A 112,796-nucleotide genomic window follows, 5' to 3' on the forward strand; every position below is an offset into this window, starting at 1 on the left:
TGAACGAAACGAGAATTGTGTTACCCATGTCGTCGGTTTGATCTGTTACCTATGTCGCCGGTTGCTCACAGTGTTCGTCTGCGCGATACCTACTCCGCCGTCTGCTCCCTCAGCTCCGCCACGTCCTTCGCCGTCAGCTTCGAGCGCTTGGTCCCGAACCGCGCCGTCACGTAGTTCGCCACCGCGGCGATCTCGTCGTCGCTATACGCATTGCCGAACGCGGGCATCGACAGCGCACCATCAGGCGTATGCCTGATGGTGCCTGAGATCACGATCTGCGCGACGTTGGTGGCGGCGGGGTCGTTGACGGCCCAGGTGCCGGTCAGCGTCGCCATCGGCGATACCGGGCTTTCGCCGCTCCAGCCGTGGCAACTGGCGCAGGCGCTGGCGAAAACCTGCTTGCCGCGTGCGTCTGCCGTGACGCCGTCCTTGTGCGAGGCGGGCGCGACCGGCGCCGTGGTAGCCGGCAGATCGGGCGAGGATACCGGAGGAACGCTACGCAAATAGGCGACGATGGAACGGATATCCTCCGGCGCGAACTGACTGAAGCTGTGGTCGACGGCTTCGCCCATCGGACCCGAGGCCGAACCGTGACCCGATGCGTGGCCGAGTGAGAGATACGAGATCAGATCCGCATCGCTCCAGTTGCCGAGGCCGGTCGCCTTGTCGGAGGAGATGTTGAAGGCGCGCCAGCCGGCGGTGATGGCGCCGGCGAACTTCTTGCGGTTGTCGAGCGCGAAGCCGAGATTGCGTGGCGTATGACACTCGCCGCAATGCGCCAGCGCTTCCGCCAGATATGCGCCGCGATTCCACTCCGGGCTTTCCGACGTATCGGGAGCAAAGCGCGTGTCCGGATTGAACACGGCCGACCAGACAATCATTGCCCAGCGCTGGTTGAACGGGAACGACAGCGTGTTGTCAGGCACTTTCGCGCGCACTGCCGGCAGGCTGAACAGATAGGCCTTCACCGCCAGCACGTCCTCGTCGCTCATATAGGTGTAGGACGTGTAGGGCATCGCCGGGTAGAGCCGGGCACCGTCACGGCGCTTGCCGCGCTGGACTGCGTTCAAAAAGTCCTGGTCGCTGTAATTGCCGATGCCGGTGTCCTTGTCCGGCGTGATGTTGGTCGAATACAGCGTGCCGAACGGCAGCTTGAAGGCGAGTCCGCCGGAATAGCCCTTCTCGCCCGGCTTGGTGTGGCAGACCATGCAGTCGGCGGCCTTGGCAAGATATTCGCCGCGCTCGACAAGGCTCGCCTTCTCGAGCCTGGCCGGCACGCCGGTGGGCTTGCCGGCGCGGTAGTCCGCGAGCGCCACCTTGGTGCCGCCTGCGAAATCGAGCGGGCCGGGCCCGCGGATGATGAAGACGCCGAGCGCCACCGCGACGATGGCGATCACGACGAGGCTCGCAAGGATACGCATTGTCCTGATCATGCCTTCTTCCCCGCAGCCAGCAGTTTCCGATCGATGGGCAAGCGCCGCAGCGCTACGCCGGTAGCGGCGTAAATCGCGTTGCGCAGCGCCGGCGGTCCGGCGTTGACGCCGGCCTCACCGATGCCGCCGGGCGCTTCGCCGCTCTTGACCACGATGACCTCGACCTTCGGAGTCTCGTTGATGCGCATCATGCGGTAGTCGTGGAAGTTCGACTGCTGCACGCGGCCCTTGTCGATGGTGATCTCGCCATAGAGCGCGGCGGTGAGACCGAAGATCAGTCCGCCCTCGATCTGCGCCTTCACCGTGTCGGGGTTGACCGCGATGCCGGTGTCGACCACGGAGGTGACGCGGCGAAGCACGATCTCGCCGACGTCGTCGATCTCGGCTTCCACCACGGTCGCGATGAAGCTCGCGAATGACGGCTGCACGCAGACGCCGCGGCCGACGCGCGGCGGCAGCGGTTGGCCCCAGCCGGACTTTTCAGCCACCTGGTTGAGCACCGCGAGCATGCGCGGGTTCCTGGTCAGCATGGCCCGGCGGAATTCGATCGGGTCCTTGCCGGCCTTGCGCGCGAGCTCGTCCATGGCGCATTCGATCGCGAACACGTTGTTGTTCGGACCGACGCCGCGCCAGAAGCCGGTCGGCACCGCAGGCGGCTCGGCGCGGACATATTCGACGTGGAAATTGGCGAAGTCGTAGGGCGCGTCGACGGCGGCGTCGACTGCGTCGATGTCGATGCCCTTCTGAAAGGCCGGCGGCAGCCAGCGCGCAATCACGGCGGAGCCCGCGATCTTGTACTTCCAGGCTGCGACCTTGCCATCGACCAGCGACGCCGTGATCTGGTCGCGATAGACAGGCCGGTAGACGTCGTGCTGGATGTCCTCCTCGCGGGTCCAGATCACCTTGACGGGATAGTCGACCTGTTTTGCGATCTTCACGGCCGCGATCACCATGTCCGGCTCGAGCTTGCGGCCGAAGCCGCCGCCGAGCAGGTGCTGGTTGACGATCACCTTCTCGACGGGAAGGCCGGCGGCCTTTGCCGCTTCCGACTGCACCCGCGTCATGATCTGCGTGCCGGTCCAGATCTCGCAGGATTCTTTCGTGACATGCACGGTGGCGTTGATCGGCTCCATCGAGGCATGTGCGAGGAACGGCAGCTCGTAAGCCGCCTCGAACTTGTCGCCGGTGGCGAGAGCCTTGGCGATGTCGCCGGTGGATTTGGCGACCGCGCCGTCTTTTGCGCTGGCATCGCGCAGGTTCTGCCAGATGTCGTTGGTGGTGATTTTGGCGTTCGGGCCTTCGTTCCACTCGATGTCGAGCGCTTCGAGACCTTTCTTCGCCGCCCACATGTGATCGCCGATCACCGCGACGGCGTCGTCGAGCACGACGACCTTGCTTACGCCGGCGACCTTCATCGCAGCGCTGTCGTCGACCTTGCCGACCTTGCCGCCGAACACGGGGCAATTGGCGATCGCGGCGATCTTCATGTCGGGCAGGATCGCGTCGATGCCGTAGAGCGCCTTGCCATTGACCTTGTCGGGCGTGTCGAGCCGCTTCAGCGGCTGGCCGATCAGGACAAAGTCCTTGGGATCCTTGATCGCGACGTCCTTCGGCGGCGTCTGGCCCTGCGCGGCGAGCGCCAGCTCGCCATAGCCGAGCTTGCGGCCGCTGGCGGCATGGGTAACCTCGCCCTTCGATGCCATGCAGCTTGCGGTTTCGACGCCCCATTGGCTGGCAGCTGCCTGCACCAGCATCGCTCGCGCGGTGGCGCCGGCCTTGCGCAGCGGCAGCCACCAGGCGCGGATCGAGTTGGAATTGCCGGTAACCTGGAGGCCGAAGGTCGGGTTGGCGTAGAGCTTGTCGTTGGGTGGCGCGTGCTGCACCTCGACCTTGCTCCAGTCGGCATCCAGCTCTTCGGCGATCACGGCCGAGATCGAGGTGTAGGTGCCCTGGCCCATCTCGACCTGCGGCATCATCAGTACGGTGCGGCCGGTCTCGTCAATGCGGATGAAGGCGTTGGGCGCAAATTTGCCGTCGGTCGCATCCTTCTGCATCGGCTCGTTCGGAGCGGCGCGCAGCGGCAGATGGAAGGCGAGCAGGAAACCGGTGGCGAGGCCGCCGGTCAGAAGCGTGCGACGGGAAACGTTGTCGGGTGCATTCATGGCTGATCTCACGACTGACGGCCGGACGCGGCGAGCTTGATGGCCGCGCGGATGCGCACATAGGTGCCGCAGCGGCAGATGTTGCCCGCCATCGCGGCGTCGATATCGGCGTCGTCAGGGTTGGGTGTTGCCGCCAGAAGGGCTGCGGCCGACATGATCTGGCCGGACTGGCAATAGCCGCACTGGATCACTTCGGCCTCCAGCCAGGCCTTCTGCACCTTGGCGCCCGCAGATGTGCTGCCGACGTGCTCGATGGTGGTGATGGCGCGGTTCGCCACCGCGCTGACCGGCAGCACGCAGGAGCGCACCGCCTTGCCGTCGACATGCACGGTGCAGGCGCCGCATTGCGCGATGCCGCAGCCGAATTTGGTGCCGGTCATTCCGAGGATGTCGCGCAGCACCCACAGCAGCGGCATTTCCGGTGGCGCGTCGAACGATTTCGTTTCGCCGTTGATGGTAAGAGTTGTTGCCATGTGCATCCCCTTCTTCGCCTGATCGCTGGCGGCGATTCAGTCGGCGAACTCGCGCGCGACCATAATCATACCGATGCGAAACGATGAAGCTTTCAAATTCGCAGCAATGCATATCTGCGCAGCTGGTGCGTCAGGCCATGACGTTCACGAATTTGTGCTGCGATCCGTGCGAAGGTTTTGGGCTAATTGATATGATAAGCATCATTTTCTGACGCATTTTCGTCATCCGCGCCGTCGACCGCCGCAGACGATCGTGCGAACGCGCAAGATCATGCGATGACGAAATTCGTGCGATTGGGAAATGGCGCGGTGAGCGCGATGCGTCCGACGGGACCAATCGCAGCGGCTCGCCCATGATTTCGGAATAATAGCACTATGCGCCTGTTTTGCCCGACGGGTCAACGTCTGCATTCAGTTCCTGGCAAGTCGAAGTCAGGATGACGCGGCGTCGGCAGTGGGCTGCCTTTCCCGTTTGCGGTGGAGGCAAAAAGTCCCGCGGCTACTGTGCATGGGGTTGTTTTCGAGATTTGATTCAGCTCTGCCGGAAACCCATCCGGAACGCGCCCCAGTGCTTGCCGCGGATCATGATCGGCGAGGACAGATCCTTCATCAGCACGAACTGCCCGCCGCCCATGTCGCGGCGATAGGTCTGGAGCAGGAAGGGCTTTGTGTTGGCCGCGACCTTCTTCACCGCGCGATCGGTGAACAGGCGGCGGTTCCGGCAATTGGCGTTGTTCCAGACCGGGTCCTTGCCTTGCGGTAGCCGGTAGTTCGGATTGTGCGTCGGAAGGTACCCGCCCTTGGCCCAGGCCACGCAGAACACGATGCGGGGGTCCGACTTCTGGATCGGGTCCTGGATCGCGGGCAGCACGCGGTCGGTGAAGTCGACATAGGCGGTGGTGTACTGTCTTGGGTCGGTGCCCGAGATCTCCCGGTAGTTCTCGTCCATGAGCTTGTCGAGCGTGATCTCGCCGCGCTCGATCGCGGCCTCGAACTCGGCCGAGATCCGCTTGGCGGTGTCGACGACGACGCGGATCAGCGGCGCATCCGACGTCTCGACGCCGCTGTCGGCGATCAGCGCGATCAGGCCTTCGGAGGTGTCGAGCAGTTTCGTCACGCGCTGGTCGGCGCTCTTGAGATCGCGCGAGGAGAGGTCGACGCCCCTGGCGAGTTCGTTGAGCTCGCTGATCACGGTGTCGCAATGGCCGAGATTGGAGGTCGCCGCGCGGGTGACGCTGTCGATCTCCGCCTCCACCGAGGCAAAGCCCTGCTGGACGCGCGAGATGATGCCGGAGATCGCTTGCGCGCCTTCGCCGGCGGTCTTGGCGCGCTGCGAGGCGTCGCTGCTCTCGCCGATCAGGCCTTCGATCTGGCCGTCGAGATCGCGCACGGTGTCGGAGATCAGGTGCGTGGCCTGGCGGGTCGCCTCCGCGAGGTTCTTGACCTCGCTCGCGACCACGGCGAAGCCGCGGCCGGCATTGCCGGCACGCGCGGCTTCGATGGTTGCGTTGAGGGCCAGCAAATTGGTCTGCTTGGCGATCGCCTCGATCGAGCCGGAGACCTTTGCCACTTGCGCCAGCGCGGAGCCGACGGCGGAGAGGCGCGCCTCGATCCGCTCCACGGCCGCGACGAGCTCGGAGATGTGGCTGACCGCGGTATCGACGGCGCTGCGCGACTGCGCGATCTCGCCGACCGCGGCCGACGTGGTCGATTGCACCGCCTGCGAGGCGTTGGCGATGTCGTGGTTGGCGGAGACCATGGTCTCCGCCGTCTTCTGGAGGTGATGGAACCGGTCCGACTGGTTGGCGACGCGGTTGGCGACCTCCTGGACGTTGCCGGCGATGTCGGCGAGCTCGACGCCGAGGCCGCCGATGCGGTCGGCGAGCTGGTCGATCAGCCGTTCGGCGAGCGTCCTGTTGGACGCGGTGTCCATGACGGCAAGTTGTGCGAGGGACATGTTACGGGCTTTCTCAACTCGGGGCCGTCCATCGGCTCACCGCGGCATTCCCATTCCAATTTCGACGTTAGAGGATGATTCGCGCCCGGCGTCTTGCCTGAGCGCGCACTACAGTTTGTAAGCCGTGCGGAACCCGCCCCAATGCCGGCCCTGCACGCGGATCGGCACGTCGATCTCGCGCATCATCACCGTGTTGCCGTTGCCCATGTCGCGCGCATAGCTCTGGATCAGGTACGAGCGCTGGTTGTGCGCGGCCGCCAACCCCGCGGGATCGTTGAAGATGCGGCGATTGCGGCTGTTGGCCGTGTTCCAGGCGATATCGCCCGGCCGCTGCGGATGCGAATAGATCTTGTTGTGGACGGGCAGGAAGCCGTTGCGGTCGACCATTGCGCAGAACGCCATGCGCGGCTCCCTGGCGAGAAAGGCTTCCTGGAACGGCGGCAGCGCGCGGTCGGCCCAATCGAGATATCTCGTGCGGTATTGCTGAGGATTGGTGCCTGATATCTCGGCGTAGTCCGTGTCGAAGAGGTCATCCATCCTGACTTCGCCGCGGGCGACGGCCTGCTCGAAGATCTTTGTCAGCGCGTTGCCGGCTTCCATCGCGCGGGTGACGAACTCCGTGTTCTCCTCGTGGATCGACCAGAGCTTGTCTTCGATCTTCTCGCGCAGCTGGGCACTCGGGCTGACGAACTGCGTGCGGGCGCCGGCCTTGGACTGCTCGACCACGCGCAGGCGGCAGGCACCGACGTCTTCCAGCGTGCCGTCGATGATCGCCTGCGGCGCGAGCCGGCTTGCCTCCGTGCCGCCGATCAACACGCCGTCCATCGCGATCTCGTAGACCGGCAGCAGGCCGCGTGCGCCCTCGAATTTGAGATGGCAGGGCAGCCGCTCGGTCTTGCGGCGGTCGTCGTGCTCGCTCTGTTTGAGCAGCACCGCGCAGCGCGATTTCAGCTTCTGCGCGAAGGTCGTCACCGCCTTGCCGGCGCTGGCGACGTTCTCGCCATGGGTCTCGGCCGCCTTGGTCGCGGCGTCGATCTCGGCTGCGCTCCGGCCGACCGAGATGATGAATTGCGATGCGCTGCTGGCGTTGCCGGAGACCTCGCTGGTGGTGGCGTTCTGCTCGGCCACCGCGCCGTTGACGGTGTCGAACACCGGGCGGATCGCCTCGATCGCCTGCGAGATGCGATGCACCGCGTCCGCCGATCCGGCGGCGTCGCGCTGCAGCGCGTCGATCTTCTTGGAGATCTCTTCCGTCGCGCTCTGGGTCTGCACCGCGAGCGCCTTCACTTCGGTTGCGACGACGGCAAAGCCCTTGCCGGCGGCACCGGCGCGTGCGGCCTCGATGGTCGAGTTCAGCGCGAGCAGGGTGGTCTGCCGCGCGATCTGGGCGATCAGATTGACGACATTGCCGATTGCCGCGGAGGACTCGCGCAGGCGGTCGACGTTGTCGCGCGCCTCCTGCGCCGCGGCGCTGGCCTCGTCGGCGAGCTTGCCGGCCTCGCGGACCTGCGCACCGATGCCTTGCGCGGATTGGGTGAACTTGTCGGCGGCATCGGCAAAGCTCGAAGCGTTGGACTGTGCGGCATTGGTCCGCCCGGTCAGCGCGTCGGTGCGCTGGCGGATATCGGCGAGCGTCGCCGCGGTCGCCTCGGCACCGCCCGCGACCGAATTGGCGGCACGCTCGAGCTGGCGGATCATGGCGCCGAGCTCGAGTTCCAGCAGTTCCAGGATCTCCCGGGCCGAATCGACCTCAGCGGCCGGAGCGGGCGTGGACAGGACCGCCGGCCCCGCGGCCTGCAGGGAGGCCACTGGCGTGGCCATGTCTGGCAGGCGCTTCCGGAAAAATGCGAACGCCATGGGGTCTACTCTTGTCGGGAGATGGGCGGACGCTATTTTCGCAAGCTGGAATGAAATCAGGGTTAACGATGCCTGACTTCCGGGCACGGGCCACTACGTTATTACCTTAAAGTATGAGAGGCTCTTTCATTCCGATGGGTTGGCGGCCTATAAGGCCGCGCTTCCCCACGCTCACCTTTGACGCACGATTTCCTAGAGAAGATCACGCATGGCCGGACATTCCCAATTCAAGAACATCATGCACCGCAAGGGACGGCAGGATGCGCAGAAGTCGAAGCTGTTCGGCAAGCTGGCGCGGGAAATCACCGTCGCCGCCAAGCTGGGCACGCCCGACCCCGCCATGAACCCCCGCCTGCGCGCCGCCGTGATCGCCGCGCGGCAGGAAAACATGCCGAAGGACAACATCGAGCGCGCCATCAAGAAGGCGCTCGGCAGCGACGGCGAGAACTACGACGAAATCCGCTACGAGGGCTACGGTCCGGGCGGCGTCGCCGTCATCGTCGAGGCGCTGACCGACAACCGCAACCGCGCGGCCTCCGACATCCGATCCTTCTTCACCAAATCCGGCGGCAATCTCGGCGAAACCGGCTCGGTCTCGTTCATGTTCGACCGCACCGGCGTCATCGAGTACGACCGCAGCGTCGCCGATGACGATTCGGTGCTCGATGCCGCGATCGAGGCCGGCGCCGACGACGTGGTCTCGGGTGAAGGCGGCCACGAAATCTACGCCTCGACCGAAAGCTATCGCGACGTCGCCAAGGCGCTGGAAGCCAAGTTCGGCGAGCCGCGCAAGGCCGCGCTGATCTGGAAGCCGCAGAACACGGTCGCGGTCGACGACGAGACCGGCGAGAAGCTCTTGAAGCTGATGGACCTGCTCAACGAGCACGACGACGTCCAGAACGTCTACGCCAATTTCGAGATCTCGGACGCGCTGGTCGCGAAGCTGGGCGGGTAGGGGCGCCCGGCCGCCTTTCTCCGGGGACTTCTGTTCTGTTTCTGTTTCGCTATCATGGGCCAACCGCTATCACTGGCCCATGACCGCGCTCCCGATTCGCCAACCCGTTCGCATCATCGGCATCGATCCCGGCCTGCGCCGCACCGGCTGGGGCGTGATCGAGGCCGAAGGCAACCGCCTGATCTATGTCGCCTGCGGTTCGGTGGAACCGCCGGACGATCTGCCTTTGTCGAGCCGTCTGCTCGCGATCCACGAGGGGCTCGCGGCCGTTCTGTCCGATTACAAGCCGATGGAAGCGGCGGTCGAGCAGACCTTCATCAACAAGGACGGGGCTGCGACGCTGAAACTCGGCCAGGCCCGCGGCGTCGCCATGTTGGCGCCGGCAATGTTCGGCATCAGCGTCGCCGAATATGCGCCGAACCAGGTCAAGAAGACCGTGGTGGGGGCCGGCCACGCCGACAAGCAACAGATCGCGATGATGCTGAAGATATTGCTGCCGAAGGCCGCGCCTCCGACCCCGGATGCTGCCGACGCGCTCGCGATCGCCATCACCCATGCTCATCACCGCCAGAGCACGGCGCTCAGGCTGAAGGTGGTGGGACTATGATCGGCAAGCTCAAGGGTTTGATCGATTCCTACGGCGAGGATTATGTCGTCCTCGACGTCGGCGGCGTCGGCTATCAGGTGCATTGCTCGGCGCGGACGTTGCAGCATCTGCCCGCGCCGGGCGAAGCCGCGGTGCTGTCGATCGAGACCTACGTCCGCGAGGATCAGATCAAGCTGTTCGGCTTCCGCACCGACCAGGAGCGCGAATGGTTCCGCCTGCTCCAGACCGTGCAGGGCGTCGGCGCCAAGGTCGCGCTTGCGGTGCTCGGCACCCTGGCGCCTTCCGAACTCGCCAACGCGATCGCGCTGCGCGACAAGGCCGCGGTGGCGCGCACCCCCGGCGTTGGTCCCAAGGTCGCCGAGCGCATCGTTACCGAGTTGAAGGACAAGGCGCCGGCCTTTGCCAGTGTCGATCCGGCCGTTGTGCATCTCGCCGGCGCCGTCGACGATCAGCGCGCGCCGCGACCGGTGGCCGACGCGATCTCCGCGCTGGTCAATCTCGGCTATGGCCAGCCGCAGGCGGCTGCAGCCATCGCCTCGGCCTCGCGCAATGCGGGTGAGAATGCCGAAACGGCGCAGCTCATTCGCCTCGGCTTGAAGGAGCTCGCGAAGTGAGCGATCCCAAGGCCAACCGCATGGTGTCGCCCGAACGCCGCAGCGATGATGTCGGCGACACCGCGCTGCGTCCGCAGTCGCTGTCCGATTTCGTCGGCCAGCAGCAGGCACGCAAGAATCTCTCGATCTTCATCGAGGCGGCACGCAAGCGCGGCGAGGCGCTGGACCACGTGCTGTTCGTCGGTCCGCCCGGCCTTGGCAAGACCACGCTGGCGCAGATCGTGGCGAAGGAGCTCGGCGTCGGCTTTCGCGCCACGTCGGGCCCGGTGATTGCCAAGGCCGGCGATCTCGCGGCCCTCTTGACCAATCTCGAAGAGCGCGACGTGCTCTTCATCGACGAGATCCATCGCCTCAATCCCGCGGTGGAAGAAGTGCTCTATCCCGCGATGGAAGACTTCCAGCTCGACCTCATCATCGGCGAGGGGCCGGCGGCGAGATCGGTGAAGATCGAGCTGTCGAAGTTCACCCTCGTCGGCGCCACCACGCGCGCCGGCCTGCTCACCAATCCGTTGCGAGATCGCTTCGGCATTCCGGTCCGCCTCAACTTCTATACGATCGAGGAGCTCGAGAGCATCGTCACCCGCGGCGCGCGCGTGCTCAATGTCGGCATGAGCGCGGACGGCGCCAACGAGATCGCGCGCCGCGCCCGCGGCACGCCGCGCATCGCCGGTCGCCTGCTGCGCCGCGTGCGCGATTTCGCCTCGGCCGCGAATGCCGACAAGATCGACCGCAGGATCGCCGATCATGCGCTCAGCGCGCTCGAGGTCGACGCCGCCGGTCTCGATGCCATGGACCGCCGCTACCTGACGACGATCGCGACGAATTACGGTGGCGGCCCGGTCGGCGTGGAAACGATGGCAGCGGCTCTGTCGGAGCCGCGCGATGCGATCGAGGACATCATCGAGCCCTATCTCATTCAGTGCGGCTATCTCCAGCGCACCCCGCGCGGCCGTCTGCTCACCTCGCACGCCTTCCGGCATCTCGGCATTGCGGAACCCTCGCGCGATGCGGCGGCCCAGTTCGGCCTGTTCGGCACCGACGACAGCGACGAGTGATCTGCGCAATCGCGAATTGTCGTCGCTGTCATGAACTTTCGGTGATCTCCGTGCAGATGAACTGCACGAGCGCACCCCAATTCCGCTCCAATCGGATCGCATCACGGAAGCGCATCAGAAGCGGGCTTCCATGATCTCTCGGCGTCATCTCATCCGTACTGTCGGCGGCCTTTCCGCTCTCGGCATCTCGACGGCCGCCTACGGCGTCGGCGTCGAGCCGGAACTGCGGCCGCGCATCACCCGCTATCATCCGACGCCGCGGCAATGGCCTGCGGATTTGCCGCTGAAGATTGCCGTCATCGCCGACATCCACGCCTGCGACCCCTGGATGTCGCTGGAGCGGATCGAGGCCATCGTCGACCAGGCCAATGCGCTCAGGCCCGATCTCATCGTTCTGCTCGGCGACTATGTCGCCGGTCACCACTACGTCACGCGGCTCATTCCGGCCGATGAATGGGCCAGGGTGTTGATGGGCCTCAAGGCTCCCCTCGGCGTTCACGCGGTCATGGGCAATCACGACTATTGGGACGACAAGGTCGTGCAGCGGGCCGGGCAGGGGACGACGGTTGCCCATCGCGCGCTTCAGGCTGCCGGCATTCCCGTCTACGAGAATAACGTCGTACGTCTCGTCAAGGATGGTCGCTCGTTCTGGCTCGCCGGTCTCGGCGATCAACTCGCATATGCGCCTGCGCAACGTTACGGCCGCGCACGTCGCTTTGGTGCGGACGATCTCGCCGCTGCACTCGCAAAGGTCACCGACGATGCGCCCGTGATCCTGCTCGCGCATGAGCCAAATATCGCCTGGCGCGTGCCCGCGCGCGTCGCGCTACAGCTCTCCGGCCACACTCATGGCGGCCAGATTCGCCTGTTTGGCTGGTCGCCCGCGCTTCCGCAGCAATATGCCGTGCAACTCGCCTATGGTCACTTTCAGCTGAAATGCGACGTCATTGTTTCCGGCGGTCTCGGTTGCAGCATCCTCCCCGTCCGCGTCGGGGTGCCGCCTGAAATCGTCGAGGTCACGCTGGGGCGGGCGCCGGTGGCAGCCGTGTCCTAGCCGCGCTTGCGCTGCCGGCCGTTTTTGCGCAAAACGGGCCTGTAGCGACAAGCGAAGAGGCTCGCGACGTGACAGCTCATCTCGACGGCGAGATCCGCGACGGCCGCCACCACATGCAGGTCCGCGTCTATTACGAGGACACGGATTTATCGGAGCCGCCAAAAACGGTACAGCCAAACCCTTGTTCTTTCAGGATTTCCTCGTTGGTGCGTACCGTCGGAAACAACCCGACCCCCAAGATGGCGGAGAGTCTAGCGTAAGGTGTGATCTGGTACGGCATCCGCTTCGCGGTCGGATGCACCACGATTGTCTCGAAGATATTCCTGAAAGCCGAGCGAACGCGGGCAGCATCGTCGGAGCCATCATTCTGGCTGGTCAAAAGACCGTGCAGGCCATCAATGCTTGCGGCGAACTTCTCCATGGTGAGCGGATGCAGGCTCACAACGCTAGTGCCTCCATCGCTCTCGATGAGCTTTAGCTTCTGCTCCAATCCAGCACGCTCGGTCTCCAACCGCTTGAGCTTCTCTGCCAGCGCCTTCACCGGCTCGTCGCTATCGCTAATGGCGGTGACGACCCGATCAATCGCGACATTGGCTCGGTTGAGAGCCCGCTGCGTGCTATCGCGATCTGAGCGCATCTCCCGTTGCCGCTCAGCCCATCCTGCGTGATAGCCCTTGGTGAATTCCTTCAAAGCTTGCGGGCTGGTCAAGTGAGCCTTGACGCCAGAAAGAACCGTCTCCTCCAACACCTTCATGTCGTAGCTCTTGCGATGCTGACACGTGCCGAGTTGATGAGCGGCGGCGCAAGCGACGCGCGGTCCCCCATCCCTAGATACTTGAGCGATCCGCATATGGCCGTTGCAAGCTCCACAGGTGAGCATTCCGGCGAGAAGATGCTCCCGGCTATATGGGCGATACCCGATGCGCTGGGGGCGTTTGCCACCGGCCCCAAACTTCGACTCAGCCCGGCCCGTGCAAATGCCATTGGCGGCGTCCCAAAGCTCCTGCGGCATGATCCGCAAATGCGGCACATTAACGGTGATCACGTCCTCAGGCTTGCCGCGACGCTTCACTTTCGTGCCCTTATCCGGGTCGAGCACAGAGCGGTTCGCATTCCAGATCAATTTGCCGACGTAGAGCGCGTTGCCGATCATGCCGCGTTTGCCGCCGCGCCCCCCGGTAAAGGTTTGGTGGTTCCAGAATTTCCCACCGCTCGGTGTGGGGATGCCGTCGCGAGTTAGACTAGCTGCGATCTCGCGCGTCGTCTTTCCGCTCGCATACTCCCGAAACACTCTGAGCACGACCTTGGAATGCTCTGGATGTATTTCGCGTTCGCCCGGTTTGCCGGGGATCATGCGATAGCCATAGGTGACAGCTCCAGGAATTTTGCCCTCGCGCACTCTGCCGTTGTGACCGCGCTTCACTTTGTTGCCGAGATCGGTCAAGAACATCGAGCCGACGATGCCGCGCACACCGACGTGGATATCGGTAGTCACACCTTCGCTCGTGATGAGCGCGATTTCGCGGAAGCGCAGACGCTTGAAGATACCGGCCAAGTCCTCCTGATCGCGCGAGATGCGATCGAGGCTTTCGCACACCACGGCATCGAACTTCGCCGTCTTGGTGTCCTTCATCATTGCGAGCAGCTCATCGCGCTCGAACATCGTCGCGGCCGACTTCGCCCGATCGCTATAGACCTTGACGACGCGGTAACCGTGCTGCTTCGCGATGTTCTCGCAGAGCGCAATCTGATCGTCTATTGAGCGGTCCTTTTGCAGATCGCTTGAGAAGCGGGCGTAGACTGCCGCCGTCCTGATCTTGGTCACTGTCATCCTCCGTTCGCGAATGATCAAAGATCATAGGCCGCGTCGGCCGCTCTGAGCGACGTATCGGTGCTAGGTCGCACCTTCGCGATGCACGTTGTCGTTGGTCGGTCGGGAAAAGCGAAAATCGCCGACACAATCTCGATGGCCCTTCTGGGCTCCGGGTTCGCGGCCGACGCTTCGCTGGTACGACATAGGCGATATGGACCGAGTTTCAACGGTCTCGCGCGATATCGGCGCGGCCTTGCGAGTTTTCCACGAAACTGCGCATTCGCGATTTTTGTCTTTGGAAATCGGAGCTGAATGGATAGCCCGTAGAGACCAGTCCTCACGATCAGCATCAACACAACCGCCCGCTCCAAGCGGAGCGGCCTTTATCGCCCTGATCATGTGCAAAGAAAAAGGCCGGTCCCGCTGCCTGCATGGACCGGCCCAGTCGCCAAACACTTTGTCGCAAAGGAAATACGACTCGATGACAAATAGACACGCAACCTCGATTTCGCAAGAGAGACGCGAGAGGCTCTCGCGCCAAAATGCAGCGCTGCTTCGGATGAAACGCCGCGCGTTCAAAACCCCAAGCTTGGTTTTTATCGCTAGAAGGCGTGTCCGCGAATTCGTGGCGTATTTCGGCGATCGATATGGCGATCAACTTCCCGACGACGACATCGGTCGCAGGAGCCTCGATATCGCTCTTGTGCATCTCGCCGAGAGCAAGCGGTCCAATCCTGATAAGTCGGTTCGCGACTTCGCGAACCGCTGGGCACCTTGGCTCGATGAGAATGAGCATGAGGAGGTGGTCGATGCAGCGTTTGACCGGCGTCGTCGCCGCCGCTGGAATGCCGACGATGCTGCTGACGTGATTGGCTTGACCTTTGCCGATCGTATCCGGCTCGGGATCACTATGATCGGCGCGATCGACAAGAAGAAGGCAGCGCGTGCCAACCGTCGCCGCAAGATCAAGAACCAGCGCAGGGCACGAGATCGGCGTGCCAAGGGCGCGAAGCCGCACAGTCAATCGCTGGCGCAGACGAAGCCGTGGGAAAAACTCGGCGTGAGCCGGGCAAAGTGGTTCCGGTTAAGGAAGGTCGGTCGCTTGGGTGAGATTGTTGAGACTAATTCGCCCCCAGCACTGCTTGCAGCATACGGGGGTCCAGAGACGCAAACGCGATCTTTTCCGCCGCTCCAGTCAACGACGACATACGGCAAAAGCGCCATGCGAGGGCGGGCGCGCAAGCGCTCCGCCCCGCATGTCGTGGAAACGCGCCACCGAGTTGCGTTCGCACCCGTCATCAGAGGCGCGGGTTCGTGTGCTCAGCTATACCGAACGGCGAAGTCCTTCAATCCGCTTTGGCTACATCACCCACGTCTCTCATCCGATACCGTCGTCACCATCAAGCTCAAGGAAGCAAGGCAATGACCAAGATGATGTTTGGCTGACCGACTAGCGAAATCGGCAAGTCGGCATGTCGCCATTCGCTCGAACGGGGCATCAAATGGCATCTCGCGCGACTTCGCGAGGCTCCTCGCCGACCGAGGCAAGAGCAGCTCTATGGCGGTGGATCGACGTGCCGTTCGATTTAGAGGATTGAAGCGACGAAACCGCAGTGCTATCGTGCAGGTAGCATCATTCCTCCTAGGTCTGATGTGGGCGGGCGATCAGGCTTACGGACTACCGCCTGTCATTTGATAACTGGAAATCCTTAGCCCTAAGAGGCCCCGCCTCCGGCCGCATTTCAAAAGTCGGCTGGGCAATGTTTGTTCTGATGCATTTTCCCTCCGTTCTTCCCATGACTCGGAGGCGGGAGTTTTCTGTCCGATAGTTTGGCACATTGCGATTTTCGAGATGTCTATTCTCCTAGACCGCGCTGCTCGCAGTGTCATTGAACATCATTCGAGTTCACGGCAAGGCTGCCGCAGCTTCGTCATCACTATCTTTTGCGCGACTTGCATCGCTCAATTCGCAAGCTCTGCGTGGGCGCAGTGCACAGCTCGTGACGTTTTGCAGAGACAACTGATGCATGGCGGCAACGCACAAGCAGTCGCTCCGCCCGAGCCACTGATTGAGTCCGCCCATGAGGTCCCGACGTGGAGGACGATTGAATTGGGCAATTTTGCCGATCCTGTTGCGCTTCGGAACAAGCTGGACGCGATGGGTTGCGGTGTGGGCGGAGAGGCTGCGGAGGTACTAGCTCGACCAGCCTTCACTGTCAGTCCTAGCAGACAAGCCGTTGAGCTTGTCGTCGTATCGCCAACCCAGCTTGGGTTCACGTCCGAGACTGTGACATTGGCTGCGGTTTATAAGCGCGCTCGGCAACTCGGATTTGAACTTGCTGCGGCGGAGGTCGGTCCGCAACTGCGAATTCAATATTTGGACCAGCCTTTGGGTGAGTTTCTCACCATCGGAATGGAAGCCATTAAAACGTGGGAGGGCGAACCGACTATTCTGAGCGTGGCCAACGGCGGAGCGGGATTGATCCTAATAGGCCAAGACGGCAGAGCAGATGCGGAAGTTCCTGTATCGTCTCGCTTCGTTTTCGCGCAGCCTCCCCGACAGGTACCCGGCAGCGAGCAGACCAGCCGCATCGCAAATGGCGTGACAAGGACGGAACGTAACGCGCGGCCAGCCAATCAGCATCGTGGCTCCGAAATCACTCACTAGTTCTCGACGGGCGCGATGGTCGTGGAGTAGTCGTCTGTCACAACCACAACACAGCGACACCACCGGAGGAGAAATGAGCACGACGACCTACATCGAGCGTAAGCATGCGATGCAGGCTGATTTCGTCGTCTACCATGGCGATCACGGACGAAGCTGCTCGGTGTGGATGGTGCCCGGTACATACGTCGAACAGCCCGGCAAGCCGTACAGATCGGCAGCACTCGAAGCGGCCGACACGTTCTCGACCGAACGCCAGCACGAGCGCCAGATGGAAGCGCGACGTGATCGTGCGATGAAGCGCATCGATCGGGGTCGAACCGCGACGTATGTGCCGCGCTACCGCAGCGGTGAGCACTCTCAGGGTCGGTGATGGACGGGCAAATTTCCCAAGGATGGAGACACCATCTTGATGGTTTTCTTCAACCTGATCGGCTCAAGCGATACCGAACGCGAATATCTTCGCGGCTGGCGGATCGTCGTGCATGCCGAGTTGCGAAGCACATAACTGGACAGGTCTAATGGACGAAACCACACTCAATCGGCTCCGCGTTCAAGATCGTGCCGAGCTGGATACGCTGCGCTGTGCGATCAACGCCACTGGCAGCTCTCTCAAGCGTGACGAATGCGGAGATTGGACGCTCTCCGCCTCTCGTGGTGCAGTTCGCGTCTGCGACGGTGTATATCGAGCCTATGTTGGCTGCCGATCTGCCCGGCATTGGGGATCGGTCAAGAAGTCGCTCGACGCATTCTGCACCGTCACCCTTGATGGTGATCAAGAGGGCATCGTTCGCATCGATCGCGTTCCGGCCGAGGATCAAGCGCATCAGCTCCGCGATGCAATCGGGTTGCGGCGTGCTCCATCCTTCTCGACCGAGCATCGCTTGGCCCTGTCTCAGCGAGCACAGAGTTGGAGGGGTTTCGCGGCAGGACATGAGCCCAAATCAGATTGCCCTGTGTCCGGTGCCCGAACCTCGCCCAGCATCGTCCCTAAGACCGAAGTTGATGCTGATGCAATCTCGCATCAGGCGGAACGCACGGTTTGACTCCGACATGCTCAGCCCTGTGACCACCCCTAGCAAGGGTCTCCATCCTCAGCACCGCGATCGAACGCGATGCAGCGGCCGACGACGGTGTTGCCGGTGCTCAGCCGGTCGTCGCTTCGCAGCGGTGACCGGGATGCAGGATCATGTTTCGATCTGCAACATGATCGGCGACGTGGCCTGTGTGTGGCGTTGCCGTCACGGTGGAAACGCAGCAAACGACACCGCCCAAAATGCAGATCAACAAGAGAGTCTCTACCGTGAAGGATGGTGCCGCCTCTCTCCCCACTGTCTGTGTGGGCTTGGCGTGGCCTGTGGTGAGCGCAACGCGCTTGGGCCGCTGCTCCCTTGAGCCTGCGGGGCGTCGCTTGGGTCCTTCCGGGAGGGGGATGGGGATCGGGTAACGCGCCAGCTCGGCATAGCGCTAGGCGCAATAAAGTTACAAGGGGTTCCGCCTCCTGTTTGCAAATGTTGCGCAACCGCTCTGGCATTTGGCTCAGATATGAGCAATGCAGTCGATCAGGACCAAATCCAGCCGATTGCAGCACAAGCGAAGCGTCGTCTTGCTGATGAGTATGACGCCGCGCAGCGGGCGCGTGAGGTGGCAACCCAATGTGATGGCACTAGGCGTGGGCCTTCTCGAAAGGAAGGCCCACCAACGGTGGCAGACATCGCCTTGACATATCGCAGTGTGCGGGAAGCCAGAGAAGTACGCGATGCCGAACGCATCTCGCCCGGCATCGTTCGTCGTACACTTGATGCGGAGATTGAGGCTGGCCGGGGGCAATGCCCTAGGAGCCATCGACATCAGAAGGCCCGCCAGAACCACCGGCCCGACGCACCGTGCTCTATGCGCGCTTCCCTGCGGCAACGAAAGCACTGACGCGGTGGATAACCCGCTCGGCTGCTTCATTGGGTTGCGACCGGCAGCAAGCATCACCACGTCGGTCGGTAAGCGATACAAAACATTTAGGGAGCTATAATCTTGAACGGGGCAACGGTGGTCGAAGTCATGCGGCATGAGTTCATGCCTGACTTTTGGAGCGTTCACGCTACGAAACGCGAGTTTACGGTCCCGATCTATTTCCGCTCCGTCAACTCCATCCGGGTTTCAGGGCCGCAAGCCTCCTCCAAGCATGAGCTTGCCGAGCTTCGATCTCAGCTCGAAACTGCCGAGCGGGAAACCGCCGCGCTCCGGCGCAAGGTTGCAAATCTCGAAGCAAGGCTGACCCAACCTCAGACGCCGGACGGCATCTTGGCGGCAATGGCCGCGCGCAACGCGCAGGAATTCCCAACGTGGATGCCGCTCCCGGACGTGCTGGCGCTGGAGATGGTTGACCCCAAAATCATGCCCGGCTCAACCGCGAACGACCTTTGCAAGCGTTACCTCCGATGGAGGAAGGAAAGCGGCGATGAGGAAACCCGACCGCACAATGCGATTGGATGTCGCCAACCGGGCGGAGCCGGAACGCTCATCACCGTGAAGGTTACTGATTTCTTCGCCGTCTATGACCGACGAGCAGCGCGTCAAAAGTAACTCGTCAAGCCGAGCTTTGCAAAATCGGAAATTTTCGGAAGTCGCACGCGGAGTGTGAACATGGCGACTACTATGCGCGGTGTCATCGTTGATCGATGGCCCGTTTGCGGCGGTGATTGTCGCACCAAGTCGAGATTGTCCTCCGGTGGATGAAGGGCTCGATATGCAGCTCAACGTAACGGCGCGACACCCGCGTTGAGGCATTCAGGGGGCTCTCGCGATCAAGGTCGCGAGCTGGCTAAACCCCGGCAACGAGCTGGGGGCTGTATCAGCGAAAGCTGACCTCGATAGGGCGACGACACAGGTCGATCGACCCGCGACTTTACTTCAACCGGAATTCCCCGCTCACTCAAAAAATCAAAACATCGGAAGGATTATCTATGGCATTTTTCAAAACCAAGGAGCCCGCCGTTCGCTTGCGGGCCGATCTCGATAAACTCAACGGCCACCGCACCGACATTACTTCGCAGCTCGACGAAGCCAAGGCTTCGGCCTTAGCGCTTACCGAGCAGTATGCCGCACTGATTGGTGATGCATCAAATGATGAAGTCGCGAAAGTGGAAAGCTCGCTATCGGACACTGAGCGCCGCGTCGCCGCACTCAATACGCGCCTATCCGTTCTGCAACGCAAGATCAGCGAGACGCAGGCAGAGCTTGACGAACATCTAGCGAGCGAAGCTGCCGAGCGAGCCGCTGCCGCTCTCGACCGAGATCATGCGGAATTCGCAACCAAGCTCGCCGCACTCGTCGTTGCGGCGGAAGCGTTGCTGCCGGTCGCAGCAAAGATTGGTGAGCGTGTCACGAGCGGCAAGGAGATCGAAAATCTCGCTCGTGCCATCGTCGCGCAATTGCCGCCCGCAGCTCGTCGTATCGAAAATGAAGCGCGTTGGACGCGCGAGCTGATCGTTCGCGAACGTCCCAGCCGTCTTGTGAAGGCAGCCTAAACACAGACGCGCAAACCGCGTCAGGAGAGACAATGAAACATCTTCCCCTCTCGGGGCGACGCTTCGCACAGAGCGGAGCGGCCCCGCGTACATTCAATGCAGAGCAGCGCACGGTTGACGTGGTGCTCAGCAAGGGCAGCCCGGTCGTGAGAAGCTACGGCACCGAGCGTTTGCGTATCGCGCCGGATGCCGTTGATCTGTCCCGACTCGAAAGCGCTGGCATTCCGCTGCTCGATAGTCATACGCAGCGCGGGATTTCTGCCGCCATCGGTCGCTTCATTCGCATCTGGTTTGAAGGCGAGACGCTTCTCGGCCGCGTTCAATTCAACAAGACCCCGCAGGGCGAAGCTGCTCTCGGCATGGTCGAGCGCGGAGAGATCACGAGCGTATCGGTTGGATACATTGTCTCACGTTGGGAGATCACCGACGCGAAGGGTCGAGTGCTCGACCCCGACAACGACCGCATTCCGCTCGGTGCCGATCTGACCTTCACTGCCGTTCGCTGGCAACTGCTCGAAGGCAGCCTCGTGAGCGTGCCAGCCGACGCGGAGGCTGTCGTTCGTTCATTCGATGGCGTGGCGAGCCCGGCCGATGCCGCTCGCAAGCGCATGCAAGCCCGCCAGCGGATGCTTGATCGCACGTCGCATCTGACACCGACCCGAGCGGCACGGCCGCCCCTCACAACCGCAAACAACAGTGTTCGCGACGAACATCACGTCGCCCGGCAAATTCAGGAGCAAAATTCAATGAACCGTATCAGCATCCTTCGCGACCAACGCGATGGCGTCGCTGAGGCGATGAGCATCGCTCTCGCATCTAGCATCCTCAGCTCTCGCGGCATGACCGGCATAGAGTATCAGGGGCCGACCGATCCGCTCGGCAGGGCTCGCTTCGAGGCGCACAAAGCGCAGGCCCGTCAGTACATGGGTCGCTCGCTTGTCGAGATCGCTGCTGAGTGCATCGGGTATCAGGCTCGTCGCGGCACCTATCTTAACGTTGTTGCGGCGAGCACCATCTTAGAGCGCGCCTTCCAGAGCACGAGCGATTTTCCGGCCATATTCTCCAATGCCTTGAATAAGAGCCTGCTCGCTCGCTACCAGCTCGTGATGCCGACCTATCGGCAGCTCGCGGTGGAACGTCCGTTCAAGGATTTCCGTCCGCATCCGCAGGTTCGTACCGGCGACTTCCCGGCCATTCAGCCGGTGCAGCAAAACGGAGAATTGAAGGTCGGCGGTTCGCTGGACGCTTCCGAAAGCGCTTCGGTCAGCCCTTTCGGCTCTGTGTTCCCGATTTCCAGAACTATGCTCGTGAATGACGACCTTGGTGCTATCGATCAGATTTTGGCGTCGGCTGGTGAGATGGTCCGCGCCTTCGAGAACACCGAGTTTTTCAAATTGTTCAACTCGAACCCGACGCTGGCTACCGACGGCACCGCTGTTTTCGCAGCCGGTCACGGCAACCTCGCTGGCACTGGCGCGGCTCCTTCTATTGATACGGTCTCGGCTGCTCGCGAAGCGCTGCGTGGGATGAAGTCGCTCTCCGGCAACTTCATCAACGTGCCGCCCGCGATCATCCTGACCGGCCCGGCAAATGAGACCGTCGCGGATCAGCTCGTCGCGTCGATCACTCCAACCGCCGTTGGCTCGGTGAACCCGTACAGCGGCAAGCTGCACTCTGTCTCCGACGCGAATATCACGGACAGCTCGTGGTACATCGCTGCCGATCCGGCTCGCGTGCCTTGTTTCATCTATGGCTTCCTCAATGGCGCGTCCGGTCCTCGCACGACCGTTCACAGTCCGTTCGGAACTCAAGGCGTTCGCATCGCTCTGGAGCATGATTTTGGTGTTGGCGCGATCGACTACCGCGGTTTCTATCGCAACCCCGGCGTCTGATCTTCGCGGCGGCGAACCCGTCCGCAACCGGCGTCGTTCGCCTCAACGGCGCATTCAACTAAAATCCCAGCGGCCACCCTCTCGTCGAGGGATTCTTGATCCTTCACTCGACGACAACTCCGCTGGGTCGCGCGAGGCTTGAGCGTCCATCGGCGCTTGCCTCGCGCCTCTTCTTCGCGCTTTCAGTCGCGCCGGTGAAAGAGGGTTTGATCCTGCCCGGACAACAAGGGCGTGACTGCACTGGAGCCATGCGAGCCCACGACGCTCGCGTGGCTCCCTTCTTTCCAATTCACATGTTTGCGCGGTTCTCCACTGCGGGAGCCGTATCAATCGAGAACTCACGAGACGGATCGTCACTTTCCTCTGTGGTCAGATAAAAGTCATTGTGCCTTTCTCGGCCGACCGGGGAGCCATTCTTGACGCGAAATTTGTTCGGAATTTTCGGCGTCGTGGGTGCTTGACTGTAGACGCGGAACGCCAGCGCGACGATCCCTTCCAGGTGTATCCCTGAGTTTGTTCATAACTTTCAGTTCTCTAGATGTGTAGCAACGGTCGCGGAGGGTGCTGCGCCGTGCAATCAAGCTACCTTCAACGATTTGAGCAGCGCGCTATAGGCACGTACCTCGGGCAGTTTCTCAAGCTCCCGGATACTTTCAAGAATCATGTGGACGTTCGGCTTGGCCTCGTTGTGGTCCTCACCCGTGCCTTCCTTAAACATCGGAGGTTTTCCATTCGCGTCTCTCAACCATTCCCTCAGCTGCTCGGGCGTCATTTCGACCTCGGCGGCGAACTCGGAAGCGATGGCTTTGATCGATGCGTCCTCCGGCACGAACGTCGTGGCCGTACCCTTGGTCTCCCAATTCCACACCGCCGTATACGACTTGCCGATCCGTGCAGCGAAGTGATGTCTGTCCAGACCTGCGGCCTCACGAAGCTTTTGAATACGATGTTGGACCAGTTCTTTGGCCATGCCAGCCTCACTTTAACGAGTTGAATGATGTCATTTCACCCCATTTCAAACGCCAGGTCAAGAGGCAGGGGGAAACGGCCCGCTGAGCGCCGAGTAGTCCCACGCGCTGGACCATTCCGGCTGACGATTATTTGTTTGAGTTTCCATGCGGCCGAGGCAGCCATGTCCGTCAGTCCGGCCGTGGCGGAAAACCTTCGTGACCAAAGGTCATGTATGCACTACTTTGAGGAAGCAACTTGGGGGCGAGGATGAGGCTATTGATCCGGCGACTAATGACGCCGACCGGCGCTGTGTGGATTCTTTCGCACGCGATCATGGTACTGGTCGGCAGCCTCTGCCTGTCTGCAAAATCGATACACGCAGCAATAGGGACGGGGATCGCCGAAGGCATCGGGGGATCGCTGATCGCGACTGGAATAGCTGGCGCGAGCTTGTTTTTGTATGTTGTCAGTACAGATTCAATGCGCTCCCGCATCGAAATGTTCACAAAGGCGGGCCTGTCGGCAGTCTATCCTGGCCGGTCCGTGCTTATCCGAGATCAGTACCAGTCGAGGCTGGCCAACGCTCAAAAGATCGATCTCATCGGATATGGCTTATCGTCATTCCGTCAAGATTACGTTCGCGAGTTTGTTGCTTGGTCTCACAGAGCGCAGATACGCATATTGCTGCCGGACCCGAATTTCCCATCGATAAAACATAGCCTCGTCGACCAGCGTGATCGCGAGGAGAATCATCCGGTTGGACGAACTCGCGCCGACGTTGAAGCGTTTGAAAAAGAGATATTCGACTTGAAAGGCCTGAATCGCGCAAACTTTCAGGTTCGCCGCGTGAGTTGTATACCGTCAGTGAATATTCTCCGCATAGATGACGATATCTTTTGGGGACCCTATTTGATGCATCAGCAGAGCCGCAATACGCCAACTCTCCTCGTTGCGCGCGGCGGTTATCTTTTCTCCGCCCTGGAAGAACACTTCCAATCTTTATGGAACCAAAGCATTTTACCGCCGGATCTCTGATGCAGATAACGGGCTTTCCACGCATACACGTCGGCTTGACGGACCTTGGATTCGCATCTCAACGCCGTTTTGGCGGCGTCGGTTTTGCGATCGACTATCCTATTACGGTCATGGAATTTAACGGCAGTAGCGAGTTTGCGCTAACCGGGCTCGATGGTTTAGACCTCCCCGCTCGCGCCGAGTTGCAACGCATCTTCGTTCGCCTACAAGATTTAGCTCGCGCAAAGCCGTTTTGCGCGCATTTATCCGCGCACGCTCCCCAACACTGTGGGTTCGGAAGCAAGACGACCCTTGTCCTTTCGCTAATTGCAGGGGCGAACGAGTTCTTAAAACTAGGGCTTAGTCGGGAACAGATGCAGTTGATGAGCGGACGTGGTGGAACGTCGGGCATTGGCATCCACACCTTTTTTGCTGGAGGCGTGATCTGCGATGGCGGCCACCCTTCGCATCTCGGCGCTCAACTCCTTCCTTCCAGCGCGAGATCAAAACCGCTTCTTGCCCCTCCAGTTCTTTCTTGGATGGGCTTTCCACAGCAATGGAAGGTGGTGCTCCTGCTAGGAAAAGATCGCTCTCTCTCGGGAGCAGAGGAGGCGGAGTTCTTTCGGCGCAATGCGCCAATCGAAAGGCAGGATGCCCTGGAAACGATCGCGATCATCCACCACGGAGTTCTGCCTGCATTTGCCACGGCGGATAGGCCCGCATTGGCCAGAGCGTTGAGCGATTTGCATTCACATGGGTTTAAGCTTCGAGAGCTGTTGCGATGTGATTCAGTGACGCAGGACTGCTATCGGCATCTCTCCGCACTCGGTTGCGCCGTTGGACTAAGTAGTATGGGACCGTTGCTCTACGTGTTAATTAATAGGGACGACGGTGATGAGTTGGATCGTGTTAATAAGGTCGCCGCTATCGCGGGCGCAACCGTGTATGCCGAAATTGGCGGCAGAAATATTGGTTACGAGCTGGCGGAACTTTCCAGATGAGGCCGGAGTACGGAAACGCACTGCGATTCGACCGCGTCCTAAATGTATATTTCTACACGTCGAACGCGGACAAGCTCTTTCAGGCCCGTTTGATGTTCGTGCGCCATGGCTACAACCTGCGCCACTTTAGGGGTAGGCGGGAGCCATATGACGAGGACTATTCACTTGGCTCCGAACAGTTACTTAATCGAGCTATCAAGCAGGTGAATGCTGAATTTGGCGTCCGCTCACTATTTTTTGTGGAAGACACATCGCTACGGTTGGAAGGGCTAAGTCGGGATGGCGACTTCCCTGGACTTGCGGTCAAAGAATGGTTTTCCAGCACCTCATTTGAAGAGCTTGACCGTGCGCTGAGCCAAGTGGGCGATCGACGAGCTATTGTTAAGTCAGACATTGCGCTGTATGTCCCCACTCTTTCTCACAACATTCTGTTTCACGCTGAAACGGTGGGTCAAGTTGCGCGATCGAAACCGGACTTTGAGCCCTCTCATCAATACCCTTGGTTAACTCCGTCTACATTCAATGGTTGGTTTGTTCCAGAAGGCTCGACTAAGCGGCTGGGCGAAATGGAATTTGAGGAGTCGCTCAGGTTCGATTTTCGGGCAAAGTCGCTCTCAGCTCTGATCACCAGACTTGAGGAGCTAAATTCAGCTCTCAATCTTTCGCCTGCATTCTATACGGCTCGTAAGCCACCTCCACCGTCGGCCACCGACCAGTTGCTGTTCAAGGAGATTTTAACGAGCGATAACAGTGCGAACGTCCTACTCGTGATTGGCTTCAAGTGCGCCGGGAAGACAACTCTCAGCGACCATCTGGCGGCACGAGACGATGTGATGGTGGTGGAAGCCAGCTCGGTCTTGCGTTCGCTTGCGCAGGACGCGGAAGAGTCGGTTGAAACGGCCGACGATGCATTCAAATTTCTAAGTCAACATGGACTGGATTGCGTTGCGCAGACGATCGGTACTTTTATAGAGAGAGGTACGGCGGGGCTATACGTTGTGACAGGATTGAGGACGGTCGAGGAGGTTCTGCTTCTGGTCGAGCGATTCCCTCAAGCTCGAATCGTGTTCGTTGATAGCGATCTGCCGTCCCGTTTTGAACGCCATGTTCGCAGGGGGCGTGATCAGGACGTGCGAACCTTAACCGAGTTTCGGCGGCAAGACGAGCAGCAAGCTCATTTTGGCGTGCTACGAGTGGCAAATGAAGTTGCGACCGACGCAATTCGGAACGACACGACATTAGAAGAATTCAAGCAGCGTATTGACGCTTTCGTTGGTCGTCTCGATGGCAAGCAGCCGGAGCGAGTTAAATCGGCAAAGGTGAAGACAGAGCTTCATCGAACTCTTGCCGCCCTTGAGGCTTTAGGTGGTGCTGGCTCTTGCGACGCTATTGCGTTGAAGACGCTCGAATTGAATGTTCCCGTAAGGAAGTACAATACGAATCGAGCATTAAAATCGATCCCTGAGTTCGCGGAGCGAGTGAAGCGATCAGGTCATCTCCTGAGTTACCGCATCACTGCAAGGGGGCAGCATTTGCTCGAATTGCTGAACAGGATAAGCGGTCGGTAGGCGCTACCTCCGACGCCATCTTCTGAGAAGTCATGCGGGTTTCCGAAAGCCAGCGATCACCCATCGTCCAAGCCACAATACAGTATACGCAGCAAGCCAGGCCAGAATGAGCGGGACGAAAGTATACATCGCGTTCTCGATGTTTAGGTCGCCGTTTGTCACGTCGCGGCTCCAATCGGCGTCGAACTGCCGATTGCATTGAGCCCAATCGGTGTCCTTGGGCACAGTCCCATCATCTTGGATGGAGTGCATCTCAAGACAGAGCTGATGTTTTGAGATCGCGAAGTGGCCCAGCTCTTTTATGACGATGCTGCGCGTCCAAAGGCCGCCAACAACAACCCACAGCACGCTCGCGATAACACCAAGCCGTTTGATGCCCTTGTTCATCGCCCTTCCCCTGCAAGCCGCTCGCTCAAGACACACGATGCCGATAGCCTCAGGCGGCGGGACTTGGCAATAAGGAACCCGTGCGGATCACTGCCCGTCCATCTCATCGCGGAGCAGCTCAAACATCTTGCGCAAGTCGCTCAGCCGGAGCTTCTTGTCCCCCGGCCTGAGATGCTCACTGAGGCGATGGAACTGCCTCGCTGTGATCTCATCCCTTTGCAGCTCGGTCTCGGCCGCGAAGTACGCTCGCATGTCAGCGACGAACTTCTGTGTCCGAGTGGCAACTCGATGGGATTGCGCGTCATTGGGGTTGTGGATGCTCTCAGTTCTAACCATTGCAGGAAAGCCCGCTAGGCCGCTCACAGGCAATTCGACCTTCGACAGCGGCAGGGCTCTGAGCTGGCTATGATGGCACTTCCAGCCTCGTGATGAGCTTTGGCGAGAGCCCCCGCGGTTGGGCTGCCTGAGTCATCTAGCGGGCGCCTTTTCTGCCCTATGCCAGTCTGCGTGCAGCGCGCCAAATTTCTTCCCGAAACCCGCTGTGGAGGTGTATGGTTTACACTCTACTTTGAGCTGCCGTCGAGGATGTGCCGAAATCTGGAAGGCAGCGGCAAAGCCATCGGCAGGCAGCGAGGCTGTCCTCAGCCAAGCAACTTTTTCGGGCTATTGCCCTCGATTGATTATGCCAAAGCAAACTCGATTGCAGGAGCAGTTCAATGGGAAAGAGCTTTATCTTGACGGTCGCGGCTTCCACATTCTTCATCAGCACGTACGGAATTGCGCAGTCGGAGCCGATCGGGCGGTATGAATGCAACATCGTTGGAGCGGCCAGCCAAGACCCCATCGGTGACCACGATGGGCATCGGATCGTCGGCACGCAATATGCCTGTACCGGTGTTGAGGGGCTTCTGAAAGGAGCGCTGTACACTGGAAGTTCTACGAGTGAATGGGACGGCCCTAAAGGCCGGTACCTAAACGGGATCGGAATGCTGCGCTCACCCAATGGGATTGGGGTCACGCTGGTCACGGAAGGCGCAGGCTCGGTGGTTATGAAAGACGGTAAGCCAGTCGGAAGCGAAAGCACGGGGAAGGCAATCTATCAATTCGCGACTGGTGTATTTGCACCGCTCTCTGGAAAGGCGGTCAAATGGGCAGTTCAACCTGCAGGGTTCAATCGGTTTAGTCTTGAAGTCATGACAGATGACGAAGTGACCACTGCCGCCGCAAAGCAGTAATCTTCTTGTGCATGTCATTATGGCTCCCCGTCTTGAGAGATATTTCGAGACGGGGTGCGCTCGCGGGCGGCCCGGAAGCGCGTCGGCGCATGAACGCCGATGATCCGCGCCGACCTCACTTGTGCGCCTCTCCAATCGGGCGTTTGCCCGAGCCAATTTTAAATGCGATTGGTAGCCTTAGACCATCGGCTGATCTATAGACGCTGGCGCAACGCTCGAACGCGGTTCGGATCAAGTCTTGGGTCGCCTGATCCTGCTTCCTAATGACAGCGCCGGTCAAAACTAGACTTCCTAACCCGCCTCGCCAAAGGGTTTCCGTGTCGGAAACGGTGTAGGTCGCAGTATGCTCAGTAACCGTCACCTCCCCAAGACCCGCTCTCTCTAGCAAGCGGTGCAGTTCGCTTGAGTTGGAAAAGCGAAATACATTGTGCCCCTGCGGCACATCCAGAGGTGCTGATACACCGACCTCCGCAATGGCGTCGCGGAATATACTTTGAATGCGCTGGCGCGACGGTTCATCCCACCAAGCAAAAGCAATGCGTCCACCGGGCAATAATGTTCGTACGCATTCAGAGGCAGCGACTTCTGGTCGAGGAAAATGCCCAAGACCGAAAGCGCAGACGACTGCGTCAAACGTATGATCGGGAAATGGAAGGCGTTCTACATCGGCCTCTCGAAATTCAATGGTTGGGTACAGTCGGTGCGCTAGTTCGATCATGCGCGGAGACAAGTCAACGCCGACCGGCCGTGCGCCGCGATTTGCAGCTTGGGCCGTTAGAACACCCGGCCCACTCGCCACGTCGAGCAAACGTATACCGCCGCGCAAGCGAACTGCTTCGAAAAGTGGGTCCGTAGCTAGAGAGGTCACCGCCGCAAAGAATGCGTGGTAGCTCTGCGCCAAGGCATCATGACCTTGACGTTCAAACGCTCGCAGACGTTCCGCCTCGCTGCTCGACAGTTCTGCGGGAGCCATATCTCACCCGAACGCAAGACTGCTCAAGACTAGCAGTTCGAGGGCTCCGGCGCACCCTATATATGTCGGAAAGCATGTCAGTTTCGGCGCGGCTTCCTGAGAGGCTTAGACGCCACTTAGGTTTGCCCCCGAGAAGCCCGACGCGGCTCCTGAGTCATCTAGCAGGCACCCTTTCGTCCCGTGCCCATGCCGCATACTTCTGCTCTGTCCAATCCCGCTGCTCCCGCCATACGTCGAAGTCGGCTTCCGTCCGGTTGGACAGGAACACCGTCCATGCATTGAGGAAGTCGTCGCGAGCCTGCTCGAAGCTCCCGGAGCTCCCGTTGCGGCATTCACCGGGCTTGCTGCCCGGATAGAACCCGCACTGCCATTGCCAGCATGGCCCAGCACTGGGATTGCCGACCGCCTTGGCGATCGTGCCGACGTGAACGTCGCCGTAGAGAATGCGCCAGCACTCTGGGCGGTGTGGATCAGGGCGGCGGGTGAGCGTGGGCATGGCCGCGATTACAGCGCTGGGGATCGCGGAGGGCAATCCACGACACCTTGGGCCATTCGCGCAGTGGGCTACATCGACTTGGTCAAGCTCACGCTGGCCGCGCGGGCTGACAAACGCCACGATAGTCGGCTATCAGTGTGGGACCTTTTGAATATGATGATTGGAGCCTGCCTCTTGAGCGCGACGAATTTGGACGGCTTCATCCGCGACGGCTCGCACCACATGCAAGTCAGGGTCTATTTTGAGGATACTGATTTTTCCGGTGTCGTATATCACGCCAACTATCTCCGGTTCATGGAGAGAGCCCGAACGAACTATTTGCGGCTACTCGGTACTGACCACCGCTCGCTTTTCGAGGATACGAGCAGCGAGGCACCGGGGTTCACCTTTGTAGTCCGCTCAATGACCATCGATTTCCTCAAACCATCCCATATGGACGACGTGCTTGATATCGTCACGGCTCCGATCGAGGTGAAAGGGGCGTCCATCACCCTGCGGCAGCAATGCAAGCGAGGCGACTCGCTGATCGTTGAGGCTAAGGTACGAGTGGCTTTTGTATCGGGTGGTAAAGCTCAACGCATCCCGAGCGCGCTACGAGAGGCGATGGCGCAGGGTAAGAAGTGAAAGTGGCCGCCAACTGAGGCGGCCTTAATGCAACTTGCTGCGAAGCTTTCGGATGATCTCCCGCAGATCGTCGGCATACTCCTCAATGATACGGCGGGCCTCATCCAAGCGGGATGGTTTAGGTTCCTTCGCCTTGGCTTGGTTGTCGGGCTTCGTCATGGCCCGATGATCCCCAAGAGGGGCCAAATCGACTTTGAGATAAATCAAAATAGGCCAGCGGCTTAGGCCAGTAGGGTTTGGAAACAGGCTGGCGCCAACTTGGGAGCCTAACCGGTCTTCCGCTCCATCATTGCGGCTTCGACTTGATCGGCAAGCAAAATCAGGTGATTGGCGATTCTATCGAATACCTGTCGCTTCTTCGTATCAGTTGCCAGGTCGCGAATGAGGGCTGCTTCTGCTGCGTCTTTTCGCAGTTTTTCGATCTGTGCCAAGTAATCTTGCATGGTCCACACCCCACCTTAGCAGGGCGAAGGCGCCGTTGGCTCCGCCAAGGAAATGGTAGATTAGGACACCTCGAAATTCAACATAGGACACTTGGGGTTAAATATGGACAGTATCCGGCCACCGGTGCTGTCCTAATTAGGACACGCGACAAATCGGATTAGGGACACTGGAAATTTACGGGTTCCGATTCACCTTTGTTATGGCAAGACTTTGTTAACCGGGAAAAAGTGGAAGACCGGGGCTGGCTAAGCCATTTTCATTTCGGAATTATTGTAACCCGGAAGCATGAGGGGCCGCTGCCTTAGGACGGCGGCCCTTTGCTTTGACACCCCGCAGAGGTGGATCAGGACACCGTGGGGATATCGGCGTCAAAGCCCTGCGCCAGCATCTCGGACAGTTGCTTGGCATCGCCCAAGGTATCGCGCACGGAAGCAGAGTACGAAGGCCACGTCAGGCGAAATCTTCGGCCAGCAACAAATGGACCTATGAAGATGGCTGCCAACTGAGGCGGCCTTGCCACATTGGGAAATTTACGGGTGTGAACAACCACGGCCCCAGCCTTGGGGAAAGCTGAGGCCGCTGTTGGGGCTCCCGGCCGCAGGGCTGTTAACGGGCCAGAGGCGAGAATCGAACGCGCTAACGATTAAAGAGTTCCTGCTAATTTAGCTCCGATGACCTGAGCCATTCGCTCATTTGCGCGCCAGTTTCGCATTGGCGAGCCTTGCGCAGCGTTTCCTCGCGAGCCGCTCCAGGTTTTTGCGTCTTGGCTTTTTCCCGAAGGCGGATGGCCTCAGCCGCCAATCGTATTTCTAGATCGTCTGTGTGTTTAAAGCGGCGACGGTGCACGGTCATACACGGTTGCTCCTAACGCCCCGCACTCAAACGTTCCTGAAACGGAACGGTTGCTAAGACTTCCGTCGAATTAGGACACTTCAGAATTCAACTTAGGACACCGGGGGTTAAATACGGACAGCACCTGCCCACCTATAAGAACAGATCGGAAACCCGAAACAGAGCTTGAACTCGGCTGGCGCGGCAACGTCCGTTGCGTCATTTTGCACGGGCTTGGACCCCCTGCGCGGCTTGCTTCTGTCTCCATCGACCAAGGGCTATCAGCCGCCTGTCCATGTTACGATTTGGCGGACCAGTGTTCTCCGGCATCGTCTATCACGCTAATTACCTGCGCTACATGGAGCGCGGGCGCACCAATCATCTGCGGCTGATGGGCGCCGAGCAGCAGGTGCTGTTCGACCAGGTCGAGACCGAAGGCGACGGCTTCGCCTTCGTCGTGCGCTCGATGCATCTGGATTTTCTCAAGCCTGCGCGGATGGACGACGTGCTCGATGTCGTGACCTGGCCGGTCGCGGTGAAGGGTGCGTCGATCATGCTGGCGCAGGAGGTGCGGCGCGGTGAGGACGTGCTGGTCAAGGCCGAGGTGCGCGTCGCCTTCATCAGCGGCGGCCGGGCGCAACCGATCCCGAAATCGATCCGCGCGTTGATGAAGGCCGATTTGATTTCCTGATCGCCCGATAAGTGATCGGCCGATAGGTCGCGGCCTATCGACTCCACCGATCGCGGCGATAGATTGCGGCCTCGACCAACCGATGAGGTCACCATGTCGCGCCCACCGCTTCCGCCCTTCACCCGTGAGACCGCCGCGCAGAAGGCGCGCATGGCCGAGGACGCCTGGAATTCACGCGATCCGGTGCGGGTATCGCTCGCCTACACCGAAGACAGCCGCTGGCGCAATCGCTCGGAAGTGTTTCAGGGCCGCGAGGCCATCGTCGCCTTCCTGACCCGCAAATGGGAGAAGGAGCAGGACTATCGCCTGATCAAGGATCTCTGGGCTTTCGACCAGGACCGCATCGCGGTGCGCTTCCAGTACGAATGGCACGATACCAGCGGGCAGTGGTTTCGTTCCTACGGCAACGAGCAGTGGGAGTTCGACGAGCACGGCCTGATGCGACGGCGCGAGGCCTCGATCAACGATATCATGATTGCGGAGAAGGACCGCCGGTTTCATTGGGCTGCGCCCGGGCCGCGGCCTGCGGATGTGCCTGGGTTGGGACAGGATCCGTTCTGATATCCTTTCTGTCCCTCTCCCCGTCCTTGCGGGCGAGGTGAATCAGCGCCGTGCCAGGAACCTCGTAATCGCGCCACCAAGCTTCGCGCTGTCCATCGGCTCCGCCAGTGATGCCCTCGCCATGGCCACAAGCTCATCCGGCGCCTTGCCGTCGCGCAGTTCGCAGCACACTTGCGCAAATTCAACGTCGAATTCCGGATGCGGCTGCACCGTCAGCGTCGCACCGTTGGCGTAGAGCAGGCCGGCATGCGGCGTGAATTCGGACGAGAGGATCGTCAGCGCATCGTCAGGCGCCTCGATCACCTGATCCTGATGCGAGCACGCGATCGCGACCGCTTCGCCGTCGATGACCCCGTTCTCCGGCAGCACCTGATAGACGTGCCGGCCGATGCCCCAACCCTTTTCCGACTTGCGCACGGTGCCGCCGAGCGCCTGAGCGATCAATTGATGGCCGAAGCAGACGCCGACCATCGGCGTCTTGCGGGCGTAGGCGGTGCGGACGAAATCTTCCAGCGGCGCAATCCAGTCGAGCCCGTCATAGACGCCGGCGGCAGCGCCGGTGATCAGCACGGCTTCGAGCTTGCTCGGGTCAGGCAGCGCGTCGCCATTCGGAATGCTGACGACGTCGACCGTCGCCGTCGGATCCTCGGCGCGGACCATGCGCTCGAACATGTCCGGAAACGAGCCATGCCGCTCGCGATACTTTTGCGGGACCCGTCCGGTCTCGATGATGGTGATGCGTGCCACGTACCCCTCAGGTCATCGGTTGCGAAGCCTAGTCGCTTCCTGCGCCGTGTTGCTGGTGCAGCGCTTTGCGCTCCAGCAGCGCACTCTCCTTGCGGATCTCACCGAGAAAGGCCTTCGCCAGGCGCGACAGCGGTTCGGCCTCCGACCATAACATGTAGGCGACCGCGCGGGTCGTCGGCGTGAACGGCCGGACCACGAGGCCGTGTCCGCCATTCTGGCGCGGCGAGAAGGGATCGACCACCGCCGCGCCGACGCCGGCGGCTGCGAGCACGCAGGCCGTGTTGCAGTAGCGCACCTCCACCGTCGGCTGGAACGGCGCGCCGGCGCGGGCAAAGCTGTCGCGTACGGCTTCGCCCAGCCGCGTGCCGCGTTCGAGTCCGATGAAGGGCAGGCCGGAGAGATCGGCGGCCGAGATCACGGGCTTGGCTGCGAGCGGGTGCTGCGGCGGCAACACGCAAACCATCTCGCCGGTGTGCACCACCTCATGCGCGATGCCGGGATGATGCGTCAGGCCGAGCGCGAAGCCGAGCTCGGCGACGCGGCTGAGCACGCCTTCGATGATGCCCTCGTAACGCCGGACATCGAAGAACACGCGTGTCTCCGGACGGCGGCGCAGGAAGCCTGACAGTGCGGAGGGGATGATGCTGTAAGCGAGCGGCGGTGTCGCCACGATCGCAAGATGTCCGGCGCGGTTCTCGCGCAGATCGCGCACGCGGTTCTCGAGCTTGGCGTGAAGCGCGAAGATCGCCTCGCTCTCCTTGTAGAGCGCCATCGCCTCCGCGGTCGGAAACAGCCGATTGTTGACGCGCTCGAATAACGCAAAGCCTGCCTGCGATTCCATCGTCTTCAGCGCGTTGCTGACCGCAGGCTGTGACAGCGCGAGTTCGTCGGCCGCCGCCACCGTGGTGCGGTGGCGGATGACGGCACGCAGAATCTCGAGCTGGCGCAGGTTCATATCACTGCCTGTTATACTCTGGGCCAAAACATCATAGCACGATGAATTGCTTTTGCAGCCCGCCTTGCGCCTAATGCTCGCGGATTTGCGCGCTGGATCAAAGGGTTCTTTCGCCCATTGAGGCAGCATGCGCACAGATTGGAGGCAATCTTGGTTCGTGTCCTTCGCGCCGCCGCCGCCCAAATGGGGCCGACGCAAAAAGCCGATAGGCGTGAACATACGCTGTCGCGGATGCTGGCCATGCTGGAGGAAGCGGCGAGCCGCGGCGCGAGCCTCGTGGTGTTTCCCGAACTCGCCTTCACCACATTCTTTCCGCGCTGGCTGCTCGAGGGCGATGCGCTCGACCGCTATTTCGAGCATGGCATGCCCAACCCGGCCGTGGCCAGATTGTTCGACCGTGCGCGAGCGCTGCGTGTCGGCTTCTATGTCGGTTACGCCGAACTGACCCCGGAGGGCCGCCGTTACAATTGCGCCATCCTGGTCGATCGCGACGGAGAGATTCTCGGCCGTTATCGCAAGGTGCATCTGCCGGGGTCGGTCGAGCCGCGGGAAGGTGCGCGCTACCAGCAGCTCGAGAAGCGCTATTTCGAATATGGCGATCTCGGCTTTCCCGCCTTTCGCGCCGGCTCGGCCTGGGCGCACGCGATCATGGGCATGATGATCTGCAACGACCGCCGCTGGCCGGAATCCTGGCGCGTGCTCGGCCTGCAGGGCGTCGAGCTGGTCTGCATCGGCTACAATTCAGCGGCCTATGATCCCAACGGCGGCACCACGGAGGATGCCTCCTTGCGCACCTTCCACTCGACGCTGGTGACGCAGGCCAACGCCTACATGAACGCCACCTGGGCGATCTCGGTTGCCAAGGCCGGCGACGAGGACGGATCGGGCCTGATCGGAGGCTCCTGCATCGTCGATCCCAACGGCCGCATCGTCGCGCAGGCCGCGACGCTGACCGACGAGGTGATCGTTGCCGACATCGATCTCGACCTCTGCCGGCAGGGCAAGGACAAGATGTTCAATTTCGCCGCCCACCGGCGGCCCGAGCAATACCGGGTGATCACCGAGCGCGCTGGCGTCATCGAGCCGGCCGTGCTCGACGCGGACTGACTCTGGCATGGTGCTGGCAAAGGATCGTCAGAAAAAAGATCGGCAAAGCAAAGGGTTGGCAAAGGAGCTGACATGATACGCCTCTCGCACTTCCTCGCTCTTACTGCACTGGCTGCCGTGACATCGACGCAGGCGGCAGAGCTTCCGGCGGAGATCAAGCAGGCGGGCATGCTGAAGCTCACGGTCAACTCCACCTACGCGCCGATGGAATATCGCGATCCCGCCAGCAATGAGCTGGTCGGACTCGACATCGATCTGGCCAATGAGCTCGCCAAGCGGCTCGGTGGTCTCAAGATCATCTGGAGCGAAACGCCATTCGCCGAGCTGATCCCCTCGCTCCAGACCAAGCGCGCCGATTTCATCATTTCCGGCATCTCCGACCGCGCCTCGCGGCGTGAGACCGCCGATTTCGTCGATTACCTCACGACCGGCCCGCAGTTCTTCGTGATGGCAGAGAGCGAGGCGAAAGTCGCGACCGATCTCTGCGGCAAGAAGGTCGGCACCACCCGTAGCACCAGCTTCCCGGTCGAGATCGAGAAATGGAGCAAGCAGAATTGCGAGGCGGCCGGCAAGGCGGCGATCCAATACGTGCCCGGCGAGAACTCGATCGACGTCCGTAACCAGCTCAAGCAGGGCCGTATCGATGCTGCCGTACAGGGCAGCGAGACGCTGCCTTATGCCCAGACGCAGGAGCCCGGCAAATATCGCGTCGTCGGCGAGGCCTTTTCAAAAGGCTATCAGGGCATCATGTTCCGCAAGGACGATGCCGCGCTGCGTGAAATCGTGACGGAGAAGCTCGCGGCGATGATCGCCGACGGGTCCTACAAGGCGGTTCTCGACAAATGGGGCCTGGGCGCGAACGCGGTCGCACAGCCCATGCTGAACGCGGCGCCGCAATGAAGCCGGCGCCGGCACTCGCGGAGGGTTTCCCTGATTTGTCGGGGATGCAGATCGCGCGCGAGCCGCACTGGTTCCGCTGGTTCAGCGCGGCCCTGATCGTCCTCATACTGGCGGCGATCGCGCGGGCCTTCGCCAATGGCCAGATCGAATGGTCCTATGTCAGTCGTTTCATCACCACCAAGGTGATTCTCGAAGGCATCGTCAACACCATGGTGATGGCGGTGCTGGCGATGGCGCTCGGCATCGTGCTCGGCATCGTCGTGGCGATCATGCGGCTGTCGCCCAATCCGGTGCTGAAGACGGTCGCCGCCGGCTACACCTGGCTGTTTCGCGGCACGCCGCTCATCCTGCAGTTGCTGCTGTGGTTCAATCTCGCGCTGGTGTTTCCGACCATCGGCATTCCCGGCCTGTGGAGCGCGCGCGCCGTTGACGTCATGACGCCGTTCCTCGCCGCGCTGCTCGGGCTCGGCATCAACCAGGGCGCCTATACATCCGAAGTGATGCGCGCCGGCATGCTGTCGGTCGATATCGGGCAATATGAGGCGGCGGAGGCAATCGGAATGGGTCGGCTGCGTGCGTTGCGGCGGATCGTGCTGCCGCAGGCGATGCGCGTCGTGATTCCGCCACTCGGCAACGAGTTCATCAGCATGGTGAAGGCGACCTCGCTCGCGAGCGTTATCCAGTACCCTGAATTGCTGCACAACGCCGAGAATATCTATTACGCCAATTCCCGCGTGATCGAGCTCCTGATCGTCGCCGGGCTCTGGTATCTGCTGGTCGTCTCGATCCTGACGCCGCTCCAGATGTTGCTCGAACGCCGCTTTGCACGCGGCACATTGCGGCTCGCGCGATGACAAAACCCCTCGTCGCGATCCGCTCCGTCAGCAAAAACTTTGGAGAGTTCCAGGCTCTCAGAAACGTCTCGCTCGACGTCTGGCCCGGCGAGGTGATGTGCCTGATCGGCGCTTCCGGCTCCGGCAAGACCACGCTGCTCCGTTGCATCAATCAGCTCGCGGTCATCGACAGCGGCGGCATCTGGCTCGACGGTGAGCTCCTGGGCGTGCGCGAGGAGAGCGGGCGGCTGCATCGCCTCAGTGAACGCGAGATCGGGCGGCAGCGGCTGAAGACCGGCATGGTGTTCCAGCGCTTCAACTTGTTTCCGCACCGGACGGCGCTGGAAAACATCATCGAAGGTCCGTTCCAGGTGCAGGGGCGCAAGTTAGACGAGGTGCGCGTCGAGGCGCTGGAGCTGCTGCGGCGCGTCGGCTTGTCAACCAAGGCCAATTCGTATCCCGCGCAGCTGTCCGGCGGCCAGCAGCAGCGTGTCGCGATTGCCCGTGCGCTCGCCATGAAGCCGATGCTGATGCTGTTCGACGAGCCGACCAGTGCGCTCGATCCGGAACTCGTCGGCGAGGTCCTGGCGGTGATGAAGGAGCTGGCGAAGAGCGGCATGACCATGATGGTGGTGACTCACGAGCTCGGCTTCGCCCGTGAGGTCGCCGACCGCGTCGTCTACATGGATCAGGGTGTGATCGTCGAGCAGGGCCGCGCTACGGACGTGCTGGGCGCGCCGCGTGAGGAGCGGACCAAGGCATTTCTTTCGGCAGTGATCTGACATGAGGGTGAATTGATGAAGAGAGTTTTGGTTGCGACGGCGTTGTTCGGTGCGTTGAGTGCATCTGTGATGGCGGTCGAGCTACCGACGGAGATCGCCAAGCGCGGCAGCATCAAGGTGGCCGTGGTGCCGAATTATCCACCGATGGAGTTCCGCGATCCCGCGACCAACGCGCTGGCCGGCTTCGACATCGAACTCGGCGAGGCGATCGGCCGCAAGCTGGGTGTCAAGATCGAGTGGCAGGAAACCAGCTTTGCCGAGTTCATGCCCTCGATCCAGACGGGCCGGGTCGACGCCGTCCTGTCGGGCTTCACCGACTACGCGAGCCGGCATGACATAGCGACGTTCGTCGATTATCTCCGGAGTGGTCCGCGCTTCTTCGTGCAGCAGTCACGCGGAGCGGAGTTCAAGGATATGGCGGCTCTCTGCGGCAAGAAGGCCGGTGCCAGCCGCCGCACCAAGTTCCCGGACCAGATCGCGGCCTGGAGCGGGAAGCACTGCGGCAGCAATCCAGTCGTCTTCGTTGGCACCGACGGCTCGGCCGATGCCCGCACCCAGCTCAAGCAGGGGCGCATCGACGCCGCCCTTCAAGGCGACGAGACGCTGCCCTACATCATGGATCAGGAGCCTGGCACCTATGCGCCGGTCGGCGAGGTTATCGCGCAGCAATTCACCGGCATTGCCCTGCCGGTCAAGGAGAAGGGGCTTCAGCAGGCAATGCTGGAGGCGGTCGATGCGCTGATTGCCGACGGCACCTACAAGTCCCTGCTTGCCAAGTGGAAACTGAGCGACAACGCAATGGAGAAGGCGACCGTCAATGCTGGACAGTAAGGCACTTCAGAGCATCCCGCTCACCCCAGCCAACACCGCGGATCCCGCGCCGGAATATCCCTGGCCGAAGCCATTCAAGTCCGCGATGTTCCTCTCGTTCGACGTCGACGCTGAGAGCGCGTGGACCAGCAAGGACGCGGTGCACGCGCAGCGGCTCATCACCATGAGCTATGGCGGCTATGAGGCGCGCGTCGGTACGCCGAAGCTTCTGGAGCTGCTCGACCAGCTCGATCTCAAGGCGACATTCTTCGTCACCGGTTGGTCGGTCGATGCGCATCCGGCGATGGCCGAATCCATTCTCAAGGCCGGCCACGAGATCGGCCATCATGGTTATCACCATCTGCTGCCAGATCCTGGCGATCCCTGGATCGAAGAGGAGCTCGAGCGCGGCTTCGAGGCGCTGAAGCGCAGGCTTGGCGTCAGGCCGACCGGATACCGGGCGCCTTATGGCGAATTCACCGAGGAGCTGCGCGTTGCCCTGGTGCGCCATGGCATCGTCTATACGTCCTCGTTCCGCGACGACGTGCGGCCCTATCGTCATCGTCTCGCCAATGGCAAGCCCGGTACGATCGAGCTGCCGGTGACTGCGAGCTATGACGACTGGATGCACGGCTTGTCGGCGCGCTTCAGCCCGCGCTCGATCTTCCCCAAGGAGCACGTGCTCTCGATCTGGAAGGACGAGCTGGATGAGGTCCGAGACTGGGGTGCGATGGTAACCACGGTGCTGCATCCGCAATGCAGCGGCCGGCCGATGCGGCTGCGCCTGCTGCGCGAGTTCCTCGCTTACGCAAAGTCCTGCCCGGACCTCTGGATCACGACCGGCGAGAAGATCGCGGACAACTTCCTGCGCCACGAGGCCGCCAACCGTTGAGCCATGCCAGTGAGCCTTGCCATGACCCGTCGCCGCATCCTCGTCATCAACCCCAACTCCTCGGCGTCGGTGACGGCGGCGATCGACGATGCGGTCGCGCCGCTGCGGATGTTGGGTGGGCCCGAGATCGAGGTGATCGGTCTCGCCGAAGGGCCGCCGGGCATCAGCTCGCAGCGCGACGCAGACAGCGTCGTGATGCCGCTGGTGAATCGTGTCTCGCGTGACGATGCCGATGCCTTCGTGCTCGCCTGCTTCAGCGATCCCGGCCTGCATGCGGTGCGCGAGGCGGCCGGTGGTCGCCCGGTGATGGGCATCGCCGAATGCGGCATCTTTCGCGCACTGATGCTGGGCGAACGTTTCGGCGTCATCGCGCTGTCGCCGTCGAGCATCCGTCGCCAGCAGCGCATGGCGCGGGTGATGGGCGTCGACAGCCGCTACGCCGGAAGCTGGTCGGTCGGCGCGAGCGCGGCCGAGACAGCAGGCGTGGATATCCGCGGACGGCTGATCGAGGCCGGCCGCGCGCTGGTCACCCAATGCCGCGCCGATGTCGTGGTGATGGGTTGCGCCGGCATGGCCTCGCATCGCGCGGCGATTGCGGAAGCGATCGGCGTGCCCGTCGTTGAACCGGCGCAGCAGGCGGTCGCGGCTGCGATCGGCGCGGTCTTGTTGAATACGTGAAGTCTCTTGAGCTCCCGCCGCTCGCTCCTCAAGGCCGCTGCAACAGTACCGGCATTGTCCCTGCCAGGCATCGTACGTGCTGAATCCCGGTCGACGCTCCGCTTCATCCCAGTCATCGACCTCGCCTTCGTCGATCCGATCTACTCGACCGCGCAGGTGTCGCGAAACCACGGCTTCATGGTCTACGATACGCTCTACGGCATGAGCGCTTCGCTTCAGGTCTCGCCGCAGATGCTGTCGGGCCACGTCATCTCCGGCGACGAGCTCCGGTGGGACCTCGGCTTGCGCGACGGGCTGTTCTGGCACGACGGCGAGCGCGTGCTCGCGCGCGACTGTGTTGCCAGCATCCGCCGCTGGGCCGCGCGTGACGGCTTTGGCGGTGAGCTGATGGAGGCGACCAATGAGCTCTCAGCCGCCGACGACCGCACCATCCGCTTCCGCCTCAAGCGTCCGTTCCCGCTGCTGCCGCAGGCGCTCGGCAAGGCCGCGATCAATGCCTGCTTCATGATGCCTGAGCGGCTGGCGAGCCAGGACCCGTTCAAGCCTTTGACCGAAGTGATTGGTAGCGGCCCGTTCCGCTATCTCGCCGACGAACGCGTGCAGGGCGCCCGCAACGCCTATGCCAAGTTCGATCGCTACCAGCCGCGCACCGACGGCAAGCCGGATTGGACCGCGGGCCCGAAGATCGTGCACTACGACCGCGTGGTCTGGACCACGACGCCCGATGCCGGCACCGGCGTCGCCGCGCTGCAGACCGGCGAGCAGGACTGGCAGGAGACCACCCCGCACGATCTGCTCCCGATCATCAAGGCCGCCGGCGACATCGAGACCCGCATCCTCGATCCCAGAGGCTACGCCTGCATGCTGCGGCTCAATCATCTGCAGCCGCCGTTCGACAATCCCGCGATCCGTCGCGCGCTGCTTGGCGCGATCGACCAGTCCGCCTTCATGACGGCGGTGGCCGGCACCGATCCGGCCTTCCAGGTGTCGCCGATCGGCTTCTTTGCCCCGGGGACGCCGATGGCGAGCGACGTCGGCCTCGACGTGTTCCGCGGCCCGCGCAACTACGACAAGGTGAAGGCCGATCTGACGGCCGCCGGCTACAATGGCGAGAAGATCGTGGTGCTGGTCCCCACCAATTCGCTGGCGCAGAAGCCGCTCGGCGAGATCGCGGTGGACAGCCTGCGCAAGGCCGGCCTGAACGTCGAATACGCCGGACTCGATTTCGCTGTCGTGCTGCAGCGCCAGCTCAAGAAGGATCCGGTCGGGCAGGGCGGCTGGAGCGCCGCCGTCGGCAACTGGCAGGGCATCGACTGGCTCAATCCTGCCGGCAACACCAACATCCGCGGCGAGGGCAAGGTCGCCGGCTGGTACAAGAGCGAGAAGATGGGGCCGTTGCGCAGCCAGTGGCTGGCCGCCTCCGAGCTCGCCGAGCAGCAGCGCATCTGCAGCGAGATCCAGGCGGTCGCCTTCGAGGAAATCCCCTATATTCCGATCGGCCTCTACAAGCAGCCGACCGCCTATCGCAAAGACATCACCGGCATTCTCGACGGCACCGCCGTCTTCTGGAACGTACGCCCCGCATGAGCACCACGGCAATCTTCGGCAGCCATGTGCTGTCACGCAAGGATGGCGCGCAGCACGTGTTGCGTGACCATTGGGTCCTGGTCGAAGGCAAGAGGATCGCCGCGATCACCCGCGACAAGCCGAGCGCCGACGCCGTCTACGATCGTCCCGGCCGCTTCGTCCTGCCGGGCCTCTTGAACCTGCACAATCACTGCTTCTCTGAAGCCGTCGCGCGCAGTCACAGTGAGGACGGTAACGGCCGCAAGAACAACCAGAGCATCGTCTATACGGTGCTGTTGCCGCTGACCAAACGCGGCGCCGATGTCCTGTCGGCGGAAGAGCGCCTGGCCGTCGCGCGGCTCGGCATCCTCCAACTCCTGAAGGGCGGTGCGACTACGGTGATGGAGCCGTTCCGCAACTCGATTCCGGAGATGTTCGACGCGGCCGAAGAGATGGGAATCCGCTTCTATGGCGCGCCCTATCTGTTCTCGACGTCCGACGCCAAGGCCGGACCCGATGGTGTGGTCCGCTATTCCGGCGACGATGGCGCTGCCGACATGGCGACATGGGATGCGCTCTATCAGCGCTGGAACAATCGTGGCGATGGCCGCATCTCACTTGCGATGAGCCCGCACGCCACCGATACCTGCGGCCCCGATCTGCTGAAGGCCTGCGCCATGCGGGCACGCGAACTCGGCGTGCCCATCACGACGCACATGGCGCAGAGCCGTGCCGAGGTCGATACCATCGGCAAGCGCTATGGCGGCCGCACGCCAGCGGAGTATCTCGACTGGCTCGGTCTGCTTGCACCCGACCTGATGGCGGCGCACTGCATGTTCAGCAGCGACGATGACCTCAAGCTGATGGCTGCGCGCGGCATGACGGTGCTCAATTGTCCGCGCGTGTTCGCGCGCGCCGGCGTCACCGCGGCGTTCAGCCGGTTCGCGGAGCATGGCGTGCGCACCGTGGTCGGTACCGACGGCTACAACATGGATTTGCTCGGCGAACTCAATGCGGCGTCGCTGATCTCGAAGGTCACGTCGCAGCGCGCCGATGTCGCGAACTCGCCGGAGCTGATCGAGGCGAACACCGCCGTCGCCGCCGACGTCATCAAGCGGCCGGACCTCGGCCGGATCGAGCCGGGCGCCACCGCCGACCTCACCGTGGTCGACCTCACCCATCCGCATCTTCAGCCGCTGTTCGATCCGCGCCGCGCGCTGATCGCGCTCGCCAACCGCGCCAATATCGATCAGGTCATGGTCGATGGCCGCGTGCTGGTCGATGAGGGACGCTATCTCGGCGCGGATGAGGCGGCGATCACGGCAGCAGGTGCGGCTGCGATTGGCAAGATCTGGGACCTGCCGGAAGCGCAGGCGGCGTTCAACGGCTAGCTCTCGAACTCGACGAGCGACTTGCGCATCATCTCGACGAGATCGAGCGCCACCGGCGAGGGGCTGCGCTGCGCGGGAAACACGGCGGAGAATTCGAAGTCGATGCGCGGCAGGAAGCGGCGCACGACGACGCCGCGGGTCGCAAATTCCTGCGCGGTGAAGGGATCGCAGATCGCAACGCCAAGCCCCGACGAGACCATGCCGCACATGATCTCCGAGAGCGCGGTCTCCACGCGCAGCACGCGGCGGACATCGTGGCGATGGAAGATCTGATCGACGAGGTGCCGGCTCGATGACCCCGCCGAGAGCGAGATGAACGTCTCGCCCTCGAAGTCGCGCGGCTCCAGAACTTGCTTCTCCGCGAGACGATGACCCGTCGGCAGTACAGCGACCCGCGCGGGCGACGGCAGGCGCATGCTCGGCAGGCCGGAATGCGCGATCGGCACCTCGGCAAAGCCGACGTCGCATTGATTGTTCAGCACCCAGTCGACCACGATCGGCGAGATCACGCCGAAGAAGGCGAGGTTGAGATTCGGCCGCTCTTTCAGGAAATGCCCGGTGAGCCGCGGGAGATAGCCGTTCGACAACGCCGGCAGTGCCGCGATGCGCAAAGAGCCGGTGCGGCGACCGCGAATTTCTTCCGCCGCGGCAGTGATGCGTTCGAGGCCGACGAAGGAACGTTCCACCTCGGTGTAGAGCGCCATCGCTGCGGCAGTGGGCACGAGGCCGGTGCCGCGCCGCTCGAACAGCTCCATTTTCAACAGCGCCTGGAAGTCGCGCAGCAACCTGCTGACCGCCGGCTGCGTGACCGTCATCAGCGCCGCCGCCTCGGTGACGCTGCCCGTCAGCATCATCGCACGGAAGGCTTCCACCTGCCGCGAATTGATCCGCGCCATCCCAAATTCCATTCATAACATTTTGGCATGCAGAGGGTGACATTATTCATTGGACGATGGAAGGCGGGGTTTGCGATCTTTTTCATCAAGGCTGGAGACAGCCCGCTTTTTCGGCACCTTGGAGGCATTCAAACCTCCAAATCGCGCCCAAATCCGCTGAGCAGGGGCCGGATCCCTGCTTCCAGACGGATCCGGCGCGGAAGGAAATGCGGCAACGCGCTTCAGTCAGGGATTTTGTCGGCACGTCACCTCATTCCGGTATTGGAGATCGGTCCACATGAAAACTCTTCGCCTTCTCACTGCGGTCAGCATCGCAGCGCTCATCGCCATCCCGACGGCCGTCTCGGCCCAGCAAAAAACGCTCTATGTCGCCGGCTACGGCGGCTCGTTCGAGAAGACCATCCGCGACGAGGTGATTCCGAGCTTCGAGAAGGAGAACAACGTCAAGGTCGAGTACGTTGCCGGCAATTCCACCGACACGCTGGCCAAGCTCCAGGCGCAGAAGGGCAACCAGCAGATCGACGTCGCCATCGTCGATGACGGTCCGATGTATCAGGCGATCCAGCTCGGCTTCTGCGGCAAGCTCGACGGCCTGCCCGCCGCCGATCTCTACGACACCGCGCGCTTCAAGGACGACCGCGCCGTCGCGATCGGCATTGTCGCCACCGGGTTGATGTACAACACCAAGGTGTTCAAAGAGAAAGGCTGGGCGCCGCCGACCTCGTGGAATGATCTGAAGGACACGAAATACGCCAAGCAACTCGTGATCCCGCCGATCAACAACACCTATGGTCTCGAAGCGCTGGTGATGCTGTCGAAGATGAATGGCGGTGGCGAATCCAACGTCGACTCCGGCTTCAAGATATTCAAGGAAGAGATCAATCCGAACGTGCTCGCCTACGAGCCGTCGCCGGGCAAGATGACCGAGCTGTTCCAGTCCGGTCAGGCCGTCATCGCGGTGTGGGGTACCGGGCGCGTGCAGAGCTTTGCCAACACCGGCTTCCCCGTCGACTTCGTCTACCCCAAGGAAGGCGCGGCGACGCTGCTGACGACGGCGTGTCCGATCGCCAAGCCGAATGCGTCACCGCTGGCGTCCAGCTTCGTGAAGATGCTGCTCGATCCCAAGATCCAGCTCGTGATGCTGAAGGACTACGGCTACGGCCCCGTGCTGAAATCGCTGAAGGTGCCGCCCGATCTCGGCAAGATGGCCCCGATCGGCGAGCGCGCGGCAAAACTGTATAATCCGGACTGGGCCACGATCAACGAGAAGCGCGAGGAGTGGACCAAGCGCTGGAACCGCGAGGTCGAGCGCTGATCTGATCGTCGCGGCGGAGGCAGCCTATGGCCTATCTCGAGCTCGATCGGGTCGCAAAGCAATTCGGCGCACAGACTGTGGTCGACGACTTCAGTCTCGCGGTGGGCAAGGGGGAGTTCATCTCCTTCCTCGGCCCCTCCGGCTGCGGCAAGACCACGACGTTGCAGATGATCGCGGGTTTCCTCGATCCAACGCGCGGCGCGATCCGCCTGGAGGACAAGGACCTGTCTGCGATCCATCCGGCCAAGCGCGGCCTCGGGATCGTGTTCCAGAGCTACGCGCTGTTTCCGCACATGACCGCGGCGGAGAACGTCGCGTTCGGCCTCGAGATGCGCAACGTGCCGCGTGCCGAAAGAGCCGAGCGTGTTCGTTCTGCGCTCGCGATGGTGGGCCTGGCCGGTTACGAGGACCGCCATCCCCGCCGTATGTCCGGCGGACAGCAACAGCGCGTCGCGCTGGCGCGTGCACTGGTGATCAAGCCGAGCGTGCTGCTGCTCGACGAGCCGCTCTCGAACCTCGATGCCAAACTGCGCGAGGAGATGCAGATCGAGCTCCGCCAGATCCAGCGCACCATCGGTACCACCACGATCCTGGTCACCCACGACCAGAACGAGGCGATGTCGCTGTCCGACCGGATCGTGGTGATGAGCCAGGGCAAGATCGAGCAGATCGGCACGCCGCAGGAGACGTATGAGAAGCCTGCCTCGGCCTTTGTTTCGCAATTCCTCGGCAAGACCAATGATTTCGCTGGAACGATCGATCGAACTGCGGCCCCGGGCCGGCTGGTCGTGGGCTCGTGGAGCGCGCCGGCCCCGGCTGGGCTCAATGGCCCCGTCACGGTCAGTATCCGTCCTGAAAGAGTCGGCTTCGGCGAGGCTGGTCTCAGCGCAAAGATCGTCACCCGCATCTTCCAGGGCAATCACTGGCTGTTCCAGTGCGACAGCGAATGCGGTCCGGCGATCGTGATCCGCCAGAATGACGGCACGGCGCAGCCGGCCGAAGGCGAGGCGGTCCGTCTTGCCTGGCGGCCGGAAGATATGAGCTTGCGCGCGAGGAGCGTCGCATGAGCGCGGTCGCCGAGGAGCACGGTGCGCGTGCGCCGTGGGCGCTGACGGCGCCCGCCTTGATGCTGTTCGTCGGCGTGCTGCTGATCCCGCTGGCGATGACGGTGATGCTGTCGTTCCACGACTGGGGCCAGTACAAGGGCATCGAGCCGGTGTTCATCCTCAAGAACTGGCGGGAGATCGCGACCGATCCCTATTACGCGGAAATGTTCTGGCGGACGTTTCGCATCGCCATCCTGACCACGCTGCTCACGGCCTTGCTCGGTGCACCCGAGGCCTACATCCTCAACCGCATGAACGGCCGCTGGAAGAGCCTCTTCCTGCTGGTCATCCTCGGGCCGCTGCTGATCTCCGTGGTGGCGCGCACGCTCGGCTGGGCGCTGCTGTTCGGCGGCAACAACGGCCTCGTCAACAAGCTTCTGATGTCGCTGGGCGTGATTCGCTCGCCCATTCCCTTCATGTTCACCGAAACAGGCATGGTGGTCGCGCTTGCGCATGTGATGATGCCGTTCATGGTGCTGTCGGTCTGGGCCGCGCTGCAGCGGGTCGATCCGCAGATCGAGAATGCCGCGATGTCGCTCGGCGCCGGCCCCGTCACCATCATCCGCCGCATCATCATGCCGCAGATCATGCCGGGCGTGCTGTCGGGTGCCATCATCGTGTTCTCGCTCTCGGCCAGTGCCTTCGCGACGCCCGCGATCATCGGCGGCCGTCGGCTCAAGGTCGCGGCGACGCTGGCCTATGACGAATTTCTCAACACGCTGAACTGGCCGCTCGGTGCTGCCGTGGCGACACTGCTGCTGGTCGCGCTGGTCTTGATCGTCGTCGGCAGCAACGCGCTGATCGAGCGGCGCTATGCGGAGGTGTTCCGATGAGACGGAACGGCCCGCTGGCGCTGATCTTCCACACTATCTTCGTCATCGTCATGGTGGCGCCGATCCTGGTGGTCTGCCTCGTCGCCTTCACGCCGGAGGGTTTTCTGTCGCTGCCGACCAACGGCTTCTCGCTGCGCTGGTTCAGGGAGATCGGAAATTATCCCGAATTCATCCACGCCTTCTGGGTCAGCCTCGGGCTCGGCGCACTGTCGTCGTTCGTGGCGCTGCTGTTCGCAGTGCCAGCGGCGCTGGCGATCGCGCGTCATCGTTTCCGTGGTCGCGATGCGCTGGCGGCGTTGTTCCTGTCGCCGTTGATGATCCCCCATGTCGTGCTCGGCATCGCTTTCCTGCGCTTCTTCACCTCGGCGGGGCTCGGCGGCAGCTTCGCCGCACTGATCATCGCGCATGTCATCATCGTGTTTCCGTTCGCATTGCGGCTGACACTGGCGGCGGCGACCGGCATGGACCGCACGGTCGAGATGGCCGCGGTCTCGCTCGGCGCCGGCGGCTGGACGCTGTTTCGCCGCGTGACCTTGCCGCTCATCTTGCCCGGCGTCATCAGCGGCTGGGCGCTCGCCTTCATCCAGTCCTTCGATGATCTCACCATGACCGTCTTCCTCGCTGCACCCGGCACCGAGACATTGCCGGTGCGCATGTTCCTTTATATCCAGGACAACATCGATCCGCTGGTGACGTCGGTCTCGGCCTGCGTGATCGCTGTGACCATGACCGCCCTCATTGCGCTCGACCGCTTCTACGGGCTCGACCGCGTGCTCGCCGGCAAGGGCGATACGGGACGATAGGAGAACCCATGTCCAGGGACTACGACGTCGCCGTTGTCGGCGGCGGATTGCTCGGCTCCGCGATTGCCTGGGGCCTCGGCCGGCTCGGCAAGAGTGTCGCCGTGCTCGACGAAGGCGATATCACCAAGCGCGCCTCGCGCGCGAACTTTGCGCTGGTCTGGGTTCAGAGCAAAGGGCTCGGCATGCCCGCCTATACGGTCTGGACGGTTCAGGCCTCGCAGGCCTGGGCCCGGCTTGCCTCGGAGTTGAAGCAGCAGACCGGCCTCGACGTCGCGCTCCAGCAGAACGGCGGTTTCCACCTCACCTTGGGCGACGCCGAATTCGGCCAGCGCGTCGAGCTTGTCAAGCGCATGCACAATCAGGCGGGCGCGGCCGACTACAAGATGGAGATGCTCTCGGCCTCCGAGGTGAAGAAGTCGCTGCCCCTGATCGGGCCGCAAGTGTCCGGCGGCAGCTATTGTCCGCTCGACGGACACGTCAATTCGCTGCGCACGTTTCGCGCCTTTCACACTGGCTTCAGGGAATTCGGCATCGACTATCTCCCTGAGCAGCCGGTGTCGGCGATCAGCAAGAGCGGCGGCGAATTCCGCCTGACAACGCCGAAGGGCGAGCTGCGCGCGGCCAAGGTCGTGCTCGCCGCCGGCAATGCCAATCAGACGCTGGCGCCGATGGTGGGGCTCTACGCCCCGATGGGCCCGACGCGCGGCCAGGTCGTCGTGACCGAGCGTACCATGCCGTTCCTGCCGCATCCGCTGACCACGATCCGCCAGACTGACGAAGGCACGGTGATGATCGGCGACAGCAAGGAAGACGAGCTGGATGATCGCACGTTGAAACCTTCGATCAGCGGCGTGATGGCCGATCGCGCGCAGCGCATGTTCCCGCATCTGTCGCGGCTCAATGTGGTCAGAAGCTGGTCCGGCATCCGCGTCATGCCGCAGGACGGCTTTCCAATCTACGACCAGTCGGAGACGCATCCCGGCGCCTTCGTCGCCTGCTGCCATTCCGGCGTGACGCTCGCCTCCAACCACGCGTTCGAGATCGCGCGCATGGTCGCGCAGGGCGCGCTCGAGCCCGAGCTGGTCGGCGCGTTCTCCGCAAGCCGCTTCGGCGGCGCCGGCGCAGCGAACAACAGCGGCTATTAGAGATTCTGAAGGAGCCAAGAGGCACCCATGTTTAGACGATCCGAACAGGACAAGCGTCCGCAGGTGCAGATCTTCGTCGACGGCGTCGCCGTCGCGGCGCGCCAGGGCGATACCGTCTCCGCCGCATTGTTGGCATCCGGTCAGGACGTGCGGCGCTCGACCGCGGTGAGCGGCGCGGCGCGGCTGCCCTACTGCATGATGGGCGTGTGCTTCGATTGCCTCGTCACCGTCGACGGGGTCGGCAACCGCCAGGGCTGCCTCGTGCCTGTCGCCGAGGGCATGCAGATCGAGATCCAGAAGGGCAAGCGGGAGATCGGAAGATGAGCGTCGCTCCCAAGCGCGAAGATTATGACGTCGTGGTGATCGGCGCCGGGCCCGCGGGCCTTGCGGCTGCCGCGACATCGGCCGAAGCAGGTCTCACGACGCTGCTGCTCGACGAGAACATAGGTCCCGGCGGTCAGGTGTTCCGTGCGATTTCCTCGACGCCGGTGATCGACCGCAGTCAGCTCGGCGCCGATTACTGGGTCGGAGCCGATCTCGTGCAATCGCTGCGCGCAAGCAATGCCGAGGTCATCCACCGCGCCACGGTCTGGAGCCTCGATCGCAATCTCGAGATTGCCGTCTCGATCGGCGGCGCGTCCGCCTTCGTCAGGGCCAAGCGCGTGATCCTTGCGACCGGTGCGCTGGAGCGGCCGTTCCCGATTCCCGGCTGGACGCTTCCGGGCGTGATGACCGCGGGCGCCGCACAGACGATGCTGAAGTCGTCGGCGCTGGTGCCTGACGGCCGCACTCTCATCGCGGGGCAGGGGCCGCTGCTCTGGCTGCTCGCCGCGCAGATTTTGCGCCTCGGTGGCCGCATCGACCGCATCCTCGACACCACCGAGCGCGGCAATTATTTCGCCGCGTTGCCCCACGCTTTCGCCTTCCTGGCTTCGCCCTATTTCACCAAGGGGCTGTCGATGATGCGCGAAGTGAAGGCCAAAGTGCAGGTCGTCTCCGGCGTCACCGAGCTCGCGGCATCCGGCGACGGCCAGCTCGCGAGCGTCAGCTATGTCGCTGGCGGCAAGCGCGAGACCATTCCTGCCGATCTGTTGCTGCTGCATCAGGGCGTCGTGCCCAACGTCAATCTGGCGATGTCCGCAGGCGTCGAGCATCGCTGGGACGATCTGCAACTGTGCTGGTCGCCGGTGCTGGACGCGAGCGGCAATTCGTCGGTTGCCGGCATCGCGATTGCCGGTGACGGGGCCGGCATCGGCGGCGCCAATGCCGCCGTTGTCCGCGGCCGCATCGCCGCGCGCGCGGCAGTGGAGGCCCTTGCGCCGGCGGCGGCGGCGAGGCTCGTCCCGATGGCGACGCTCCGCGCCGATCTCGCCAAGGCCGAACGCGGCCGCGTCTTCCTCGACACGCTGTTCCGTCCCGCGCCGCAGTTTCGCATTCCCTCCGGCGATACCATCGTCTGCCGCTGCGAAGAGGTCACTGCGAAGGACGTGCTCGATTCCGTCGCGATCGGTGCGACCGGGCCGAACCAGCTCAAGGCCTATCGCCGCACCGGCATGGGCCCGTGCCAGGGCCGGCTTTGCGGCCTCACGGTCACGGAGCTGATGGCGCAGGCGCGCGGCAAGGCCCCGCAGGAGATCGGCTATTACCGGCTGCGCGCGCCGGTGAAGCCGATCACGCTCGCCGAACTCGCGGCCGTCCCGAAAACGGAAGAAGACGTCAAGGCGGTGGTGCGCGGATGACACGAAACGTGGATGCGATCGTCATAGGCGGCGGCATCCACGGATGCTCGACCACCTTGCATCTGTGCCTTGCCGGCCTGAAACCGGTGCTGATCGAGAAGGACTATGCCGGCCGCCACGCTTCCGGCGTCAACGCTGGCGGCGTCCGTCAGCTTGCGCGGCATATTCCCGAGATCCCGCTTTCGATCCGTTCGATGGGGATATGGGAGAAGATCAACGATCTCCTCGACGACGATTGCAGCTTCGAGAGCCACGGTCAGGTGCTGGTCGCGGAGAACGAGGAGGAGCTTGCAGCCTGCCGCGCGCGCGTCGCCGAGCTCAATGCGCTCGGCTTCACCCATGAAGAGCTGATCGACGCCGCTGAGCTGCGCCGGCTCGTGCCGGCGGTCGCAGAGACCTGTCCCGGCGGCATCGTCTCGCGTCGTGACGGCGCCGCGAACCCGGCGCAGACGACGACGGCGTTCCGCCGCAAGGCCGAGCAGCTCGGCGCCACCGTGCGCGAAGGCGTTGCCGCCAGCAATATCAGATACAGCGACGGGCTCTGGCACGTCGACGTCGGCACCGAGACCTTTGCCGCGCCGGTGCTGGTCAATGCTGCCGGCGCCTGGGCCGGGAAGATTGCCGACGCGCTCGGCGAGCCCGTGCCGGTCGAAACCGTGGCGCCGATGCTGATGATCACCTCGCGCGTGCCGCATTTCATCGACCCCGTCGTGATCCTTCGCGGACGAAAGCTCTCGTTCAAGCAGTTCTCCAATGGCACCGTGCTGATCGGCGGCGGCCATCTGGCAACGCCCTATCAGGATCGCAACGAGACGGTGCTGGACTGGAAGAGTCTTGCGATCAGCGCGCGAACCGTGTTCGAGTTGTTTCCGGCGATGCGCAGCGCCACCATCGTGCGCGCCTGGGCCGGCATCGAGGCCAAGATGAAGGACGACATACCTGTGTTCGGCCCGAGCAGCCGTCACAAGGGCCTCTATCACCAGTTCGGCTTCTCGCTGCATGGCTTCCAGCTCGGCCCCGGCGCCGGCGCCGTGATGGCGGAGCTGATCGTCAATGGCGGCACCCAGACCCGAATCAGCGATCTCGGCATCGATCGCTTCCACCCTTCCACTTTCTAAGAACAGGGACATCATGAGCATCACCCGCAGCATCCGCACGCCCATCATGCACCGCGCGGTCGAGGCCAACGGCTTCGTCTTCGTCGGCGGCACCATCGCCGACGACACCTCGGTCTCGATGGGCGACCAGACCCGCAACATCCTCGGCAAGATCGCGGGTTATCTGAAGGAAGCCGGTACGGACAAGGGCCGCGTCGTCAGCACCTCGATCTTCGTCACCGATCTCTCGAAGAAGAAAGAGATGGACGCAGCCTGGACCGAGTTCTTCGGCGACAATCTGCCGACCCGCGCCACCGTCGGCGTCGCCGATCTCGGCGGCGGCGCGCTGATCGAGGTGGTGGTCACTGCGGTCAAGGGCTGAGCGCGCCGCCCGGGCCGCGCAACCGTCGGGCTCCTGCGCCAGGACGCCCAGCTCCGTGCCTGCGCGAGGGTTGTCGATCTCTTCAGCGCGCGCGATGCCCTGGATTTGCTTCGCCGGGCGGAGCGTGGCGATGCCTCGGCCGAGGAGGTCCCTGGGTCAGGTGCTGCGTGCCAATGGCGGGATCATCTGATCCCGTCATGCCTACGCGGCGCCGCCAGGTTCCAGCGCTTCACCCATCTCCAGCGGATGCGCCATGGTCTCATGCAGTGCCTCGCGATCGAGCTCGCCCTCGGAGATGCTGATGACGACGCAAGCGACGCCGTTACCGATCAGATTGGTCAGCGCGCGGCACTCGCTCATGAACTTGTCGATGCCGACCAGGATCGCGATCGACTGGATCGGAATGTCTGGCACGATCGACAGAGTCGCAGCGAGCGTGATGAAGCCGGCGCCGGTCACGCCGGAGGCGCCCTTCGACGTGATCATGGCGATGCCCAGGATACCGAGCTCCTGCCAGATCGTCAGATGCGTGTTGGTCGCCTGCGCCAGGAACAGCGTCGCCAGCGTCATGTAGATGTTGGTGCCATCGAGGTTGAAGCTGTAGCCGGTCGGAACCACGAGGCCGACCACCGAGCGCGAGGCGCCGAGATGCTCCATCTTCTGGATCATCTGCGGCAGCACCGTCTCCGACGACGAGGTGCCGAGCACGATCAAGAGCTCGTCCTTGATGTAGGCGATGAAGCGAATGATGGAGAAGCCGGCGAGCCGCGCGATCGAGCCCAGCACGATCAGCACGAACAGAATGCTGGTGAGATAGAACGTGCCGATCAGCGCGGCGAGGTTGAGCAGCGAGCCGAGGCCGTAGGCGCCGACGGTGAACGCCATCGCGCCAAATGCGCCGATCGGGGCCACGCGCACGATGATGCGGATGATGCCGAAGAACATCCTTGCGGCCTTGTCGATCGCATCCGCAATGGGCTCACCGGCCTTGCCGAGGAAGGCGATGGCAAAGCCCGAGAGGATCGAGACCAGCAGCACCTGCAGGAGATCGCCGCGCGCGATCGCACCCACATAGCTGTCCGGGATGATCGCCATCAGATGGGCGACGATGCCGTCTTCATGAGCCTTGGTGACATAGGTCGCCACTGATTTCGGATCGATGGTGGCGGGATCGATGTTGAAGCCGCGCCCGGGCTGGAGAACTTCGCCGACCAGAAGGCCAATGGCGAGGGCGACGGTCGAGACCGTCTCGAAATAGATCAGCGACTTCAGCCCGACCCGGCCGACGCGCTTGAGGTCGCCCATCGAGGAGATGCCGTGCACCACGGTGCAGAAGATCACCGGCGCGATCATCATCTTGATCAACGCGATGAAAGCGTCACCGAGCGGCTTCAGGGCCTTGCCGAGGTCCGGATAGAGATAGCCGATGAGCACGCCGATCGCGATCGCGATCAGCACCTGGACATAGAGGATCTTGTACCAGGGCTGGTGCCGGCGGTGGACGGCTGGCTGGATCGCAATCTGTGTCATAAGCTAAGTCCCGGAACGCATTGATCTTGCATGATTCACATCATGTGATGATGTCGGTATAAGCAACAACCACGTTTTTGTCGGATCGCACGAAGATCAATCGCTGCACCGCAATGGGGGGAACATGTCGAACGCAACGGGCTCGGACGAGCAGGCGCGTAGCTATTTTCCGCGTTGGACGCTGAAGACCTCGGGCGTGATCATGCCGGAGGAACGACTGCCATGGGGGCAGACCGTTGTCTCCGGTCTCCAGCATTGCGTTGCAATGTCGGGGTCGACGATCATCGCGCCGCTGCTGATGGGATTCGATCCCAATGTTGCGGTCCTGTTCTCCGGCATCGGCACGCTGATCTTCTTCGTCATCGTTGCCGGGCGCGTGCCAAGCTATCTCGGCTCGAGCTTCGCGTTCATCGCCGTCGTTCTCGCCGCAACAGGCTATGCCGGGCAGGGACCGAATCCGAACATCTCCGTTGCGCTCGGCGGCATCGTCGGCGCCGGCGTGCTGTACGGCCTGATTGCGCTGGTCGTCATGTGGTCGGGAAGCGGCTGGGTTGAGCGCTTGATGCCGCCGGCGGTCACCGGCGCCGTGGTCGCCGCGATCGGCCTCAACCTCGCGCCCGTGGCGGTCAAGGCGGTGAGCGCGAACGCGTTCGAGACCTGGATCGGGCTCGCGACCGTCTTGATGATCGGCGTGGTCGCCGTGGCCGCTCCCGGCCTGTGGCGCCGCCTGCCGATCATTCTCGGCGCGATCGGCGGATATCTGTTGTACCTGCTGTTCGCGAACGGTCTCGGCTTCGGCAAGCCGATCGACTTCGCGCAGCTTTCGGCCGCGCCGTGGCTCGGCCTGCCGCATTTCACCACGCCGACCTTCAAGGCCGATGCCATCTTCCTGATCGCGCCGGTTGCGGTCATCCTCGTTGCCGAGAACCTCGGTCACATCAAGGCCGTCGGGGCCATGACGGGCCGCAGCCTCGATGCCTATCTCGGTCGAGCCTTGTTCGCCGACAGCCTCGCGACGATCGTGGCGGCCTGCGGCGGCGGCACCGGCGTCACCACCTATGCCGAGAACATCGGCGTCATGGCGGCGACGAAGGTGTATTCGACCCTGCTGTTTGCCTTCGCTGCAACGGTGTCGATCCTGCTCGGCTTCTCGCCGAAATTCGGCGCGCTGATCCTGTCGATCCCGGGTCCCGTCATCGGCGGCCTCTCGATCGTGCTGTTCGGATTGATCGCGGCGATGGCGGGCCGGATCTGGGTCGAGAACAAGGTCGATTTCGCCAACCCGGCGAACCTGATCACCGTTGCCGTGGCGCTGACCGCGGGCGCCGGCGACCTCACGCTCAAATTCGGCGCCTTCACGATCGGCGGAATCGGCACCGCGACCTTCGGCGCGATTATCCTGTATCAGATCCTGACCTCGCCGATTGCGCGCGGCGCAGAATGAATCGCAGAGCTGCGCCAGAGGGATGGAACAAAATCCCGGTTCCATCCATGATGAGGCATCCCGGAGAATCCCCATGCCTCAGACCAATCTCTCGACCGCCTTCCCTTCACGTCTCAGTGGCCGCCATGCGCTTGTGACCGGTGCCTCCCAAGGCATCGGCCGCGCCGTTGCCGTGAGGCTCGCACAAGAGGGGGCGACCGTCGCCATCAACTATGTCGATCATCCCGGGAAAGCGGAGGAAACGCTGGCGCTGGCAAGGACCGGGTCGAGCGATCGCGGCCACGGCAAGCTCGATCACGTCATCGTCAAGGCCGACGTCAGCAATGAGCAGGACGTCGCCGCGATGTTCGAGACCATCCTGGCGCGCTGGAAGCGCCTCGATTGTCTGGTCAACAATGCCGGTTTCCAGCGGGAATCGCCGAGCGAGGCGCTCGACATCGAAACCTATCGCCGCATCATCGACGTCAATCTCAACGGCGCCGTGCTCTGCGCGCAGAAGGCGCTGGCGCATTTCGTCGCCCGCGGCGGAGGCGGCAGCATCATCAACTGCTCCAGCGTCCACCAGATCATCCCGAAGCCCGGCTATCTCGCTTATTCGATCAGCAAGGGCGGCATGGCCAATCTGACCCGCACGCTGGCGCTGGAGTTTGCTGGCCGCGGCATTCGCGTCAATGCAGTTGGTCCCGGCGCGATCGACACACCGATCAACGCGGCCTGGACCGGCGATGCCGAGAAGCGCGACCTCGTCACCAGCCATATTCCGCTCGGCCGCGTCGGAACGCCGGAAGAGATGGCCGCCGTGTTCGCGTTCCTCGCCTCTGATGACGCCAGCTACATCACCGGGCAGACCATCTACGCCTGCGGCGGGCTGACGCTGTTTCCGGAGTTTCGGGACAACTGGGCGAGCTAGAGGCGTGATCTGGCAAAATGCCGCGGCGCAGACTACATCCGCGCCATGACAAGCCCACCGCTCCAGGATTTCGTCGGCCGGCACCGAAAACTGTTCGTGCTGACCGGCGCCGGCTGCAGCACCAATTCGGGCATTCCCGATTATCGCGACAGCCACGGCAACTGGAAGCGGACCCAACCGGTCAATTTCCAGGCCTTCATGTCGGAGGAGCATACGCGGCAGCGCTACTGGGCGCGCAGCCTGATCGGCTGGCGGCGCTTCGGCCAGGCGAGGCCGAACGATGCGCATCATGCGCTCGCCCGGCTCGAGGCCGGCGGCCGCTGCGAAATGCTGCTGACGCAAAATGTCGACCGGCTGCACCAATCTGCCGGGCATCGGCAAGTGATCGATCTGCACGGGCGGCTCGACCTCGTGCGCTGCATGGGCTGCGACCGCAAGACTCCGCGCAACGAATTCCAGGAGGCGCTCGGCCGCGTCAATGCCGAGTGGCTGACGCTCGATGCCGCGGATGCACCCGACGGCGACGCCGATCTGGAGCACGATTTCTCGTCGTTCAAGGTGCCGGCCTGCGAAGCCTGCGGCGGCATCCTCAAGCCCGACGTGGTGTTCTTCGGCGAGAACGTCCCGCGTGACGTCGTCGCGACGGCGCAGGACCATCTGGCGCAGGCCGATGCCATGCTGATCGTCGGCTCGTCGCTGATGGTCTATTCGGGCTTTCGCTTCGTGCAGGCCGCGGCCGTCAGGCAAATCCCGATCGCCGCGGTCAATCTCGGACGTACCCGCGCCGACGATCTCCTGACGCTGAAAGTCGAGGAGCGCTGCGAGGCGGCGCTTGCATTCCTGCTCTGATTTGACGTCGGGCGAACACGTCTTGCCTATTGCATAGGTGCCAAGCAGAATAGCTTGGCGCGGTGTTTTCGGTGTGCTCGATGGCACGGAAATTGCTGCATTTTTGCCTTCAGTCCTGAAGGTCAGCCGGAGAATTTTGGAATGCTTGAAGGAGCCGAAGTACGGCTTGCCGTTGATATCGGTGGCACGTTCACCGACATCGTGCTGGACGTGGGCGAGGTGCGCAAGACCCGCAAGGTGCTGACGACGCCGCAGCGACCCGAACAGGCGGTGCTGGACGGGATGCGTCTCATTCTGACCGACGCGCGTGCGCATATCAGCGACATCGACGTCTTCATTCACGGCACGACGCTCGCGACCAACGCCATCATCGAGCGGCGCGGCGCAAAAACGGCGCTGATTGCGACCGACGGCTTTCGCGATGTGCTCGATATCGGCACCGAGAGCCGCTACGACCAGTACGACCTCACCATCGACAAGCCGAAGCCGCTGGCGCCGCGCAGTCTCCGCTTCACCGTGCCGGAGCGCATCGACGCGCATGGTGCCGTCCGTCTCCCGCTCGACGAAGCCGCCGTGCGCGCGCTCGCGCCGAAATTGCGCGAATTGAAGGTCGAGAGCGTCGCGATCGCCTTCCTGCATTCCTACGCCAATCCCGACCATGAGCGCCGTGCGGCCGCGATCATCGCTGAGGAAATGCCGGGCATTTCGGTGACGGTGTCGTCGGCCGTGTGCCCGGAGATCCGCGAATATGAGCGCACGTCGACGGCGGTTGCGAATGCCTATGTGCAGCCGCTGATCGACGGCTATCTCGCGCGGATGGCGGACGCCTTGCAGGTCGAGCAGTTCCGCGGCGCCATCTATCTCGTCACGTCGGGTGGCGGCGTTACCTCGATCGAGACGGCGCGGCGCTTCCCGGTGCGCCTCGTCGAGTCCGGTCCTGCCGGCGGCGCGATCTTCTCGGCGCAGATCGCTGCGCGTCTCGGCGAGAGCAAGGTGCTCTCGTTCGACATGGGCGGCACCACCGCAAAAATCTGCCTGATCGAAAAATACCAGCCCGAGACCTCGCGCGTGTTCGAGGTCGATCGCGCTGCGCGCTTCCTCAAGGGCTCCGGTCTGCCGGTCCGCATTCCCGTGATCGAGATGGTCGAGATCGGCGCCGGCGGCGGCTCGATCGCGCATGTCGACGCGATGAAGCGCGTCACGGTCGGCCCCGAAAGCGCCTCGTCGGAGCCGGGCCCCGCCTGCTACGGCCGTGGCGGCGAGCGTCCCGCGGTGACGGATGCGGACGTTGCCCTCGGCATGATCGATCCCGACGCCTTTGCCGGCGGCACGATCAAGCTCGACCCGGAGCTGTCGAAGCAGGCTCTGCTGAGCAACGTCGGCGAGCCGCTGGGCCTGTCGGCGGAAACCGCGGCCTATGCGGTTCACGAGGTGGTCTGCGAGAACATGGCGAGCGCGGCGCGCGTGCATGCGGTGGAACGCGGCGAGATCGTCGGCCAGCACACGCTGATCGCGTTCGGTGGTGCGGCGCCGCTGCATGCGGCGCGTGTCGCCGAGAAGATCGGCGTGTCCAGGGTGATCGTGCCATCGAATGCCGGCGTCGGCTCGGCGGTTGGCTTCCTTGCGGCGCCCATCGCCTATGAGCTGGTGCGCAGCCGTCACGTCCGGCTCGATGACTTCGACACCGCGGCGGTATCCGATCTCTTGGAGGAGATGGTGACCGAGGCGCGTGCGCTGGTCGAGCCCGGTGCAGCCGGTGCGCCGGTGCGTGAGCGCCGCGCCGCGTTCATGCGCTATGTCGGCCAGGGCCACGAGATCACGGTCGAGCTGCCGAACCGGTCGCTGACGACGGCCGATCTCGCCGGCCTCCGCCAGAAGTTCGAGGCGGATTATTCCGCGATGTTCGAACGCCCGATCCCGGGCGCGGCGATCGAGGTGTTGAGCTGGTCGGTGCTGGCGACCACTGAAGCGCGCAATCCGCCCAAGGTTGCAGCCGTCGCGCGCAAGCCCGCGGGCAAGGCGTCAGGCAGCCGAAAATTCTTCGACGGCCGCGCGGGCGAGGTGATCGAGATCCCGCTGTACCGCCGCGAGGACATGGCGCCCGGCGCGACGATAGCGGGTCCGGCGGTGATCGCGGAGGACGAGACCTCGACCTTCGTCTCTACCAGTTTTGACGCCCATATCGACGGAGCCGGCAGCATCGTCATGGAACGGAAGGCAGCCTGATCATGAGCAAGGCAAATGGCGCGAGCCTGATCGACCTCCAGATCATGTGGCACCGGCTGATCGCCGTGGTCGAGGAGCAGGCGCAGGTGCTGCTGCGCACGGCGTTCAGCCCTATCGTGCGCGAATGTGGCGACCTCTCGGCCGGCGTGTTCGACCTCAGGGGGCGGATGCTGGCGCAGGCGGTGACCGGCACGCCCGGCCACGTCAACTCGATGGCGGAGTCGGTCAAGCACTTCATCGATCACTTCCCGCTCGCGACGATGAAGGCGGGCGATGCCTACATCACCAACGATCCGTGGATGGGGACCGGCCATCTCAACGACTTTGTCGTCACCACGCCCTGCTTCAAGGACGGCAAGGTCGTCGCGCTGTTCTCCTGCACCAGCCATTTGATGGACATCGGCGGCATCGGCTTCGGGCCTGATGCCACCGACGTGTTCATGGAGGGGCTCTACATCCCCATGCTGAAGCTGATCGACCAGGGCGTTGTCAACGAGACGCTGATGGCGATGATCCGCACCAACACGCGGCTGCCGATCGACACCGAGGGCGACACCTATTCGCTCGCAGGCTGCAACGACGTCGGCTGCGAGCGCCTCGTGGAGATGATGACCGAGTTCGGCATCGACGCGCTGGACGAACTCGGCGACTACATCTGCGACCGCTCGCGCGAGGCTGTGCTCGCCGAAATCGCCAAGCTGCCGAAGGGCAGCTGGCGCAACACCATGGTGGTCGACGGCTATGATGCGCCGGTGACGCTGGCCGCGACGCTGACGATCTCCGATCAAGGCATCCACGTCGATTTCGACGGCACGTCGGTCGCGTCAAAGTTCGGCATCAACGTGCCGCTGTCCTACACCACGGCCTACACCGTGTTCGGCCTCGGTTGCGTCGTCGCCTCGCAGATCCCGAACAATGCCGGCTCGCTTTCGCCGCTGACGGTGTCGGCGCCTGCGGGCGCGATCCTCAATGCGCCCAAGCCCGCGCCGGTCGCCTCGCGCCACATCATCGGCCAGATGCTGCCGGACGTCGTGTTCGGCTGCCTGCGCCAGATCATTCCCGAGCGCGTGCCGGCGGAAGGCACCTCGTGCCTGTGGAATCTCAACGTGCGTGGCCAGACCCGCTCGGGAGTCGGCGGCAATTACGGGTTCTCGATGGCGGTCACCAGCAATGGCGGCACTGGCGCGCGCTTTGCGAAGGACGGTCTGTCGGCGACGGCTTATCCCAGCGGCGTGCGCGGCACGCCGGTCGAGATCGCGGAGACGCAGACGCCGTTGATCTTCTGGCGCAAGGAGCTGCGCCCGGATTCCGGCGGGGCAGGGCGCACTCGCGGCGGCCTCGGCCAGATCATCGAGGTCGGCAGCGGCGTCGATGCGCCGTTCGACATTCTCGCCGCATTCGACCGCATCGAGCATCCGCCGCGCGGCCGCGATGGCGGCAAGAACGGCGAGGCCGGCTATGTCGGTTTGAAATCCGGCAAGAAGCTGCGCGGCAAGGGCTTCCAGCAGGTCCCGCCGGACGACCGCCTGGTGGTGCACACGCCCGGTGGCGCCGGCATCGGCGCGCCGACGGAGCGGGATCGCGCTGCGGTCAGGGACGATGTCGAGAGCGGTCTCGTGTCGTCGGACAATGCGGCCGCAGTTTATGGCTATGCGCAGTGAGCCGCTGAAACAATTCGTCCCGGCCTCACCGGCCGGGACGACGCCTTGATGCTTTGACCTTACGCCGCCGCCTTCTTCCGCGCCTGCTCGGCCTTGTACAACTCGAACTCCTCCGCGACAGCCTTCGCGATCGAAGGTCGCTGGCGCAGGCGCTCGTAATACGCCTTCACGTTCGGCCATTTCGAAAGCTCGATCGGCGGCGTCGCCATGGTCCAGTTGATGACCGTGACGAGATAGGCATCGGCCACGCTGAAATGGTCGAGCAGGAACTCGCGGCCCTCGAGGTAATTGTCGAGATAGTCGAGCCGCGACAGGTTTTTCTCCAGGGCGTAAGCCTTGGTCTCCTGAGGCGCCTTGCGATCGAGCACGGGGATGAAGAGCCCCTTGTGCAACTCGGTGCCGATGAAGCAGAGCCATTGGTGCAGCCGCGTGCGGTCGATGCCTTGTGTTGCGCCGAGCCCGGATTGCGGGAAACGGTCGGCGACATATTGCAGAATCGCCGCGTTCTCGGTCAGCACGACGCCTTCGTCGGTGCGCAGCGTCGGCACCAGGCCGATCGGATTCACGGTGCGGAAGTCGGAGCCGTCCTTGAGCACTGTCTTGGTCGGTGAATCGACTTCGAGATAGTTCGCATCAGCGCCGGCCTCATAGAGCGCGACGCGCGTCGCCATGGAGCAGGCGAGCGGCGAGAAATAAAGATCCATCTGGTGCCTCCTTGGGCAGTTCCTCTCGTGAGTATCGCTCAACCTGGCCAGATTGATTTTTGTACTGTCTTGCATAATATGGGATGGGTCAAGGATTAATTTGCGATATGGTACAAAAATCGAAGCCGCCAGCTGCTGCCAATGAACCCGAGCGCCCCAAGCGCCGCGGCCGCCCGCGCGCCTATGAGCCCGATGTCGCCCTCGGCAAGGCGCTCGATCTGTTCCGCAAGCAGGGTTTTGCCGCGACGTCGCTCGACGATCTCAGCGAAGCCACCGGCATGAACCGGCCGAGCCTTTACGGTGCCTTCGGCGACAAGCGCGAACTCTATATCAAGAGTTACCAGCGCTACCGAGAGGACGCCCGCGCATCGATGATCGAGATCTTTCGCCAGGAGATGCCGGTGCGCCAGCGGCTGGAGCGCATCTATGCCGCCGCGCTGAACATCTATCTCTCGGGCGAGACCGGCCCGCGCGGCTGCTTCACGGTGGTAACGGCCGCGTCAGAGGCGGTGGGCGATCCCGAGATTCGCGCCATGGTGCTGGAGGGGCTCACCGACCTCGACAAGGCCTTCGCAAATTGCTTCCGCCGCGCCAAGGAGAAGGGCGAGTTGCCTGCGAGTGCGGATCCCGCGGCACTCGCGCAACTCGCCTCCGCCACGATCCACACCATCGCCATCCGCTCCCGCGCGCGCGTGCCGCGCAAGGAGCTGGAAGCGATCGTCAAGGGCGCGATCGATGTGATGGTGGGGGCAGGCGCGAAGGCATGAGCTGTCGTCGGGACGACATCGTATTTGTAATGCGAGCTATCTCCCCAACGTCGTCCTGGCGAAAGCCAGGATGAGGCGCGACCCCACCCGACTACGCCGCGCGGATCTGCGCGAGGAAGCGGTCCACTTCGTCGCGCAGGCGCTGCGACTGTTTTGACAGTTCGACGGCGGAGGCCAGCACCTCTTCCGCGGCCGTGCCGGTCGCCGCGATGCCGTCGGTGACGCCGGCGATGTTCTGCGAGACCTCGCCGGTGCGCGCAGCAGCCTGCTGGACGTTCTGGGCGATCTCCTGCGTCGCCGTGCCCTGCTGGCCGACGGCCGCCGCGATCGCGGCGGAGATCTCGTCGACTTCCCTGATCGTCGCGCAGATCGACTGGATGCCTTCGACCGCGCCTGATGTCTCGCCCTGAACCGCGGTCACCTGCGCGCCGATCTCTTCCGTCGCCTTCGCGGTCTGGGTCGCGAGCGCCTTCACCTCGGAGGCGACCACGGCAAAGCCGCGGCCGGCTTCGCCCGCGCGCGCCGCCTCGATCGTCGCATTCAGCGCCAGCAGGTTGGTCTGGCCGGCGATGCCGTTGATGAAGGAGACGACGTCGCCGATCTTTTGCGCGGCATCTGCGAGGCTCCGGACGCGCGCATTCGATGCCTGTCCATCGCTCGCGGCCTTGCCCACCACTTCGGTTGCATGCGCCAGCCGCCGGCTGATCTCGCCCATCGACGAGGACAATTCTTCCGCCGCGGCCGCGACCGTCTGCACGTTCTCCGAAGCGAGCGCGGAAGCCGACGACACTGTGCGGGTCTGCTGCCGCGATTGCTCGACGATGTCAGACATCGAGCGTGCGGTGTGCTCCATCTCGACCGCCGCCGCCGACACCGTGGTAACGACATCGCGGATGCTGGCTTCGAAATTGTCGGCCAGCGCGGCGAAGGCGCGCCGCTTCTCCGTCTCGGATTGTGCCTTGGCCTCGAGCTGATCGGCCTGGAGCTTGCCGAAGTTGACGGCGTTGTCGCGGAACACCGCGACCGCCTTCACCATCGCGCCGACCTCGTCGTTGGCACTGCTCTCGGGAACTGTAACGTCGAGCCGGCCATCTGCGAGCTCGCGCATCACATTGGTGATGGAGAGGATCGGCCGCGAGATGCTGCGGGCAATGAGATAGCCGGTGATAGCGGCGAGCGCGAGCCCGAGCGCGGCGATGCCGATTGCGAGTATCCAGGCGCGATCGGCCGAGGCCACGTAATCGGCGTTGTCCATGACCAACTCGACGGCGCCGAGCGGCTTGCCCGAAAAGTCCTTGATCGGCCCGAGCAACGCAGCGACCGGCGTCGTATCCAGCTTCGCTTGCCGCACCGTGAACTCGCCGCCGGCGGCGCGGCCATAGTCGGCCGCGTCGAAGAAGCTCCTGCCCTTCAGCGTGCCACCGAACAGCTTGAAGCCTGCGCCGTCGGCGAGATGGAAGGCGATATCGACATGGCGATTGAGCTTGAAATCGTCGAGAAAGGACTGGCCGAAGGTCAGGCCGAATTCGACCGAGCCCAGATGTTTGCCGGCTTGCGCGATCGGCACCACGCCGCGGATGCCGAGCCCGGCCACGCCGCCTTCGAGGCCGACGACGACCTTGTGCGCCTGATTGGCGTCAACGACGGTCTTGCGGAAGCTCGAGAGGTCGTCGCCGAACTTCGCTGGCTGGTGCACGCGCAGGAAGGACGTCGCGGGTGGTGTATGGAACTGGAACTGTTCGACGCCGTATTCCGACTTGGTCGCTGCAAAGACCGGCCCGAACAGCCGCACCAGCGCCTCGCGGTCCTGCCTGGCCATCGCGTCCTGCGTCGCCGGCATGGCCGCCACGACCGTGCTCATGGCGGCGGCACGATGGGATTCTTCCGCGATCCGCGACAGCAGCGCATCATAATGGCTGCGCAGCTCGCGCTGGTCGGCGCGGTCGATGATCCCCCCAATGATCCACATCGCGCCGAGCACCGCGATTAGCGCAGTCGCCGCCGCCGTCACGGCCAGCGCCACTGTGATCCGCATCCTGAGGCCGAGGCTGGTTCGCATGTCCGACTCGTTCGTTGAGCGTTGATTAACAACGCCTATCAACTTCTCGCTAAGAGAGGGTGAACGAGGAAGGTGCAGCGTGGGTTGTGCGGGGAGCGGGGAGCGGGAAGCCCTAATACCCCCTGCCGCGATCCACCACATTCTCCAGCGCCCCACCGGCCTCGAACCTTGCGATTTGTTCGGCGACATAGGCCGAGATCGCGTCCGCGTCGGTGTCGGCGGCGTTGTGCGGGGTCAGCACCACCTTGGGGTGGGTCCAGAACCGGCTGTCCTTTGGCTGCGGCTCTTGCACGAAGACGTCGAGCGATGCGGCGCCGAGCGTGCCGTCGTCGAGGCAAGCCAGGATGTCGGCTTCGTTCTGCAGGCCGCCGCGGCCGGCATTGATCAGCACCGGCGCGCCGAGTGGGCTCGTGCGGTTGAGCTTGGTGAAGACATCGCGATTGAGGATGCCGTTTGTGTCAGGCGTCAGCGGCAGCAGCGACACCAGGATATCGGTCTTGCGCAGGAACGCATCCATGCCGGCGGTGCCGTGGAAGCATTCGACGCCCGCGATGGTGCGCGGGCTGCGGCTCCAGCCGGCGACGCGGAAGCCGAGCCGCCGCAGCACGTCGGCGGCATCGGCGCCGAGCGTGCCGAGGCCCATGACGCCAACCGTGACGGCGCTCGCAGGCCACTGATATTTCGGCTCCCAGCGCCTGGCGCGTTGCGAGTCCCGCAAATAGAGCTCCTGGCGGTGGTGCATCAACACGTGCAGCACGACATATTCGGTCATGCGGTTGGTGAGGTCGGGCACGGCCACGCGCACCAGCGGCACGTTGGGCAGGCTCTTGTCGGCCATCAGGGCGTCGACGCCGGCGCCCAGATTGAAGATCGCGCGCAGATTGGGGAAGGAGCCGAGGTCGCCCGGCACCGGCTTCCACACCGCGGCATAGTGCACCTCGGCCGGATCGAGCCCCGCATCCGGCAGCAGCACCACGCGGCGGCCGCCACAGACCGCATCGAACCGGGCCTTCCAGCGCTCCGGCAGCCAGTTCTGCTGCGTGCTGTTGATCAGGACGGCCAGTGTGCCTTTGGTCATTCGAAGTGCCTCATGAGGTTCCGCTCTTGGAGGCCCTCCTTGGCACGATCCGACGGATTTTTCTCGCAAATTATTTCCGCAGCCCTGTCGGGGCAGGGCATAGTGGATCGTCTTTAAAACAAGCGTTCAGGGAAGGTGCTGCCCATGCTTTATGCGATACTTTGCTATCATGACGAAGACTTCGTCGGCTCCTGGAGCAAGGACCAGGACGAGGCCGTGATGAAGAAGCTCGCCGTGGTGCAGGAGAAGCTCACGAGCCAGGGCCGGCTCGGGCCGGTGGCACGGCTGCTGCCGACCACTGCGGCGGCGACCCTGCGCAAGGAAGATCCGCCGCTGGTGCTGGACGGTCCCTATGCCGAGACCAAGGAGCAGCTGCTCGGCTTCTACATCGTCGACTGCAAGAACCTCGACGATGCGCTCGACGTCGCGCGCGACCTTGGCGCTGCCAATCCCGGCGGCGCCTATGAAGTGCGTCCCGTCGGCGTGTTCCGGCCCGGAGGAATTTCGGCGTGAGCGACACTGATACCGCCTGGATCGAGACCGCGCTGACCTCGGCGCGTCCGCAGGCGGTCGGCGCGCTGCTGCGCTATTTCCGCGATCTCGACACGGCTGAGGAGGCGTTCCAGAACGCCTGCCTGCGCGCGCTGAAGAGCTGGCCGCAGAACGGGCCGCCGCGCGATCCTGCGGCCTGGCTGATCATGGTCGGCCGCAACGTTGCCATCGATGAGGTTCGCCGCACCCGCAAACAGCAGCCGCTGCCGGAGGACGACCAGGCGATCTCCGATCTCGACGACGCCGAGGGCGCGATCGCCGAGCGGCTCGACGGCTCGCACTACCGCGACGACATTTTGCGGCTGATGTTCATCTGCTGCCATCCGCAGTTGCCCGCGACACAGCAGATCGCGCTGGCGCTGCGCATCGTCTCCGGTCTCACCGTGAAGCAGATCGCGCGCGCCTTCCTGGTTTCGGACGCCGCGATGGAGCAGCGCATCACCCGCGCCAAGGCGAGGGTTGCGGAAGCCGGGACGCCGTTCGAATCGCCCGGCGCGATCGAGCGCTCCGAGCGGCTCGCGGGCGTCGCGGCGATGATCTATCTGATCTTCAACGAGGGTTATTCGGCGAGCGGCGACACCGCCGAGATCAGGAAGCCGCTCTGCGAGGAAGCAATCCGGTTGGCGCGGCTGCTGTTGCGGCTGTTCCAGAGCGAGCCGGAAATCATGGGGCTCACGGCCCTGATCCTGTTGCAGCATGCACGCAGCGCCGCGCGCTTTGCCGAAGACGGCTCGCTGATCCTGCTCGACGATCAGGACCGCTCGCTGTGGAACCGCACCATGATCGCGGAAGGCCTCGCTTTGATCGACAAGGCGATGCGCCACCGCCGCAGCGGGCCCTATCAGATCCAGGCTGCGGTCGCCGCGCTGCATGCGCGCGCCGCGACGCCCGACGAGACCGACTGGGCGCAGATCGACCTGCTCTACGGCGCGCTCGAAGTGGTGCAGCCTTCGCCGGTGGTGACCCTCAACCGCGCGGTTGCCGTCTCCAAGGTGCGCGGGCCGCAGGCTGCGCTCGATCTGATCGAGCCTCTGGCGCCCAAACTTGCCAACTACTTTCATTTCTACGGCGTGCGCGGCGCCTTCCTGATGCAACTCGGCCGCAACGACGAAGCGCGAATCGCCTTCGATCGCGCCATTGCGCTCGCCAACACGTCGGCCGAAGCCGCCCACATCCGCATGCACATCGATCGCCTGATCCGGGACAGCCAGCCGAAGAGCGGCGGTGCCCGGCAGGGTGCCAAGGCGAAATAAAGCCCAGCTGTTTCCGCACCGTCATGGCCGGGCCAAACACTTGTCCCGGCCATCCACGTTCTGTCGTGCTGTCCAAGTCCGCGGCTGCCCCGGTCGAGCCTGGTCCAGCCCGGTCATGACTCCGGGTGGATGGGTGCCAAAAATTCGCTTTCCGAGTGTCGGCTCCCTCAGTTCCCCTTCGTCTTAATCCCGTATCCAGGAGTCATCCATGCTGAAAGCTATTGCCATTGTCGCTGCCGTGCTCGCGATCGGGATCGCGGGGATCCTCGTTCTTGCTCTGACCAAACCTGACACGTTCCGTGTCGAACGCTCGCTCGCGATGAAGGTGCCGGCCGAGGCCATCTATCCGCTCGTCTCCGATTTCCACTTCTGGACCGGCTGGTCGCCCTATGAGAACCGCGATCCCGCCATGAAGCGCACCTATGGCGGAGCCATGGCAGGCAAGGGCGCGACCTATGCCTGGGACGGGAACAGCAATGTCGGTGCCGGCCACATGGAGATCCTCGAGGCGAACGCGTCATCGAAACTTCGCATCAAGCTCGATTTCGAGCGGCCGTTCGAGGGCCACAACACGGCAGAGTTCACCTTTGTGCCGCAAGGCGATGCCACACTGGTCACATGGGCGATGTACGGTCCGGCGCCCTTGATGTCCAAGGTGATGCAGGTCTTCATCAACATGGACACCATGATCGGCAAGGATTTCGAGGCTGGCCTGGTCAGTCTGAAGAAGCTCAGCGAGAAGTAGCGCGGGAAACCGCCAAGGAAACCGCCAAGGAAACCGCCAAGGAAGCGGTCAAGGAAGCGAAGAGGAGAGAAACGATGCTCAGTGCCTATCTGTTCTATCAGGACACCTGCGAAGCTGCGTTCAACTATTACGCCAAGGTCCTCGGCGGCAAGATCGACGCCATGATGCGCCTCTCGGAAGCGCCACCATCGGACATGCCCCCGGGGCCGGCTGGCCGCGAGAAAACCATCATGCATGCGCGGATGACGCTGCCCGGCGGCGCTGTGCTGATGGCCTCCGACACGCCGCCAGAACATTTTCACAAGCCGCAGGGCTTTTCGATCTCGCTCACCGTCGTGGACCCTGCGGAGGGTGAGAAAAAATTCAATGCACTCGCCGACGGCGGAACCGTCACCATGCCGTTCAGCAAGACGTTCTGGGCCAAGGGGTTTGGCATGTGCGTCGACAAGTTCGGCATTCCCTGGATGGTGAATTGCCCGGCCGAAGGCATGTGAGCGTAACGTCCCGCTGATATGTTGGGCTGCGGTCTCCTCTCTCCGTTGTCGCGAGAGAGGAGGCGCGGCACGTCAGCGGATCGATCCCGTCACGTCCGCGCCCGGTGGCTGCGCCACGCAGCCGCGGCAAATCACGAGCTTCGAGCCGAGTTGCCTGTCGTTCTCGGCTTCGATCTCGTCCTCGACCGCCCACCACGCGTCGGAATAGGGGCGCAGCGTGGCCAGCACCCTTTGCCGCTCCACATTGGGATCGCTCTCTGGTGCTGCGTGACTTGCCGCGTGGCGTTTTGTGACGGCAGGACGATTGGGATCCTGACCGAGTCCGTCCCACGCGATCGGGCGCCGCTCCGCCGCCGGCGCACTTGCGCATCCCGCGAGCGCTGCGCAAAAACTGAGCAAGACGAGAATGTGTCGAGCCATGTCGAACCTGTCGTGCGCTGTGCCACGCGAATCTGCGTGGAAAAATTTGCACCGCGACGCTTACCCGTGACTTGAGGGAAAACGACGTCGACGACATGGCCGAAAGGAGATTCGTGCGCTCGATTCACTTTGCGCAAGCGTTCGAGCGGGTTCGTGACACCACGCGAATTGCATCGCACAACAACTGGCGCAAGATTAGGCTGTGCACTTCGCGCCAGAATCGATAACACTATTCATAATATCTACAAATTAGGGTGGACGTGACTTGGAAGGGAGCGACCGATGGCGGCGGCGCTACAAATCAACTTTGCTCTGTGGGGAATGCTCATCTGCGCAAGCATGAAGCTTGTGCCGATGGTTGAGATTGTCCTCCACTAGAACAGCAGCCAGTTTGTGACGGCTACGGCGCCCTGAGCAAGGACGTAGAGCCAGCCGACCGTCGCGACCGCGCTTGTGACGAGGAGCGTCAGGGTGAAGACCTGATCGCTTGCTTTCCGATGAAGTGATGACCGAGCTTGCGAACCGGCATGTCCGTCGCTGCCGACGCTTGTCATGAATTCCCCCGCGGACATCGGTGTCGCCGTGTTCATCTATGCCAACTCAACCTTGGCTTTAGTGTGACGCGACTCACGCGGTGCTTGCGAACGCAGCACCGTGCGTCAGCTGATGAACAGCGCGATCAGCATGAAGCTCATGCTCATCACGACAATCATGGGAACCACGAGGTTGCGCTGTCGCGACTGGCGACGCGGCGGAAGCCTTTGTCGCGGTGACTCGCTCGCATGCGACGCCGGCTCCGAAGGTGCGAGCGAAACCCTGGCGTCCGAGCCGATGTACTTCACGTACAACTCGAGCAGCCGCAGTTCAGACGTCAGGTCGATCAGTCCCTCGCGGTCTCGCCGCGTCAACTCCTCGAACTCGAGAGTTTCTTCCGAGCTCAACGGGCCGAGGACGATCCGTCCCTGATCCGACATACGGTAGCGAAGATCGATGGACTCCATATGCGTCCCATTTGAAAATGACTGATCTTGAAAATGTGGAACCATCATAGTCCGCGGCCGCTGCTGAGATGTGACGGTCGCGCAATCATCGCGTGCGCGGCGGCCCGGTCTGGCCAGCAGCATCATAAACGCCGGGGCAAGGCTGCAAATCGCGTAAATTGTGCACGCATTGCGGAGCGCTTGAGCGGATTTCGCGCCGCAAGGGGCGGAATCGCAGGGTGGTGCCTAATCGTCGGACAGCGGAGGATTTGTCGCAGTCATATTGTAGCCCGACGCCGAGACGTCACCGGCAGCGCGGATAGATCGCGGCGAGGTCGCGCCCCTTCAACAAGAGCAGCCGTGAGGTGAGGCCGCCGCGGCGGCTGATCCAGTCGCGGACCGGGCCGGGATAGGCCGCAAGCACGGCTTCGGATGCTTCCGGCTCGGCATAGAAGCGCCCGCGCCGGTCGACCGAACGGGCGGCATGAAAGCCGAGCACGGCGCGTCTTGTGACGCAGATGCGCTCGCCCGGCACGATGCTGAGCACCAGCGTACAGGCGGACAGGCAGGGGCCGTCGATCACCACGCGCTCACCGCTCTCGCGCACCTTCTCGAACAAATCGAGGAACGGTCCGACCTGGCCGCCGGGGCTCTGGATGATGCGGATCTCGGCCCTGGCGGGTAAGGAGGCGAGCAGGGCGGCGGCGAGCAGCAAGGCTGTGGTCGATGTGATGCGTCGCATGAAGCACTCCACAAAGCCGGTCCGTAGGGTAAGTCAGCTGCAGTCTTAACCCACCTTCTTTCGTGCCGCACGAAAAGAGGTTCTAGCCGTTCCGGCGCTGGCCGCGCAGCGTCGGCAGGCCGATGCCTGCCGCATCGAAGCCGCCATCGACGGCCAAAATCTGGCCGGTGATGTAGCTCGAACGATCCGAGCACAGGAAGAAGATCGCCTCCGCGAGTTCCTCCTCCAGGCCGTAACGATTGAGCGGGATGGCGTCGTGATAGTCGGCGCGAATCTCCTTGGTGTGCACCTGCTTCGCCATCGCGGTGTCGACCGGACCCGGCGCGACGGCGTTGACGCGGATGTTGAGCGAGGCGAGCTCGACTGCGAGCTGCTTGGTGAGATGCGCGAGCCCGGCCTTGCTGGTGCCGTAGGCCGAGCGCAGCGTCGAGGCGCGCACGGCCGAAATCGAGGTGATGTTGACGATGGCGCCGCCATCGCCGTCGCGCATGAGCGGCACCGCCGCCCTGGTGCAGAGGAACGGACCGGTGAGGTTGACCTCGAGCACGCGGCGCCAATCGGCTTCCGACGTCTCCATCAGCGGTGCGAACACCGCAATGCCGGCATTGTTGACCAGCGCGTCGAGCCGGCCGAAGCGCTGCGCGACCGCCGTCATGGCGGCGCCGACCGCGGTGCTGTCCGAGACGTCGCAGCTGAGCGCCAGCGTGTCGTCGCTCCTGCCGATGTCGGCGACGGCCCTGGCGAGCAGCTCGCCCTCGATATCGAGCAACGCGACCCGCCAGCCCTCGGCGAGAAACTTCTTCGCAGCCGCAAGTCCGATGCCGCGCGCGGCGCCGGTGACGAGGGCGATCTTCGGCTGGGCTGACGGCATCTGGGGGCTGTCCTTCTGGCTCGGATCTGGCGGTGGTATTGCGGCCAGCGTCCCTTACTGCGCCAGAAAGACCCCAGATGCAATCAAGGCCCGGCATCACGGGATGCAGGGCCTTGGTAAGGGGAGTCGAATGGTTCCGTGGAGGAACGCCTAGGACAGCTCCGCCGCTGCGCGCTGCATGTTCGCCGACATGTCCGCGGTCACGGCGCTCTGTTCCTCGACCGCGGCGGCGGTGGTGGCGATGAACTCGTTGACGCCGGCGATCGCGGCCTTGATCGCGGTCAGCGAGTTCGCGACGTCGCCCGAGATCACGTTCAGCGCGTCGATTTCGGAGGTGATCGTGTCCGTCGCCTGCTTGGCCTGATTGGCGAGATTCTTCACCTCCGAGGCGACCACCGCGAAGCCGCGGCCGGCTTCGCCGGCACGGGCGGATTCGATCGTGGCGTTGAGCGCGAGCAGATTGATCTGGCTGGTGATGCCGGAGATCATTTCGACGATGCCACTCATGGCTTGCGCCGCGGTCGCCAATTTCTGCGCCTGGCTGTCGGCGGATTCGACCCTCGTCGCCGCAGTCTTGGAATTCTCGCGCGACTTCGCCATGGTTTCGGAAATCTCGCGGATCGACGCACTCATTTCTTCGCTGCCCGCCGCGACAGCCTCGATCAGTCCCCGCGCGGCCTCGGCCTTCTTGCGGCCGATCGCCTGCGCTGTGATGTCGGTGGCGTATTTCACCACCTTGTAGGGCTTGCCGTTGAGGTCGAAGATCGGGTTGTAGGACGCCTGGATCCAGATCTCGCGGCCGCCCTTGGCGATCCGCTTGTATTCGGCGGCCTGGTATTCGCCGCGATTGAGGGTCTCCCAGAACTGGCGGTAGGCGGCCGAGTTCTTCTCGTTCGGGTCGACGAACATGCCGTGATGCTGGCCCTTGATCTCGGCGAGCGAATAGCCCATCGCCTTGAGGAAATTCTCGTTCGCGGTGCGGATCGTGCCGTCCATGTTGAACTCGATCACCGCCTGCGACTTCTGGATCGCGGCGAGTTGCCCGTCATTGTCGGCGGACTTCATCTTCTGGGCGGTTATGTCGGTCGCGAACTTCACCACCTTGAACGGCTTGCCGCTCTCGTCGAGGATCGGATTGTAGCTCGCGAGAATCCAGATCTCGCGGCCGCCCTTGGCGATCCGCTTGAACTCGGCAGCCTCGAACTCGCCGCGGTTCAGCTTGGCCCACAGCGCGCCATAGGCCGCGCCGGCGCGGTCCTCCGGCGTCACGAACATGCTGTGGTGCTTGCCCTTGATCTCGTCCAGCGTATAGCCCATCGCACCGAGAAAATTCTCGTTGGCGGTGATGATGGTGCCGTCCGTCTGGAACTCGATCACGGCCTGGGCGCGGTTGATGGCGGCGATCTTGCCGGAATCTTCCATCGCCTTGATCTTCTCGGCCGTGATGTCGGTGGCGAGCTTGATGACGCCAGTCGGCTTGCCGTTCTTGTCAATGATCGGATTGTAGGAGGCCTGAATCCAAACGGGCTGGCCCCCCTTGGCGAAGCGCTTGTATTGCGCAGCCTGGCACTCCCCGCGATTGAGCCGCGCCCAGAACTCGCGATAGACGGCGCTCTCGCGCTCGGCCGGATCGACGAAAATGCCGTGATGCCTGCCCTTGATCTCGCTGAGCGAATAGCCCATCGCCTTCAGGAAGTTCTCGTTTGCGGTGACGATGGTGCCGTCGAGACTGAACTCGATCACCGCCTGCGACCGGTCGAGCGCCTCGACCTCTGCGACGGCGTGCCTGACTTTCTTGTTCTGGAAATTGAACACGTGATGCTCCGCAATGATCTGGCGGCGGATCGGCGGGATCACCGTATCGCCGCATTAGCGGAAAAGTTGCATGGTCTTGTTGAGCAACTGTAAACCCGTGCATAAACCTGAGTTAGCTCCGTATTTCCACGTGTGATGTCGATGTCGTTCAGTTGGCGAGCTTTCTGGCTTCATAAGCACTGTGCAATTCATACGAGCTGGCCGTAGTTTTACTGAGCCGTTCCGAAAAATATTCCCGTTCGGCGCATGGCGTGGGCTGCGACAGATTGCCGGCGCTGCCGCGACTGCTTCGTCTTGCGGAGGTTCCCACACGCTGCCGGCGCGCCTCGCAATGACTTCCGAAATAATTTCCTCGGTCGTGTCGGCCTTGCAGCGGTTCGTTCGTCTTGGAAGTGAGCGCGGGCCAGAAGGCCCGCCTGAGTGAGGAACCGCATGCGATTCATGATGCTGATGATCCCGCTCGGCTATGAGACTGCGCCGGCGGACGTCCAACTCGATCCCGAACGCGTTGCCGCGATGATGCGCTACAATGAGGCATTGAAGGACGCCGGCGTGCTGATCACGCTGGACGGCCTGCATCCGCCGTCGATGGGCGCGCGCGTCTCGTTTTCGACCGGTGTGCCCGTCGTGACCGACGGGCCCTTCGCGGAGGCCAAGGAAGTGCTGGGCGGCTACTGGATGATCGAGGTCGGCTCGCGCGAGGAGGCGATCGCCTGGGCCAGGCAATGCCCGGCCTCGGCCAATGAGATCATCGAGATCCGCCAGGTGCAGGAAATGTCCGATTTTCCGCCCGACGTGCAGGCCGCTGCTGCCGGTTTCGAGGACCTGAAGAGCTAGCAAGGGAGAAACCACCGATGAGCAACGACACCTATCTTGCCGTCTTCCTCGGTAGCAAGAACAGTCCGAAATGGGCCGCATGGAATGCGATGTCCGACGCCGAGCGCAAGGCGAAGGAGATCGAGGGCATCGCCGCCTGGAAGGGGTGGGTCGAGAAGCACCAGGGGGCGATCCAGGCCATGGGCGGCCCGCTGGGCAAGACCAAGAAGGTCGATGCCAAGGGTGTCGTCGACATCGCCAACGAGATGGGCGCTTTCACGGTGGTTCGCGCCACTTCGCACGAGGCGGCCGCCAAGATGTTCGAGAACCATCCGCATTTCGCGATCTTCCCCGGCGAGCGCGTCGAGATCATGCCGGTGCTGCCGATCCCGGGCGGCTAGGAGCCGATCGGAACGTCCGACACGTGGAAGTACGGGTTCACCAAAACCCGTTGCCGCTAGTGACCTTCACGCGCCGCTCATGTAAAGGTCGTTCACATGAGCTGGCGCAAGGAGCAGCGCCGCGCCGAGCGCGGCTATCACCACGGCAATCTGAAGGAAGCCCTTCTGCAGGCCGCCCTCGGGCTGATCGCCGAGAAGGGTGCGGCCGGCTTCACCTTCGCCGATGCCGCGCGCATGGCCGGTGTCAGTGCGGCGGCACCTTACCGGCATTTCCGCGATCGCGACGAACTGTTGTCCTCGATCGCGCAGCGCGGTTTTGAGCAGTTCGAGCAGAGGCTCACTGCGGCCTGGGACGACGGCCGCCCCGATACCGTCACGGCATTCGAGCGCGTCGGCCGGGCCTATCTCGCGTTCGCTCGCGAGGAGCCCGCCTTCTACAACGCGATGTTCGAATCGGGCCTTCCCGTCGATGCCAATCCGGCGCTGCAGGCCGCCAGCGAGCGCGCTTTCAACGTCATTCGCGCCGCCGCGGAGCGTCTCGCGGCGCTCGCCCCGCCGGGCACGCCGCGTCCGCCGGCGATGATGATGGCGCTGCACATCTGGACGATGGCGCATGGCGTCGCCTCGCTGTTCTCGCGTGGCGATGCCGCACGCCGCAAGCTGCCGATGTCGCCGGACGAGCTGCTCGAGGCCGAGGTGCTGATCTATCTGCGCGGCCTCGGCTTCCCCACCGACCGCCGGCCGCAGGCGAACAGCGCCGAGCCACCGCCGATCCCGCCGGAGGCACCCTCCGGTTCCGGAGTGCCTCCTGGCGGGCCCTGGGGCAAGCCGAAATAAAGTTGCGCAAATAATTCCGCAGGCCCCTCAGGCCGCCGGCTTGACAAAATCGCGCGATGGTCTAGCTATGTAAATGTTATTTACATTCACAACGGCGCTGATGCCGTGATGGAGAAGGGAAATGGCCTACACCGCTGATGTCAATCGCTGGCGCGGCCCCTCGGACCAACACCAACAGTACGAGCGGCCCCACATGCTCGATACGCCCTGGCATCCTGGCTGGATTGCCGTGACCATTCTCGGCTTCATCATCTGGTGGCCGATCGGACTCGCCCTTCTCTTTTTCACACTCGGGAGCAGAAGAATGTCGTGCTGGAGCAACTCGGATCGCTGGCAGAACAAGATGGAGCGGATGCAGTACAAGATGGACCGCATGCGCGACCGCATGGAGCGCCGCGGCTTCGGCGGCTTTGGCTTCGGTCCGCCGTCCTCCGGCAACCGCGCCTTCGACGAGTACCGCACCGAAACGCTGCGCCGGCTCGAGGAAGAGCAGGTCGAGTTCAAGAACTTCCTCGACCGTCTGCGCCACGCCAAGGACAAGGAAGAGTTCGACCAGTTCATGGCGCAGCACAAGACGCGTCCGACCCCGCCGCCGACCGACCAGCAGCAGGGCTGACACTTCTCAAAGCCTTCAGGCGCATGCCCCCAAAGTCCTGATGGCCCCGAGCCGCCCGCCTGCGCATCCCGCAGGCGGGCGGTTTGGTTTTGGGGGGAAGAGGATCGAGTCCTCCGAACCGGCGCACGGTTCGTAGGCACAAAAGCCCATGGACCTCACCACGCGCCTCTTGCTCGGCATGACCGCTTTTGCGGTGCTGGGCTATCTCAGTTTCGTCTATGGCGGCTGCGCGGGCGCTGTCGATTGCCATTTCCGCAGCTGCGGCCGACAGCTCTGCGGTGTCGTCCACAGCCATCCCTCGGCACGATAGAACCCGATCCGCGCGCGGCGCGACTAAACCGCGACGGCGCCTCCCGCGCGCCAACGGGTCCGACCATGACCAACGCCGAACACTACCAGATCAACCGGCGCATCGCGCGCTCGAACGCGCGACGGCGCTGTTCGGGCGGTTCGGCGGCCTGATTCCGATGGCGGTGGCGTTTCTCAATAGATGGCCGACGCAAGTCGAGCTCTACCCGCACTGGCAGGTCGGCGAGTCCTGGAAAGTCTTCCTGAGCCTCTACCTCTATTGGTTCGCCTGGCTCGCACTCGGCCGGGCAATCTCGTTCGCGAAGGCGAGCCTCGCGCCATGATCCTGCTTCGCGATTTCGCGCTCTTCGTCCTGCCGGCCCTCGTCGCGGCGGGCGGCTGGCTTTATGCGCTCGGCCTGCGCAGGCAAGCCCGGCCGGAACGTGCGCCCGACGGACGCGTCCCGGCAGGATGAGGATGGCCCGCGCGCTTCAGCGCACCGTCGCGAGCTGCGCGCGAACCGATGTCAGGAAGTGCTCGTAGGCATGGTCGACGATCTCGTTGAGGGATCGCGTGCGCGCGAACATCGCCCTGGCTTCGCTGAGAAACTCCTCGCGGGTCGGTATCTTCGGCAGATGCAGATGCGTCAGCGCATCGACGCCGTCATGCGCGCGATCGAGGATGTCGTGCAGGGTCGGCAGTTGCAGCTGCGCGAGATCGGCCCGGTGCAGTGCCGACGAGAGCGCGTGCGCGAGCGCGTGAGCGTCGAACCGCCCCGCGAGTTCGCGGGCCGCGCGATGGATGACCCGCGCGCCGAGCGGCTGTTCGTTGCGCAGCACCAGCTCGGGCGGCGCCTTCATGTTCCAGACGACGCCGAACCAGGACAGGATCTTGAGCGTGTAATAGGTTACGTCGATCTCCCACCAGTAAAAGCCCTGCCGCACGCTGCTCTGGTAGGCGTGGTGATTGTTGTGCCAGCCTTCGCCCAGAGTGAGCAGTGCCAGCAGCCAGTTGTTGCGGGAATCATCGCCCGTGACGTAGCGCTTGCGTCCATGCACATGGGCGAGCGAATTGATGCAGAAGGTCGCGTGATAGACCAGCACCGTGCTCCACAGGAATCCGACGACCAGACCCGGCCATCCCGCAACCAGAAAGCAGAGCGCCGCAAGCACCACGGCCGGCAACAGCTCGAGCCGATGCAGCCACATCAGCTCCGGATAGACCGCGAGATCGCCGACTTTCACCAGGTCAGTCGTGTCGTGCTCTCGGTAGAAAATCCAGCCGAGGTGGCTGTACAGAAAGCCGCGCTGACGCGGGGAATGCACGTCGCGTTCCGTATCGGAATGCAGATGATGGTGCCGATGCTTGGCCGCCCACCACAACACGCTCTTCTGCGCGCTGCTCTGCGCAAGGCAGGCAAGGATGAACTGAAACACCCGGCCGGTCGCAAATGCCCGATGGGAGAAATAGCGGTGGTAGCCGGCTCCGATTCCGAACATTCGCACGACATACAGCGCCGCGCAGATCGCGAGGGCCTGCCAGGTGACGCCCGACCAGATCGCTGCAAGGCAGCCGAGATGGACCAGCAGGAACGGGACGGCGGAGGGGTACATGATGTCGTCGTGCTGGTCGTCGGCGAGCGCGTTGGGCGACATGTCTTGGCGTAACCTCGGATGAGGGGTGCGGAGATGAGTGCCGGCGGCGCAGGAGGCTGCCGGGTACGAAAAACCCGCGGATGGCGGACCACCGCGCGGGCTCGAGAAGCTCGGACATCCCGGCCGACGCAGCGTCGGCCGAAAATCCGGCGGACTATAGGGGCGCCGGCGTCTGGCATGCAAGCTCGTAGCCTCACGGGAAGCTGCGGCATGATGTGCGGGTCGGCGGTGCCGCTGGCGCCGCCTTGCCCACGACCTATATGGGGAAGCATCAAGATACCGGAGGCGGCGATGGCACGAGCTGCGATCATGGTGGGCGACGATCTCTGGCAAAGCATTCGCGACGAGGCGCTGCGTGCCGCGGTTGCCGATCCCGTCTTTGGCAAGACGGTTGCCGGCGCCATCCTGGCACACGATGATTTCACGGCTGTTCTCGCCGATCTGATCGGGCGCCGGCTTGGCGGCAGCGTCAGCGAGCGCGAACGCTTCACCGAATTTTCCTTGAAAGCTCTTCGTGCCCAGCCGGATCTGATCGCAGCCGCCGGCCGTGATTTGCAGGCCATCACGCGTCGTGATCCCGCCATCGCCGGCCTGTTGCCGCCGCTGCTGCATTTCAAGGGTTACGTCGCGCTGCAGGCCTGGCGCGTCTCGCACTGGCTCTGGCGTCATGACCATCACGATGTGGCGCTGCTGTTTCAGAACGAGGCCTCGAACGTCCTCCAGGTCAGCATCCATCCTGCGGCCAACGTCGGATCGGCGGTCTATCTCGACCATGCCACCGGCATCGTCATCGGCGCCGCGGCCGTGATCGGCGACGAGGTCACCATCCTCCAGAACGTCAGCATCGGCCGCGGCAGTGAACTGCCGACGCGTTCGCCGCGCATCGGCCGCGGCGTCTTCATCGGTGCCGGCGCGACCATTCTCGGCGATGTCAGCATCGGCGAGTTCGCCAGGATCGGCGCCGACGCGGTCGTGACATCGGATGTCCCCGGCGGATGCACGGCAGTCGGCAATCCGGCGCGGCTGACCAACTGCCCAGAGCCAGCCTCGGTGGCGTGAGCCTATTCGGTGGGGGGAACCGAACTCGGTCTGGGCTCGCAGCTGCTACCCCGGTAACGCCACGCGACACCATGCCCCGTCGCCGGCACCTCCATCCCCCTGCGCCGCCACCCTTTTCCGTCGCCAAATGCGCCCCCGGTAACCCGCCATTAACCATCGCCGGGCTCTGGTAATTATGGACAATCGCGCCCGGAGCCGTCGTCGAGGCCCATAGTTTTGACATCTTGGCAGGGAATGCAGGCGGCGGCTTTGGACGAGCCCCTGTACCCCAGAAAGACAAGGCTTTGAGCGGGCTTGCCGGCAGCGCCGGTTCTAGCGCGGCTGTTGGGGAACCGGCCGTCGTTTGGCTGGCCGGGACATAGGTAACGATCGCCAAAAGTGATCGTCTTGAGAGGATACTGCTGATGAATCCGGCCGACGTGGCTCAGTCCGCCCTTCCGGTTGCCGCCTCCGCCGACGTGTCGCTGATCGCGCTGTTCTGGCAGGCTCACTGGATCGTGAAATGCGTCATGCTGGGCCTGCTGTCCTGCTCGGTCTGGGTCTGGGCCATCGCGATCGACAAGATCTTCCTGTATGCCCGCACCCGCCGCTCGATGGACCGCTTCGAGCAGGCGTTCTGGTCGGGCGAGTCGATCGAGGAACTCTATCGCACCCTCTCGGCCAAGCCGACCCATTCCATGGCAGCCTGTTTCGTCGCGGCGATGCGCGAATGGAAACGCTCCTTCGAGAGCCACGCCCGCTCGGTCGCCGGCCTGCAGATGCGCATCGACAAGGTCATGAACGTCTCGATCGCCCGCGAGGTCGAGCGGCTGGAACGCCGCCTGCTGGTGCTCGCGACCGTCGGCTCGGCCGGCCCCTTCGTCGGCCTGTTCGGCACGGTCTGGGGCATCATGTCGAGCTTCCAGTCGATCGCGGCGTCGAAAAATACCTCCCTGGCGGTGGTGGCGCCCGGTATCGCCGAAGCGCTGTTTGCGACCGCGGTCGGCCTCATTGCCGCAATTCCTGCCACTATTTTCTACAATAAGTTCACGTCCGAGGTGAACCGGCAGGCCCAGCGGCTCGAGGGCTTCGCTGATGAATTTTCAGCCATCCTCTCCCGCCAGATCGACGAGCGGGGCTGACGGACGGCATGTATAGTGTGAAGGCGAGATTGGGCACCAAGCCATGGGCATGAACGTAGCCAGTTCGTCCGGAGGCGGCGGCCGTCGGAGCCGGCGCAAGCCGGTCATGGCCGAGATCAACGTCACGCCGATGGTCGACGTGATGCTGGTGCTGCTCATCATCTTCATGGTGTCGGCGCCGTTGCTCACCGTCGGCGTGCCGCTCGACCTGCCGCAGACCCAGGCCAAGAGCCTCGACCAGAGCGACCAGAAGCCGATCCAGATGTCGGTCGACATCAACGGCAAGGTGTTCATCGCCGACGCCGAGATCCCGATCAACGAGCTGATCCCGAAGCTGAAGGCGATCACGGACGCGCGCGGCGGGCTCGAGGAACGGATCTATCTGCGCGCCGACAAGAAGGCGGATTACGGCACGGTGGCCAAGGTCATGGGCCTGCTGTCGGGTGCGGGCTTCAAGAAGCTGGCGCTCGTCACCGAAGCGGATCAGGGGTCCTAGGCCAGTGAAGGTGAACGTCGACAAGACACTCGTTGCGTCGATTGTCCTCCACGCCCTCGTGCTGGGATGGGGCCTGCTCACCTTCAGCAGCAAGGCGTACATCGTGCCGGAGGAGTCGCTTCCGGTCGACATCATCTCCACCGATCAGCTCGCGCAGATGATGTCGGGGCAGAAGACCGGCAAGAAGGAAGAGCTCAAGCCCAAGGTCGAGAAGATCGCCGAGGCCAAGCCCGAGGAAGATTCCGTCGGCAAGGTCACCGAGAAGAAAGAGCTGATCAAGACCAACTCGACCCCCGACACGCCGCCGCCGAAGCCCGTCGAAAAGCCGGTCGAGAAGAAGCCCGAGCCGCCGAAGCCGGTCGCCGAGACCACGCCGAAGGAAGAGCCGAAGCCGCAGGAGAAGAAGCCTGACCCGGCCAAGGAAGATCCGATTGCGGAGCTCCAGAAGAAGCTGGAGACCAAGAAGCCGCCGCCCAAGCCCGTGGAGCAGAAGGTCGCCGCAGTCCAGCCGCAGCAGCAGCCGAAGCCCAAGGAGCGCACCTTCGATCCCGCGCAGATCGCTCGCGATCTCGACAAGCGTGCCGTGACCCGCCACGAGCTCACGGGATCGGCGTTGAACGCGTCGGCCTCGCTGGGCTCGACGTCGGGGGCAGCGGCAAACAACGTCGCGACCTGGCAAGGTGCATTCCAGGGCGCGGTGAAGCGCTGCTTCACGCCGACCTATAACGGGCAGGACGCCAACCTGTACGAAGCCGACATCGACATCCCCATGAAGATCGACGGATCGCTCGCCGCCGAGCCGGTCATCGTCGCGGTGCGAGGGCCGTCGCGGTCGATCGCCCAGGCGGTGGCCGAGAGCGCCAGGCGTGCGATCGTGCAGTGTCAGGTCTATTCGTTCCTGCCAAAGCAGCAATACGACAGCTGGAAGCTCATTCCGATGACTTTCGGCCTGAAAGACATGTTGTGACATCCGAACAAAAGAATTTTGCGATGATTGACGTTCGTTCGATGAACCGCCGCCGCTTCATGACCCTGACAGGGTCGACGCTTGCATTGCTTGGGGGCGGGCAGGCGTTAGCGCAGGACCGAAAGCGGATCGTCGTCCAATCCGACGAGTTTCGTCCGATCCCGATCGCAATCACCAATTTCGTGCCAGGCTCGCCCGCCGACGGCGATGTCAGCAACGGCGTCACGCAGGTCATCACCAACAATCTGAGCCGCTCGGGCCTGTTTGCGCCGATCGACCAGGCCGCCTTCATCGAGCGCATCAGCAACATCGACGTCGCGCCCAATTTCCAGAACTGGAAGACCCTGAACGCGCAGGCCCTCGTCACCGGCCGCATGACGCGGCAGCAGGACGGCCGGCTCAAGGCCGAATTCCGCCTGTGGGACGTGGTCACCGGTCAGCAGCTCGCCGGCCAGCAATATTTCACCTCGCCGGAATATTGGCGCCGGATCGCCCACATCATCTCCGACCAGATCTACACCCAGATGACCGGCGAAAAAGGCTATTTCGACAGCCGCGTCGTGTTCGTCGACGAGTCCGGGCCGAAGGAGCGCCGCGTCAAGCGGCTCGCCATGATGGACCAGGACGGCGCCAACGTGCGCTATTTGACCCGCGGCTCTGACCTCGTGCTGACGCCGCGCTTCTCGCCGAACTCGCAAGAGATCACCTATATGGAGTTCGGCCAGGGCGACCCGAAGGTCTACCTCTTCAACATCGAGACCGGACAGCGCGAGATCGTCGGCAACTTCCCCGGCATGACCTTCGCGCCGCGCTTCTCGCCGGATGGCCAGCGCGTCATCATGAGCCTGCAGCAGGGCGGAAATTCCAACCTGTTCGTGATGGATCTGCGCTCGCGCTCGACGACGCGCCTCACCGACACGCCGGCAATCGACACGTCGCCGTCCTATTCGCCTGATGGCACCCGCATCTGCTTCGAGTCCGATCGCGGCGGCAGGTCGCAGATCTATGTGATGGCGGCGGGCGGCGGACAGGCGCAGCGCATCTCGTTCTCCAAGGACGACAACAACGCCACCTATTCGACGCCGGTGTGGTCCCCGCGCGGCGACTACATCGCCTTCACCCGGCAGGGCGGCGGCCAGTTCTCGATCGGCGTCATGAAGCCCGATGGCTCCGGCGAGCGCCTGCTCACGTCCGGCTTCCACAACGAAGGCCCGACTTTCTCGCCGAACGGCCGTGTGTTGATGTTTTTCCGCGATCCCGGCGGCAACTCCGGACCGTCGCTGTTCTCGGTCGACATTTCCGGCCGCAACGAGCTGAAAGTGCCGACGCCGGGCTTTGCCTCGGATCCGGCCTGGTCGCCGCTGCTCTCCGCGACCGCGGGCCAATGACCGATGAAGAGATCGAGCGCTGCAACGCGCGATCTTGTCGAAAAAAAGCGCCGATTTTTCGCGGTTCCGTGCGCACGGCAAGCTTTCCTTCACCTTGCGCTCGGCAACGCTTGCCTACCTGCATGATATTTCAACAGAATCGGCTTCGCCATTGCCGAAAAACAACTCGACTTTAACGATGTTCCCTCAGAAAGGCTTCATCTGGTCTGGGTAAAAGTACGCGCTGGAACAGGACGCGCATACAGAAACAGATGCAGTTTGCAACCCACAGCGGAGAGCCGACCCAACGGCAGGCCTCGCCGACGATTTCGGCGGCGCTGATCGATTCGCTGTTTGAAACTCCCGCTCCGTTGCTGACAGGTCTTGTCTTCGGCGCCATCGCGGCAGCCGCGACTGCGCTCAAGACGGGAGAGCCGGCGATCTGGGCGTGTGTTGCGCTTCTCATTGTCGCAGGCGCCATTCGGGCGTTCGACTTGCGGCGCTACCAGATGCGCAAATCGACGCTGACCGCCGATGAAGCTGCGCGGTGGAAGAACCGGCATCAGATCGGAGCGATGATCCAGGCCGCCGCGGTCGGCATCTGGTGCACCACCACGTTGTTGGTCAGTGACGACGCCGTGGCCCATATGATTTCTCTCTCCACTACCACCGGGTTCGTGGCGGGAGGCGCGGGCAGGGCCTATGGACGGCAGTGGATATACAAGCTGCAGGCTTCGCTTTGCTTCGGTTCGACAGTGATCGCGCTGGCGTTGCGCGGCACGACCTATTACGTCGTGATGTCGGTCCTGTGCGCCGCCTTTCTGGTGGCCGTCATACAGATTTCGGCCAATTTGCACCGGATATTCATGCGGGCGCTTGTCGCGCGCGAGCGCGAAGCGGCGCTCGCAGGCCAGTTCGACACCGCCTTGAACAATATGCCGCACGGCCTGTGCATGTTCGGCGTCGACGGACAACTTGCGGTCATGAATCACCGCTTCAGCGAGATGATGAATCTGCCCGACGATCTCGTGGAGGGCCGTCCCAACGCGTCCGAAATCATCGCGGCGTGCGTCAATGGCGGTTCGATCTCGACGGAGAGCGGCAACCTGATCCTCTGCGAGATCGAGGAGGGACGGGTCCGCGAGCTGCTGACCAACGATCCGGATTACACGCGTGGGCGCACGCTGTCCTGGACGTTCCAGCCGATGGTGGGCGGCGGCACGGTCGTGCTGCTGGAAGACATCACCGAGCGCACCAATGCGGAAGCCCGCATCAGCCATCTCGCCCGTTATGACGAGCTTACGGCGCTGCCGAACCGCGTCTCCTTCCGCGACGAGATCGGACGGCTGCTCGCCCATCCGCACCAGTCCGAACGCCTCTCCGCGCTGCTGTTCGTCGACCTCGACCAGTTCAAGCAGGTCAACGACACGCTTGGTCATCCCTGCGGCGACCAGCTCCTCTGCGCGGTCGCCAATCGCCTGCGCGAGATGCTGCGGCCGGAGGATTTCGTCGCCCGCTTCGGCGGCGACGAGTTCGTCGTGTTCCAGCAGAACATCAACTCGGCCGAGGACGCCGCGAGCCTCGCCCGCCGCATCGTCGAGCGCCTGAGCGAGCGCTATCGCATCGACAATCACCTGGTCGAGATCGGCGCCAGCGTCGGCATCGCGCTGACCTCGCCCGACGGCGCCAGCGCCGACACGCTGCTCAAGAACGCCGACATGGCGCTCTACCGCGCCAAGGCCGACGGCCGCGGCACCTTCTGCTTCTTCCGCGACGAGATGGCGGCGACCGTCGAGGCCCGCCGCATCCTCGAGCTCGACCTGCGCAAGGCGCTGGCGAACGAGGAGTTCGAGCTGTTCTATCAGCCGCTGGTCAACCTGAAGTCCGGCAAGATCACCACCTGCGAAGCGCTGCTGCGCTGGAATCATCCGGTGCGCGGCACGGTCTCGCCGATCGACATCATCCCGGTCGCCGAGGACATGGGCCTGATCGTCGATCTCGGCCGCTGGATCCTGCGTCGCGCCTGCATGGAATGCATGAAGTGGCCGGAGGGCGTCAGCGTCGCCGTCAATTTCTCGCCGCAGCAATTCCACCAGCGCGACGTGCTGAGCGAGATTCGGTACGCGCTCGAAGTGTCGGGCCTGCCGGCACATCGCCTGGAGATCGAGATCACCGAATCCTCGCTGCTGCGTAACACCCAGCTCACCCACGACGTCCTGTCGCAGCTGCACGCGCTCGGCGTGCGCATCTCGCTGGACGATTTCGGCACCGGCTATTCGAGCCTCAGCTACCTGCACAATTTCCCGATGCAGAAGGTCAAGATCGACCGCTCCTTCCTCGAGGGCATCGATACCGATCGGCCGCTCACGCTGCTGCGCGGCGTGGCGCGGCTGGCCGCCGATCTCGGCATGTCGGTCGTGGTCGAGGGCATCGAGACCAACGAGCAACTCGAGCTGATCAGCGCCGACGGTACGATCACCGAGGGACAGGGCTATCTCTTCAGCCGGCCGGTCCCTGCGGTTCGGGTTCGGCAATTGCTGAATGCCTCGCACGGCCGCCGCCCGCCGGACGAGCAGCTGCTGACCATCGCCTCACGATCGATCGCGTAAAATCCCGTAAAATTGCGGGCCAATCGCTGACATTGCACGACCGGCGGGGTTAACCCTAACAGGGTGATTACGTTGCATGCTTGTTAAGAAGCTGTTAATCTTTTTGTCACTCGCAAAAGTTGTTCGTTAGTTGAGGAATGTTGGATGAAGTTTGAAGCCGAACCGCGCGCTTCGCTCTCTGTGCGGGGGGGAGCGCTGTTCGATCGCATCGACTACCGATCCATCGAGACTCCCGAGGAGAAAGATCAGCTCTATCAGATGCGCTACAGGGCCTATACGCGCGGCGGACTCATTCCGCAGTCGGAGTCCCAGCGCTACAGCGACGGTTACGACGATGCGCCCAATGCGAAGACGTTCGGCGTCTACGTCGATGGCGAACTCTGCAGCTCCATTCGTCTCCACCTGCTGACCTCAGAACAGCGGATGTCCTGCACGACCGATCTGTTCGGCGACGTGCTGCATCCTCGCCTCGATCGGGGCGAGGTTTTCATCGATCCGGCCCGCTTCGTTGCGAGCCCGGAAAAAGCCAAATGCTTTCCTGAGCTTCCCTATCTGACGGTGCGGCTGGTGTTTCTGGCCTGCGAATATTTCAATGCCGATACCGGCCTCGCGCTCGTGCGTCCTGCGCATGAGCCGTTCTATCGCCGGGTCTTCCTGAACGAAACCATCGCCGAGCCGCGCCTGTTTCCGAATGCCCTGGCAAAGGTGGCTCTGATGGCGTCCGATTTCCGTGCCGTGCGGGAAAGGGTCTTGACCCGTTTTCCGATCATGCGCTCGAGCGCATTCGAGCGGCGGATGCTGTTCGAGCACAGCATGAAGCAATCGGCGGGCGTCGAATTGCCGAAAGTTGCCTCCGAGCGTCCAAAGCTGGTTGCCTCCTCCTGAAGACCCCCCAAGACGGCTGCGCCCGACCGCAAGCTGTGGTCAAGCACCCGGAAGGTCCGGACCGGGCTTAAAAATACCCGGTTCCGTGCGCGCCACGGCTTGCCTTCACCCTCGCGCCACATTTACAACCCATTAACCATGATGGGTGCTTTTCGCTGGTTGGGGGCATTTGACCGGCTGAGGCAAGGTTCCGTCAAGGTTGACGGAACGTTCGCTTAACCAACCCCCTGTAGACCGGACAGCAGTGGACGAACGTGAGCGTGGAGGCTCCGGAATGAAATATCCTATGCGTATCCTCCAGGGATGGAAGCTGGCTGCAGTGGTCGCAATCGCGCTGTCGATGGGCGCCTGCGCCAAGCAGAATGCGGGCCTGGACGCCAATGCGAGCGCGGCGACGCCCGGCAGCCAGCAGGATTTCGTGGTGAACGTGGGCGACCGCGTGTTCTTCGAGAGCGACCAGACCGATCTGACCCCGCAGGCGATCGTGACCCTGGAGAAGCAGGCGCAGTGGCTCCAGACCTATCCGCGCTACTCCTTCACCATCGAAGGTCACGCCGACGAGCGCGGCACCCGCGAATACAACATCGCCCTCGGCGCCCGCCGTGCCCAGTCGGTGCGCGCGTTCCTCGCCTCGCGCGGCATCGATCCGAACCGGATGCGCACGATCTCCTACGGCAAGGAGCGGCCCGTCGCCGTCTGTAACGATATCTCCTGCTGGTCGCAGAACCGTCGCGCCGTGACCGTGCTGAACGCGAGCTCCTGACGCTTCGGTCAGGCGGCGTTCATCTCTGGAAACAGAATATGCCGGCGCCCTCACGGGCGCCGGTTTCGTTTCAGCATTCTGTGACAGAATCCCGGTGGTGCCAGTCACATTTTTGGCGTACTCCGCTTCGATGTGTGGCGCGTCGCAGGTTCCGTCGCAGGCCATTTCGCTTTCGTCGTCAGGGCAAGATGTCATCCAGATTTAAGGTCCTTACCGGCACCGTGGCCATCGCCGCGCTGCTCTCCTTGTGCACGCCCGTCTTCGCCCAGTCGGACGGCGAGGACCCCGAGATGCGGATCGAGCGGCTGGAGAACCAGCTGCGCCAGCTCACCGGCCAGAACGAGGAGCTGCAATATCGCAACCGGCAGCTCGAGGATCGCATCCGCCAGCTCGAGGGCGGCGCGCAAGGCGCGACGCCCGGCCAGCCGCCCGCCCAGCCCAATGTCGCGGCGGTGCCGCCCGCGCAGGTCGCGCCCGCCTATCGCCAGCAGCCGCCGCAGCAGCAGGCTATGCAGCCGAACTACGAGCAGCCGCAGATCGCTTCTCCCGCGCCGATCGTTCAGGAACAGCCCGGCCCCGGCGCGCCCGGTACGCGCCGGCGGGGCGATGCGTTCGACCCGAACCAGAATCCGAATGCGCCGGGCGCACCGCGCGCGCTCGGCGGCGGCCAGCAGCCGATGTCGGCCGGCGGTGGTCAGGTTGGCGGCGCGCCCGGTGGCCGCGGCGTCGGCGAGCCGCTCGACATCAACAATGCTCCAGGCCGCTACCCGCAGGCGGCCGCGCCGGCGCAGCCGGGCTATCCGCCCGCCCAGCAGGGCTATCCCGCGCAGGCCGGAGGTGCTCCGGCTCTTGCGACCCTGCCGCCCTCGGCGACGCCGCGCGACGAGTTCGACCTCGGCATCGGCTACATGCAGCGCAAGGATTATGCTCTGGCCGAGCAGACCATGAAGAATTTCGCGGCGAAATATCCTGCAGATCCGCTGCTCGGCGATGCGCAATACTGGCTCGGCGAAAGCTATTTCCAGCGCCAGCAATATCGCGATTCCGCCGAAGCCTTCCTCGCCGTCACCACGAAATACGACAAATCGGCCAAGGCGCCGGATGCGCTGCTGCGGCTCGGCCAGTCGCTCGCCGCGCTGAAGGAGAAGGAAGCCGCCTGCGCCGCCTTCGGCGAGGTCGGCCGCAAATATCCGCGCGCCTCGGCCGGCGTGAAGGCCGCGGTGGACCGCGAGCAGAAGCGGGTGAAGTGCTGACGCCTCGCTGACAACGCGGACGGGAATGCGCTAGATAGTCTGGCGATTGCTGGGCCGCGTCATGTCAGACGACGACAATTCACCGATCTCCGCGCGCGCGGCGAAGCAGCTCTTCGCCGAGCTCAGAAGCGCGCCGGCCTTGGTGCTCGCCGTCTCCGGCGGGCCCGACTCGGTCGCGCTGATGTGGCTCGCGGCGCGCTGGCGGCGCAGCCTTGCGCGCGGCCCCGAGCTCACCGTCGTCACCGTCGATCATGGCCTGCGGAGCGAGGCGGCGCGCGAGGCGCGCGAGGTCAAGCGGCTTGCCACTGAACTCGGCCTTGCGCACCGGACCCTGCGCTGGCGCGGCGCAAAGCCGGCGACGGGATTGCCCGCCGCCGCGCGCGAAGCCCGTTACCGCCTGCTGGCGCAAGCCGCCCGCTCGGCCGGCGCAAGCCACGTGCTCACCGCCCACACCCGCGACGACCAGGCCGAGACGCTGCTGATGCGGCTGCTCCGCGGCAGCGGCATCGCCGGCCTGTCGGCGATGGCGCGCTTCACGCCGCGCGACGGCCTCGTGCTGGCGCGCCCGCTGCTCGATGTTCCGAAATCGCAACTGATCGCAACACTGAGGCGGGCCAGGATCAGCTTCACGGATGATCCCACCAACCGCGACGCTTCCTTCACGCGGCCGAGGCTTCGCGCGCTGCTGCCGCAACTCGCAGCCGAGGGCGGCGATGCCCGCACCCTGGTGCGGCTCGCAGGCAGGCTCGCCCGTGCCAACGCGGCCGTCGAGGTGCTGACCGACGGCGCCGAGCGCTTTCTCCGCTTGATGGATCGCGGCCGACGGCCGCAGCCGGGCGTTCGCAGTTCCGAGGCCCAAAGCTCCTTCGAAGCGGAAGCCTTCGCCACCCTGCCGGAAGAAGTCCGGCTACGGCTCCTGCTTCGGGCGATCGACGCGCTGGGCCACGAAGGGCCGGCGGAACTCGGCAAGGTCGAGACCCTGCTTGCCGCGCTGGATCAGGCGATGGTTGCGGGGTCTCGTGCATCCGTGAATGGCCGTTCCATCCCGAAGCAGAGCCTTCTCAAGCAAACCCTCGCGGGAGCCTTGATCAGCCTTGCCGGGGGGCGTATCCACATCGCGCCCGCGCCGGTCCGGCGGTCCAAGGGAGCGTCCAAGGGAATGTCCAAGGGAACGTCCAAGGGTGGATCCAAGGGTGGATCCAGTAGCTCTTGAAGGTCGGATGAGTGCGGACCATGACACCGGCCGTTTCGGCGGCCCGCCGTCAGGACACCTTAACCAGGCAGGAAAAACCCCGGCCTCGATGCCATTATTTCAGCGGGAATTGCTCTAAGATGGGCTAAATAGTCCCATCTCGTTCCCTTGGCAGCGACCGGGGCGGCACCTAAATTGTATGCGTCTAACGATGAGGATTCCTTGGGGATTTCCTCGTGAAGCCCAAGGATGAGGCCGCGATCCGCGCGACCACGAAGGAAGATCGATGAACGCCAATCTGCGCAATTTCGCCCTCTGGGTCATCATTGTTTTGCTGCTCTTGGCGTTGTTCACGCTCTTCCAGAATCCGGGCCAGCGCGCCTCCTCGCAGGACATCGCGTTCTCCCAGCTCCTGACCGAGGTTGACCAGGGCCGCGTCCGCGACGTCGTGATCCAGGGCCCCGATATTCACGGCACCTTCACCACCGGCCAGAGCTTCCAGACCTATGCGCCGAACGACCCGACGCTGGTGAAGCGCCTCTATGACAGCAAGGTCCAGATCACCGCGAAGCCGCCCGGCGACAACGTGCCGTGGTTCGTCTCGCTCTTGGTCTCCTGGCTGCCCTTCATCGCGTTGATCGGCGTCTGGATCTTCCTGTCGCGGCAGATGCAGGGCGGCGCCGGCAAGGCGATGGGCTTCGGCAAGTCGCGCGCGAAGATGCTGACCGAGGCCCATGGCCGCGTCACGTTTGAAGACGTCGCCGGCGTCGACGAGGCCAAGCAGGACCTGCAGGAGATCGTCGAATTCCTCCGTGATCCCGGCAAATTCCAGCGCCTCGGCGGCCGCATTCCGCGCGGCGTGCTGCTGGTCGGCCCTCCCGGCACCGGCAAGACCCTGATCGCGCGCGCGGTCGCGGGCGAAGCCAACGTGCCGTTCTTCACCATTTCGGGTTCGGACTTCGTCGAAATGTTCGTCGGCGTCGGCGCCTCCCGTGTGCGTGACATGTTCGAGCAGGCCAAGAAGAACGCGCCCTGCATCATCTTCATCGACGAAATCGACGCGGTCGGTCGTCATCGCGGCGCCGGTCTCGGCGGCGGCAATGACGAGCGCGAGCAGACGCTGAACCAGTTGCTGGTCGAGATGGACGGCTTCGAGGCGAACGAGGGCGTGATCCTGATCGCCGCGACCAACCGCCCCGACGTGCTCGATCCCGCGCTGCTGCGTCCGGGCCGTTTCGACCGCCAGGTCGTGGTGCCGAATCCCGACGTCGTCGGCCGCGAGCAGATCCTCAAGGTTCACGTTCGCAAGGTGCCGCTGGCGCCCGATATCAACCTCAAGACCATCGCGCGCGGCACGCCTGGATTCTCCGGCGCCGACCTGATGAACCTCGTCAACGAAGCAGCCCTCACCGCGGCCCGCCGCAACAAGCGCATGGTGACCCAGGCCGAGTTCGAGGAGGCCAAGGACAAGGTGATGATGGGCGCCGAGCGCAAGTCGCTGGTCATGACCGAGGAAGAGAAGCTGCTGACGGCCTATCACGAGGGCGGCCATGCCATCGTCGGCCTCAACGTGCCCGCGACCGATCCGATCCACAAGGCGACCATCATCCCGCGCGGCCGCGCGCTCGGCATGGTCATGCAGCTCCCCGAGCGCGACAAGCTGTCGATGTCCCTGGAGCAGATGACCTCGCGCCTCGCCATCATGATGGGCGGCCGCGTCGCCGAAGAGCTGATCTTCGGCCGCGAGAAGGTGACCTCGGGCGCCGCCTCCGACATCGAGCAGGCCACGCGCCTTGCCCGGATGATGGTGACGCGCTGGGGCCTGTCGGAAGAGCTCGGCACCGTCTCCTACGGCGAGAACCAGGACGAGGTGTTTCTGGGGATGTCGGTCTCGCGCACGCAGAACGCCTCTGAAGCGACGGTGCAGAAGATCGACTCCGAGATCCGCCGTCTGGTCGAGGAAGGCTACAAGGAAGCGACCCGCATCCTCACCGAGAAGCATGCCGACCTCGAAGCGCTGGCCAAGGGCCTGCTCGAGTTCGAAACGCTCAGCGGTGACGAGATCGTCGACCTGCTCAAGGGCAAGAAGCCGAACCGCGAGTCGGTGCTCGAGCCGACCACGCCGCGCGCCTCCGCCGTGCCTCCGGCCGGCAAGTCGCGCCCGCGGCCCGATCCGGATCCCGGCCTGGAGCCGCAGCCGCAGGCGTAACGCTCGCCTGCCATGGCCGGATATTCCGGCAAACCGTTAGTGCAAAAGCTCGGCATCAAGCCGGGCTTTTGTATTTTTGTGGATGGGCTGTCCGTGGCCTATGGCGATCTCGTCGGCGGATTGCCTGACGACGTCAGGATCGCAAAGACCGCCAGGGCCCCGCTCGACCTGGTCCATGTCTTCGCGACCGAAGCAAAAGGCCTCGCCGCCAAGCTGCGCAGCTACCGCAAGGCGATCGCGCCCGACGGGATGATCTGGGCCTCTTGGCCGAAGAAGGCGTCAGGCGTTGCGACCGACGTCACCGAAGCCTTGGTGCGCGAAACCGCGCTCGCGAACGGCCTTGTCGATATCAAGATCTGCGCCGTCGACGACATCTGGTCCGGCCTGAAGCTCGTGATCCCCGTGAAGGATCGCGCGAAGCAAGCGAAGTAGCATCGGCCCGGTGGCGAACCCACGCCGCGGCTCCACGCTCCGTCATTGCGGAGGTGGACGCAGTTGCCGCCGTGACCTGACCCACCCTTTTCACGACGCGAGACGAAGCCAGACGTCCTTGCTCGCCAGCGTGCCATCAGGCGTGGCGATCTCCAGATCCACGACGTGCAGGGAGCCGGGCCCGTAGATGTATTTGAGGTGCCAAATCAGGCCGAGGTCCGGCGTGATGACGAAGTCGTCGAGCCCGTCGGTGATCGCCCGGACGGCTTCGCGGTGCGTCAGGGGCGCCGAGAACATCGCGTCGATCAGATTGGCCAGGCTCATGCCCTCGACCAGCATCATCCGCGCGACGTCGTCACCATGGACCTGGCGGAGCGCAGATACGATGACGGCGATTGCGTCCGGATTTTTCAACGACACGGAAAAACGAGCCTCCGGACCCATGATGCCGGAGGCAGATCAATCTGCGCAAGCCGTTCGCAAATGGTGTCGTGGACAGCTCGATCGCCGCCGCTTGCTCAGTGCCGGTGCTTCCAGTTGCCGCGGCCCAGATACCATCCGTAGTGATGCCCGCGATTGCCATGCCATCCATGACCATGCCCATGGCCGTGCCCGCCGCGGACCTGGATGACCGCATCGTCACCCGCCGGCGCGGGGGGAAGGCCGATCCTTGCTGAAGCGGGATTGGCAATGACAAATAAGGACACGAAAATTGCGGGAACTACCGGAAGGAAACGCATCTACGACCTCGCTCGACTTTGTTCGCAACAGTGGCGGACCGACCGCAGGAAAACGCCCGCCGGGAAAATCGGCGGGCATCGGGGAATCTTGTTACCTCTTCGTGCTACTACTCCCTGGGCTGGAAGCCGAGCCGGTCGTTTGACCGGGCGCATAACCCGACGCGCCAGGCGAGCCGTTCTTGGAGCCTTTGGCCAGCATTTCGTGGCCGGGCGAATAGCTGGACGCGCCAGGGCTGCCGACTTTCGCACCCTTGGTCTGCATCTCGTGGCCGGGGGTTTTGGTCGACGTGCTGTTCTGTGCAAGAGCTGCCGGCGCCGCAGCTGCCAGGCTGACCGCCGACAGCAAGATGATCGCAACCTTCATGGCTTTCTCCTCCTTATGGGCCCCCTTCCAACGAGCAGAATTTGATGGCGTTCCCAAATCAGGAAAAATATGCAAAAGCGTTGGCGCTGATCCATGACGGGCAGCCTCCCAACATCGGTGGAACTGTCTGTGCTTGGCGGACTGTCGGGCCATGGGCGAGGCCGCGAATCGCCGGTGCTGCTGCTTCAGCATGCTTCATGCCTGAAGCCGACATTTTCGTCCTGCCGCTGCGTCTTCACTTCGATGGCGCGGCGTCCTGATCGTCCCGCACATGCACCACGGCGATCTTGTCCGCATACAGCCGTTTCCAACCCTTGATATGATCCAGGATCTGGGCCGCCGGTGAGTCCACCGTGAGCAGGGTCGCGTCGATCCTGTTCTCGTCGAGCATGCGCAACAGGCCTGAGACGTCGCGGCCGTCTTCGGCGGCGAAATAGTCCATCAGGAATTTTTCACCGTAGAGCTCCGATCGTCCGTCGACGAAAGGCCTGATGTCGCGAACGATGAGATAGCCGCCAAAGCCGTAGGAATTGAAGACGCGCGCGGCCTTGCGCGCGGCCAGCACGTCGACGGCCGCAACCGGCGTCTGCGCCGTGGAGAATTCGAAGGTGTGATGTGCGGCAAAGGTCGCCGTCGCGCTTGCGGTCGCCAGCACGATCGCCATCGCGGCCAGCGCCGCCGGGGCGCCGGGCGCCATCCGCAAGCCGCGCGGTGCCTCTGACGCGGGCCGGATCCATCCGCTCAGTGGCTGCGCCAGCACCAGAGGGACGAGCATGCCGAAGGTCTCGATACTGCGGACATGCGCCAGCGCCATCCAGGTGGTGCCGAGGATCAGCAGCACGCGCGGCGGCGACAAGGTCAGGCCGCGCATCAGTGCCAGACCGAGCAGCCCGAGCAGGGCGCCCGCGAACGGGCTGAAGGCGCTGAAATCGGCCGGACGCCATTCGGCGATGACGGAGAACGATTTGCCGAGGCTGAGGATGCGGGCCGCGCCGAGCAGCGTGTCTATTCCGTAGGGCGTGCAGCAGCTCGCCGCCAAAGCGCCAAACCCGAATGCGGCCCATTGCATCGCGAGCGCCAGCCGGCGCGTGGGCGCAGCGCGCCAGAGCGCTTCGAGGCCGATCGCGCCGGTCAAGGCGAGCCCGAGCACGAAGCCGCCGTGAAGATTGGCCCACAGCGCCATCAGCGGCAGCAGCAGGAAGGACGGCGCGCGGCCGCGATCGGCCGCCGCCATCAAGGCGCCGCTCCAGGCGACCATGACCGGCAGCGCCAGCACATGCGGGCGGGCCAGCAGATGCGGCGCGGCCAGCGTCATCGCCAGCAGGCAGAACACCAGCGCGTAAGGCAGGTCGAGATGCCGCTGCAGGAAGGCCAGTAGCAGCGCCATCGCCAGCGCGATCGCGGCGGCGGTGAGTACAACGGGCCCGGTCCAGCCCCCCCAGGCATCGGCAATCGCGAACAGCACCTGCGACAGCCAGGACGTCGAGAGCCAGACCTCGCCCTGGCGCGTCAGCGAATAGAGATCGGTCCAGGGGACAGTGCGATGATCGAGGATCCACTGGCCGACCTTGATCTGCCAGAGTGTGTCGGGATCGTGCAGCAGACTGTCGCCGCTCACCAGCAGCAGCAGGAAGCTTCCGGCCGCGATGCAGAGCGGCGCCAGATTGCGCTGCGCGCGCGCGATCGGAAGACTGGCCGCGATGCTCATGGCTTGGCCGGCGCGGCCGCGACTGCCGCGTCATCCCGCACATGGATCACGGCGATGTTGTCGGCATAGAGCCGCTTCCAGCCCTTGATGTGATCGAGCACCTGGGCGGCGGGGCTATCGGCGACCAGCAGCGTGGCGTCGATCTTGTACTCTTCGAGCAGCCGCGTCAGGTTGTCGAGCTTCTTGACTTCGATCGCCTTGAAGAAGTCCATCACGAACTTCTCGCCATAGAGCTCGGCGCGGCCGTCGACGAAGACGGGGATGTCGCGCGAGATCAGATAGCCGCCGAACTGGTAGGCGTTGAAGATGCGCTGCGCCTTGCGCTGCTGGAGCAGGTCGACGGCGGCCACCGGCGTCTGCTCCATCGTGAAGGTGAAGCGGTGATGCGACATGTAGATCGATGTCGAAGTCCAGGCCGCAGCCGCGATCATCAGGGCGCCCATGATCGTGACGTAGCGCGCCGCCCAGCTCTCGGTGGCTTGCGCATCGAACTGCGGCAGCGGCGACTTTTCGCCGAGCGGCTTGGCCAGCACCAGCGGCACCAGGAAGGCAAAGGCCTCGATGCTCCTGACATGGGTGAGGCCCATCCAGGTGAACAGCAGGATCAGCAGGATGCGCGGTGGCGACAGCGTGAGGCCACGGAAGAGGCCGATCGCGATCAGGCCGAGGATCGCGCCTTCGAAAGCCGAGAACGAGGCGAAATTCGCCGGCATCCATTCCGAGATGACCGACAGCAATTCGCCGAGATTGAGGATGTTGGTCGCACCCAGCAGGGTGCGCCAGCCATAGGGCGTGACGCAGGCGGCCGCCATGGCGGCGACGCCGAACAGAAACCAGCGCGCGAGGAGGCGGATTTGCTTGCCGGAATCGAGCGTCCAGATGGCTTCGAGCGCCATCGGGCCGATCAGCGCAAGGCCGAGCACGAAGCCGCCGTGCAAATTCGCCCATAGCGACATCAGCGGCAGCCAGACCCAGGACGGCGTCACCTTGCGGTCGGCCGCATTCATCAGCACGCCGACCCACGCGATCATGACCGGCAGCGCCAGCATGTGCGGGCGCGCCAGGATGTGGTGCAGAGACAGCAGCACCGCCAGCATCGCGAACAGCACCGAGCGCGGAATTTCGAGATGGGCATCGAGCAGGTAGACGAAGATCGCAACCGAGGCGGCGATCGCGAGCGCGGTGAGGATCACCGGTCCCGCCCAGTCCCATTGCGAGTAGGAGGCCGAAAACAGAATCTGCGACAGCCACGACGTCGAGATCCAGGGCTCGCCCGGCCGCGTGAAGGAATAGAAGTCGGTGTAGGGCAGGGCGTGGTGATCGAGGATCCACTGGCCGATCTTGATCTGCCAGAACGAGTCGGAGTCCTGAAGCAGCGTATCGCCGACATGGAGGAAGAAGAGATAGGCGCCCGCGCCGACACACAGCGGTACCAGCGCGCGCGCGCGGCTCTGTACCGTGATGCTGTTGGTGAAGGAAAGGGACATGCCGCCTCGTCTTGTTTTTGTCGGGTGGACCGAGCGGGCGGCATTGGACCACGACGGTCATAACTTCCAGTAAACCGGCGGAACCAATCGAGGCTCTTGCGACAAGTGGATACCTGTTGGCGTCAGGCAAACACGTCGAAACAAGACGCCGTCTCGTGTCCTTGCAATTTAACCGATCGTTTTCAATTTCGGTTTACCATCGGCGAATACATGCAATCCGTTCCGTGTTTACGCAGTCGAATTAACTGCGGCGCAAGTCTTTGCCCTTACGTTGAGTTCCATGGTCGGGCGGCGCTGGGAAGCCGAAGAGACCAGACCATTGAAGCCTCGTGTACCTTTTGGAGCAGTCTATGAAGAACCTCGTTTCGCGTTTCGTGAAGGACGAATCCGGCGCCACCGCCATCGAATACGGCCTGATCGCTGCCGGCATCGCGCTGGCGATCATCACCGTCGTCAACAACCTCGGCACCACGCTGAACACCAAGTTCGGCTCGATCTCGTCCAGCCTGAAGTAAGCTGAGACGAACTCAGAGTTCAAAGAGCCCCGTCCTCGGACGGGGCTCTTTTCGTTTGGGGGGCATTGAAGGTCTCGCAGGATGGGGCAAAGCGAAGCGTGCCCACGTCACGTAGGTGGTGGGCACGGTGTACCCCCAGCGTCATTGCGAGTTTAGCACCGACGGCACCTTACGGGAGTTCTAGCCGAGGCCAGGCTGCCAAACGGGCGATGCGTCCTTCGCAACGCTGTTCGCCGCGCGGCCCATCCACTCCAGATAGGCCTTCGCGGCCCAGATCGAGGCTGCCGCCAGCGCAATGCCGCCGGCAACGTCGACGATGTAATGCGCGCCGATGACAGGCGTTGCAGCGATCATCAACAGATTGAGTGCGGCCGCGATGCCGCCGATGCGGCGGACCGGCCACAGCGCCCACATGTAGAGCACGGCGGAGGCGGCGTGGAAGCTCGGGAACGAGACGATGCCGGACAGCTTGAACAATTGCAGTTCGTGCAGGCTGCCGTCGCGCAGCGCCAGGATGTCGCGCAATTGTCCGGCGTAAACAGCGGTGTTGATGTCGGGAAGCTGTGCGGCCGGCAATTGCAGTGCGTAATAGGTGCCGATCGCCGGCACCAGCGCCGAGATCGCGATGGTGACGGCGAGCGCAAGGCTCATCGCCAGCATGAACAATTGCAGCCGCACGTAACGCGCGGTCAGCGCCAGCACGACGGGGACGCCGAGCAGCGGCCATTTGATCAGGCTGTAGCCGCGTGCGAGGACGTCCGCGAGCCAGGGATACTCGTTGACGAAGCGTGCGATCGGTTCGGGATCCAACCCGAGCGCGCGATCGACCGCGAGCAGCGCATGGTCCTGGAGCGGAAAACCCATCTTGCCGGCGACGTAGCTCAGCGGTCCGACGATGGCGCACGTCATGATGACCTGGCCGGTCGTGCCGAGCGAGAAGATCAGTTTCGGATCGGCGAGATCGCCTCTGGCGATGCGATGACGATAGGCGATGGCGACGAGGGACGCGGCGATCGCGAGCGTGATGCCGTAGGCGACCGGCTCGAGCCTGAGGCCGGTGACGGAGAGGCCAAGCGCCAGCAGGCCACCCATGACTGCGATGGGAAGCCAGTTCAAATGAAAGAGCTGCCAGGCGATTTTGGCGTCCGTGTCGACCATGCTGCACCGGGTTGGGTCGCAGCGACAGTCGCCGAGGCGCTTTAAGACCGCGGTAAGAATCGTGGTCAGCCGTTTACCAATCGATTCCCTGCAATTTGAGCTGTTTGCAGCGCAGCGTTGCAAGGTTCTTCCAAGCGTGACGCGCCACGCATTTGGTTCTTGTCATCCTCCCTGAATAGTTGTTCAGTCCTTGCGGGGCGATTTGCAGCGAATTCGGTGACGAAGCGTTCGGCCGCGGGGCGTGCGGCAGGCGTGGTGGGACAGGAAGCGCGCCATGGTTTATCGGCGGACGCATCAAGTGGTGAAGCGCCTTGCGGCTCGGCGCAGCGCCATCCTGGCGGCGGCAAGGGAAGCCGCAGCCGAAGGCGGCATGGCGGCGGTGCAGATCGCGCCGGTCGCGATCAGGGCCAATGTGGCGGCGGGCACGGTCTATCGCTATTTCCCTTCCAAGGCCGAGCTGATCTCCGAACTGATTTCCGAGGTCTCCCGCGACGAGCTCGCGGCCATCAGGCGCGCGGCCGACGCCGCGCCGGGGCCGTCCTCCGCGCTGGCAGCGGCCGTGACCACCGTGGCGGTCCATACTCTCTCGCAGCGCCGGCTGGCCTGGGGCATCCTGGCCGAGCCCGTCGATGTCGACGTCAGCGCCTCCCGCCTGGCCAGCCGCCGCGAGATCGCCGGTGAGATCGCCGCCCGGATCGACGCCGCGGTGCGCGCCGGCCATCTGCCGGCGCAGGACACGTCCCTGGCCGCAACCGCGCTGCTGGGCGCGCTGCACGAAGCGCTGGTCGGACCGCTGGCGCCCGACAATCTCGAAGATCCCGTGAAAATGCGCGACGCGGTGCAGACCGTGACGCTGCTGGCGCTGCGCGCCGTCGGCGTCATGGACGCCCGCGCTCGTGGTCTTGTCGTGCAGCAGACGCTGCTGCCGACGACCAAGGCGCTGGTCGGGGCTTGAAATGTCGCGACGGCACGGGCGGTGGCCTGACTGCGCTCAGGCCGTTGCCTGAGCACGCCTTTTCGCAAGACCCGCGCGAAGCAGGCAGAATGAGCCGGCTACTGTGCATGGGGTTGTTTTGGCCGGCTTGGTCGGCGGCCTGCCGGCAGCCTCACAAATTCGCGTCACCCTCGGGGCCGACGGAGGCGATGCGCACCATGTTGGTGGTGCCGGGGATGCCGAGCGGCACGCCGGCGACGATGATCACGCGCTGCCCGGCGCGGACGAAACCGTCGCGGAACGCGATCTGGCCGGCGCGGCTCACCATGTCGTCCTGGTCGCGCGCGTCTTCCGCCACCACGCAATGCACGCCCCAGACGACGGCGAGCCGGCGGCCGGCGGTGATGTTCGGCGTGATCGCCACGATCGGCGGCTTCGGCCGCTCGCGCGCCACGCGCACGGCGGTCGAGCCGGAGCTGGTCCAGCAGATCAGCGCGGGCAGGTCGAGCGTCTCGGCGATCTGCCGCGCGGCGTCGGCGATGGCATCGCCCGCGGTGGATTCCGGTGCGGGGCGCTGCGCCGTGATCACGGACCGGTAGGTCGGGTCGCGCTCGACCTCCTCGCCGATGCGGTTCATGGTCGAGACCGCCTCGACCGGGAATTTGCCGGCCGCCGATTCCGCCGACAGCATGATGGCGTCGGCGCCCTCGTAGACGGCGGTGGCGACATCGGAGACTTCGGCGCGGGTCGGCACCGGCGACTGGATCATCGATTCCAGCATCTGGGTCGCGATCACCACCGGCTTGCCGGCGCGGCGGGCCATGCGCGTCATCTGCTTCTGCAGGCTCGGCACGCGCTCCAGCGGCAGCTCGACGCCGAGGTCGCCGCGCGCCACCATCAGCGCATCCGAAGCCTCGATGATGTCGGCGAGGCGGTCGATCGCCTGCGGCTTCTCGATCTTGGCCATCACGGCGGCGCGGCCGCGGATCATCTTCTTGGCCTCGATCACGTCGTCGGCGCGCTGCACGAAGGACAGCGCGATCCAGTCGACGCCGGTGACGAGCGCGGCCTCGAGGTCGGCACGGTCCTTCGGCGTCATCGCCGAGACCGGCAGGTCCGTATCCGGAAGGCTGACGCCCTTGCGGTCGCTCATCTTGCCGCCGACCACGACACGCGTCACCGCGTGCTCCTTGGACGTCTCCTCCGCGATCAGCCGCACCTTGCCGTCGTCGAGCAGCAGCGCATGGCCGGGACGGAGTGCAGCGAGGATCTCGGGGTGAGGGAGGTTGACGCGGCTGGCATCGCCGGGCGTCTTGTCGGAATCGAGCGTGAAGGTCTGGCCATTCTGGAGCTGGACCGAGCCTTCGGCGAACGCACCTAGCCGGAGCTTCGGGCCCTGGAGGTCGACCAGGATGCCGATCGGGCGGCCGTAGCTGCTCTCGACGTTGCGGATCGTCGCCACCAGCTCCCGCATCTTGTCATGCGGGGTGTGGCTCATGTTGATGCGGAACAGATCGGCGCCGGCCTCGAACAGGCGGCGGATCATCGCGAGATCCGAAGAGGCAGGTCCGAGGGTCGCGAGAATCTTGATACGGCGAAGACGCCTCATGGCTTATTTCCAGGCGGGGGCGGGGCGGCGGCCGGTGGCAGGCCGGGCGAGCCCGGGGGCGTAGCACCGGGCGGGCTATTGGGCAAACCCGGAACGCCGCCACCAGGGCCAACCGGGCCAGGCATTCCGGGGACACGTTGCTGCGACGGCTGCTCGTTGGCGTCCGTGAGCTGTACCGTCCAGGCCCGCTGCTCGCCGGTATCGACCTCGAAATAGCCGGTCCGGTCATAGCCGCGCGCCAGGCAGTCCTCGGTGCCGCGGATGGTGAATTCCTTGTCGCGCGAGCACATGAAGGCCTGGCCCGACCATTCGCCTCCGCGGTCGTAGTCGATCCCGTAGATGTAATAGTAGCGGGCGATCAGCGTGCCGCGCAGCAGGGTCTCGCAGGAGCGGGACGAGATGTTCCACCAGCCTTCGGTGGTCCAGCCGTCGGCATCCTTGTAGCCGAGCGCGATGCCGACCCGGCTGGCGGTGTTGTTGCAAAGCCGGAAGTCGGCCGAGGCCGGGCTGGCCCAAAGGCAAAACAGGCCAAGCGCCAGCACCGGGACCAACCGGGCGAGCAGGCGAAGGGGGGAGCGGGGAGATTCGGCGATCATTGTCGCGGAACGTATACCAGATGATTGACGATTTGGCGTAGGGCCGGGGAATTGCCCAATGGTCGGCCCAGCGGCCGTTTGCGCCGCGATATGGCAAAATCTGTGACAGAACCCCACCTGATCCCGTAAGGGTGACCAGCATCAAGGTCCAGCCGAAAGGTCCAGCCATGGCAATCGACGATAAAACCAGAACGGAGCTCGAGGCGGCCGCTTTCCGGCGTCTGGTCGATCATCTGAAGACGCGGACCGACGTCCAGAACATCGATCTGATGAATCTGGCCGGCTTCTGCCGCAACTGCCTGTCCAACTGGCTCAAGGATGCCGCCGACGCCCAAGGCGTCGCGTTGAGCAAGGATGAGAGCCGGGAGGCCGTCTATGGCATGCCTTACGAGACCTGGAAGACAAAGTACCAGGGCACGGCGACCCCTGAGCAGATCGAGGCGATGAAGAAGGTCCATCCTCACAACCACTGAGGGGACTGGCGCGGCCTGAGTCGCACCACACAACAGCTTTCTTTGCTCGCCTGCAGGAAGGTGTGGGCGCGCTGTGGACGAGCGCGATGCTTGCTTGAACGCTGACGGCGCCAACCCTAAGGGTCTACCCAGCACGCGCGGTGAGGATGCCGGCGTCACCTCGTTTTGCCAGTTCCATTGGGAGTACCAAGATGGCCACCTCCGCCGCCGTCCGCGACGACGAGCCCGCGACGAAATTTGCCAAGGACCAGCTCAAATCCATCATCGAGCGCATCGAGCGGCTGGAGGAAGAGAAGAAGGCGATCTCCGACGACATCCGTGACGTCTATGCCGAGAGCAAGGGCAACGGCTACGACGTCAAGGCGCTGCGCACCATCGTGCGCCTGCGCAAGCAGGATCCCAACGAGCGTGCCGAGGCCGAGACGATCCTCGAGACCTACATGCAGGCGCTTGGAATGATCTGAGGCGTTTGCGCCTGAGATCGCCGCGCACCCGTAGCCCGGCCCTGATTGCCCTGCGTTGCATCCGGGCTACGAGACTGAGTTTGTGGAAACGGTCGCGGCTATCAGCGTAGCGCGGCGGTGCGCATCACGAACGACGTCGTCTCGATCCTTGCGGTCGCGCTGCCCGAAAAACTGTCGCAGGACAGGCCTTGCATCGGATCGTCGGTGAAGCCCATCGCGACCACGGCGTGCGGCTTGACGAAATAGCCGCGCATCTCGACCATATCGAGCTCGCCCATCAGCGTCACCGACATCGCACGGCTGGCGCTCGGGGACAGCATCACGATCTTGAGCCAAATGCTGTCGCCCTTGGCGGCGGATAGCCGGGTCGCGGTGGCGATCATGCCATCGGTGCTCTTGCCGACGACGGTGTTGATCTCGTTGGCCGGCGCGGAATTGCGGGCCGCGGACACCGGACGCAGGCCGCGCGGGATCGGCGCGGAGGCAGCGACGACGTTGGCGCGGTCGACCGGAGAAGCGGCCGGCGCGTAGGCCAGCGCCTGAAGGGTCGCGTTGGAGATGCTTGCTGTGGCTTGCGGATCGGTGGCGGCGGCAAGAGCCTGGCGAGCCCTTAGCGCAGCCACCTGGGCCGGCGTCGCCTGCCGCGGCGCAGACTGGATATTATCCCAGAAGCCGCGGGCATTGATGATGTCGGCCGGCGTCTCGAGCTTGCCGGACGCCGGCTTGTCAGCCACGGGTGCGGGCTTCGGCCTGGGCGGCGCAACGAGCTGCGCGTCGGCCGAGGCGAGCTGGATCGCGGCGGCGACGGACGGCTTGGCGCGGGGTGTCGGCACCGGATCGGCAGGCTTTGCTTCGGCAGGCTTGGCTGCGGCGACCACGGTCGGCGGAGCGGGCTTGGCGGTCAGGGCAGGAGCGCCCTCGTCATCCTCGTCGCTGCTGGCGGCCGGAGCAGACCTGCCCTTGAACAGGGCAGCGAAGAAGCTTGGCTTGCCGGCGCCCGCGCCGTCGTTGTCACCTCGACGCTCGATCTCGGCCTTGGCGAGTTCATAGCCCTTCAGCGGTACGCCATCGCTCGGGATATGGACCGTGCGTCCGTCCGGGAAGACGCGGACGAGCTGGTCATGCGTCATCCGCGGCCAATGCCGGACGTTGCCGGTGTCGAGATGCACGAAGGGCGAGCCGGAGGTCGGGTAGAAGCCAACGCCGCCACGCTGCAGGCGCAGGCCTGCGAAGCGGATCTGCTCCAGCGGCACGCCGGGAATGTAGAAGTCCATCGCATGGCCCAGCATGTGCTGGCTGAAGCGCGCCACGCCCGTATGGGCGGAGCGGCGGCGGAGCATGGCGTTGGTGGCGGGGGAGCGATAGGAGGAGATGATCTGGATCGGCTGCTTGGCGTCGACGTCGCGATAGACTTCCCAGAGGATGTCGAACAGGTGACGGTCCATCACCGTCTCGTCCTGGGTGCGCCAGTCGCGCAGGAAGTGATTGAGCGTCTTCAGCGCGGCTTCGTCGTAGCGGCCGTCGCGCTTGAAGGTGACGGTGAGGTCTTCGCCGGAATGGGTGTGATGGAAGGAGAGCGTCTTGGTTTCGTTCAGCGCCGCGGCGTTATGAACCGAACCGGCAGCCGCAAGCAGCACCAGCGAGGCGAGGCCGATCCGAGATCCGACCTTCACGCCCGCATGGGACAACGACACCGCAGCAAATTGGCGTGCGAAACCAGCCAGCACGTATGAGCCCACCCAGTCGACGAGCGTTCAAAATGGACTCTCCCGCCAACCCCGTTAGCGCGCGAAAGAGGATGAACGCTTTCTTAAAGCGAGAAGGTTAATTCGAGGTTGACCTTCCCGCCCCCAAACCAAGTCAGACTACAATCCTAAACGGTTGACTGTGGCAAAAAAACGCCCGGGTGCCGGGGCGCAACCGGAGAATGGTTAACGTTAAGCGACCCCATCCAGGGGACGGGGTCGCTGATTTCGTTGGAGAATTTAGAAGTTCAGCCTCGCCAGGCTCAGCGGGTGAACACCCGCTGCTGCGGTCGGCGGCCGACCGGAGCCGGCGGCTGGGCCGGGGCCCCACCGCCGAACAGCCGCTCGAAGAAGTTCAGGCCGGACGAGCTGGCGCCATTGTTGGCCAGCGCAACGCCCGAGGGTAGCGTTGTCGCCGGGCGCGAATAGCTCGGCTGCGAGTGCGCGATGACGGTCTCGAGATCCTTGCCGCGGCTGTTCTTGAGCATGTTGATCATGGTCGCGTCGCGACCATAGACGTCCTTGCGGAATTGCAGCTTGCCGCCGTCATCCACGAATGCGGTTTGATAGGTGATGTTGACCGGGATCGGTGTCGGGAACTTCAGGTCAACTTCGCTCGAACCGTACATGCTGCGAACGCGCTCCGGCGTGTAGTGGTCGTTCGGCAGGGCGATGTTGAGCAGCACCGAGGCGTACTGATCCGGATATTGCACGCGCATGCAGCCGTGGCTGAAGGCGCGCTCGTCCTTGGCGAACAGGTACTTGTCCGGCGTGTCGTGCTGATAGACGAGGAACTTGTTCGGGAAGTTGAAGCGGATGCGGCCGAGTGCGTTGGCCTCGCCGGGCGGCTGCGAAATATGCACCGAGCCGTCGCGGTTCTGCTCGAGCTTCAGACCCATGCGCTGAAGCACGGTCGGGTCCTGCTGCAACGCCGGCAGATATTCGCCATAGACGATCGACGGCGGCACGTTCCAGGTCGGGTTGACGGTGATGTACTTCATCGTCTCGGTGAGGAGCGGCGTCGCGTGCTGGCCCGGTTTGCCGGTGACGACGCGGGTGGTCCAGACCTGCTGGCCGCGCTGCATCACCTTCAGCGTGTAGTCGGGAATGTTGAGGATGACGTAGGCATCGCCGAGCGAAGGCACGCCGAGGTCGCGCGGCAGCCAGCGCCAGCGCTCCATGTTCACCAGCACGGTGTCGATCTGCTTGTCGCGCTTCGGGCTGTTCAGTGCCTTGACCGTCTTCTCGTCGAGGATGCCGGTCGCCTTCATGTCGGCGCCGTCCTGGAATTTGCGCACGGCCTCGGCGACCGTTGCGTCGTAATGGTCGTCGCTGGCGTTGTTGGTGATGCCGAGCTTGGCGCGGAGCTGCGGCACGCGCGGATCCTGCACGACGATCTCAGCCTGCTTCTTGCCCTTGGCCGGCGTGTATTTCAGCGCGGGGCCGTCGGTGATCTCGATCACCGGGCCGTCGCCCTGGCCGCGAAGCTTCGCAAGCTGCGCCTTCAGCTCCTTGTAGAGCTTCTGCGGCGGGTTGTAGCTGTCCAGTGCAGCGGAAGCATCAGCCGCCGTCGTGACCTTGGTGAGCACTTCGTTCGGATCGATCGGATGCTCGGGATAGAGGATGTCGGCGCTGACCTGGGACCAGTGCATGCGGCCGCTCTGCGCCTGGCGCGCATAGTCGAACATGCTGGCGGTGAGCTTCAGCTCGGCGTCGGCAAGCGCGTCTGGCGTGGTGGCGGCGGCGAAGTCGGGCACCGGATAATCTGCAGGGTTGAGACCGTCTGAGGCCGCATCCTTCAGCCGGGCAATCACGCCCTTGGCTGCTGCGGTCAGGCTGCCGGCTTGCGTCCAGACCGGCGCGAAGTCACGGGCGCCGTAGAATTTCTCGGCGGCGGCGCGCTCATTCTTGCGGTCGAAGTGACGCGAGGTCTTGGTGCCGAGGATGTCCTTGATCTTGTCGGCGACCGGCTGGTCGGCGGCGGGGACGTTGCTCGCAGCCTTCACCGGCTCAATGGCCGGAGTCGCTGCCGCTGCCGCAGGGGCTGCTGGAGCGGCAGCCGGCGCGGCTGCGGTGTCGGCCTTGGCAGGTTCGGATTTCGCCGGCTCAGACTTCGCAGCTTCAGATTTGGCAGCTTCAGATTTGGCGGGCTCGCTCTTCGCGGGTTCGGTGGTCGCCGTCTCGCTCTTAGGCGCGTCGGCTGCGGGCGTCGTGGCGACATCAGAGGGCTTGGTCGCGACCTTGTCGGCAGCCGGCGCCGGAGCCGCCTCAGCCTTGACGGGCTCCTTCGCAGTTTCCTTCGGCGCGTCCTGGACGGTGGCGGTGGAGTCGAGCTTGATGTCGGAGGCGGTCGGGGGCGGGACGTTTGCAGGCTCGGGGCGCGGGATCGCGGCTTCGATCGCGAGTTCCGCGGCGCTGCTGCGCGCCTGATCCTGTGCCAGCGCCGAGCCGGCCGATACCGTGAGGAAGGTCGCCGCGACCGTCGCCAGAACGCGGTCGAAGCCTGCACGGTGGTTCAAACAGTCACGCATTGTGTCGCACCCCTCGGGTGAACTGTCCCTCGTGGAACAGCTTTCGTTATCGCCTAATTGAGCTTCGGCTAAATCGGGCCGGCCTTCGAAAGTTGCACGCCTGCACGCAACGATTCATACGCAGACGATATACAGGCCCCGTTTTCGCAGCTAGCGCTACCCCGGGAAACTCACGACAAACTGACTTCAAGACAGACCGTTTGCAACGGATTGTGCGGTTTCACCGCGCGCTTTTCCCGGTGTCTGTCACTTCCAAGTCACGGTTTCGCTCGAAGCCGAATTTTTCCGTAATTCAACGGCTTGCGGGCGCATCGTTGCCCCGCGCGAACCCTCGTTCGCAGGAGGTTCAGTGCGTCTCCTCGCCGCTTTTCCCGCCATGTCCGGGAACTCCGGCTTCGTCGAGTTTGCGGTAGAGCGTGGACCTGCCGATCTTGAGGCGGCGCGCCACCTCGGACATCTGTCCGCGGTAGTGCGAGATCGCGAAGCGGATGATCTCGCTCTCCATGTCCTCGAGCGGGCGGACATCGCCGGTGGCGGTCAGCATCGAAAGGGACCCTGCCAGCGGCAGCGGCACGATGGGTATTTCGCTACCCGATACCACCGATGGCGCTGCGATCGGCTCGATCATCAGAGGCGCGGTTGGAATCTCCGTCGTGGAGTGCGGATGCGAGGCCAGAAGCGGGAAGTCGTCGAGACCGAGTTGCTCGCCCTCGCTCATCACCACCGCGCGGTAAACCGCGTTTTCGAGCTGGCGGATGTTGCCGGGCCAGTCGAGCTGGGCGAGATGTGCCACGGCCTCGCCACTGACGCCGGAGATCGTGCGGTTCTCCTCGGCGGCAAAGCGCGCCAGGAAATGCCTGAGGAGATGCGGAATGTCCTCGCGCCGTGCCTTGAGTGAGGGGATCGTCAGCGGCAGCACGTGCAGCCGGTAGAACAAATCTTCGCGGAAATGGCCCTGCTTCACCCGTTCCAGCAGCTTGCGATTGGTCGCAGAGATGATGCGGACGTCGACCTTCACGGGCTTGCGGCCGCCGACGGCCTCGACGGCGCCTTCCTGGAGCGCGCGCAGCAACTTGACCTGCGCGGTCAGCGGCAGCTCGCTGACCTCGTCCAGGAACAGCGTGCCGCCATGAGCCTCGAGGAATTTGCCGGTGTGCCGTTCGGTTGCGCCGGTGAAGGCGCCCTTCTCGTGGCCGAACAAGATGGATTCGACGAGATTGTCTGGGATCGCGCCGCAATTGACCGCGACGAAGGGCTTTGCCTTGCGCTCGCCGCTGCCGTGGATGGCGCGCGCGAACATCTCCTTGCCGACGCCGGACTCGCCTTCGATCAGCACGGGGATCGAGGAGTTCGCCGCCTTCTGCGCCGCGCGCATCACGCCCGCCATCGCCTCGGCGCGCGTGATGATGTCGGAGAAGGTCAGCCGGCCCTCGCGGCTGTGACGAATGCGCTGCAATTCACCTTTGAGTGCGGAAGCATTGAGCGCGTTGCGCAGAGAAACCTGGAGCCGCTCCAGCCCGACCGGCTTGACCACGAAGTCGGCCGCACCTGCACGCATCGCCGAGATCACGTTGTCGATACCGCCATGGGCAGTCTGCACGATGACGGGAACGCTGAGGCCCGCTTCGCGGATTTTCGCCAGCACGCCCATGCCGTCGAGGCCCGGCATGACGAGATCGAGGATCACCGCGTCGATCGCGGGTGCGTCCGGGCCGGTGAGGGCAGCAATCGCGGCGTCGCCGGACTCGACGACGACCGTCTCGTAGCCGCATTTCTGCACCATGTTCTCGACCAGTCGGCGGGCTACGGCGTCGTCGTCTGCGATCAAAATACTGGCAGCCATGGTGCTCCCCGCACGCTACTACTATCTGTCTCGAATCGGGTCACTCTGGCCGAAGCCGATTAACGCACTCTTAAACCTTGCTGCCCCCGCCCGCCGTCGCGATTGTTGAACACAGGTTTCCCACACAATGACTTCGCGCTCCAAAGCCGCCGTCCGCAAACCAGCCACCAAGACATCCGCAGCCAAGAAATCCGCAGCCAAGACATCGGTAGCCAAGGCAAAACCCTCCGCAAAGCCTGCGAGCAAGACTGGCAAGCTTCCGGAGTGGAACCTCGCCGATCTCTATTCCGGGATCGATGCGCCGGAAGTGGTGCGCGATCTCGAGAAGATGGATGCCGATTGCGTCGCGTTCGAGACGGACTACAAGGGCAAGCTCGCAACAGGCACAGCAAAGGAAGATGGCGGAAAATGGCTCGCGGGAGCCGTGCGACGCTATGAGGCGATCGACGATCTCGCCGGCCGTCTCGGCTCCTATGCCGGTCTCGTCCACGCCGGCGACAGCGTGGACCCCGAGATTTCAAAGTTTTACGGCGACGTCTCCGAGCGGCTGACGGCGGCCTCGACCCATCTGCTGTTCTTCGCGCTCGAGCTAAACCGCGTCGATGACGATATTTTGAACCGCGCGATGCAATCGCCCGAGCTCGCGCATTATCGCCCGTGGATCGAGGACCTGCGCAAGGAGAAGCCGTATCAGCTCGACGACAAGCTCGAGCAGCTGTTCCTGGAGAAGGCGCAGACCGGTTATTCCGCCTTCAACCGGCTGTTCGACCAGACCATCTCCGGCCTGCGCTTCAAGGTCGGCTCGAAAGAACTGGCGATCGAGCCGACGCTGAACTTCCTGCAGGACCGCGACGGCGCCAAGCGCAAGGCTGCGGCGGAAGCGCTGGCGAAGACCTTCAAGGCCAATGAGCGCACCTTTGCGTTGATCACCAACACGCTCGCGAAGGACAAGGACATCTCCGACCGCTGGCGCGGCTTCAAGGATGTCGCGGATTCGCGTCATCTGAATAATCGCGTCGAACGCGAGGTGGTGGATGCGCTGGTCGCTTCCGTGCGTGCGGCCTATCCAAGACTGTCGCATCGCTATTACGCGCTGAAGGCGAAGTGGTTCGGCAAGAAGAAGCTGGCTTATTGGGACCGCAACGCGCCGTTGCCCTTCGCCGCGACCGACGTGATCGGCTGGCCCGATGCGCGGAACATGGTGCTGACGGCCTATCGCGGCTTCTCGCCCGAGATGGCTGACATCGCCGAGCGTTTCTTCACCGATCGCTGGATCGATGCACCGGTGCGTCCGGGCAAGGCGCCGGGCGCCTTCTCGCATCCGACCACGCCGTCGGCTCACCCTTACGTGCTCATGAACTACCAGGGCAAGCCGCGCGACGTGATGACGCTCGCCCATGAACTCGGCCACGGCGTGCACCAGGTGCTGGCGGCCAAGAACGGCGCGCTGATGGCGCCGACGCCGCTGACGCTGGCGGAGACCGCGAGCGTGTTCGGCGAGATGCTGACGTTCCGGAGGTTGCTGGCACAGACCAGGAGCCCCAAGCAGCGCCAGGCGCTGCTCGCCGGCAAGGTCGAGGACATGATCAATACCGTGGTGCGGCAAATCGCGTTCTATTCCTTCGAGCGCGCCGTCCACACCGAGCGCAAGAACGGCGAGTTGACCGCGACGCGGCTCGGCGAACTCTGGCTGTCGGTGCAGGGCGAAAGCCTGGGCCCGGCGATCGAGATCAAGGCAGGCTACGAGAACTACTGGATGTACATCCCGCACTTCATCCACTCGCCGTTCTACGTCTATGCTTACGCCTTCGGCGATTGCCTCGTGAACTCGCTCTATGCGGTCTACGAGAACGCGGCGAAGGGCTTTGCCGAGCGCTATCTCGACATGCTCGCCGCCGGCGGTACCAAGCACTATTCGGAGCTGCTGCGGCCGTTCGGGCTCGATGCCAAGGACCCGAAGTTCTGGGACGGCGGGCTGAGCGTCATCGCCGGCATGATCGACGAGCTTGAAGCGATGAGCTGAGGGCGCGCAACTGCCCGGATTTAGGGCAGCGGCGGTGCCTTGTATGTGTTGAACCACGGTTCAGCAAAGCAAATCCGGCGCGCGGGATCCGCGATAATCGGGATTCCAAATGAGCCTATTTGCTGGAAATCCGCGCTTCGGTGCCGTTGCCCTGCTCGAAGGTTTAAGGTATCCCAGCCGAGGAATTCGACTTTCGACTGGGGACATCCATGGCAGATCATAGCGAAGTTGCGTACAGCACCGCAGATGGCAACGACTACGTTGCTCACGAGCAGACCTACGAGGGCTTCATCAAGCTGGTCAAGTACGGCACGGCGTCGGTTGCGCTGATCGTGATTCTGATGGCGATCTTCCTCACCTGAATCGACTTCGGCGGCTGCCTCCATCTGCGGCGGCAGCTGCCCACAAAATTTGCAAACAAGCCGGTTCCAAAGCCGGTATGCAACGTTGCGGGAGTAACGCTACTTTTTTGTGCGTGCGCTGTCCCGCGCCGCCGGAGGACCTATGAAGATCGCCGTTGCCAAGGAAATTGATCCGTCAGAGCCGCGTGTCGCGGCTTCGCCTGATACGGTGAAGAAGTTCAAGGCGCTGGGCGCCGAGATTGCCGTCGAGCCGGGCGCGGGCATCAAGTCGGGCCTCCCCGATTCCGAATTCACCGCGGTGGGCGCAACCGTCAGCGCCGATGCGCTGAAGGATGCCGACATCGTCATCAAGGTGAAGCGTCCCGAAGCCTCCGAGCTTTCGCAATACAAGCGCGGTGCGCTCGTCATCGCCATCATGGATCCCTACGGCAACGAGGCCGCGCTGAAGGCGATGGCCGATGCAGGCGTCTCCGCCTTCGCGATGGAATTGATGCCGCGCATCACCCGCGCACAGGTGATGGACGTGCTGTCCTCGCAGGCGAACCTCGCCGGCTACCGGGCCGTGATCGAGGGCGCCGAAGCCTTCGGTCGTGCCTTCCCGATGATGATGACCGCGGCCGGCACCGTGCCCGCCGCAAAGGTGTTCGTGATGGGCGTCGGCGTTGCCGGCCTCCAGGCGATCGCGACTGCGCGCCGTCTCGGCGCCGTCGTCACCGCGACCGACGTGCGCCCGGCCACGAAGGAGCAGGTGGAATCGCTCGGCGCAAAGTTCCTCGCCGTCGAGGACGAGGAATTCAAGAACGCGCAGACCGCCGGCGGCTACGCCAAGGAAATGTCCAAGGAGTACCAGGCCAAGCAGGCCGCGCTGACCGCCGAACACATCAAGAAGCAGGACATCGTCATCACCACTGCGCTGATCCCGGGCCGGCCCGCGCCGAAGCTCGTCTCCGGCGAGATGGTCAAGTCGATGAAGCCCGGTTCGGTGCTGGTCGATCTCGCCGTCGAGCGCGGCGGCAATGTCGAGGGCGCCAGGGCCGGTGAGGTCGTCGAGACAGATGGCATCAAGATCGTCGGCTACACCAACGTCGCCGGCCGCGTCGCGGCCTCCGCCTCCAGCCTCTACGCACGCAATCTGTTCTCCTTCATCGAGACCATGGTCGACAAGAAAGAGAAGAAGCTCGCCGTCAACTGGGACGACGAACTCGTCAAGGCCACCGCGCTGACCAAGGATGGCGCCGTGATCCACCCGAACTTCCAGCCGAAGGCGTAAGGAGATCCGTCATGGAGCATGCTGCACAGGTCGTAGACCCCTTCATTTTCCGGCTGTCGATCTTCGTTCTCGCCGTCTTCGTCGGCTATTTCGT

The 112,796-nt window shown here is 63.6% G+C and carries 110 protein-coding genes and 1 pseudogene (1 of these 111 running past the window's edge); 75 read left to right on the forward strand and 36 right to left on the reverse strand.

The window, feature by feature from the left end:
* Positions 1-89: 89 nt before the first annotated feature.
* The 5 genes from QY049_RS15655 to QY049_RS15675 form a co-directional block, all read right to left on the reverse strand.
* Positions 90-1,433, reverse strand: a complete 1,344-nt coding sequence (locus QY049_RS15655) for a cytochrome c (RefSeq protein ID WP_301269551.1) — start codon at positions 1,431-1,433, stop codon at positions 90-92.
* Positions 1,430-3,595 (reverse strand): molybdopterin cofactor-binding domain-containing protein, encoded by a 2,166-nt coding sequence (locus tag QY049_RS15660; RefSeq protein ID WP_301269552.1) that lies wholly within the window; start codon positions 3,593-3,595, stop codon positions 1,430-1,432. The genes QY049_RS15655 and QY049_RS15660 overlap by 4 nt, the downstream gene beginning before the upstream one ends.
* An 8-nt stretch (positions 3,596-3,603) precedes the next feature.
* Entirely contained in the window at positions 3,604-4,068 is a 465-nt protein-coding gene (locus tag QY049_RS15665) for a (2Fe-2S)-binding protein (RefSeq protein ID WP_301269553.1), read from the reverse strand.
* Between the two features lie 532 nt (positions 4,069-4,600).
* The gene (locus tag QY049_RS15670) at positions 4,601-6,025 is read right to left on the reverse strand and encodes a methyl-accepting chemotaxis protein (protein WP_301269554.1); all 1,425 of its coding nucleotides are present in this window, start codon (positions 6,023-6,025) and stop codon (positions 4,601-4,603) included.
* 108 nt (positions 6,026-6,133) lie between these two features.
* On the reverse strand, positions 6,134-7,882 hold the full coding sequence (locus tag QY049_RS15675; protein WP_258765119.1) for a methyl-accepting chemotaxis protein: 1,749 nt from the start codon (positions 7,880-7,882) through the stop codon (positions 6,134-6,136).
* Positions 7,883-8,090: 208 nt separating this feature from the next.
* On the opposite strand from QY049_RS15675, the gene QY049_RS15680 reads away from it, so the two are divergent.
* The 6 genes and pseudogenes from QY049_RS15680 to QY049_RS15705 form a co-directional block, all read left to right on the forward strand.
* On the forward strand, positions 8,091-8,837 hold the full coding sequence (locus QY049_RS15680; RefSeq protein WP_194479574.1) for a YebC/PmpR family DNA-binding transcriptional regulator: 747 nt from the start codon (positions 8,091-8,093) through the stop codon (positions 8,835-8,837).
* 79 nt (positions 8,838-8,916) lie between these two features.
* Positions 8,917-9,444, forward strand: a complete 528-nt coding sequence (gene ruvC / locus QY049_RS15685; RefSeq protein ID WP_258765120.1) for a crossover junction endodeoxyribonuclease RuvC — start codon at positions 8,917-8,919, stop codon at positions 9,442-9,444.
* A complete protein-coding gene (ruvA, locus tag QY049_RS15690) occupies positions 9,441-10,058 on the forward strand; it encodes a Holliday junction branch migration protein RuvA (RefSeq protein ID WP_194479576.1) in 618 nt (205 codons plus the stop codon). The genes ruvC and ruvA overlap by 4 nt, the downstream gene beginning before the upstream one ends.
* 20 nt (positions 10,059-10,078) lie before the next feature.
* The gene (gene ruvB / locus QY049_RS15695) at positions 10,079-11,113 is read left to right on the forward strand and encodes a Holliday junction branch migration DNA helicase RuvB (RefSeq protein ID WP_258766880.1); all 1,035 of its coding nucleotides are present in this window, start codon (positions 10,079-10,081) and stop codon (positions 11,111-11,113) included.
* A 130-nt stretch (positions 11,114-11,243) separates the two neighbouring features.
* Positions 11,244-12,167, forward strand: coding sequence for a metallophosphoesterase (locus QY049_RS15700; protein WP_301269555.1), 924 nt, complete (start codon positions 11,244-11,246; stop codon positions 12,165-12,167).
* Between the two features lie 11 nt (positions 12,168-12,178).
* Positions 12,179-12,319 (forward strand): annotated as a pseudogene (locus tag QY049_RS15705) (acyl-CoA thioester hydrolase); the annotation flags it as partial.
* Here the strand turns inward: QY049_RS15705 and QY049_RS15710 are convergent.
* Positions 12,298-13,998 carry a recombinase family protein gene (locus tag QY049_RS15710; RefSeq protein ID WP_301269556.1) on the reverse strand — a complete coding sequence of 567 codons (1,701 nt, stop codon included), beginning with the start codon at positions 13,996-13,998 and terminating at the stop codon, positions 12,298-12,300. The pseudogene QY049_RS15705 and the gene QY049_RS15710 overlap by 22 nt on opposite strands.
* A gap of 193 nt (positions 13,999-14,191) precedes the next feature.
* On the opposite strand from QY049_RS15710, the gene QY049_RS15715 reads away from it, so the two are divergent.
* The 7 genes from QY049_RS15715 (at position 14,192) to QY049_RS15745 (ending at position 22,061) form a co-directional block, all read left to right on the forward strand.
* Positions 14,192-15,406 carry a hypothetical protein gene (locus QY049_RS15715; RefSeq protein ID WP_301269557.1) on the forward strand — a complete coding sequence of 405 codons (1,215 nt, stop codon included), beginning with the start codon at positions 14,192-14,194 and terminating at the stop codon, positions 15,404-15,406.
* A gap of 597 nt (positions 15,407-16,003) precedes the next feature.
* Positions 16,004-16,648, forward strand: a complete 645-nt coding sequence (locus QY049_RS15720; RefSeq protein WP_367401191.1) for a hypothetical protein — start codon at positions 16,004-16,006, stop codon at positions 16,646-16,648.
* A gap of 73 nt (positions 16,649-16,721) precedes the next feature.
* On the forward strand, positions 16,722-17,018 hold the full coding sequence (locus tag QY049_RS15725; RefSeq protein WP_301269558.1) for a hypothetical protein: 297 nt from the start codon (positions 16,722-16,724) through the stop codon (positions 17,016-17,018).
* A gap of 148 nt (positions 17,019-17,166) precedes the next feature.
* Complete coding sequence (locus QY049_RS15730) at positions 17,167-17,691, forward strand: hypothetical protein (RefSeq protein WP_301269559.1); 525 nt, start codon at positions 17,167-17,169, stop codon at positions 17,689-17,691.
* A 982-nt stretch (positions 17,692-18,673) separates the two neighbouring features.
* The gene (locus tag QY049_RS15735; RefSeq protein ID WP_301269560.1) at positions 18,674-19,225 is read left to right on the forward strand and encodes a hypothetical protein; all 552 of its coding nucleotides are present in this window, start codon (positions 18,674-18,676) and stop codon (positions 19,223-19,225) included.
* Positions 19,226-19,605: 380 nt separating this feature from the next.
* A complete protein-coding gene (locus tag QY049_RS15740) occupies positions 19,606-20,169 on the forward strand; it encodes a hypothetical protein (protein WP_301269561.1) in 564 nt (187 codons plus the stop codon).
* A 32-nt stretch (positions 20,170-20,201) separates the two neighbouring features.
* Positions 20,202-22,061: a hypothetical protein gene (locus QY049_RS15745; RefSeq protein ID WP_301269562.1), complete on the forward strand. Its 1,860-nt coding sequence runs from the start codon at positions 20,202-20,204 to the stop codon at positions 22,059-22,061.
* A 577-nt stretch (positions 22,062-22,638) separates the two neighbouring features.
* Here the strand turns inward: QY049_RS15745 and QY049_RS15750 are convergent.
* Positions 22,639-23,031, reverse strand: a complete 393-nt coding sequence (locus QY049_RS15750; protein WP_301269563.1) for a helix-turn-helix transcriptional regulator — start codon at positions 23,029-23,031, stop codon at positions 22,639-22,641.
* Positions 23,032-23,279: 248 nt separating this feature from the next.
* Between QY049_RS15750 and QY049_RS15755 the strand changes: the two genes are divergently transcribed.
* Genes QY049_RS15755 through QY049_RS15765 form a run of 3 tightly spaced genes read left to right on the forward strand, consistent with a single transcriptional unit; the run spans position 23,280 to position 26,595 of the window.
* Positions 23,280-24,047, forward strand: a complete 768-nt coding sequence (locus QY049_RS15755) for a hypothetical protein (protein WP_301269564.1) — start codon at positions 23,280-23,282, stop codon at positions 24,045-24,047.
* Positions 24,047-25,027 carry a beta-ribofuranosylaminobenzene 5'-phosphate synthase family protein gene (locus tag QY049_RS15760; protein WP_301269565.1) on the forward strand — a complete coding sequence of 327 codons (981 nt, stop codon included), beginning with the start codon at positions 24,047-24,049 and terminating at the stop codon, positions 25,025-25,027. The genes QY049_RS15755 and QY049_RS15760 overlap by 1 nt, the downstream gene beginning before the upstream one ends.
* Positions 25,024-26,595 carry a non-canonical purine NTP pyrophosphatase gene (locus QY049_RS15765; protein WP_301269566.1) on the forward strand — a complete coding sequence of 524 codons (1,572 nt, stop codon included), beginning with the start codon at positions 25,024-25,026 and terminating at the stop codon, positions 26,593-26,595. The genes QY049_RS15760 and QY049_RS15765 overlap by 4 nt, the downstream gene beginning before the upstream one ends.
* Before the next feature lie 30 nt (positions 26,596-26,625).
* Here QY049_RS15765 and QY049_RS15770 read toward each other — a convergent pair whose 3' ends face one another.
* Positions 26,626-26,982 carry a hypothetical protein gene (locus QY049_RS15770; protein ID WP_301269567.1) on the reverse strand — a complete coding sequence of 119 codons (357 nt, stop codon included), beginning with the start codon at positions 26,980-26,982 and terminating at the stop codon, positions 26,626-26,628.
* 716 nt (positions 26,983-27,698) lie between these two features.
* On the opposite strand from QY049_RS15770, the gene QY049_RS15775 reads away from it, so the two are divergent.
* On the forward strand, positions 27,699-28,217 hold the full coding sequence (locus QY049_RS15775; RefSeq protein ID WP_301269568.1) for a hypothetical protein: 519 nt from the start codon (positions 27,699-27,701) through the stop codon (positions 28,215-28,217).
* 115 nt (positions 28,218-28,332) lie between these two features.
* On the opposite strand, the gene QY049_RS15780 is transcribed toward QY049_RS15775, so the two are convergent.
* Positions 28,333-29,190, reverse strand: coding sequence for a class I SAM-dependent methyltransferase (locus QY049_RS15780; RefSeq protein WP_301269569.1), 858 nt, complete (start codon positions 29,188-29,190; stop codon positions 28,333-28,335).
* Positions 29,191-29,842: 652 nt separating this feature from the next.
* Here QY049_RS15780 and ybgC point away from each other — a divergent pair.
* Positions 29,843-30,310, forward strand: a complete 468-nt coding sequence (gene ybgC, locus QY049_RS15785; protein ID WP_301269850.1) for a tol-pal system-associated acyl-CoA thioesterase — start codon at positions 29,843-29,845, stop codon at positions 30,308-30,310.
* Between the two features lie 24 nt (positions 30,311-30,334).
* Here ybgC and QY049_RS15790 read toward each other — a convergent pair whose 3' ends face one another.
* From QY049_RS15790 to QY049_RS15800, 3 genes are all read right to left on the reverse strand, one after another.
* Positions 30,335-30,469, reverse strand: coding sequence for a hypothetical protein (locus QY049_RS15790; protein WP_301269570.1), 135 nt, complete (start codon positions 30,467-30,469; stop codon positions 30,335-30,337).
* Between the two features lie 107 nt (positions 30,470-30,576).
* Positions 30,577-30,753 (reverse strand): hypothetical protein, encoded by a 177-nt coding sequence (locus QY049_RS15795; RefSeq protein WP_301269571.1) that lies wholly within the window; start codon positions 30,751-30,753, stop codon positions 30,577-30,579.
* Between the two features lie 658 nt (positions 30,754-31,411).
* Positions 31,412-31,606: a hypothetical protein gene (locus QY049_RS15800; RefSeq protein ID WP_301269572.1), complete on the reverse strand. Its 195-nt coding sequence runs from the start codon at positions 31,604-31,606 to the stop codon at positions 31,412-31,414.
* Positions 31,607-31,880: 274 nt separating this feature from the next.
* On the opposite strand from QY049_RS15800, the gene QY049_RS15805 reads away from it, so the two are divergent.
* Both QY049_RS15805 and QY049_RS15810 read left to right on the forward strand, forming a co-directional pair.
* Entirely contained in the window at positions 31,881-32,276 is a 396-nt protein-coding gene (locus QY049_RS15805) for a YbgC/FadM family acyl-CoA thioesterase (RefSeq protein WP_301269573.1), read from the forward strand.
* Positions 32,277-32,369: 93 nt separating this feature from the next.
* Entirely contained in the window at positions 32,370-32,837 is a 468-nt protein-coding gene (locus QY049_RS15810) for a nuclear transport factor 2 family protein (protein ID WP_258765123.1), read from the forward strand.
* Between the two features lie 42 nt (positions 32,838-32,879).
* Here QY049_RS15810 and QY049_RS15815 read toward each other — a convergent pair whose 3' ends face one another.
* Complete coding sequence (locus QY049_RS15815) at positions 32,880-33,584, reverse strand: type 1 glutamine amidotransferase (RefSeq protein ID WP_194479580.1); 705 nt, start codon at positions 33,582-33,584, stop codon at positions 32,880-32,882.
* Between the two features lie 28 nt (positions 33,585-33,612).
* Complete coding sequence (locus QY049_RS15820) at positions 33,613-34,539, reverse strand: LysR family transcriptional regulator (RefSeq protein ID WP_258765124.1); 927 nt, start codon at positions 34,537-34,539, stop codon at positions 33,613-33,615.
* A gap of 150 nt (positions 34,540-34,689) precedes the next feature.
* Between QY049_RS15820 and QY049_RS15825 the strand changes: the two genes are divergently transcribed.
* From QY049_RS15825 to QY049_RS15865, 9 genes are all read left to right on the forward strand, one after another.
* The gene (locus QY049_RS15825; protein WP_258765125.1) at positions 34,690-35,646 is read left to right on the forward strand and encodes an N-carbamoyl-D-amino-acid hydrolase; all 957 of its coding nucleotides are present in this window, start codon (positions 34,690-34,692) and stop codon (positions 35,644-35,646) included.
* 72 nt (positions 35,647-35,718) lie between these two features.
* Positions 35,719-36,546, forward strand: coding sequence for an ABC transporter substrate-binding protein (locus tag QY049_RS15830; protein ID WP_258765126.1), 828 nt, complete (start codon positions 35,719-35,721; stop codon positions 36,544-36,546).
* Positions 36,543-37,400: an amino acid ABC transporter permease gene (locus QY049_RS15835; RefSeq protein ID WP_194479584.1), complete on the forward strand. Its 858-nt coding sequence runs from the start codon at positions 36,543-36,545 to the stop codon at positions 37,398-37,400. The genes QY049_RS15830 and QY049_RS15835 overlap by 4 nt, the downstream gene beginning before the upstream one ends.
* Complete coding sequence (locus QY049_RS15840; RefSeq protein ID WP_258765127.1) at positions 37,397-38,161, forward strand: amino acid ABC transporter ATP-binding protein; 765 nt, start codon at positions 37,397-37,399, stop codon at positions 38,159-38,161. Before QY049_RS15835 ends, QY049_RS15840 begins: the two co-directional genes overlap by 4 nt.
* 15 nt (positions 38,162-38,176) lie before the next feature.
* Positions 38,177-38,992, forward strand: coding sequence for an ABC transporter substrate-binding protein (locus QY049_RS15845; RefSeq protein ID WP_258765128.1), 816 nt, complete (start codon positions 38,177-38,179; stop codon positions 38,990-38,992).
* A complete protein-coding gene (locus tag QY049_RS15850; protein WP_301269574.1) occupies positions 38,979-39,863 on the forward strand; it encodes a polysaccharide deacetylase in 885 nt (294 codons plus the stop codon). Before QY049_RS15845 ends, QY049_RS15850 begins: the two co-directional genes overlap by 14 nt.
* A 21-nt stretch (positions 39,864-39,884) precedes the next feature.
* Positions 39,885-40,541, forward strand: a complete 657-nt coding sequence (locus tag QY049_RS15855) for an aspartate/glutamate racemase family protein (RefSeq protein ID WP_258765130.1) — start codon at positions 39,885-39,887, stop codon at positions 40,539-40,541.
* 6 nt (positions 40,542-40,547) lie between these two features.
* The gene (locus QY049_RS15860; RefSeq protein WP_301269575.1) at positions 40,548-42,128 is read left to right on the forward strand and encodes an ABC transporter substrate-binding protein; all 1,581 of its coding nucleotides are present in this window, start codon (positions 40,548-40,550) and stop codon (positions 42,126-42,128) included.
* Complete coding sequence (locus QY049_RS15865; protein ID WP_258765132.1) at positions 42,125-43,498, forward strand: amidohydrolase family protein; 1,374 nt, start codon at positions 42,125-42,127, stop codon at positions 43,496-43,498. Before QY049_RS15860 ends, QY049_RS15865 begins: the two co-directional genes overlap by 4 nt.
* On the opposite strand, the gene QY049_RS15870 is transcribed toward QY049_RS15865, so the two are convergent.
* Positions 43,495-44,394 carry a LysR substrate-binding domain-containing protein gene (locus QY049_RS15870; RefSeq protein ID WP_194479591.1) on the reverse strand — a complete coding sequence of 300 codons (900 nt, stop codon included), beginning with the start codon at positions 44,392-44,394 and terminating at the stop codon, positions 43,495-43,497. The two genes, QY049_RS15865 and QY049_RS15870, sit on opposite strands and share 4 nt — an antisense overlap.
* Before the next feature lie 277 nt (positions 44,395-44,671).
* Between QY049_RS15870 and QY049_RS15875 the strand changes: the two genes are divergently transcribed.
* Genes QY049_RS15875 through QY049_RS15915 form a run of 9 tightly spaced genes read left to right on the forward strand, consistent with a single transcriptional unit; the run spans position 44,672 to position 52,814 of the window.
* The gene (locus tag QY049_RS15875; protein WP_258765133.1) at positions 44,672-45,709 is read left to right on the forward strand and encodes an ABC transporter substrate-binding protein; all 1,038 of its coding nucleotides are present in this window, start codon (positions 44,672-44,674) and stop codon (positions 45,707-45,709) included.
* Positions 45,710-45,735: 26 nt separating this feature from the next.
* Positions 45,736-46,776, forward strand: a complete 1,041-nt coding sequence (locus QY049_RS15880; protein WP_258765134.1) for an ABC transporter ATP-binding protein — start codon at positions 45,736-45,738, stop codon at positions 46,774-46,776.
* The gene (locus tag QY049_RS15885; RefSeq protein WP_194479594.1) at positions 46,773-47,648 is read left to right on the forward strand and encodes an ABC transporter permease; all 876 of its coding nucleotides are present in this window, start codon (positions 46,773-46,775) and stop codon (positions 47,646-47,648) included. Before QY049_RS15880 ends, QY049_RS15885 begins: the two co-directional genes overlap by 4 nt.
* Positions 47,645-48,451 (forward strand): ABC transporter permease, encoded by an 807-nt coding sequence (locus tag QY049_RS15890; protein WP_258765136.1) that lies wholly within the window; start codon positions 47,645-47,647, stop codon positions 48,449-48,451. Before QY049_RS15885 ends, QY049_RS15890 begins: the two co-directional genes overlap by 4 nt.
* Positions 48,452-48,459: 8 nt before the next feature.
* On the forward strand, positions 48,460-49,596 hold the full coding sequence (locus QY049_RS15895) for an FAD-binding oxidoreductase (protein WP_194479596.1): 1,137 nt from the start codon (positions 48,460-48,462) through the stop codon (positions 49,594-49,596).
* 27 nt (positions 49,597-49,623) lie between these two features.
* A complete protein-coding gene (locus tag QY049_RS15900) occupies positions 49,624-49,920 on the forward strand; it encodes a (2Fe-2S)-binding protein (RefSeq protein WP_258765137.1) in 297 nt (98 codons plus the stop codon).
* Positions 49,917-51,335 (forward strand): NAD(P)/FAD-dependent oxidoreductase, encoded by a 1,419-nt coding sequence (locus QY049_RS15905; protein WP_258765138.1) that lies wholly within the window; start codon positions 49,917-49,919, stop codon positions 51,333-51,335. Before QY049_RS15900 ends, QY049_RS15905 begins: the two co-directional genes overlap by 4 nt.
* Complete coding sequence (locus QY049_RS15910; RefSeq protein ID WP_258765139.1) at positions 51,332-52,453, forward strand: FAD-binding oxidoreductase; 1,122 nt, start codon at positions 51,332-51,334, stop codon at positions 52,451-52,453. Before QY049_RS15905 ends, QY049_RS15910 begins: the two co-directional genes overlap by 4 nt.
* A gap of 13 nt (positions 52,454-52,466) precedes the next feature.
* Positions 52,467-52,814 carry a RidA family protein gene (locus QY049_RS15915; protein ID WP_301269576.1) on the forward strand — a complete coding sequence of 116 codons (348 nt, stop codon included), beginning with the start codon at positions 52,467-52,469 and terminating at the stop codon, positions 52,812-52,814.
* 201 nt (positions 52,815-53,015) lie between these two features.
* Here QY049_RS15915 and QY049_RS15920 read toward each other — a convergent pair whose 3' ends face one another.
* Positions 53,016-54,344, reverse strand: coding sequence for a dicarboxylate/amino acid:cation symporter (locus tag QY049_RS15920; RefSeq protein ID WP_258765140.1), 1,329 nt, complete (start codon positions 54,342-54,344; stop codon positions 53,016-53,018).
* Positions 54,345-54,468: 124 nt separating this feature from the next.
* Here QY049_RS15920 and QY049_RS15925 point away from each other — a divergent pair, with 124 nt between their 5' ends.
* The 5 genes from QY049_RS15925 to QY049_RS15945 all read left to right on the forward strand — a co-directional run bounded on the left by QY049_RS15925 (position 54,469) and on the right by QY049_RS15945 (position 61,434).
* Positions 54,469-55,788 (forward strand): uracil-xanthine permease family protein, encoded by a 1,320-nt coding sequence (locus QY049_RS15925; RefSeq protein WP_258765141.1) that lies wholly within the window; start codon positions 54,469-54,471, stop codon positions 55,786-55,788.
* Between the two features lie 73 nt (positions 55,789-55,861).
* Entirely contained in the window at positions 55,862-56,698 is an 837-nt protein-coding gene (locus QY049_RS15930; RefSeq protein ID WP_194479603.1) for an SDR family oxidoreductase, read from the forward strand.
* Positions 56,699-56,743: 45 nt separating this feature from the next.
* Entirely contained in the window at positions 56,744-57,547 is an 804-nt protein-coding gene (locus tag QY049_RS15935; protein ID WP_258765142.1) for an NAD-dependent protein deacetylase, read from the forward strand.
* A gap of 141 nt (positions 57,548-57,688) precedes the next feature.
* Positions 57,689-59,773, forward strand: a complete 2,085-nt coding sequence (locus QY049_RS15940) for a hydantoinase/oxoprolinase family protein (RefSeq protein ID WP_258765143.1) — start codon at positions 57,689-57,691, stop codon at positions 59,771-59,773.
* A gap of 2 nt (positions 59,774-59,775) precedes the next feature.
* Positions 59,776-61,434 carry a hydantoinase B/oxoprolinase family protein gene (locus QY049_RS15945; protein ID WP_258765144.1) on the forward strand — a complete coding sequence of 553 codons (1,659 nt, stop codon included), beginning with the start codon at positions 59,776-59,778 and terminating at the stop codon, positions 61,432-61,434.
* Between the two features lie 59 nt (positions 61,435-61,493).
* On the opposite strand, the gene QY049_RS15950 is transcribed toward QY049_RS15945, so the two are convergent.
* The gene (locus QY049_RS15950) at positions 61,494-62,138 is read right to left on the reverse strand and encodes a glutathione binding-like protein (RefSeq protein WP_258765145.1); all 645 of its coding nucleotides are present in this window, start codon (positions 62,136-62,138) and stop codon (positions 61,494-61,496) included.
* Between the two features lie 107 nt (positions 62,139-62,245).
* Here QY049_RS15950 and QY049_RS15955 point away from each other — a divergent pair, with 107 nt between their 5' ends.
* Positions 62,246-62,905 carry a TetR/AcrR family transcriptional regulator gene (locus tag QY049_RS15955; protein WP_258765146.1) on the forward strand — a complete coding sequence of 220 codons (660 nt, stop codon included), beginning with the start codon at positions 62,246-62,248 and terminating at the stop codon, positions 62,903-62,905.
* Positions 62,906-62,996: 91 nt separating this feature from the next.
* Here QY049_RS15955 and QY049_RS15960 read toward each other — a convergent pair whose 3' ends face one another.
* Positions 62,997-64,964, reverse strand: a complete 1,968-nt coding sequence (locus tag QY049_RS15960) for a methyl-accepting chemotaxis protein (RefSeq protein ID WP_258765147.1) — start codon at positions 64,962-64,964, stop codon at positions 62,997-62,999.
* Positions 64,965-65,076: 112 nt separating this feature from the next.
* Positions 65,077-66,042, reverse strand: coding sequence for a glyoxylate/hydroxypyruvate reductase A (locus QY049_RS15965; protein ID WP_258765148.1), 966 nt, complete (start codon positions 66,040-66,042; stop codon positions 65,077-65,079).
* 144 nt (positions 66,043-66,186) lie between these two features.
* Here QY049_RS15965 and QY049_RS15970 point away from each other — a divergent pair, with 144 nt between their 5' ends.
* The 4 genes from QY049_RS15970 to QY049_RS15985 all read left to right on the forward strand — a co-directional run bounded on the left by QY049_RS15970 (position 66,187) and on the right by QY049_RS15985 (position 69,086).
* The gene (locus QY049_RS15970; protein ID WP_194466203.1) at positions 66,187-66,555 is read left to right on the forward strand and encodes a YciI family protein; all 369 of its coding nucleotides are present in this window, start codon (positions 66,187-66,189) and stop codon (positions 66,553-66,555) included.
* Entirely contained in the window at positions 66,552-67,847 is a 1,296-nt protein-coding gene (locus QY049_RS15975) for an RNA polymerase sigma factor (protein ID WP_194479611.1), read from the forward strand. The genes QY049_RS15970 and QY049_RS15975 overlap by 4 nt, the downstream gene beginning before the upstream one ends.
* Before the next feature lie 208 nt (positions 67,848-68,055).
* Positions 68,056-68,592: an SRPBCC family protein gene (locus QY049_RS15980; protein WP_258765149.1), complete on the forward strand. Its 537-nt coding sequence runs from the start codon at positions 68,056-68,058 to the stop codon at positions 68,590-68,592.
* A gap of 74 nt (positions 68,593-68,666) precedes the next feature.
* Positions 68,667-69,086, forward strand: a complete 420-nt coding sequence (locus QY049_RS15985; RefSeq protein WP_258765150.1) for a VOC family protein — start codon at positions 68,667-68,669, stop codon at positions 69,084-69,086.
* Positions 69,087-69,158: 72 nt separating this feature from the next.
* On the opposite strand, the gene QY049_RS15990 is transcribed toward QY049_RS15985, so the two are convergent.
* The 6 genes from QY049_RS15990 to QY049_RS16015 form a co-directional block, all read right to left on the reverse strand.
* Positions 69,159-69,506, reverse strand: a complete 348-nt coding sequence (locus QY049_RS15990; RefSeq protein WP_194479614.1) for a hypothetical protein — start codon at positions 69,504-69,506, stop codon at positions 69,159-69,161.
* 374 nt (positions 69,507-69,880) lie between these two features.
* Complete coding sequence (locus QY049_RS15995; RefSeq protein WP_301269577.1) at positions 69,881-70,060, reverse strand: hypothetical protein; 180 nt, start codon at positions 70,058-70,060, stop codon at positions 69,881-69,883.
* Positions 70,061-70,165: 105 nt separating this feature from the next.
* The gene (locus QY049_RS16000) at positions 70,166-70,630 is read right to left on the reverse strand and encodes a hypothetical protein (RefSeq protein ID WP_301269578.1); all 465 of its coding nucleotides are present in this window, start codon (positions 70,628-70,630) and stop codon (positions 70,166-70,168) included.
* A gap of 160 nt (positions 70,631-70,790) precedes the next feature.
* Positions 70,791-71,228 carry a hypothetical protein gene (locus QY049_RS16005; protein ID WP_194479616.1) on the reverse strand — a complete coding sequence of 146 codons (438 nt, stop codon included), beginning with the start codon at positions 71,226-71,228 and terminating at the stop codon, positions 70,791-70,793.
* Between the two features lie 82 nt (positions 71,229-71,310).
* Positions 71,311-72,099: an SDR family NAD(P)-dependent oxidoreductase gene (locus tag QY049_RS16010; protein ID WP_194479617.1), complete on the reverse strand. Its 789-nt coding sequence runs from the start codon at positions 72,097-72,099 to the stop codon at positions 71,311-71,313.
* Between the two features lie 150 nt (positions 72,100-72,249).
* Positions 72,250-73,914 carry a PAS domain-containing methyl-accepting chemotaxis protein gene (locus QY049_RS16015; RefSeq protein ID WP_301269851.1) on the reverse strand — a complete coding sequence of 555 codons (1,665 nt, stop codon included), beginning with the start codon at positions 73,912-73,914 and terminating at the stop codon, positions 72,250-72,252.
* A 432-nt stretch (positions 73,915-74,346) separates the two neighbouring features.
* On the opposite strand from QY049_RS16015, the gene QY049_RS16020 reads away from it, so the two are divergent.
* The 7 genes from QY049_RS16020 (at position 74,347) to QY049_RS16050 (ending at position 77,347) form a co-directional block, all read left to right on the forward strand.
* Positions 74,347-74,751, forward strand: coding sequence for a YciI family protein (locus QY049_RS16020; RefSeq protein ID WP_258765153.1), 405 nt, complete (start codon positions 74,347-74,349; stop codon positions 74,749-74,751).
* A 17-nt stretch (positions 74,752-74,768) separates the two neighbouring features.
* Positions 74,769-75,131: a hypothetical protein gene (locus QY049_RS16025; RefSeq protein ID WP_258765154.1), complete on the forward strand. Its 363-nt coding sequence runs from the start codon at positions 74,769-74,771 to the stop codon at positions 75,129-75,131.
* 96 nt (positions 75,132-75,227) lie between these two features.
* Positions 75,228-75,968: a TetR/AcrR family transcriptional regulator gene (locus tag QY049_RS16030; RefSeq protein ID WP_194479620.1), complete on the forward strand. Its 741-nt coding sequence runs from the start codon at positions 75,228-75,230 to the stop codon at positions 75,966-75,968.
* Between the two features lie 121 nt (positions 75,969-76,089).
* The gene (locus QY049_RS16035; protein ID WP_194479621.1) at positions 76,090-76,584 is read left to right on the forward strand and encodes a DUF2852 domain-containing protein; all 495 of its coding nucleotides are present in this window, start codon (positions 76,090-76,092) and stop codon (positions 76,582-76,584) included.
* A 148-nt stretch (positions 76,585-76,732) separates the two neighbouring features.
* On the forward strand, positions 76,733-76,894 hold the full coding sequence (locus QY049_RS16040; protein ID WP_301269579.1) for a hypothetical protein: 162 nt from the start codon (positions 76,733-76,735) through the stop codon (positions 76,892-76,894).
* A gap of 157 nt (positions 76,895-77,051) precedes the next feature.
* Positions 77,052-77,216, forward strand: a complete 165-nt coding sequence (locus QY049_RS16045; protein ID WP_301269580.1) for a hypothetical protein — start codon at positions 77,052-77,054, stop codon at positions 77,214-77,216.
* The gene (locus tag QY049_RS16050) at positions 77,213-77,347 is read left to right on the forward strand and encodes a hypothetical protein (RefSeq protein ID WP_301269581.1); all 135 of its coding nucleotides are present in this window, start codon (positions 77,213-77,215) and stop codon (positions 77,345-77,347) included. Before QY049_RS16045 ends, QY049_RS16050 begins: the two co-directional genes overlap by 4 nt.
* Before the next feature lie 16 nt (positions 77,348-77,363).
* On the opposite strand, the gene QY049_RS16055 is transcribed toward QY049_RS16050, so the two are convergent.
* A complete protein-coding gene (locus QY049_RS16055; protein WP_301269582.1) occupies positions 77,364-78,527 on the reverse strand; it encodes an acyl-CoA desaturase in 1,164 nt (387 codons plus the stop codon).
* 291 nt (positions 78,528-78,818) lie between these two features.
* Between QY049_RS16055 and QY049_RS16060 the strand changes: the two genes are divergently transcribed.
* The 12 genes from QY049_RS16060 to QY049_RS16115 all read left to right on the forward strand — a co-directional run bounded on the left by QY049_RS16060 (position 78,819) and on the right by QY049_RS16115 (position 92,880).
* Complete coding sequence (locus QY049_RS16060; RefSeq protein WP_301269583.1) at positions 78,819-79,586, forward strand: serine acetyltransferase; 768 nt, start codon at positions 78,819-78,821, stop codon at positions 79,584-79,586.
* A gap of 404 nt (positions 79,587-79,990) precedes the next feature.
* Entirely contained in the window at positions 79,991-80,707 is a 717-nt protein-coding gene (gene tolQ, locus QY049_RS16065) for a protein TolQ (RefSeq protein WP_027532430.1), read from the forward strand.
* A gap of 43 nt (positions 80,708-80,750) precedes the next feature.
* On the forward strand, positions 80,751-81,203 hold the full coding sequence (gene tolR / locus QY049_RS16070) for a protein TolR (protein WP_194479626.1): 453 nt from the start codon (positions 80,751-80,753) through the stop codon (positions 81,201-81,203).
* A 4-nt stretch (positions 81,204-81,207) separates the two neighbouring features.
* A complete protein-coding gene (locus QY049_RS16075) occupies positions 81,208-82,170 on the forward strand; it encodes a protein TolA (protein ID WP_301269584.1) in 963 nt (320 codons plus the stop codon).
* 41 nt (positions 82,171-82,211) lie between these two features.
* Complete coding sequence (tolB, locus tag QY049_RS16080) at positions 82,212-83,558, forward strand: Tol-Pal system beta propeller repeat protein TolB (RefSeq protein WP_301269852.1); 1,347 nt, start codon at positions 82,212-82,214, stop codon at positions 83,556-83,558.
* Positions 83,559-83,809: 251 nt separating this feature from the next.
* On the forward strand, positions 83,810-86,146 hold the full coding sequence (locus QY049_RS16085) for a bifunctional diguanylate cyclase/phosphodiesterase (RefSeq protein WP_258765163.1): 2,337 nt from the start codon (positions 83,810-83,812) through the stop codon (positions 86,144-86,146).
* 144 nt (positions 86,147-86,290) lie between these two features.
* Complete coding sequence (locus tag QY049_RS16090) at positions 86,291-87,031, forward strand: hypothetical protein (protein WP_246755697.1); 741 nt, start codon at positions 86,291-86,293, stop codon at positions 87,029-87,031.
* 274 nt (positions 87,032-87,305) lie between these two features.
* On the forward strand, positions 87,306-87,794 hold the full coding sequence (gene pal, locus QY049_RS16095) for a peptidoglycan-associated lipoprotein Pal (RefSeq protein WP_194479630.1): 489 nt from the start codon (positions 87,306-87,308) through the stop codon (positions 87,792-87,794).
* 188 nt (positions 87,795-87,982) lie between these two features.
* Entirely contained in the window at positions 87,983-89,047 is a 1,065-nt protein-coding gene (gene ybgF, locus QY049_RS16100) for a tol-pal system protein YbgF (RefSeq protein ID WP_301269585.1), read from the forward strand.
* A gap of 61 nt (positions 89,048-89,108) precedes the next feature.
* Complete coding sequence (gene tilS / locus QY049_RS16105; protein WP_301269586.1) at positions 89,109-90,260, forward strand: tRNA lysidine(34) synthetase TilS; 1,152 nt, start codon at positions 89,109-89,111, stop codon at positions 90,258-90,260.
* Positions 90,261-90,525: 265 nt separating this feature from the next.
* Complete coding sequence (gene ftsH, locus QY049_RS16110) at positions 90,526-92,448, forward strand: ATP-dependent zinc metalloprotease FtsH (protein WP_194479633.1); 1,923 nt, start codon at positions 90,526-90,528, stop codon at positions 92,446-92,448.
* 12 nt (positions 92,449-92,460) lie between these two features.
* On the forward strand, positions 92,461-92,880 hold the full coding sequence (locus tag QY049_RS16115) for a DUF3052 domain-containing protein (protein WP_258765167.1): 420 nt from the start codon (positions 92,461-92,463) through the stop codon (positions 92,878-92,880).
* Between the two features lie 90 nt (positions 92,881-92,970).
* Here QY049_RS16115 and QY049_RS16120 read toward each other — a convergent pair whose 3' ends face one another.
* The 4 genes from QY049_RS16120 to QY049_RS16135 all read right to left on the reverse strand — a co-directional run bounded on the left by QY049_RS16120 (position 92,971) and on the right by QY049_RS16135 (position 97,179).
* Entirely contained in the window at positions 92,971-93,324 is a 354-nt protein-coding gene (locus QY049_RS16120; RefSeq protein WP_194479635.1) for a hypothetical protein, read from the reverse strand.
* Positions 93,325-93,711: 387 nt separating this feature from the next.
* Positions 93,712-93,984: a hypothetical protein gene (locus QY049_RS16125; RefSeq protein ID WP_301269587.1), complete on the reverse strand. Its 273-nt coding sequence runs from the start codon at positions 93,982-93,984 to the stop codon at positions 93,712-93,714.
* A gap of 235 nt (positions 93,985-94,219) precedes the next feature.
* The gene (locus QY049_RS16130; protein ID WP_301269588.1) at positions 94,220-95,692 is read right to left on the reverse strand and encodes a hypothetical protein; all 1,473 of its coding nucleotides are present in this window, start codon (positions 95,690-95,692) and stop codon (positions 94,220-94,222) included.
* Positions 95,689-97,179, reverse strand: coding sequence for a hypothetical protein (locus QY049_RS16135; protein WP_194479638.1), 1,491 nt, complete (start codon positions 97,177-97,179; stop codon positions 95,689-95,691). Before QY049_RS16135 ends, QY049_RS16130 begins: the two co-directional genes overlap by 4 nt.
* Positions 97,180-97,529: 350 nt before the next feature.
* Between QY049_RS16135 and QY049_RS16140 the strand changes: the two genes are divergently transcribed.
* Complete coding sequence (locus QY049_RS16140; RefSeq protein WP_194466236.1) at positions 97,530-97,694, forward strand: Flp family type IVb pilin; 165 nt, start codon at positions 97,530-97,532, stop codon at positions 97,692-97,694.
* 180 nt (positions 97,695-97,874) lie between these two features.
* Here QY049_RS16140 and QY049_RS16145 read toward each other — a convergent pair whose 3' ends face one another.
* Positions 97,875-98,852: a phosphatase PAP2 family protein gene (locus QY049_RS16145; protein WP_258765169.1), complete on the reverse strand. Its 978-nt coding sequence runs from the start codon at positions 98,850-98,852 to the stop codon at positions 97,875-97,877.
* A gap of 274 nt (positions 98,853-99,126) precedes the next feature.
* Here QY049_RS16145 and QY049_RS16150 point away from each other — a divergent pair, with 274 nt between their 5' ends.
* A complete protein-coding gene (locus QY049_RS16150) occupies positions 99,127-99,807 on the forward strand; it encodes a TetR/AcrR family transcriptional regulator (protein ID WP_258765170.1) in 681 nt (226 codons plus the stop codon).
* A gap of 151 nt (positions 99,808-99,958) precedes the next feature.
* Here QY049_RS16150 and pyk read toward each other — a convergent pair whose 3' ends face one another.
* Together pyk and QY049_RS16160 are read right to left on the reverse strand one after the other, a co-directional pair.
* Positions 99,959-101,395: a pyruvate kinase gene (gene pyk, locus QY049_RS16155; protein WP_194479641.1), complete on the reverse strand. Its 1,437-nt coding sequence runs from the start codon at positions 101,393-101,395 to the stop codon at positions 99,959-99,961.
* On the reverse strand, positions 101,392-101,991 hold the full coding sequence (locus QY049_RS16160; RefSeq protein ID WP_301269589.1) for a DUF1036 domain-containing protein: 600 nt from the start codon (positions 101,989-101,991) through the stop codon (positions 101,392-101,394). The genes pyk and QY049_RS16160 overlap by 4 nt, the downstream gene beginning before the upstream one ends.
* Before the next feature lie 167 nt (positions 101,992-102,158).
* Between QY049_RS16160 and QY049_RS16165 the strand changes: the two genes are divergently transcribed.
* Both QY049_RS16165 and QY049_RS16170 read left to right on the forward strand, forming a co-directional pair.
* Positions 102,159-102,464 (forward strand): DUF1244 domain-containing protein, encoded by a 306-nt coding sequence (locus QY049_RS16165; protein ID WP_194479643.1) that lies wholly within the window; start codon positions 102,159-102,161, stop codon positions 102,462-102,464.
* Between the two features lie 191 nt (positions 102,465-102,655).
* Positions 102,656-102,928: a DUF2312 domain-containing protein gene (locus QY049_RS16170; protein WP_008546273.1), complete on the forward strand. Its 273-nt coding sequence runs from the start codon at positions 102,656-102,658 to the stop codon at positions 102,926-102,928.
* A gap of 101 nt (positions 102,929-103,029) precedes the next feature.
* Here QY049_RS16170 and QY049_RS16175 read toward each other — a convergent pair whose 3' ends face one another.
* The 3 genes from QY049_RS16175 to QY049_RS16185 form a co-directional block, all read right to left on the reverse strand.
* Positions 103,030-104,667, reverse strand: coding sequence for a DUF882 domain-containing protein (locus tag QY049_RS16175; RefSeq protein ID WP_301269590.1), 1,638 nt, complete (start codon positions 104,665-104,667; stop codon positions 103,030-103,032).
* 269 nt (positions 104,668-104,936) lie between these two features.
* Positions 104,937-107,204 carry a murein L,D-transpeptidase gene (locus tag QY049_RS16180; RefSeq protein ID WP_301269591.1) on the reverse strand — a complete coding sequence of 756 codons (2,268 nt, stop codon included), beginning with the start codon at positions 107,202-107,204 and terminating at the stop codon, positions 104,937-104,939.
* Between the two features lie 346 nt (positions 107,205-107,550).
* Positions 107,551-109,047 (reverse strand): sigma-54 dependent transcriptional regulator, encoded by a 1,497-nt coding sequence (locus QY049_RS16185; RefSeq protein WP_301269592.1) that lies wholly within the window; start codon positions 109,045-109,047, stop codon positions 107,551-107,553.
* 127 nt (positions 109,048-109,174) lie between these two features.
* On the opposite strand from QY049_RS16185, the gene QY049_RS16190 reads away from it, so the two are divergent.
* From QY049_RS16190 to QY049_RS16205, 4 genes are all read left to right on the forward strand, one after another.
* The gene (locus QY049_RS16190; protein WP_301269593.1) at positions 109,175-111,070 is read left to right on the forward strand and encodes a M3 family oligoendopeptidase; all 1,896 of its coding nucleotides are present in this window, start codon (positions 109,175-109,177) and stop codon (positions 111,068-111,070) included.
* 209 nt (positions 111,071-111,279) lie between these two features.
* Positions 111,280-111,432: an aa3-type cytochrome c oxidase subunit IV gene (locus tag QY049_RS16195; protein WP_018317799.1), complete on the forward strand. Its 153-nt coding sequence runs from the start codon at positions 111,280-111,282 to the stop codon at positions 111,430-111,432.
* Between the two features lie 142 nt (positions 111,433-111,574).
* On the forward strand, positions 111,575-112,702 hold the full coding sequence (locus tag QY049_RS16200; protein WP_194479648.1) for a Re/Si-specific NAD(P)(+) transhydrogenase subunit alpha: 1,128 nt from the start codon (positions 111,575-111,577) through the stop codon (positions 112,700-112,702).
* Between the two features lie 11 nt (positions 112,703-112,713).
* Positions 112,714-112,796 carry the 5' portion of a proton-translocating transhydrogenase family protein gene (locus tag QY049_RS16205; protein ID WP_014492434.1) on the forward strand. It continues 235 nt past the right edge of the window, so 83 of the gene's 318 nt are visible here — the first part of the coding sequence; its start codon is at positions 112,714-112,716; its stop codon lies beyond the right edge, outside the window.

It is taken from the genome of Bradyrhizobium sp. WYCCWR 13022 (genome assembly GCF_030435535.1).
Taxonomy (GTDB): Bacteria; Pseudomonadota; Alphaproteobacteria; order Rhizobiales; family Xanthobacteraceae; genus Bradyrhizobium.

Coding starts and splice junctions, on each gene's coding strand:
- ruvA (WP_194479576.1), top strand. CDS start 9,441: ATGATCGGCAAGCTCAAGGGTTTGATCGATTCCTACGGCGAGGATTAT.
- QY049_RS16145 (WP_258765169.1), bottom strand. CDS start 98,852: ATGGTCGACACGGACGCCAAAATCGCCTGGCAGCTCTTTCATTTGAAC.
- QY049_RS15915 (WP_301269576.1), top strand. CDS start 52,467: ATGAGCATCACCCGCAGCATCCGCACGCCCATCATGCACCGCGCGGTC.
- QY049_RS15835 (WP_194479584.1), top strand. CDS start 36,543: ATGAAGCCGGCGCCGGCACTCGCGGAGGGTTTCCCTGATTTGTCGGGG.
- QY049_RS16055 (WP_301269582.1), bottom strand. CDS start 78,527: ATGTCGCCCAACGCGCTCGCCGACGACCAGCACGACGACATCATGTAC.
- QY049_RS15865 (WP_258765132.1), top strand. CDS start 42,125: ATGAGCACCACGGCAATCTTCGGCAGCCATGTGCTGTCACGCAAGGAT.
- QY049_RS15775 (WP_301269568.1), top strand. CDS start 27,699: ATGGGAAAGAGCTTTATCTTGACGGTCGCGGCTTCCACATTCTTCATC.
- ruvB (WP_258766880.1), top strand. CDS start 10,079: ATGGTGTCGCCCGAACGCCGCAGCGATGATGTCGGCGACACCGCGCTG.
- QY049_RS15715 (WP_301269557.1), top strand. CDS start 14,192: ATGGACCGAGTTTCAACGGTCTCGCGCGATATCGGCGCGGCCTTGCGA.
- QY049_RS16005 (WP_194479616.1), bottom strand. CDS start 71,228: ATGCGACGCATCACATCGACCACAGCCTTGCTGCTCGCCGCCGCCCTG.
- QY049_RS15875 (WP_258765133.1), top strand. CDS start 44,672: ATGAAAACTCTTCGCCTTCTCACTGCGGTCAGCATCGCAGCGCTCATC.
- QY049_RS16045 (WP_301269580.1), top strand. CDS start 77,052: ATGGCGGTGGCGTTTCTCAATAGATGGCCGACGCAAGTCGAGCTCTAC.
- QY049_RS15905 (WP_258765138.1), top strand. CDS start 49,917: ATGAGCGTCGCTCCCAAGCGCGAAGATTATGACGTCGTGGTGATCGGC.
- QY049_RS15990 (WP_194479614.1), bottom strand. CDS start 69,506: ATGGCTCGACACATTCTCGTCTTGCTCAGTTTTTGCGCAGCGCTCGCG.
- QY049_RS15800 (WP_301269572.1), bottom strand. CDS start 31,606: ATGACCGTGCACCGTCGCCGCTTTAAACACACAGACGATCTAGAAATA.
- QY049_RS15660 (WP_301269552.1), bottom strand. CDS start 3,595: ATGAATGCACCCGACAACGTTTCCCGTCGCACGCTTCTGACCGGCGGC.
- QY049_RS16150 (WP_258765170.1), top strand. CDS start 99,127: ATGGTTTATCGGCGGACGCATCAAGTGGTGAAGCGCCTTGCGGCTCGG.
- QY049_RS16135 (WP_194479638.1), bottom strand. CDS start 97,179: ATGTCCCTTTCCTTCACCAACAGCATCACGGTACAGAGCCGCGCGCGC.
- tolB (WP_301269852.1), top strand. CDS start 82,212: ATGAACCGCCGCCGCTTCATGACCCTGACAGGGTCGACGCTTGCATTG.
- QY049_RS15985 (WP_258765150.1), top strand. CDS start 68,667: ATGCTCAGTGCCTATCTGTTCTATCAGGACACCTGCGAAGCTGCGTTC.
- QY049_RS16000 (WP_301269578.1), bottom strand. CDS start 70,630: ATGCTGCTGGCCAGACCGGGCCGCCGCGCACGCGATGATTGCGCGACC.
- QY049_RS15750 (WP_301269563.1), bottom strand. CDS start 23,031: ATGGCCAAAGAACTGGTCCAACATCGTATTCAAAAGCTTCGTGAGGCC.
- QY049_RS15950 (WP_258765145.1), bottom strand. CDS start 62,138: ATGGATCTTTATTTCTCGCCGCTCGCCTGCTCCATGGCGACGCGCGTC.
- QY049_RS16025 (WP_258765154.1), top strand. CDS start 74,769: ATGAGCAACGACACCTATCTTGCCGTCTTCCTCGGTAGCAAGAACAGT.
- QY049_RS15945 (WP_258765144.1), top strand. CDS start 59,776: ATGAGCAAGGCAAATGGCGCGAGCCTGATCGACCTCCAGATCATGTGG.
- QY049_RS16190 (WP_301269593.1), top strand. CDS start 109,175: ATGACTTCGCGCTCCAAAGCCGCCGTCCGCAAACCAGCCACCAAGACA.
- QY049_RS15955 (WP_258765146.1), top strand. CDS start 62,246: ATGGTACAAAAATCGAAGCCGCCAGCTGCTGCCAATGAACCCGAGCGC.
- QY049_RS15675 (WP_258765119.1), bottom strand. CDS start 7,882: ATGGCGTTCGCATTTTTCCGGAAGCGCCTGCCAGACATGGCCACGCCA.
- tilS (WP_301269586.1), top strand. CDS start 89,109: ATGTCAGACGACGACAATTCACCGATCTCCGCGCGCGCGGCGAAGCAG.
- QY049_RS15895 (WP_194479596.1), top strand. CDS start 48,460: ATGTCCAGGGACTACGACGTCGCCGTTGTCGGCGGCGGATTGCTCGGC.
- ybgF (WP_301269585.1), top strand. CDS start 87,983: ATGTCATCCAGATTTAAGGTCCTTACCGGCACCGTGGCCATCGCCGCG.
- QY049_RS16195 (WP_018317799.1), top strand. CDS start 111,280: ATGGCAGATCATAGCGAAGTTGCGTACAGCACCGCAGATGGCAACGAC.
- QY049_RS15700 (WP_301269555.1), top strand. CDS start 11,244: ATGATCTCTCGGCGTCATCTCATCCGTACTGTCGGCGGCCTTTCCGCT.
- QY049_RS15730 (WP_301269559.1), top strand. CDS start 17,167: ATGGACGAAACCACACTCAATCGGCTCCGCGTTCAAGATCGTGCCGAG.
- QY049_RS15980 (WP_258765149.1), top strand. CDS start 68,056: ATGCTGAAAGCTATTGCCATTGTCGCTGCCGTGCTCGCGATCGGGATC.
- QY049_RS16030 (WP_194479620.1), top strand. CDS start 75,228: ATGAGCTGGCGCAAGGAGCAGCGCCGCGCCGAGCGCGGCTATCACCAC.
- QY049_RS15885 (WP_194479594.1), top strand. CDS start 46,773: ATGAGCGCGGTCGCCGAGGAGCACGGTGCGCGTGCGCCGTGGGCGCTG.
- QY049_RS15855 (WP_258765130.1), top strand. CDS start 39,885: ATGACCCGTCGCCGCATCCTCGTCATCAACCCCAACTCCTCGGCGTCG.
- QY049_RS15665 (WP_301269553.1), bottom strand. CDS start 4,068: ATGGCAACAACTCTTACCATCAACGGCGAAACGAAATCGTTCGACGCG.
- QY049_RS16165 (WP_194479643.1), top strand. CDS start 102,159: ATGGCAATCGACGATAAAACCAGAACGGAGCTCGAGGCGGCCGCTTTC.
- QY049_RS15790 (WP_301269570.1), bottom strand. CDS start 30,469: ATGACGAAGCCCGACAACCAAGCCAAGGCGAAGGAACCTAAACCATCC.
- QY049_RS15755 (WP_301269564.1), top strand. CDS start 23,280: ATGAGGCTATTGATCCGGCGACTAATGACGCCGACCGGCGCTGTGTGG.
- QY049_RS16125 (WP_301269587.1), bottom strand. CDS start 93,984: ATGAAGGTTGCGATCATCTTGCTGTCGGCGGTCAGCCTGGCAGCTGCG.
- QY049_RS15745 (WP_301269562.1), top strand. CDS start 20,202: ATGAAACATCTTCCCCTCTCGGGGCGACGCTTCGCACAGAGCGGAGCG.
- QY049_RS16170 (WP_008546273.1), top strand. CDS start 102,656: ATGGCCACCTCCGCCGCCGTCCGCGACGACGAGCCCGCGACGAAATTT.
- tolR (WP_194479626.1), top strand. CDS start 80,751: ATGGGCATGAACGTAGCCAGTTCGTCCGGAGGCGGCGGCCGTCGGAGC.
- QY049_RS15840 (WP_258765127.1), top strand. CDS start 37,397: ATGACAAAACCCCTCGTCGCGATCCGCTCCGTCAGCAAAAACTTTGGA.
- QY049_RS15765 (WP_301269566.1), top strand. CDS start 25,024: ATGAGGCCGGAGTACGGAAACGCACTGCGATTCGACCGCGTCCTAAAT.
- QY049_RS15965 (WP_258765148.1), bottom strand. CDS start 66,042: ATGACCAAAGGCACACTGGCCGTCCTGATCAACAGCACGCAGCAGAAC.
- QY049_RS16200 (WP_194479648.1), top strand. CDS start 111,575: ATGAAGATCGCCGTTGCCAAGGAAATTGATCCGTCAGAGCCGCGTGTC.
- QY049_RS15930 (WP_194479603.1), top strand. CDS start 55,862: ATGCCTCAGACCAATCTCTCGACCGCCTTCCCTTCACGTCTCAGTGGC.
- QY049_RS15995 (WP_301269577.1), bottom strand. CDS start 70,060: ATGACAAGCGTCGGCAGCGACGGACATGCCGGTTCGCAAGCTCGGTCA.
- QY049_RS15670 (WP_301269554.1), bottom strand. CDS start 6,025: ATGTCCCTCGCACAACTTGCCGTCATGGACACCGCGTCCAACAGGACG.
- QY049_RS15680 (WP_194479574.1), top strand. CDS start 8,091: ATGGCCGGACATTCCCAATTCAAGAACATCATGCACCGCAAGGGACGG.
- QY049_RS15655 (WP_301269551.1), bottom strand. CDS start 1,433: ATGATCAGGACAATGCGTATCCTTGCGAGCCTCGTCGTGATCGCCATC.
- QY049_RS16020 (WP_258765153.1), top strand. CDS start 74,347: ATGCGATTCATGATGCTGATGATCCCGCTCGGCTATGAGACTGCGCCG.
- pyk (WP_194479641.1), bottom strand. CDS start 101,395: ATGAGGCGTCTTCGCCGTATCAAGATTCTCGCGACCCTCGGACCTGCC.
- QY049_RS15870 (WP_194479591.1), bottom strand. CDS start 44,394: ATGGCGCGGATCAATTCGCGGCAGGTGGAAGCCTTCCGTGCGATGATG.
- QY049_RS15925 (WP_258765141.1), top strand. CDS start 54,469: ATGTCGAACGCAACGGGCTCGGACGAGCAGGCGCGTAGCTATTTTCCG.
- QY049_RS16140 (WP_194466236.1), top strand. CDS start 97,530: ATGAAGAACCTCGTTTCGCGTTTCGTGAAGGACGAATCCGGCGCCACC.
- QY049_RS15900 (WP_258765137.1), top strand. CDS start 49,624: ATGTTTAGACGATCCGAACAGGACAAGCGTCCGCAGGTGCAGATCTTC.
- QY049_RS15740 (WP_301269561.1), top strand. CDS start 19,606: ATGGCATTTTTCAAAACCAAGGAGCCCGCCGTTCGCTTGCGGGCCGAT.
- QY049_RS16120 (WP_194479635.1), bottom strand. CDS start 93,324: ATGGGTCCGGAGGCTCGTTTTTCCGTGTCGTTGAAAAATCCGGACGCA.
- QY049_RS15760 (WP_301269565.1), top strand. CDS start 24,047: ATGCAGATAACGGGCTTTCCACGCATACACGTCGGCTTGACGGACCTT.
- QY049_RS16050 (WP_301269581.1), top strand. CDS start 77,213: ATGATCCTGCTTCGCGATTTCGCGCTCTTCGTCCTGCCGGCCCTCGTC.
- QY049_RS15890 (WP_258765136.1), top strand. CDS start 47,645: ATGAGACGGAACGGCCCGCTGGCGCTGATCTTCCACACTATCTTCGTC.
- QY049_RS16090 (WP_246755697.1), top strand. CDS start 86,291: ATGAAGTTTGAAGCCGAACCGCGCGCTTCGCTCTCTGTGCGGGGGGGA.
- QY049_RS16115 (WP_258765167.1), top strand. CDS start 92,461: ATGGCCGGATATTCCGGCAAACCGTTAGTGCAAAAGCTCGGCATCAAG.
- QY049_RS15830 (WP_258765126.1), top strand. CDS start 35,719: ATGATACGCCTCTCGCACTTCCTCGCTCTTACTGCACTGGCTGCCGTG.
- QY049_RS16160 (WP_301269589.1), bottom strand. CDS start 101,991: ATGATCGCCGAATCTCCCCGCTCCCCCCTTCGCCTGCTCGCCCGGTTG.
- QY049_RS16130 (WP_301269588.1), bottom strand. CDS start 95,692: ATGAGCATCGCGGCCAGTCTTCCGATCGCGCGCGCGCAGCGCAATCTG.
- tolQ (WP_027532430.1), top strand. CDS start 79,991: ATGAATCCGGCCGACGTGGCTCAGTCCGCCCTTCCGGTTGCCGCCTCC.
- QY049_RS15810 (WP_258765123.1), top strand. CDS start 32,370: ATGTCGCGCCCACCGCTTCCGCCCTTCACCCGTGAGACCGCCGCGCAG.
- QY049_RS16060 (WP_301269583.1), top strand. CDS start 78,819: ATGGCACGAGCTGCGATCATGGTGGGCGACGATCTCTGGCAAAGCATT.
- ybgC (WP_301269850.1), top strand. CDS start 29,843: ATGATTGGAGCCTGCCTCTTGAGCGCGACGAATTTGGACGGCTTCATC.
- QY049_RS15910 (WP_258765139.1), top strand. CDS start 51,332: ATGACACGAAACGTGGATGCGATCGTCATAGGCGGCGGCATCCACGGA.
- QY049_RS15770 (WP_301269567.1), bottom strand. CDS start 26,982: ATGAACAAGGGCATCAAACGGCTTGGTGTTATCGCGAGCGTGCTGTGG.
- QY049_RS15795 (WP_301269571.1), bottom strand. CDS start 30,753: ATGCAAGATTACTTGGCACAGATCGAAAAACTGCGAAAAGACGCAGCA.
- QY049_RS15820 (WP_258765124.1), bottom strand. CDS start 34,539: ATGAACCTGCGCCAGCTCGAGATTCTGCGTGCCGTCATCCGCCACCGC.
- QY049_RS16085 (WP_258765163.1), top strand. CDS start 83,810: ATGCAGTTTGCAACCCACAGCGGAGAGCCGACCCAACGGCAGGCCTCG.
- QY049_RS16040 (WP_301269579.1), top strand. CDS start 76,733: ATGGACCTCACCACGCGCCTCTTGCTCGGCATGACCGCTTTTGCGGTG.
- QY049_RS15850 (WP_301269574.1), top strand. CDS start 38,979: ATGCTGGACAGTAAGGCACTTCAGAGCATCCCGCTCACCCCAGCCAAC.
- QY049_RS15720 (WP_367401191.1), top strand. CDS start 16,004: ATGCATGGCGGCAACGCACAAGCAGTCGCTCCGCCCGAGCCACTGATT.
- QY049_RS15780 (WP_301269569.1), bottom strand. CDS start 29,190: ATGGCTCCCGCAGAACTGTCGAGCAGCGAGGCGGAACGTCTGCGAGCG.
- QY049_RS15935 (WP_258765142.1), top strand. CDS start 56,744: ATGACAAGCCCACCGCTCCAGGATTTCGTCGGCCGGCACCGAAAACTG.
- QY049_RS16010 (WP_194479617.1), bottom strand. CDS start 72,099: ATGCCGTCAGCCCAGCCGAAGATCGCCCTCGTCACCGGCGCCGCGCGC.
- QY049_RS16185 (WP_301269592.1), bottom strand. CDS start 109,047: ATGGCTGCCAGTATTTTGATCGCAGACGACGACGCCGTAGCCCGCCGA.
- QY049_RS15880 (WP_258765134.1), top strand. CDS start 45,736: ATGGCCTATCTCGAGCTCGATCGGGTCGCAAAGCAATTCGGCGCACAG.
- ftsH (WP_194479633.1), top strand. CDS start 90,526: ATGAACGCCAATCTGCGCAATTTCGCCCTCTGGGTCATCATTGTTTTG.
- QY049_RS15725 (WP_301269558.1), top strand. CDS start 16,722: ATGAGCACGACGACCTACATCGAGCGTAAGCATGCGATGCAGGCTGAT.
- QY049_RS15845 (WP_258765128.1), top strand. CDS start 38,177: ATGAAGAGAGTTTTGGTTGCGACGGCGTTGTTCGGTGCGTTGAGTGCA.
- QY049_RS16180 (WP_301269591.1), bottom strand. CDS start 107,204: ATGCGTGACTGTTTGAACCACCGTGCAGGCTTCGACCGCGTTCTGGCG.
- ruvC (WP_258765120.1), top strand. CDS start 8,917: ATGACCGCGCTCCCGATTCGCCAACCCGTTCGCATCATCGGCATCGAT.
- QY049_RS15805 (WP_301269573.1), top strand. CDS start 31,881: ATGTTACGATTTGGCGGACCAGTGTTCTCCGGCATCGTCTATCACGCT.
- QY049_RS15940 (WP_258765143.1), top strand. CDS start 57,689: ATGCTTGAAGGAGCCGAAGTACGGCTTGCCGTTGATATCGGTGGCACG.
- QY049_RS15920 (WP_258765140.1), bottom strand. CDS start 54,344: ATGACACAGATTGCGATCCAGCCAGCCGTCCACCGCCGGCACCAGCCC.
- QY049_RS16035 (WP_194479621.1), top strand. CDS start 76,090: ATGGCCTACACCGCTGATGTCAATCGCTGGCGCGGCCCCTCGGACCAA.
- QY049_RS15970 (WP_194466203.1), top strand. CDS start 66,187: ATGCTTTATGCGATACTTTGCTATCATGACGAAGACTTCGTCGGCTCC.
- pal (WP_194479630.1), top strand. CDS start 87,306: ATGAAATATCCTATGCGTATCCTCCAGGGATGGAAGCTGGCTGCAGTG.
- QY049_RS15960 (WP_258765147.1), bottom strand. CDS start 64,964: ATGCGAACCAGCCTCGGCCTCAGGATGCGGATCACAGTGGCGCTGGCC.
- QY049_RS15710 (WP_301269556.1), bottom strand. CDS start 13,998: ATGACAGTGACCAAGATCAGGACGGCGGCAGTCTACGCCCGCTTCTCA.